This window comes from Achromobacter sp. CSND-B12 (assembly GCF_052906545.1).
Genome location: NZ_JBREGJ010000001.1, coordinates 339,299 through 451,263 on the forward strand (window position 1 = coordinate 339,299; position 111,965 = coordinate 451,263).

Sequence of the window (111,965 nt, forward strand, 5' to 3'; positions counted from 1 at the left end):
AGCTGCGGTCGCACAGGTCGGCGCCCACCCATTCCTCCAGCGCGCGGATGTGGCGGCTGAACGCCGGCTGCGCGATGGCGCGCGCTTCCGCCGCGCGCGAGAAACTTCCGGTGTCGGCCAGCGCGAGGAAATCCTCCAGCCAATTCATGTCCAGAGGTCGGTTTCCAGGTCCCATGATTGTTTGCAGCGCAGCATAGATAATTCTATGCAATTCGAGTATTGGACGGCCCAAAGGGGATGCCGCAATCATAGCGGCCATTCCCCCACCCACAGGACCTGGAAAACACCCATGCCTTCCATCCCGAATTACCGTGGCATCATCCCCGCGATCGCCTGCCCGTTCACCGCCGACCGCCGCATCGACGAGCCCGCGCTGCGCCGCCTGGCCGGCTGGCTGGCGGGCCACGATGGCGTGGTCGCCATCATGACCAACGGCCACACCGGCGAGGTGTTTTCGCTGACGCCCGCTGAACGCACGCAGGTCACCCGCATCGTGGCCGACGAGCTGCGCGGCAGGCTGCCCGTGATTTCCTCGATCGTGTGCGAAGGCATCGCCGAGGCTGCCGAACACGCCCGCGCCGCGCGCGCCGCCGGCGCCGCCGCGCTGGATGTGATGCCGCCCCACCACTGGTTGCGTTTCGGCTTCACGCCCGGCCACGCGCTGGAGTACTTCCAGGCCATCCACGAGGCCGCGCCCGATCTCGACCTGGTCTGCCACGTCTATCCGGCGTGGACGCGCGCGTCCTATTCGTCGAGCCTGCTGGCCGACCTGGCGCGGCTGCCCTACGTGCAGGCCTTCAAGGTCGGCCAGCGCGACATGAACAAGTATGCCCGCGACATTCAGGCGCTGCGCGACGCCGATGCCTCCAAGGCCATTCTCACCTGCCACGACGAATACCTGCTGGCCTCGATGGTGCAGGACGTGGACGGCGCGCTGGTCGGCTTCGCCACCTTCATCCCGCAGCTCATCATCGACCTGTGGGAGGCGGTGAAGGCCGGCGATCTGAAGCGCGCCCAGGCGGTGCAGGCGCTGATCACCCCGCTCAAGGACGCGGTGTACGGCGCCGGCGAACCCACTGGCGAAGCGCATGCCCGCATGAAGGCCGGCATGTACCTGGCCGGCGTGCTGGAGAGCGCCGCGGTGCGTCCGCCCACCGAAGCCCCCGGCGCGGCCGAGATGGACGCGCTGCGCGCCGCGCTGGCCAAGGCGGAACTGCTGGCGCGCTGACGCCGCATCGCGCGGCGGCCCAGGGGCGGGACAGCCCGGGCCACGCCGCGACGACACCAAAACCAGAGGAGACACATCATGCGAAAAACCATTCTGTTGCGCGCCGCGCTGGCCCTGTGCACGGCGCTTGGCGCCGCCGCGGCGCACGCCGAGGCCGCCTACCCCGCGCGCCAGGTGCGGTTCGTGATCCCCTTCCCGCCGGGCGGCACGCTCGACATGCTGGGCCGCGACGTGGCGCAGAAACTAAGCGAGCAGACCGGCCAGAGCTTCGTGGTGGAAAACCGTTCGGGCGGCAACGGCATCATCGGCGCCGACGTCGTGGCCCGGTCGCCGGCCGACGGCTACACCCTGCTCTTTAACGCCTCGACCTTCACCACGGCGCCGATGACGATGAAGTCCGTGCCCTTCGACGTCGACAAGAATTTCGTGCCCGTCGCCATGGCCGGCAAGGCGCCACTGTCGGTCTCGGTCAAGAAGGACCTGCCGGTGTCCGACCTGGCCGGCCTGCTGGCCTATGCCAAGCAGAATCCGGGCAAACTGACCTTCGCCGTCGGCTCGATCGGATCGGCCGGTCACCTGGCCACCGAACTGCTCAAGCGCCAGGGCGGCCTGGACTACATGGTCATCCCGTACCGCGGCACCTCGCCCGCGCTGCAGGATCTGGTGGGCGGGCGCATCGACGGATTCATCGACCCGGTGCTGGGCGCCCTGTCGTACTACAAGGGCGGCATGCTGAAGATCCTCGCCGTCACCTCGGAAACGCGCCTGCCCAACCTGCCCGACGTGCCCACGGTGGGCGAAGTGCTGCCCGGCTACCAGTACTACAGCTGGTACGGCCTGTGGGCGCCGGCCGGCACCCCCGCGCCGATCGTCGAGAAGCTCAACGCCGAGGTCAACAAGGCCCTGTCCTCGGGCATGGAGGCCAAGTACGAACAGCTGGGCGTGACGATCACGCCTATCACCACGGCCGGGTTCACGCGTTTCCAGAAGGACGATATGGCGCGCTCGCGCAAAATCATCGAAGAAGGCCACATCCATGTCGACTGATCCCACCCCAGGCCACGCGGTCGTCACTGGCGCCACCGGCGGCATCGGCCAGGCGATCGTGCAGCGGCTGCTGGATGGCCGCTGGCGCGTGACCGGACTGGACCTCGGGCCGGCCGTGACGCGGCATCCCGCCTACCGGCATGTCACGGTCGACCTGTGTGACGACGCCGCCACCCATCGGGCCTTGCAGGGTCTGGACAATGCCACGGCCCTGGTGCATGCGGCCGGGCTGTTGCGGGTGGCGCCGCTGGCGCAATCGGAATCCGCCGATGGCGAACTGATGTGGAAACTGCACGTCGATGCCGCGGTCCGGTTGACCCGCGATCTGGCGCCGGCGATGGTCGCGCAAGGCGGCGGCCGCGTGGTGCTGGTCGGCAGCCGCGTGGCCCAGGGCATGCCCGGCCGCGGCCAATATGCCGCGTCCAAGGCGGCGCTGGTGGCGCTGGCGCGCAGTTGGGGCGCGGAACTGGCCGGCCAGGGCGTCACGGTGAACGTGGTGTCCCCGGCCGCCACGCAGACGGGCATGCTGGAAGACCCCGCCCGGGCCGTCAGTCCGGCCCGCATGCCCCCGATCGGCAGGCTGATACAGCCCGGCGAGATCGCGGCCCTGGTGGCGTTCCTGCTGTCCGCCGAGGCGGCCGCCATCACCGGTCAGGACATCGCCATCTGCGGCGGGGCTTCGTTGCCCCGCTGAACCCAGGTTCGCACGGCCGACCGTGCCCCGCGCGGTCGCGCCCTTGTGCGGCGGCGTCCCGACAGATGCGACAACCGCGCCGACGGCCTTCGCCGCCGGCCGCGCCCGGCTTCAGGCGGGCTTGCTCATCAACCGCTTCCAGCCTTCCAGGCCAAGCCGCTGCATTGTGTCGATGTTCTTCTCGTAGATCTCGGCGGCATCCGGGAAGGACTCGACCGCGCGGTCGATGCTGTCCTCGCGCAGCAGGTGCAGGATGGGATACGGCGACCGGTTGGTGTAGTTCTCGATATCGTCCGGCTGGGTGTCGGCGAACTGGAACTGCGGGTGGAACGTGGCCACCTGCAACTCCCCCACCAGGCGCATGCGCTTGAGCAGGCGGTCCGACAGGTCTTCGAAGTCGTTGAACTCCAGGAAATCGTCGAGCGCGTCGGGAATGATCAGCAGCGTGGTGTCGATCTTCTCCGGATCGGCCTCGGCCAGCAGGGCCAGTTCGTCCTGCAGGTCGGTCAGGACGCCTTCGGCGTCGGTGGCATCGCTGACGGCAAAGCGGATCTGGTCCTTGACCTGGACCGCTTTGGCGAACGGACAGAGATTCAGGCCGATCACGGCCTGGGTGAGCCAATGGCGGGTTTCGGCAACCACGTTGGCGTAGGCGTCGGAAGTGGAAATCATGGCGGGCAGTCCTGGCAAAACGCGAGTATAGGCGACCAGGTGGAAGGCGCCGCGACCGGGTTCACCGTGGGCCAACGCCCTGCCGCCACGCCTGGGATACAATCGATCGCAATGGGAATGGAGCTTCCCAAAACCGCCGATCCCTCGGCTGATGGCTCCTGCTGACCGGGCAACATGCCCGCAGCGGGTGCCGTCCAGACAAAACCCGCCGCGGCGGGTTTCTTGTTTTTCGGGCCGCGACCTCGTCGCCGGCCGCCCGCGCCTTCAACCGGCGCGGCCCGTGGACAAGCCCCAGGCTGTTGCTCTCCATCGTTTCACCTGGAGAGAAATCTTGAATCTATTGCTGGTTTTCATCGGTGGCGGCCTCGGCTCGGCCGCCCGCTACGGCATGAGCCTGGCCGCGTTGCGCCTGGGCTGGATCGCCTTCCCCTACGCCACCCTGGCCACCAACGTCATCGGCTGCTTCGTCATGGGGCTGATCACCGAACTGCTGGCGCTGAAGTTCTCGGTGTCGCAACCGACCCGGCTGTTCCTGACCACCGGCATCGTCGGCGGCTTCACCACCTTCTCGACCTTCGCGCTGGAAACGGCGCTGCATGTGGAACAGGGCCGCACCGGCCTGGCGCTGCTGTACGCCGGCCTGTCGCTCGGGCTGGGGCTGGCGGCGCTGTTCGGGGCGATGGCGCTGGTGCGGACGCTGTGATAGCGGTGGCCGGGGCGCCCTTGATGGTCGCGCTCGCCATCCACCCTCCGTCCGACATCGCCGGCGCCTGTGGCGCTGCACGCCGGGGCCGCGCTAAAGTGGCGCCACGACTACCACGAGAGCAACGGATGACCATCGCGCTCACCTATTTCGCCGACCACCTGTCCGACGAAGCGCTGGCGGCGCTGTTACGGCGACGCGAAGACTTCTACATCGAGAACATCGATGCCATGAATAGCCTGACGGCGCGCATGCAGGCGTTGCTGGCCGAACACGGCTTGCACAGCGTCGTGCGGCTCGCCCCCCTCAATGAATCTCCCGGCAGGCTGATCACCCACGTGTTTGTGGAAGCCGCTTTCCTGCTTGTCTGGCTGTGGCTGCTGCTGCAGTCGCTTGCCCGCTGCCTTTCACGCCGCCCCCGCGCGGACGTGATCCTGCGCGTGACCTCCAACGCTTCGCTCCACGTGGTCTTCCGCCCCTCGGCGCGCCCCACCGCCGCGACGCCATGAAAAAAGCCCGGCCAGGCCGGGCTCTCTTTCCTCCGCCAACGCCGATCAGGCCGCCGGCATCGCCGCCATGGTCTGCGCGACCGCGGCGGTCAGCTTCTTGCCGTAGGGCACGTGCAGGAATTCATTCGGGCCGTGGGCGTTGGACTTGGGGCCCAACACACCGCAGACCATGAACTGCGCCTTGGGGAAGCCCTTCTGCAGCATGCTCATCAGCGGAATGGTGCCGCCCTGGCCGATATAGCCGCAGGGCGCGCCATAGTATTGCTGCGAGGCGGCGTCCAGGGCCTGGGTCAGCCACGGCACGGAGGCCGGCGCGTTCCAGCCGGTGGCCGCGCCTTCGTTGGCCTTGAAGATGACCTTGGCGTTGTAGGGCGCGTCGGCTTCAAGCAGGGCCTTGATCTCTTCGGACGCGGCAACGGCGTCGACCAGCGGCGGCAGGCGCAGCGACAGCTTGAAGGCGGTGCGCGGACGCAGCACGTTGCCGGCGCTGGACAGCGGCGGCAGGCCTTCGGCGCCGGTCACCGACAGGGTCGGACGCCAGGTGCGGTTCAACAGCGCCTGTTCCGGCTCGGTGGTCATGGGCAGCACGAAGCCGCCGTCGGCGCCGCAGCTCCAGGGGAAACGGCGCCAGACTTCGTCGCCCAGGATGCGGGCGGTGGCGTGCACCTGTTCGATGCGGTCGGCGGGAATCTCGCAATGCAGGCTTTGCGGCAGCAGGCGGCCGGTGGCGCTGTCTTCCAGGCGGTCCAGCAGGTGGCGCAGGATGCGGAACGACGACGGCACCACGCCGCTGGAATCGCCCGAGTGCACGCCTTCGTCCAGCACCTGCACTTCCAGCGTGCCCGAGACCATGCCGCGCAGCGACGTGGTCATCCACAGCTGGTCGTAGTTGCCGGCGCCCGAATCCAGGCACACCACCAGCGCCACGTTGCCCAGGCGGTCGCGCAGCGCGTCGACGTAGGGCAGCAGGTCGTAGCTGCCGGATTCCTCACAGGTCTCGACGATGCCGACGCAGCGCGGGCGCGGGATGCCCTGCTTGTCCAGCGCCATGATGGCGGTGAGCGAGGCGTACACGGCGTAGCCGTCGTCGGCGCCGCCGCGGCCGTAGAGCTTGCCGTCTTCGTACTTGGGGGTCCAGGGGCCCAGGCCGGCGCGCCAGCCGGAGAATTCCGGCTGCTTGTCCAGGTGGCCGTACAGCAGCACGGTGTCGCCGTTATCGCTGCGGGTGGCGGGCGCGTCGAAGAAGATCACCGGCGTGCGGCCCGGCAGGCGCACCACTTCCAGTTTCAGGCCCGAGACCTTCTGGGCTTCGACCCACTGCGCCGCGTCGCGCACCACGCGCTCGATGAACGCGTTCTTTTCCCAGTCGGCGTCGAACGCCGGGCTCTTGGCCGGAATGGCGATGTAGTCGGTCAGCGCGGGGATGATCTCGTTGTCCCACTTGTCGTCCACAAAAGCCTGCAGAGCCTTCGGATCGAGGGTAGGAGGTAGTGCGTCGTCGGGGATGCGTGCGTTCATGGCGCGGGATCCTGTGGTCGGGAAGCGGAATAATCCGCCATTTTATGCCTGCCGGGCGCCGCCGGCATCTTTTGTCCCTGTTTGTCGCGCGGCGCCGGAAAAACGGTGCCGGCTGGCGCCGCCCTCCACCCTAGCGCGCCGCGTACGCCTCGATCCGGCTCCACACCTGCCGCGCCAGCGACTTGGCGTTGGCCACCGACTGGTACAGCCGGATCTCCATGTGGATGTCGTTGCGCGCGCTGTCGGCCCGCGCCAAGACGCCGGCGCGCAGGTCGGACTCGACCAGCGTGTGGGGCAGCCACGCCAGTCCGAAGCCCTGCCGCGCCATGGCATGCAGCGCGTCCGCCAGGTCCGACTCGTACATGGTCTGCAACCGCGCCGGCACGCACAGGCCGCGCAGGCGGTCGCGCAGGATGCGGCCCAGCGACATGCTGTCGGCGTACGCCAGGAACGGCACCGCCGGATCCGAGGCCAGCTTGGGCACGGCGTGGCGCGGATGGCGGCTGCCCGGCGCCAGCGGCGCGCTGACGGCCACCAGCTTGTCGGCGCCAACCCGGCGGCAGCGGTAGTCGGGATTGTCGATCTGCGCGTACAGCGGCTCGTGCGCGTGGCACAGCAGGAAGTCGACCTCGCCGTCGGCCAGCATGTCGATGCCGTAGTTGAGCGTGGTGGTCACCACCTTCAACTGGAACGGCTGCATGCCCTGCTGCACCTTGGCCATCAGCCCCGGCAGCACCGAATGCGCCAGCGTCTTGCCCGAGGCGATGGCGATGCGGCGGCTGCGTTCCAGCTCGGGCTTCTGCAGGCCCTGGCGCGTCTCGCGCAGGATGTCCAGCACGTCGATGGCAGCGGCCAGCATGCTGCGCCCGGCCGCGTTCAGCGTCGACACCTGGTGGCCGCGCTCGACCAGCGGCACGCCGGCCCAGTCCTCCAGCGCCTTGATGCGGCGCCCGAAGGCCGGATGCGTGACGTTGCGCGCCTCGGCCGCCTGGAACAGGTTGCGCGACTTCGACAACGCCACGAAGTCCTCCAGCCACTTGATGTCCATTTCGTCTCCGTTGTCCTTTCGTGGGGTTGTGCCGTATCGGCACAAGCGCTGCACATTCTGCACAAACCCAGCGTTTGTTACAACTAGTATTACGGCGTCCCCTGGAGATGCCGATGCCCGACGCCCCCGTTTTGCTGAAATCCCTGCGCAGCCACTTCCTGGGCGGCCGCGAGGCCGTGGCCAGCGGGCTGCCGGTGCTGCGCAGGCAGGTGGTGGGCAACGGCGCCGCGCGCGCCATCGACATGAACGGCAGCTACTGCGCCGGCCAGCTCTACGTGCAGGAATACCGCCTGGCCGAGCCGCGCCATCCGCATCCGGTGCTGCTGTGGCACGGCGGCGGCATGAGCGGCGCGCAATGGGAAAGCACTCCCGACGGCCGCCAGGGCTGGCTCTGGCGGCTGCTGCAATCCGGCTATGACGTATTCGTAGCCGACGCGCCCGAGCGCGGCCGCGCTTCCTGGGCGATGTACCCGCAGATCTACGACGCGGCGCCGATCTTCCGTTCCAAGGAAGAAGCCTGGCACCTGTTCCGCATCGGCCCGGCCAACGGCTACGCGCCCCGCGGCCAGCCGCGTCGCGCCCATCCGGGGCAGCAGTTCCCGGCCGACGCCTTCGACACCTTCGCCAAGCAGTTCGTGCCGCGCTGGCTGGCGCACGATGCCATGGCGCTGGACGCCTATCGCGAACTGCTCGACCTGGCCGGCCCCTGCATCGTCATCGGCCACAGCCAGGGCGGCGGCTACGCCACGCAACTGGCGCGCGAATGCCCCGGCCTGATCCGCGCGGTAGTGGCGGTGGAACCGACGGGCACGCCCGAACGCGTCGACGGCCCCCTGCCCCCCCAATTACTGGTGTGGGGCGACCACTTCGCCCAGCACGACACCTGGCAACGCTACCGCGCCCAGACCGACGCTTACTGGAACGCCCTGCGGCGGGCCGGCAGGCGCGCCGACGTGCTCGACCTGCCCGCCGCCGGCATCGCCGGCAATTCCCATTTCTGCATGCTGGACCGCAACAGCGACCGCATCGCCGAACTCATCGTCGACTGGCTCAACGGCCTCGACTAACCTTCGCCTGGAGACACCATGAAACTGACCAAAACCGCAATCGCCGTGGCGTTGCTGAGCGGCGCCTCGCTGATCGCCGGCCCGGCCTCGGCGCAGCAGGCCGACTACCCCAACAAGCCCGTGCGCCTGATCGTGCCGTTCGCCCCCGGCGGCACCGCCGACATCATCGGCCGCGTATTTGCGGCGCAGCTGGGCACCGAACTGGGCGCCACCGTGGTGGTCGAGAACAAGGCCGGCGCGGGCGGCTCGATCGGCACGCGCTTCGTGGCCGACGCCGCGCCCGACGGCTACGTACTGCTGCTGGCCTCGTCCAGCACCCACGGCACCAATCCGGCGGTCTACAAGAACCTGACCTACGACGCGGCGCAGGACTTCACCGCCATCACCCAGCTGGTGACCGTGCCGGGCGTGCTGAGCGTGACCAAGGACTTTCCCGCCGCCGACCTGAACGGCCTGATCGCCGCCGCCAAGGCCAACCCGGACAAGTACACCTACGCCTCGTCGGGCGCGGGCGGCCTGGGCAACCTGGCGATGGAACTGATGAAGTCGATGACGGGCGCCAAGCTCATGCACATCGCCTACCGTGGCGCCGGCCCGGCCTTCACCGACGTCATCAGCGGCCAGGTGTCGATGATCTGGGAGCCGGTGCCGGCCTCGCTGCCGTACATCAAGGGCGGCCAGATCCGTCCCATCGCCATTGCCGCCGACACCCGTTCGCCGGAACTGCCCGACACGCCGACCTTCAAGGAAGCCGGCCTGCCGCGCTACGAGGCCAACGCCTGGAACGGCCTGCTGGCGCCCAAGGGCCTGCCGGCCGACGTGACGCAGAAGCTGCACGACGCCTCGGTCAAGGCGCTGAACAATCCCGAGGTCAAGGCCAAGCTGGCCAGCCTGGGCGGCACGGTGGTGGCCGGCCCGTCCGAAGCGTTCAAGAACGTGATCGCCAGCGACGTGAAGAAGTGGAAGAACGTGGCGGCCGACGCCAGGATCCAGCTGGATCAGTAAACCACGCGCGCCACGGCGCCCGGTTCGCGGGCCGGCCATTCAGGCCGGCATTTTTTCATGCCGCCGCGGTGGCGGGAAAAGTGACCATCAGGCCCACGCCCCGGCCATTCAGGCCCGGCACGAAGGCCACCACGGCGCCGTGCCGCGCCGCGATCTGCGCCACCAGCGACAGGCCGATGCCGCTGCCGCCGCTGTTGGCGCCCGGAGCGCGATAAAAGCGGTCGAACACCCGCGCGCGTTCGGCCGGCGCGATGCCGGGACCATCGTCGGCCACCCGCAGCCAGGCCCCGCCCCGCTCGTGCGGCCCGCAGGCCACGGCGATCTGGCCGCCCTCGGGGGTGTAGCGCAACGCGTTGTCGAGCAGGTTGCGCACCAGCACGCCCAGCGTATCCATGCCGCCGCGCACCTCGCAGGCCTGGACGTCCAGCTGGATGCGTTGGCGCTTGCGCGCCGCGGCCGCCTCCCCGTCGCGCACCAGCAGGACCACCAGGGCGTCCAGCGACACGGTGTCGAGATCGGCGCCGGTTTCACTGACCGCGTCCATGCGCGCCTGGTCCAGCAATTGTTCGGCCAGGCGCGCCGTGCGCTGCGCCACCGCGCGCAACTGGGCGGCGGCGTCGGCGGCGGGCGTGTCGGCGATGCGCTGCGACAGCAGTTCGGTCTGCGCGCTGAGCGCGGCAAGCGGCGTGCGCAGTTCATGCGCGGCATCGGCCAGAAAGCGGCGCTCGTGGTCCATGGCGGCCTGAAGCCGGACCAGCAGGGCATTGATGGAGCGCACGAAGGGATGCAATTCCCCGGGCAGGCGGTCCAGCGGCAACGGCGCGAGGTCGAATGGCGTGCGCCGCTGGATCGCGTCACCGGCGCGATCGACCGGACGGAACGCCAGCCGCACCACGATCCAGGTTGATGCCGCCAGCAGCAGGAACAACGCCGACACGATGACCAGGCCGCGCTTGAAGGCGGCCACGGCTTCGGCGCGCCGGTCGCTGTCGGCGCGCGCCAGCTGCACCTGTACCTGGCCGGAAGCGTCGCTAAGCGAGTACACGCGCCAGGTGTCGTCGCCGATCACGCTGTCGCGAAAGCCGTCTTCGAAGTCCGGATTCAGCGGCTGGTCCGGCGCTTCGGGCGAACGCAGGGCCAGGCGCCGGTCGCCCTTGGACCAGATCTGCACCGTGGTCCGCTCGCCGCGGAAATGGCTGGACGGCGGCAGCTTGAAACGTTCGTCGGGCCGCTCCTCCAGCAGACTGCGGCGCAGCGACAGGATGGTCTGGTTGGCCGAGTCGACCAGGGACTGGTCGCGGATGCCGGTGCGCGCCTCGTTCATGGCGTGCTGCTGGCACATGAACACCGCGGCCCAGGTCAACAGCAGGGTCAGCAGCAGGGTGACGGTCAGGCGTTTGCGCAGCGTCTTCATGCCGCGTCCGCCGCCGCGATGCGATAACCCAGGCCGTGCACGGTGGCGACCAGATCGTCGCCGAGCTTGCGCCGGAGCTGGTGGACGTACACCGCCACGGTATTGCTTTCGATGGTGCCGCTGCCGCCGTAGACGGCCGCCTCCAGCTGTTCGCGGCTGACGGTCTGGCCGGCGCGTTCCATCAGCGCCAGCAGGGTGCGGTACTCGCTGGCGCTGAGCACCACTTCGGCGCCGGCCCGCGTCACCACGCGCCGCGCCGGATCCAGCTGCACGTCGCGGCAGCGCAGGACCGACACCACCGAATTGCTGCTGCGGCGCACCACGGCGCGCAGCCGCGCCAGCAGTTCGTCCAGCTGGAACGGCTTGACGATGTAGTCGTCGGCGCCGGCATCCAGGCCCTGCACCCGCTCGCTGAGGCGGTCGCGGGCAGTGATGATGAGCACCGGCGTGGCGTCGTAGCGCGCCCGCAGGTGTTTCAACACCGCCAGCCCGCTGCCGCCCGGCAGGCCCAGATCCAGCAGCACCGCGCCGTAGCCATGCTCGACCAGCGCCAGCCGGGCGGCGGGCACGTCGCGCACCCAATCGACGCGCAGGCCCGCGCCCACCATGCTGGATCGCAAGGCGTCTCCGAGCATGGCGTCATCTTCGACCAGCAGAACTTGCAAGAACGCTCCCAGACTGTCCATGGCGCGCCATTGTGGCGCCCTGGATTTAAAGAATTTTTAAAAGCCGGCTCCGACAATGGCGGCTCGTCGTGCCCCTGGCTCGCGCCAGGGCACCGGTTCACGAAAGAAAGGAAATTCCCCACAAATGAAGCTGGCTATGTTAGCAACTGGCGCCGCCCTGGCCTGCGCCGCAGGCACGGCGCAGGCCGAGCAATCTGGCACCAATTTCATCGGCCTGGGCGTCGGCTACGTGCCGGTGTACCAGGGCTCCAGCGAATACCGCGCCCTGCCGGTGCCGCTGATCAACTACCATTCCGGCAATTTCTTCATCTCGCCGCGCGCCGGCCTGCCGGCGATGGGCCTGCAGACCACGCTGGCGCCCGACTGGAAGGCCGGCGTGTTCGTCGGCATGGCGCTGGGCCGCGATTCCAGCGACGCCGACCGCACCAAGGGCCTGGACGACATCGATTTCCACGGCACCTATGGCGCCTTCGTCGAATGGGCGCCGGGTCCGTTTTCATTGGGCGCGGCATACCGCCAGGCGGCGCGCAGCGGCTACGGCGGCACGCTCGAACTGCGCGCCACCTATGCCGCCTGGCAGGACGGCGCCAACCGCGTCAACCTCGGCGCCAGCACGCAGTGGGCCAGCCACGACGACATGCAGACCTGGTATGGCGTCACGTCCTCGCAGGCCGCGCGCAGCCGCGAAGGGCTGTCGACCTACTCGCCGTCGTCCGGCTTCAAATCCGCCGCCCTGTTCGCCACCTGGTCGCATCGCATCGACGCCAGCTGGAGCACCGTCACCACCGTGGGCGTGAACACACTGCTGGGCGACGCCCGCGACAGCCCGCTGACCGAGCGCCGCGCCAACGTGTTCGGCAGCGTCGGGGTGGTCTACGCGTTCTGAACGAACGCGGTGGCGCCGGGAGCGGGATCGATGAAATTCACGCAAGACAGGGCGCAGGGCAGACACGGCCGCCTCGACCTGGAACAGCGCCGCATTCCGGCCGACGCGGGCCCGGCCCGCGCATGCTGGCGCGGGTCCCCGCGCGACGGGCCGGCGGGCCAGGCCGCCCCGCTGCGCGTGCGCTTGCCGGACGCCAGCGTGCGGCATGCGCTGGCCCCCGCGCTGGAGGCCTTCGCCGAACGCCATCCGGACCTGGCCATGCAACTGGACCCGCCCGGCGGCGCGGACGCGGCGCCGCAGCCCTGCGATATCTCGATCGGTCTGGAACCGCCGGCGGACCCGGCATGGATGGCGCACCGGCTGGGCGCCTTGCGCGCCAGCCTGTACGCGGCGCCCGGTTATCTGGCGCGACGGCCCGCGCCCGAGCATCCCGCCGACCTGGCGATGCACGACTGCATCGGCCTGCACGTCGGCGCGCATCGCGCCCATGACACACGACCCGCCCGCTGGCGCCTGTGGTGCGGCCCCGAGCGCGTCGTGGTCCTGGCGCGCGAGCGCTATGGCGTCGACACGCCCGCCATGGCGCTGCAACTGGCCGCCCGCGGCGTCGGCATCGCCGCGCTGCACGCGCTGGGCGCGGCCGTCTGGCGGGGCGCGGGGCTGGTGCCGGTGCTGCCGCGATGGGAACTGGAGCCGGTCACCCTATACGCCTTGACGGGTTCCCGGCGCCTGCCGGCGCGAGCCCATGCCCTGATCGACTGGCTGGCGCGGACGCTGGCCTGAAGGCGCCCGCGCCGGCGCCTCGAAGATGCCGCGTCAGGCGCCCAGCAATGCCGGTTCGCCCGCGCGGCCCAGGGCAGCGGCCTCGGCGTCGATCACGCGGCCGGTCTGCAGCTTGAACACCGCCACCGCGTCACGCAGGCGTTGCGCCTGGGTCTCCAGCGACGCCGCCGACGCGGCCGCCTGCTCGACCAGCGCGGCGTTCTGCTGCGTCACGCTGTCCATCTGCGAGACCGCCTGGTTGACCTGCTGGATACCCTGCGACTGCTCTTCCGAGGCGCTGGAGATCTCGTTGATGATGTCGGTCACGCGGCGCACCGACACCACGATCTCCTGCATCGTCGCCCCGGCCGCTTCGACCTGGTCGGAACCAATGGACACCTTCTGCACCGAATCGTCGATCAGGCCCTTGATCTCCTTGGCGGCCTGGCCGCTGCGCTGCGCCAGCGCGCGCACTTCGCTGGCCACCACCGCGAAACCCTTGCCCTGCTCGCCGGCGCGGGCCGCCTCGACCGCGGCGTTGAGCGCCAGGATGTTGGTCTGGAAGGCGATGCCGTCAATCACGCCGACGATGTCGGCGATGCGGTTGGAGCTGTCGGCGATGGCGCGCATGGTGCCCACCACGTCACCCACCGCCTGGCCGCCGCGGGTGGCCACGTCGGAAGCCGCGCTGGCCAGTTGCGAGGCGCTGCGCGAGCTGTCGGCGTTGTTCTTCACGGTGGATGACAGTTCATCCATGCTAGCGGCGGTTTCCTCCAGCGAGGCGGCCTGCTGTTCGGTGCGCGAGGACAGGTCGATGTTGCCGGCCGCGATCTCGCGCGAGCCGGTGTGGATCTCTTCCACGCCCTGGCGCACGGCGGCCACGGTGCGCGCCAGGCTGTCCTGCATGCGCTTGACGGCGGCGTAGAGCACGCCGATTTCATTGTTGCCGCGCTGCTCGATGCGGTTGGTCAGGTCGCCGCCGGCGATGCGGTCGAACAGGCGGCCGGCGTCATGCAACGGGCGGAACACCGAGCGGGCAAAGACCGCGTACAGCCCCACCACCAGCACGGCCACCACCACCAGCAGGCCGATCAGGAAGGCGATGGCGCCATTGATGCGGGTGTTGGCCTCGCGCGCCACGCGTTGGCCGACTTCGTCGGCGTAGTCCACGTACTTCTGGATCGCCTGGGTGAAGGTGATGCCCAGCGGCGTCACCTTCTCCAGGTTCAGGCGGCTGGCATCCTGGGCCTTGCCGGCGCGGATGGCGGCGATCATCGGCACGATGGCGTCGCGCTGGTAGACGTCATAGGCGGCCAGCGCATCATCGAACAGGGGTTTGCCCACGGGCGAGGTCTCGGGATTCTGGCGCGCGCTCTGGATCAGGTCGGCGGCCTTCTTGGTGTAGCCGTCCAGGCGCTGCATGCTGGCCAGGTTGTCGATGCTCTTGCCTTCCAGCAAGGTGGTCTGGGCAGCCAGCAGCACCAGGCGGGCGCGCAGCAGCTCGGAACCGGCGTCGTCCACGGCGTTGGCGCGCACCAGGTTGGTATCCAGCATCACCTCGATCGAGGTGCGGTTGGAGGTCAGTTGCTGGTAGACGGCGATGCCGGTGACCAGGAAAAGGGCGAAAAAAACACAGAGCGCGGTCGTCAGGACGGCGCGGATACTCAGATTCTTGAACATGGGGAGGGCCACTCGGGGGTTGCGGAGGGCAGCCTTGGGCGGCTGTCGAAGTGTTTACGGCTTATTGCAATGAAAAGTTAAATATCTCATTGGGTTACATCGACAACGCGCAATTTCCGACTTGTCCAACAGAATTAACAACGATTATCATTTCCAGTCTTTGAACCCCGCGAGAGAAGGACTTCCATCGTGACGGCGGCCAACCAGCCCACGGCGCACCCCTCCCTGAGCGCGCTTTACCGCGACCACCACGGCTGGCTGGCCGGCTGGTTGCGGCGACGGCTGGGCAGCGCGCACGACGCCGCCGACCTGTCGCACGACACCTACGAACGCCTGATGGTGTCCGGCCGCCTGCCCGAGGCCGGCCAGGCGCGCGCCTTCCTGACCCAGATCGCCAAGGGCCTGGTGATCGACCTGTTCCGCCGCCGCACCCTCGAAACCGCCTATCTCGAAGCGCTGGCGCAACTGCCCGAACCGCACATGCCGTCTGCCGAGGCCCGCGCGCTGGCGCTGGAAACGTTGATGGCGGTGGACGCCGCGCTCGACGCCCTGCCCGCCCGCGCGCGCCAGGTCTTCATCCTGTCCCGCTTCGAGGGCCTGACCTATTCCGAGATCGCCGCGCAGCTGGGCGTCTCTGTGGCGCTGGTGCGCAAGCACATGCTGCGCGCCGCCCAGGCCTGCCTGGCGGCGCTATGAGCGCCGGCGCAGCGGGCATCCCCGAACCGATCCTGGCCCAGGGCCTGGAGTGGCTGGTGGTCATGTGGTCGGGCGAAGCCACCGCCGACGAGCGCGCCGCCTGGCAGCGCTGGCGCAACGCCCATCCCGATCACGAACGCGCCTGGCAGCAGGTGCAGCGGCTGGACGCGCGCCTGCTGGGCGTGTCGCCCGAAGCCTCGGCCCGGGCGCTGGCGTCGTCCGGGCGCCAGGCCGGCCGCCGCAAGGCGCTGCGCCTGATGGGCTTTGGCCTGTTGGGCGCCGGCGCCGCCGGCCTCGCGGCCGGCCGCCTGCCTTGGGCCGCCTATGCCGCCGATTACCGCACCGCCGTCGGCGAACGGCGCGAGGTGCTGCTGGAAGACGGCACCCGCTTCACCCTGAACAGCGACAGCGCCGTCGACGTGCAATACAGCGCCGGCGCGCGCCGCCTGGTGCTGCGCCGTGGCGAACTGTACGTGGCCACCGGCCACGGCGCGCTGGCCGCCGGCCGCCCCTTCTCGGTCGCCACGGAATACGGCAGCGTGCTGGCGCTGGGCACGCGCTACAGCGTCGAGATCCAGCGCGACCGCATGCGGGTCGGCGTGTACGAAGGCGCGGTCGAGATCCAGCCGCGACAAGGCGCCGCGCTGCGATTGCAGGCCGGCCAGGCCGCCGGCTTCACCGCGGATACGGCCGCGCTGCTGCCGGCCGCCTCCGCCGCCGCGCCCGCCTGGCTGCGGGGCCAACTGGTGGCCGACCGCCTGCGGCTAGCCGACTTCCTCGACCAGGTGGAGCGCTACCGCCACGGCGTGATCCGCTGCGACCCGCGCGTGGCCGACCTGATCGTCTCGGGGGTCTATCCGCTGGCCGACACCGACCGCATCCTGGCATCGCTGGCGGCCGCGCTGCCGTTGCGGGTGTCGCGCTACACCGGCTACTGGGTGGTGGTGGAACCTAAAAATCCGGGCCAACCGTAGCACTTTTTCGTTCTCGTTCGGGAACCCTGCATAACCGCAGTATTCACGCCCGCAACGAGGATCCTTTTTCATGTCTGTCCGCACTCCCCTGAACGCCGCCCGCGGCACCCTGGCGCTGGCCTTGGCAGCCCTGGCGCTGGCCGCGCCGCCCGCCGCCCTTGCCGCCGACGCGCCGGCCCGCCCGGGCCCGGCCGCCGTCCGCTACGACATTCCGGCCGGTTCGCTCGACCAAGTGCTCAACGCCTACGCCCAGCAGGCCGGCGTGATGATCGCCATCGACGGCGCCCTGACCGCAGGCCGGCGCAGTGCCGGCCTGCGCGGCGCCTATGGGCTGCGCGACGGTTTCGCCGCCATCCTGGCCGGCAGCGGCCTGGCGGCCCAAGCGCAAGGTGGCGGCTACGTGCTGCGCCGGCTGCCGGCCGGCGCCGGCGGCGTCGCCACGCTGGAACCGGTGACGGTCAGCGCCGGCGGCGTGGCGCCCGACAGCTACGTGGCCGAGGCCAGCCGCGCCGGCACCAAGACCGACACGCCGATCCTGGAGGTGCCGCAGTCGATCTCGGTGGTGACGCGCGCGCAGATGGAGGCGCAGAACGCGCAGAGCGTGACCGAGGTGCTGCGCTACGTGCCCGGCGTGGCGGTGGAAACCTACGGCGTCGATCCCAAGGGCTTTGACTGGGTCATGCTGCGCGGCTTCAATGCCCAGGCCACCAGCGACTACAAGGACGGCCTGCGCCAGATCACGTCGGGCTACACGCTGTTCCGCAGCGAGCCCTACGCACTGGAACGCATCGAGGTGCTGCGCGGCCCGTCGTCGGTGCTGTACGGCCAGGGCGATGCCGGCGGCGTCATCAACCGCGTCAGCAAGCTGCCGTCCGCCACGCCGCAATACGAGGCCGAACTGGAGTACGGCAGCTTCCAGCGCAAGCAGGCCGCGGTCGACCTGACCGGCCCGGCCACCGAAGACGGCACGCTGCTGTACCGCGTGATCGGAGTGGCGCGCGACGCCAACACCCAGTTCACCTACCCCAACGGCGACCGCATCGCCGACGACCGCCTGTTCCTGGCGCCGTCGCTGACCTGGGCGCCGTCTGCCGCCACCCGCTTCACGCTGCAGACCGAGTACCTGCACGACCGCTCCGGCGGCACCATCGGCACCGTCACCATCAACGGCAAGCCGACCGACCTGCGCAACGGCGATCCGGACTTCAACCGCTACACGCAGAAACAGAAGAGCATCGGCTACCTGTTCGAGCACCGCTTCAACGACACCTTGCAGGTTCGCCAGAACCTGCGCTACGGCCAGGTCGACGCGCTGCTGGACAACATCCTGCTGTCGGGCATCGGTCCGGCGGGCCTGACCCGCACCGCGCGCCGCTACGACGAAAGCATGACCGCGCTGGCGCTGGACAACCAGGCGCAGCTGGATTTCAACACCGGCCCGCTGGCCCACACGCTGCTGCTGGGACTGGACTTCAACCGCAGCAGCGCCGACGTCTCGCGCACCTACGGCCCCGCCCCCAGCCTGAATCCCTACGACCCGGTGTATGGCGTGCCCGTGCCCACGCCCACCACGCCGATGGCCAACTATCTGGAAACCACCCACCAGACCGGCTTGTACGTTCAGGACCAGGTGCGCTTGGCCGAACGCTGGGTGCTGACGCTGGGCGGCCGCTACGACTGGTACCGCCAGAAGAACGAGAACCGCCTGCTGGGCAACACCGCCGACCAGGACGGCTCGCGCTTCAGCGGCCGCGCCGGCCTGAACTACGTCATGCCCAATGGTCTCGCGCCCTACGTCAGCTACGCGCAGTCGTTCCTGCCCAACACCGGCGTGACCGCGCCGGCCAACGGCAGCGCCGCCTTCGCGCCGTCGCGCGGCCGCCAGTGGGAAGGCGGCATCAAGTTCCAGCCACCAGGCTCGAACGCGCTGTACACGCTGGCCGTGTTCGACATCAAGAAGAGCAACGTGCTGACCAATGACCTGCAGAACCCGGGCTTCCAGGTGGCCTCGGGCGAGGTGCAGTCGCGCGGCGTGGAACTGGAAGGCAAGTTCAGCCTGGGCGACGGCTGGGACTTCACCGGCTCGTACACCTACGTGCGCGCCCGCATCAGCCGCGCCAACGACGCCACCCAGGGCAAGCGCCCGGCGGTGGTGCCCGAGCACAGCGCCTCGGGCTGGCTCAACTACACCGTGCGCAACGCCGCGCTGGCCGGCCTGAGCCTGGGCGTGGGCGCGCGCTACGTCGGCTCGACCTATGGCGACAACGCCAACACGCTGAAGATCGACAGCCACACCCTGATCGACGCCGGCGTGTCGTACGCGGTGGACAAGCACCTGACGCTGTCGGTCAACGCCACCAACCTGTTCGACAAGGAGTACCTGGCGACGTGCTCGGACCTGACCGACTGCTACCCGGGCAGCCGGCGCAGCGTGATCGGGCGGGTGAAGTACCGCTTCTGAAAACGGCGCGCATGAAAAAAGCCCCACCGGTTTTCCGGTGGGGCTTTTTGCGTCAGGCCGCCCCCTCGGGGGCAGCTAGCGCGAAGCGCGCGGCGCGGAGGCCCCTTCTATTTCAGCCAGGCGCGCGCATTGCGGAAGATGCGCATCCACGGGCTGAACTGGCCGCCGCTGTCGGCGTTGCCCCACTTCTCGGGCGCCCACGACATCATGACGTTGCGGGTCACGCGTTCCGGGTGCGGCATCATCACGGTGAAGCGGCCGTCGGCGGTGGTGACGGAGGTCAGGCCGCCCGGGCTGCCGTTCGGGTTGAACGGATAGGCCTCGGTGGCGTTGCCGCGGTTGTCGATGTAGCGCGCCGCCGCCAGCACGCGGCCGGCGTCGCCCTGCTGCGAGAAGTCGGCGTAGCCTTCGCCGTGCGCCACCGCGACCGGGATGCGCGCGCCTTCCATGCCGGCAAAGAAGATCGACGGCGACTTGGCCAGCTCGACCATCGACAGGCGCGCCTCGTATTTTTCGGACAGGTTGCGGGTGAAGCGCGGCCAGTGCTCGGCGCCCGGGATCATCGGCGCCAGCGCGGCCATCATCTGGCAGCCGTTGCACACGCCCAGCGCGAAGGTGTCGGAGCGAGCGAAGTACGCCGCGAACTGATCCGACAGCTTGCCGTTGAAGCGGATGGTGCGGGCCCAGCCCTCGCCGGCGCCCAGCACGTCGCCGTAGCTGAAGCCGCCCACGGCCACCAGGCCCTGCACCTGCGCCAGGTCGACGCGGCCCGCCAGCAGGTCGGTCATGTGCACGTCGACCGCGTCAAAGCCCGCGGTGTCGAAGGCCCAGCCCATTTCCACCTGGCTGTTGCAGCCCTGCTCGCGCAGGATCGCCACGCGCGGGCGCTTGCCGCTGTTGATGAACGGCGCGGCCACGTCTTCCTGCGGGTCGAAGGCCACGTTGGGGCTCATGCCCGGGTCCTGCGTGTCGTTCCAGACGTCCAGCTCGGCCTGGGCGCAGGCCGGGTTGTCGCGGCGCGCCATGATGCGGTAGGAGACTTCGCTCCAGGCGCGGCCGAGGTCGGCGCGCGGCTGGCCCCAGACCTTCTTGCCGTCGCGGTAGAACTCGACCTCGTCGCCGCCGTTCAGGCCGCCGATGACGTGCGAGTGGGCCGACAGGCCGGCGCCGCGCAGCACCTGCATGACGGCGTCGCGCTGGGCGGCCGGCACCTGGATGACGGCGCCGGCTTCTTCCGCGAACAGCGCCTTGAGCGTCAGTTCGTCGCGCTGCACCGCCACCTGTTCCGGACGGATCTTGTAGTCGCCCCAATCGGCCGATTGCGGGTCGAAGGTCAGCATGTCCAGGTTGACCGAGATGCCGGTGCGGCCGGCGAAGGCCATTTCCACCAGCGTGGCGAACAGGCCGCCGTCGGAGCGGTCGTGGTAGGCCAGGATGGTGCCGGCTTCGGCCAGCGTGCGGATGGTGACGAAGAAGGCGCGCAGGGCTTCGGGCGAGTCGATGTCCGGCACGGTCTCGCCGACCTGGTTGTAGGTCTGCGCCAGGATCGAGCCGCCCATGCGGTGCAGGCCGCGGCCCAGGTCGATCAGGATCAGCACGCTGTCGCCGGCGTCGGTGCGCAGCTGCGGCGTGAGGCTGGCGCGCACGTCGCCGACCGGCGCGAAGGCCGTGACGATCAGCGACACCGGCGCCACCACCTGACGCTGCTCGCCGTCCTGTTCCCAGGAGGTCTTCATGGACAGCGAATCCTTGCCCACCGGGATCGACAGGCCGGCGGCCTGGCACAGCTCGCTGACGGCCGACACGGTGTCGTACAGCGCGGCGTCCTGGCCGTCGACGCCGCAGGCGGCCATCCAGTTGGCGGACAGCTTGATGTCTTCCAGGCGCGCCACGTCGGCGGCGGCCAGGTTGGTCAGGGCCTCGGCCACGGCCATGCGGCCGGAGGCCGGCGCGTTCAGCATGGCGATGGGCGTGCGTTCGCCCATGGCCATGGCTTCGCCGCGGAAACCCTGGTAGTCGGCCAGGGTGACGGCGCAGTCGGCCACCGGCACCTGCCACGGGCCGACCATCTGGTCGCGGCTGGAGAGGCCGCCGACGGTGCGGTCGCCGATGGTGATGAGGAACGACTTGTTGGCCACCGTGGGGTGGCGCAGCACGCGGTAGGCGGCTTCGGTCAGGTCGATGCCGGCCAGGTCCAGCGGCTCGGACACGCCCGGCAGGCGGCGCACGTCGCGCGTCATGCGCGGCGGCTTGCCCAGGATGACGTCGATCGGCACGTCGACCGGACGCACCTCGGCCTCGCCCTGCGGACGGATCGTGTCCAGGCCGGGCAGGCCTTCGCCGTCAACCACGCGCAGCTGGCGCTCCTCGGTGGCCACGCCCACCACCGCGTAGGGGCAGCGTTCGCGGCGGGCGATGGCGTCAAAGCGCTCCAGGTCCTTGGGCAGGATCGACAGGACGTAGCGTTCCTGCGATTCATTGCTCCAGATCTCGGCGGGCGACAGGCCGGATTCTTCCAGCGGCACGCGCTTCAGATCGAAGATGGCGCCGCGGCCGGCGTCGTTGACCAGTTCCGGGAAAGCGTTGGACAGGCCGCCCGCGCCGACGTCGTGGATGGCGATGATGGGGTTGTTCTCGGCCTGCTGCCAGCAGCGGTCGATCACTTCCTGGGCGCGGCGCTCCAGTTCGGGGTTGCCGCGCTGGACCGAATCGAAATCCAGTTCGGCCGAGTTGCTGCCCATGCTGATGCTGGAGGCGGCGCCGCCGCCCATGCCGATGCGGAAACCCGGGCCGCCCAGCTGGATCAGCAGCGCGCCGGGAGGGATCTCGTTCTTGTGGGTCAGGCCGGCGTCGATGCTGCCCAGGCCGCCCGCGATCATGATGGGCTTGTGGTAGCCCCAGCGGGTGCCGCCGGCGGTCTGCTCGAACGAACGGAAATAGCCCAGCAGGTTGGGACGGCCGAATTCGTTGTTGAAGGCGGCGCCGCCGATAGGGCCGTCGATCATGATGGACAGCGGCGAGGCGATGCGGTCCGGCAGGCCGTGGTGGTCGGCTTCCCAGGGCTGCGTGGCGTCGTCGAAGCGCAGGTGCGAGACGGTGAAGCCGGTCAGGCCGGCCTTGGGCTTGGAGCCGCGGCCGGTGGCGCCTTCGTCGCGGATTTCGCCGCCGGCGCCGGTCGAGGCGCCGGGGAACGGCGCGATCGCGGTCGGGTGGTTGTGCGTCTCGACCTTCATCAGGGTATGCACGGTGGTGTCGCGGCGGATGTACCTGGCGCCGTCGACGCCCTCACCGGTCACGCCCGGCACGCCGGCCTGGAAGCGCTGCGCCGGGCCGCCGGCCATGATGGCGGCGTTGTCCGAGTAGGCGACCACGGTGCCTTCCGGCTGCGCCTTGTGGGTGGCGCGGATCATGCCGAACAGCGTGTTGGGCTGCTCCTGGCCGTCGATCACCCACTGGGCGTTGAAGATCTTGTGGCGGCAGTGTTCGCTGTTGGCCTGCGCGAACATCATCAGTTCGACGTCGGTGGGATCGCGGCCCAGGTCGCTGAACGACTGGGCCAGGTATTCGATCTCGTCATCGGACAGGGCCAGGCCCAGGGTGCTGTTGGCCTCGACCAGGGCGGCGGCGCCGCGCGCCTGCACGTCGACCGTGCGCATCGGCTTGCCGGCCAGCGGCTGGAACAGCGCCTGGCCGTCGAAGCTGGCGTCGACCACGGTTTCGGTCATGCGGTCGTGCAGGCAGTCGGCCGCGCGCGCCAGCATGTCGGCGTCGAACGTCTTGCTGCCCAGCAGGCCGCGTTCGGGCGTGATGACATAGCGCACGCCGCGTTCGATGCGGTGCACGGCCGACAGGCCACAGTTGTGGGCGATGTCGGTGGCCTTGCTGGCCCACGGCGAGATCGTGCCCAGGCGCGGGATCACCAGCAGCGCCAGGCTCTTGGCCGGCGCTTCGCCGGTGGCGGGCGTGCCGTAATCCAGCAGTTGGGTCAGTTGCTGCTGCTGTTCGGCCGTCAGGGCGGCGTCGGTGCTGACGAAGTGCTCGTAGCGGGCGGAAATGTCGGCCACGGGCAGGCCGGCTTCCTTCAATTGCGCCAGCAGGCGGTCACGACGAAAGGAGGACAGGACGGAGGAACCAGGCAGATGCTGAACAAGGGACACGATGCGGGCGCCGTATAAGGAAGGGAGCAAAACAAGGATTTTACCCCGCTTGGCGGGTTTTCCCGGACGGAAGGACAGCCATGTCCCGATCCGGCCCGAATTCGTCCGGCTTTGGCCATTGTTACAAAAGAATTCCGCGACGCAACGGCCGGCCTGCTGCACAGCAATATCCCCACCAAATCCCTGTCCGCATCGCGGGTTATGGCGTGTGCCCGCCCCGCGCCGGCGGCCGCGGTATTGCGACGCACCATGTTGCGGCCATACCGCAGCGCGGGAAAACACGAACACCCCTGCCCTTGCCCCGACGGTAGGATGCAGCGACCCCATACCAAGAAAGCGCCCGCCGCGCTGGCCGTTGCCTCACATGTCACGCCCCGAAGCCCCCGCCGAGCCTGTCGAACCGATCATCCCCGCCGAAGCAGACCCCGCCGTGAAAGTGCCGCTGGCCATCGAGGACTGGCTGGCCGTGATCCTGCTGGCGGCGCTGGCCATCATCACCTTCCTGAACGTGCTGGTGCGCTACTTCACCGACCAGTCGTTCGCCTGGACCGAGGAAATCTCGGTGTTCCTGCTGATCGTGCTGACCATGGCCGGCGGCAGCGTGGCCTTCGTGCGCAACCACCACATCCGCATCGAGATCCTGGCCGACAACGGCTCGCCGCGGCGCCAGCGCATCATGGCGCTGATCGCCAACTTCTGCGTGCTGGCGTTCTTCGTGCTGCTGACGGTGCTGTCGATCAAGCTGGTGTCCGACGAATTCGTCTATGAGGAAACCTCGCCCGCCATCGGCGTGCCGACCTGGTGGTATTCGATCTGGCTGCCGGTGATGGCCGCCGCCATCTCGCTGCGCACGCTGGGCACGCTGCGGCGGCTGTGGCGGGCGCCGCTGCCCAAGGCCGACGGGGGCCAGGCATGATCGCCGGCATCCTGTTCGCCGTCTTCATCGCGCTGATGCTGATCGGCGTGCCGGTCGGCGTGGCGCTGGGCATCGGCGGCACCGTGGCCATCGTGCTGTCCAACCTGGACACGCCCTGGTATGGCCTGCTGACCGTGCCGCAGAATTTCTACGCCGGGCTGGCCAAGTACCCGCTGCTGGCGATTCCCATGTTCGTGCTGGTCGGCTCCATCTTCGACCGCTCCGGCGTGGCCAAGCGGCTGGTGGATTTCGCCATCGCCATCGTCGGCCGCGGCCCCGGCATGCTGCCGCTGGTGTCGATCGCCGTGGCCATGTTCCTGGGCGGCATCTCGGGCTCCGGCCCGGCCTGCGCCGCCGCGGTGGGCGCGGTGATGATCGCGGCCATGTCGCGCGCCGGCTATCCGGGCGCGTTTTCGGCCTCGGTGGTGGCGGCGGGCGCAGCCACCGACATCCTCATCCCGCCCTCGGTGGCCTTCATCATCTATTCGGTGCTGGTGCCCGAGGCCTCGGTGCCGGCGCTGTTCGCCGCCGGCATGGTGCCCGGCATCCTGGCCGGCCTGGCGCTGATCGTGCCGGCCGTGTGGCTGTCGCGCAAGCACAAGATGGGCATGCTGGAAGCGCACCTGCCGCGTCCGCCGTTCTGGCGCAGCCTGCGCGAGGCCTCGTGGGGCCTGGCCGCGCCGGTGCTGATCCTGGGCGGCATGCGCATGGGCTGGTTCACGCCCACCGAGGCGGCCGTGGTGGCGGTGTTCTACGGCCTGTTCGTGGGCATGTGCATCCACCGCACGATCAAGCTGCGCGACCTGTACGTGATCCTGCGCGAGGCGGCCGAGCTGTCGGCCGTGATCATGCTGGTGGTGACGCTGGCCGGCATCTTCGCCTGGGCCCTGTCCACGCTCAGCGTGATCGACCCGATCACCCACGCCATCGTCAATTCCGGGCTGGGCGAATGGGGCGTGCTGGCGCTGCTGATCCTGCTGCTGATGACGGTCGGCATGTTCCTGGACGGCATCTCCATCTTCCTGATCTTCGTGCCGCTGCTGATGCCGATCGCCAAGGCCTACAACTGGGATCCGGTGTGGTTCGGCGTGATCCTGACGCTGAAGGTGGCGCTGGGCCAGTTCACCCCGCCGCTGGCGGTCAACCTGATGGTGTCGTGCCGCATCGCGCGCGTGCCGATGGAATCGACCGTGCGCTGGGTGGTGTGGCTGCTGGGCGCGATGTTCCTGGTGCTGGTGGCGGTGCTGGTGTTCCCGCAGCTGGCGCTGTGGCTGCCGCACAAGCTGGGCTATTGAGGGAACCGGACGGGGGATCTGGACGCCACCGCCCGGCATGCATTCATGACAACAACAGACAGACCCGCAAAGAGAGGAGACGCAACATGAATTTCCGCAAGCTGATCGGCGCCACGCTGTGCGCCGCCGCAGTCGCCGCCATTCCCGCGGCCGCGCAGGCGCAGAACTACAAGCCCGAGTACAAGCTCTCCATCGTCGTCGGCACCACCTTCCCGTGGGGCCAGGGCGCCGAGATCTGGTCGAACCTGGTGCGCGAGCGCACCCAGGGCCGCATCAACATCAAGGTCTACCCCGGAACCTCGCTGGTGCAGGGCGACCAGACCCGCGAATTCACCGCCATCCGCCAGGGCGTGATCGACATGGCCGTCGGCTCGACCATCAACTGGTCGCCGCAGGTCAAGCAGCTCAACCTGTTCTCGCTGCCCTTCCTGATGCCCGACTACGCCGCCATCGATGCGCTGGTGCAGGGCGACGTGGGCAAGGAGATGTTCAAGCTGATCGAGAAGGCCGGCGTGGTGCCGCTGGCCTGGGGCGAAAACGGCTACCGCCAGCTCAGCAACTCCAAGCGCGAGATCAAGCGGCCCGAGGACATGAAGGGCATGAAGCTGCGCGTGGTCGGCTCGCCGCTGTACATCGACACGTTCACCGCGCTGGGCGCCAACCCGACCCAGATGAGCTGGGCCGACGCCCAGCCGGCGCTGGCCAGCGGCGCGGTCGACGGCCAGGAGAACCCGCTGTCGATCTACACCGGCTCCAAGCTCTACACCGTCGGCCAGAAGTACCTGACGCTGTGGAACTACGTGGCCGATCCGCTGATCTTCGTGGTCAACCGCGAGGTGTGGAATTCGTGGTCGGAAAAGGACCGCGACATCGTGCGCCAGGCCGCGCTGGACGCCGGCAAGCAGCAGATCGTGATCGCGCGCAAGGGCGTCACGCCGGAAGATCCGTCCTTGCTCAAGGAGATCGAGGGCCATGGCGTCACCGTGACCTCGCTCAGCCAGGCCGAGCACGACGCCTTCGCCAAGGTCACCCAGCCCGTCTACGACAAGTGGAAGAAGCAGATTGGCGAGGACCTGGTCAATCTGGCCGAGAAGTCGGTCGCCGCGCGCAAGAAATAATCCGGCCAGGACACGACACCGAACAAGCAGCAAGCCCCAGGGGAACGGCGGCGCGAGCCGCCAACCGAGGCAGGGACGTCAGATCCCGCCCACCAAAAGACGGGCGCCGGCCACAAGCCGGCGCCCGTCACCTTTTGGAGGGTCCGTTTCGGCGGCGGCGCCGCAACGCCCCGTGGCGCCGTCCTACTCCGGGTAGCGCACTTCCAGAATGTCCAGCTCCTCGATCCCGCCCGGCGTGCGCAGCACCACCGTGTCGCCCTCCCGCGCCTTGATCAGCGCCCGCGCCACCGGCGAGATCCAGCTGATCTTGCCGGCCAGCGGCTCGGCCTCGTCCACGCCGACGATGGTGACGGTGTGCTCCTCGCCGGCCTTGTCGGAATACAGCACCGTGGCGCCGAAGAAGACCTGGTCGCGGTTCGGCTGGGCGGCCGGGTCGACCACCTCGGCGATGTCCAGGCGCTTGGTCAGGAAACGCATGCGGCGATCGATCTCGCGCAGGCGCTTCTTGCCGTAGAGATAGTCGCCGTTCTCGGAACGGTCGCCGTTGGACGCCGCCCACGACACCACCTGCACCACCGCCGGGCGCTCCACGTTCATCAGGTGTGTCAGCTCGCCGCGCAGGCGCTCGTAGCCTTCGGGCGTCATGTAGTTCTTGGTGCCGGCCGGCAAGGCCTGGGCCTGCGGCAGGTCATCGTCGTCCTCGTTGTCGGATTCTTTGACAAATGCTTTGTTCATGGCGGGCAGCGCGCTCGGCGCGCGATCAAATCAGTTCAAAGGCGGCATGGACGCGCCATGCCAGGAGCCGGGCGGCGGCGCGCCGCCCGCGCTAGAACCAGTCGTGCCAGACCGGCTTCAGGTCGGAGGGCAGCGGCGGCAGCCGGCCCAGGTCCATGCGGCTTTCCTTGGCGCTGTGGAAATCGGAACCGCGCGAGGCCAGGAAACCATAGCGGCGCGCCACCTCGGCATACTGGCGCGCCTCTTCCACGGTGTGGCTGCCGGTGGTGACTTCGATGCCCACGCCGCCCAACTGCAGGAATTCGTCGAACAGCGCGGCGAACTGCAGCGGCGTGTACTTGTAGCGCCCCGGATGCGCGATGACGGCGATGCCGCCGGCGCCACGGATCCAGCCCACCGCCTCGGCCAGGGTGGCCCATTGCATCGGCACGTGGCCCGGGCGGTCATCGCCCAGGTGCTTGGTGAAGACGGTCTGCACGTCGGGACAGTAGCCGGCTTCGACCAGGTAGCGCGCGAAGTGCGTGCGGCTGATCAGTTCGGGATTGCCGGCGAACGGCAGCGCGCCTTCGTAGGCGCCGGGCATGCCCATTTCGGCCAGGCGCTCGCCGATGCGGCGGGCGCGCTCGGCGCGGCCCGAGCGCGTCTTGCGCAGGCCTTCGATCAGCGCGGCATTGGAGGGATCGAAACGCAGGCCGACGATGTGCACGGTCAGGCCGGCCCAGGTCACCGAAATCTCGACGCCGGTGGCAAAGCGCATGCCCAGCTCGCCGGCCATGGCCGCGGCCTCGGCCAGGCCGCCGACCTCGTCGTGGTCGGTCAGGGCCCAGACATCGACGCCGTTGGCGTGCGCGCGCTGCGCCACGTCGCGCGGCGCCAGGGCGCCATCGGACACGGTGGAATGGCAATGCAGATCGATGTTGAGCACGGGCGTATTCATGGAACCTATTGTAGAGAAGCCCCGCCCCCCTGGGTAGCGGCGCGGGCGGCGGCGTCCCCAATATGAACGGATGGATCAACGGATGCCGACCACAAGGCGGCTGGCGGACCATCCCGGGGCGGCCCGCGTTGCGCTCGGCCCGCGGCGCGCAGGCGCCGCTTGCGGTGGTCAGGTGAGCAGGAAGTCCGCCACCGCCGTCACCTGGTCGTCGGCCATCAGCGTCGGCGCGTGGCCGACGCCGCGCACCTCGTAGACCCGCGCGCGCGGATTGCGCTGGCGCATTTCGTCGACGGTGGCGCGGGTCAGCAGGTCGGAATGCTCGCCGCGCACGATCAGGATCGGGCAGTCGACCGCATCGTAAGAGCGCCACAGAATCTGCTCGCCGGCGGCCAGCTCGTCGCCGGTCTGCAGCGCCATCGGCTGCGCCAGCGCCAGGTCGTAGTGCTTGACCCATTGTCCGCCCTGCTCGGGGTAGACGAAACGCGCCAGGTGATCCCACTGCGCATCCGTGTGCGGGCCGAAGGTCTCGGAATTGGCGCGCATGGCCGCCACCGCCTCGGGGAACGACGCGAACGCGCCGGGTTCGCCCACGTACTGTCCGATACGCGCCAGGGCGCTGGTTTCCAGCCGCGGGCCGACATCGTTGAGCACCAGCCGCGACAGGCGGATGCCGTCCTGCGGCGGCAACATGCCTGCGTGCGGGCGCAGCGGCAGCATCGCCCGCGCAAAAGCGGCGGCGCCGGCCAGCCCCAGGCCGATCAGCCCGCCCATCGAGGTGCCGACCCAGGCCAGCGTGGCCGGCCGCAGCCGCGCCACCAGCGTCACCATGTCGGACACGTATTGCGGCACGGTGTAGAAAGCCGGATTGGCCAGCCAGTCGGATCGGCCGCGGCCGACCACGTCCGGGCACACCACGCGGTACTGGCCGGCCAGGCGTCGCGCCAGCGTGTCGAAGTCGCGGCCGCTGCGCGTCAGGCCGTGGACGCAGACCAGTACCTGGTCGTTGGCCGGATCGCCCCATTCCCAGTACGCCATGCGGTGCAGGCCCGCCGGGCTGGCGCAGGTGACGAATTCCAATCGGGGTTCCAGGCTCGCATCCAGCATCGTTGTGCTCCAAAAGACCAACGCGCGCCGCGACGGCGGCGCCGCGCATGGCCGGTATCTTATCGGAAGCGCAGCGCGGCCATCACCTGGTCGGCCAGGTCGTCGACGCTGGCGCGCGTGTCCAGCGTCAATACCGGACAGTGCAGCTGGCGGATCCATTCGCGGTGCCGCTCGGGGGTGCGGGTGCCCTCGGCGCCGGTGTCGTAGCCGGCCGCCCATTCCAGGAAACGCCGGCTCTTGTCGCCGATCGCGGGGTCGGTTGCCAGCGCCGCGCCGTAGCGCTCGGCCTCGCGCCGTTGCAGCCGCGCCATGCGCTCGGCCGCCGGCAGGCGCAGGAACACCGCCAACGTGAACTCGGGAATCAGGCCCTCGCCCCAGTTGTAGACCGAACCGCCGCTGAGCACCCAATCGTCGTGCCCTTGCAGCCGTTCGCGGATGCGGCGCCAACGTTCCTCCTTGGGATACTTGTCCGTGAAGGGCGGATCGGTCGGCAGCCAATAATAGTCATCGGCTTCGAGATGGGGCACGCCCAGGCGCTGGCCGAGCGCGGCGCCCAGCGTGGTGGCGCCACAGCCGGAGGCGCCGAACAGATGTATGCGCGCAGCCATGGGACTCTCCTTGAAACGGACGCGACACGGCGGATCACGATCCGCCGACGACAGGCACGAATGCAGCCATTGCGGATGCCGCCGCCACGCAGGCGGGCAACGCCACCGTGGCGAACACCGGTGCAGGCGACCAGTGTAGCGGCGTTCGCCCGGCGCCCACGCCTGCATTGCATGGCGCGGGCCAACGACACCATTGCCTCCATGGTCTTGTCATTGGGCCGCCCCTGTTGGTGGCAGGATGCGCCTGGGCCTTGCGCAGCAGCATACGTTGGTTAAGATTGGCGGGTCCCGGTTCGGCGACCGCGGTGTCACGGCGCTGACATCCCGCTGAAATTACGATTGCCTATCGAGCCGATTCAATCATTAAATTGGATTCCATCCGCCGGTCCGGGCGAGAGTTATGCGCTTCGAGCATTGCCAGATCAGTCAGTCCAGAATTGATATGGAGCCACTATGCACCAAAGCAGTCCGACTACTCAGCTAACCCCCTCCCGCCCGGAAGCCGCACCGCCGCCCGAACCGCCCAAGGTCCTGCAGGACCTGCTGGGCCGGGCCGACGTGCAGATCAACGGTTCGCGCCCCTGGGACATCCAGGTTCATGACAAACACATGTACGAGCGCGTCTTCGCCAGCTGGTCGCTGGGGCTGGGCGAATCCTACATGGACGGCGAATGGGACTGCGAGCAGCTCGACGAACTGTTCACCCGCCTGCTGCGCGCCGACATGGGCTCGGCCGCGCTGGGCCTGGCGCGCGTCAAGCTGATCGCCGAACACCTGCGGCACAAGCTGTTCAACCTGCAATCCAAGAGCCGCGCCTTCGAGGTCGGCGAACAGCACTACGACGCCGGCAACGACGTGTTCGAAGCCATGCTCGACAGCCGCATGATCTATTCCTGCGCCTTCTGGGAACAGGCCGACACACTGGAAGCCGCGCAGGAAGCCAAGCTCGACATGATCTGCCGCAAGCTGCAGCTCAAGCCCGGCGAGACGCTGCTGGACATCGGCTGCGGCTGGGGCGGGCTGGCCAAGTTCGCGGCCGAGCGCTATGGCGTCAAGGTCACCGGCATCACCGTCTCCAAGGAACAGCTGGCGCTGGCGCAGGAGCGCGTGCGCGGCCTGCCGGTGGAACTGCTGCTGCAGGACTACCGCGACCTGCAGGGCAGCTTCGACAAGGTGGTGTCGGTCGGCATGTTCGAGCACGTCGGCCCCAAGAACTACGACACCTACTTCACCAATGTGCAACGGCTGATGGCGCCAAACGGCATCTTCCTGCTGCACACCATCGGCATCGCCTCGACCAGCCAGAGCACCGATCCCTGGATCGACCGCTACGTCTTCCCCAACGGCAAGCTGCCGTCGGCGCGCGAGATCAGCACCGCGGTCGAAGGCCGCTTCATCATCGAGGACTGGCACAACTTCGGCGCCGACTACGACCGCACGCTGATGGCCTGGTGGGACAACTTCCAGCGCGCCTGGCCGCAGCTGCAGGAGCGCTACGGCACGCGTTTCTACCGCATGTGGCAGTACTACCTGATGTGTTGCGCGGGCTTCTTCCGCTCGCGCGAAGGGCAGCTGTGGCAGGTGATCCTGACGCATCCGCAGCGCCAGGAAATGTACCGTTCTCTGCGCTGAAGCGGACTCGGAGAGCGCCTTCCCGGGGGGCTGCCCCTCTGGAAGGCGCCGCCCGGATCGCCACGGACGCGTCCCGCTCCGCGTCACTCGACCAGCTCGGCCGCCCGCGCCTCGGCGCCGACGCGCACCGCATCCTCCAGGATCATCTGCGCCGCCCGCTCCGCGATCATGATGGTGGGCGAATTGGTGTTGCCCGAGGTGATCGTCGGCATGATCGACGCATCCGCCACGCGCAGGCCTTGCAGACCATGCACGCGCAGGCGCGCATCCACCACCGCGCCGTCGTCGGCGCGGCGGCCCATGGCGCAGGTGCCGACCGGATGGAAGATGGTGGTGCCGATCTTGCCCGCCGCCTCGCGCAGCTCGGCCTCGCTCTGGTAGGCCGGGCCCGGCAGCCATTCCTCGGGCTGGTAACGCTGCAAGGCCGGCGCCGCGCTGATGCGCCGCACCAGGCGGATGGCGTCGGCCGCCACCTTCAGGTCCTGTTCTTCCTTAAGGTAGTTCGGCGTGATCACCGGCGGCAGCGAACCGTCCGCGCCCTGCGCGTGCACGCTGCCGCGCGACACCGGCCGCAGGTTGCAGACGCTGGCCGTGAACGCATCGAAACCATGCAGCGGTTCGCCGAACGCGCCCAACGACAGGGGCTGCACATGGAATTCCAGGTTGGCGCGCGCCTGGCCCGGATCGGACTTGGCGAACGCCCCCAGTTGCGACGGCGCCATGCTCATCGGCCCGCTGCGGTTCAGCAGGTATTCCAGCCCGATGCCGGCCTTGCCCCACCAGGTCGAGGCGATGCGGTTCAGCGTCTTGACGCCGCGCACTTTCAGGATGACGCGCAGCTGCAAATGGTCCTGCAGGTTCTCGCCCACGCCGGGCAAGGCGTGGCGCAGCGCAATGCCGCTTTCGCGCAGGCGCGCCGGCTCGCCGATCCCCGACAGTTCCAGCAGTTGCGGCGTATTGACGGCGCCCGCCGCCAGCACCACCTCGCGCGCCGCGCGGACGCTGGCGGACTGGCCGTCGCGGCGCACCTGCACGCCGACGCAGCGCGTGCCCTCGAACAGCAGGCGCTCGGCATGCGCGCCCGTCATCACCTGCAGATTGGCCCGTTCGCGCACCGGCCGCAGGAACGCCTTGGCGGTGTTCCAACGCCAGCCGCGGCGCTGGTTCACGTCGAAATAGCCGACGCCGAAGTTGTCGCCCCGGTTGAAGTCCGCCACGCGCGGAATGCCTTCCTGTTCCGCCGCGCTGGCGAAGGCGTCGAGGATGTCCCAGCGCAGCCGCTGCGCCTCCACCCGCCATTCGCCGCCGGCGCCGTGGAATTCATCGGCCCCGCGATGGTGGTCTTCGCTGCGCTTGAACACCGGCAGCACCTGGTCCCAGCGCCAGGACGGATCGCCGGCGATCTCGGCCCATTGGTCGTAGTCCTGGCGCTGCCCGCGCATGTAGATCATGCCGTTGATCGACGAGCAGCCGCCCAGCACCCGGCCGCGCGGATAGATCAGCGACCGCCCGCCCAGCCCCGGCTCGGCGCCGGTGCGGTACATCCAGTCGGTGCGGGGATTGCCGATGCAATACAGGTAGCCGACCGGAATGTGGATCCAGTGGTAGTTGTCGCGTCCGCCCGCCTCCAGCAGCAGCACGCGCACCGCCGGGTCGCGGCTCAGGCGGTTGGCCAGCACGCAGCCGGCCGACCCCGCGCCCACGATGATGTAGTCGTATGTCTCCATTGCGCTTCTTCTTTTGAGTCTCAAGGGGCTGTGCCACTGTCGCGCAGCCGGCCGCCCCTGTCCAATGAATTGTTGAAAAGCGCTTTATAAGGCTCTTTAATAATGGGTATCGCCCTGCCCGGACCGGAGCCATGGACCTCAAGCACATCCGCACCTTCGCCGCCGTGGCGCGCGTCGGCAACCTGACGCGCGCGGCCGAACACCTGCACCTGACGCAGCCCGCGCTCAGCCTGCAGCTCAAGAGCTTCCAGGAAGCCCTGGACCTGCCGCTGTTCACCCGCACCGCCCAGGGCCTGGCGCCCAATGCCGATGGACGCGCCCTGCTGCCCTCGGCCCAGCGCGTGCTGGACGCGCTCGAGGACTTCGAGCGCGCCATCGGCGCGCTGCGCACCACGGTGCAGGGCGAACTGCGCCTGGGCACCATCCTGGATCCGGAATTCCTGCGGCTGGGCGCCACGCTGCAATACCTGGTGCAGCACTATCCCAAGATCCGCCCCACCCTGCGCCACGGCATGTCCGGCTCGGTCGGCCGCCAGGTGCGCGCGGGCGAACTGGACGTCGGCTTCTTCCTCGGCCCGCGCGACGCGGCCCGTGGCCAGCCGGCGCTGCACGCCCTGCCGCTGGCAGGCTTTTCCTACTACGTGGTGGCGCCCAAGGGCTGGGGGCCGCAACTGGCCGGGCGCGACTGGCGCGACATCGCCGCGCTGCCCTGGATATGGACGCCGCCCGACTCCGTCCACCATCGCCTGCTCGCCGCGAAATTCGCCGAACTGGGCGTCACGCCCAACACCGTTGCCGAGGTCGACCAGGAGGCCTCGATGCTGGACCTGGTGCGTTCCGGCGTCGGGCTGACCCTGGCGCGCGACTCGATCGCGCTGCGCGAATCGCAGGCCCACGGCCTGGCGCTGGCGCCGGACCTGTCGATCCAGGCCGAACTGGCCTTCATCACGCTCGCGGCGCGGCGCGAGGAGCCGCTGGTGATGGCCGCGTTCGATGCGGTGCGGGCCGCGTTTGCGTAGGCCAGGCGGATGCGCGCCAGCCCGGCCCACGCCACGCGCGCCACTCGGGTATGCTCGCTTTCACATTTCTGCCGGCCACGCCGGCGCCGCCCCCTGACCGGAGACCTGCGTATGCGTTGGCGCGTGCTTGCCTGTAGCCTGGCCCTCACCCTGGCCTGCGCCGCGCCGCCGGTGTTCGCGGCCGCCCCCGCCAATCAGGCCGAGTGGACTCAGGCCGTGCAGCGGCGCATGATCAGCAGCTTCAAGTTTCCGCCGGAAGCCCGGCGCCTGAGCGGCCCGATCAGCCTGTCGCTGAAGATCATCGTGCGGCGCGACGGCAGCATCGCCGATGTCAGCGTCGACCGCTCCTCCGGCGACGCGACGGTCGACCGCGCCGCCACCCGGATGGTGCAGCGCGCCGGGCCGCTGCCCGCCTTTTCCGCCGACATGACGGGCGAAAAGACCGCGCTGAGCCTGCCGCTGCGGTTCCAGCAAGAGGAAGACGAGCCGGCGGGCGATCGCGCGGACGACCGCGGGCCGCCCGCCGACATTGCGCCGCGCCGCTACGCCGACGCCGCCAGCGGACTGACCGTCACCGTGCCGTCGCCCTTGCGGGTCGGCCCGGCGCCGGCGCGCGGCCGCTTCGACGCCCTGATCGAGATCTCCAGCCCCGACGGCTTTCCGCCCCGGGCGCAGGATGCCAAATACCTGTGCCGCGTCGGCCTCGTGGCCGCCCCACCCTTGGCCCGGGGCGCCAAGGCGCCCGCCGCGCCGACCTGGCAGGCCCAGGTCAAGGCCGCCGAACGCCGCCAGCGCCAGCGACGCGCGAGCATCGAGCTATACGACCACTACACGCTGGCCGGCAGCGCCGGCATTGACTACGTGGTGGCGCCCGGCGCCGGTCCCGGCCACGCCGACACGCTGGAGTACTACGCAGAGCTGCCGCTGCCGCAGGGCCGCGTCCGCATGGCCTGCGCCACGCAGCGCGACGCGATGCCGGCCGCCATGACGATGTTCAGGCAGGTGCGCGACGGCATCCGGATCGCGCCGCGCTGATACCCCCAGCCGGCCGCACGCGTCAAAGCGGCGGCAGGTTGTCGGACGCCAGCCGCTCGGCCATGGTGAACCCATCGATATAGTCGCGAAAGTGCGTCAGGAAGGCTTTTTCGGCGGGGCTGCGCGGCGCATCGCGATGCCACAGCAGATGCAGGTCGACCGAACACACCCCTTCGCCGGGCGGCAGGCGCCACAGCCGGCCCTCGGCCAGGTCGCGCCGCACGCTGTGCTCGGGCAGGCAACCGATGCCGAAACCCGCGATGAGCAGGCGCTTGACCTCGTCATGCTGCGTCGACGTCGCCACCACCCGCCCTGAAAAACCGCGCTGGTCGCGAAAGATCGTCAGCGGCGACAGGCTGTCGCCCAGCGCATCGCTGGCGAAAGACACGAAGTTCTCGCCCATCAGGTCCTCGATGCGCAGGTCCTGCCGGCCGAACAGCGCGTGATTGCGGCCGCAGAACAAGGCATAGCGCTGGTGCAGGAACACCTTGTTCTCCAGGCGCTTGGGCATCTGCCGGCACAGCGCGATGCCCGCCGTGCCCACGCGCTGCTGCATCAGCGTGACGATCTCGCTGCTGGGCAGCACGTCCAACTGCACCTCGATGCGCGGATAGGCGGCGTGGAACGCGGCCCAGAAATTGTCATAGACCTGGGAATGGATGCGGCTGGCCACCAGCAGGTGGATGCGGCCGCTCGCCTCCACCTCGGTCTGCGACACGTCGGTCAGCAACTGCGCCACGTTGCCGTAGATGGCCTCGGCCGCGCGGCGCACCTCCTCGCCGGCGTTGGTGACCGTGAACGCCTGGTTGTGCCGCTCGACCAGGCGCCGGTCCAGCTGCTCCTCGAGCCGCTTGAGCGCCTGGCTGACGGCCGATTGCGTCAGGTGCAGCTTGGCGGCCGCGCCGCTGATGCTGCGCTCCTGCACGATGACCAGGAAGGTGCGCAGCAGGTTCCAGTCCAGGCGGTCGCCGCTGCGGGGATCGGGGTGGGTCTGCTTCATCGATGGCGGGCGCGCGAAATCAAAACATCAATTTTACTTAAGTGAAAAATTAAAAATCATAAATTGACGTTATATCGAGGCGGGAGCGATAAACACGCCTTCGAACAACGACAACACCCCAAGAGGAAACCCATGACCGCTCCCGTCCATGCTCCGGCGGCGCGCCAGCCCGTGCGCGCCGCGACCGCCGCCTTCGTCGGCACCACCATCGAGTGGTATGACTTCTACATCTACGCCACCGCCGCCGCCCTGGTGTTCGGCAAGGTCTTCTTCCCCACGGCCGACCCGTTCATCAGCACCATGGCCTCGTTCGGCACCTTTGCGGCCGGCTTCCTGGCGCGCCCGCTGGGCGGCGTCATCTTCGGCCACCTGGGCGACCGCGTCGGCCGCAAGAAGGCGCTGATGGCCACCCTGGTCATCATGGGCCTGGCCACGGTCGGCATCGGCCTGCTGCCCAGCTACGCCAGCGCCGGCTTGTGGGCCCCCGCCCTGTTGCTGCTGCTGCGCCTGGCGCAAGGCCTGGCGGTCGGCGGCGAATGGGGCGGCGCGGTGCTGATGGCGGGCGAACACGCCTCGCAGCGGCGCCGCACCTTCGCCGCCTCGTTCGCGCAGTTGGGCAGCCCGGCCGGCCTGATCCTGTCGCTGCTCGCGTTCCGCCTGCTGACCGCGCTGGACGAAGCCGATTTCGTCAGCTGGGGCTGGCGCGTGCCGTTCCTGATCAGCGCGGTATTGCTGCTGGTCGGCTACTTCATCCGCGTCGGCGTCAATGAATCGCCCGACTTCGCCCAGGTGCTCGAACGCCAGGAACGCGCCGAGGTCCCGGCCAAGGAAGTGCTGCGCACCGCCTGGCGCACCGTGCTGTTGTGCATGGGCGTGTGCACCGTGGCCATCGGCGGCATCTATTTCACCAACACCTTCATGCTGTCCTACACCACGCAGACGATGGGCCTGGACCGCAAGCTGATCCTGGACTGCCTGTTCGCGGTCGCCATCATCCAGTTCTTCGTGCAGCCGCTGGCGGCGTGGCTGGCCGACATCCTCGGTCCGACCCGCGTGCTCATCACGGCCGCGGTCTGTTCGGTGCTGGCGCCCTACCCGATGTTCATGCTCGTCACGCAGGGCACGTCCTACAGCATCGTCGGCGGCATCGCCATCGTGCTGGTCTTCATGGCCGCGATCTACTCGGCGATGGCCGGCTACATCAGCGCGGCGTTTCCGGCGCACGTGCGCTATTCCGGCATCTCTCTTTCGTACCAGCTCTGCGGCGCGGTCGCCGGCGGCATGACGCCGCTGATCGGCACCTGGCTGACCTACCACTATCCCGGCCAATGGCTGCCGCTGGCGATCTTCTACTCGACCCTGTCGGCGATCACGCTGGTGTCGATCTGGGCCCTGGCCGGCCACAAGCGCCGGCTGGCGCTGGACACGCCCCGCGCCGCGCACGCGCCGGCCGCCTGAACCTGAATCCGCCTCCCCAAGGAAACACGATGACGCAACAAACCTCCACCCCGCCGGCGCTTTCCGAAGAACAGACCCGCCGCATCCTGCAGGCCGTCGATGCCCGGTTCGACGCCCAGCTCGCCTTCACCCAGGATCTGGTGCGCTTTCCGTCGCTGCGCGAACAGGAACACACGGCGCAGGACTTCCTGTTCGAAGCGATGCGCGCGCGCGGCTTCGCCATGGACCGCTGGAAGATCGACGTGCGCGACATCGAGTCGCATCCCGGCTTCGGCCCGGTGACCGTGTCGTACGAAAACGCCTTCAACGTGGTGGGCACCTATCGTCCCGAACAGCAGACCGGCCGCTCGCTCATCCTGAACGGACACATCGACGTGGTGCCGACCGGACCGGTCGACATGTGGAGCCGCTCGCCCTGGGACCCGGCCATCATCGACGGCTGGATGTACGGTCGCGGCGCGGCCGACATGAAGGCCGGGCTGGTTGCCAACCTGTACGCCTACGATGCCGTGCGCGCGGCGGGCTATGCCCCCGGGGCCCCCATCTATTTCCAGTCGGTGGTCGAAGAGGAATGCACCGGCAACGGCGCCCTGGCGGCGCTGCTGCGCGGCTACCGCGCCGATGCCGTGATCATCCCGGAACCCGAGGAGAACATGCTGGTGCGCGCCAACGTGGGCGTGCTGTGGTTCAAGGTCCGGGTGCAGGGCCATCCCACCCACACCCGCGAAATGGCCAACGGCTTCAACGCCATCGATGCCGCCTACGCCGCCATCGAAGCCCTGCGCGGCATCGAGGCCAAGTGGAACGCCGAACATCACTGCCACCGCCATTTCGAGCACCTGGATCATCCGATCAACTTCAACATCGGCAAGATCGAAGGCGGCGACTGGCCATCGACCGTGCCGCCCTGGTGTGAATTCGACGTGCGCGCCGCGATCTATCCCGGCACCACCGCCGACGAGGCCCGCGCCCAGATCGACGCCTGCCTGCGCGATGCCGTCGCCGATCCGCGCCTGGGCGGCACGCCGCCTCAGGTCACCTACACCGGCTTCTACGCCGAAGGCTATGTGCTGGAGGAAGGCAGCGCCGCCGAGAACACCCTGCGCGCGTGCCACCAGCAGGCCTTCAACAGCGAGCTGCAGAGCTTCACCACGCCCGGCTATCTCGACGCCCGGGTGTTCGTGATCTATGGCGACATGCCCACGCTGGTCTACGGCCCGAAATCGCTCGACATCCATGGCTTCGACGAACGCGTGCACCTGGAGTCGCTGCGGCTGATCACCAAGACCATCGCGCTGTTCATCGCGCAGTGGTGCGGCGTCAGCGAGACGGGCGCCTGAGCGCCAGGGCGCCCCGCGCGCCGGCGCGCCCGAGGCGGACGGCGCCGGCTCAGCGCCCGTGCCAATAGCGCCGGTGGCGCGCCCGCTGGGCCCATACGTCGAGGCCGGCGGCGCGCGACTCGGCCATCACCGCGCCGTCGCGATCGCTGCGCCAGAACGCCGCGCCGGCGCGGAGCCAGCGCCGCTCCACCGTCGGCGCCGGATGCCCGAAGCGATTCAGGTAGCCGTTCTGCGCAATCGCATGGCCGGCCCGCGCCGCCGCCACCAGCTCGCGCCCGGACGACCACGCCGAGCCATGGTGCGGCGCCAGCACGATATCGGTGGGCGGCAGCCCAAGGGCGGCCAGCTCCCGCTCCTGGGCGACGCCGATATCGCCCGTCAACAGCAGGGAATGATGGGCGCCTTCCACTCGCAGCACGCAGCTGTTGGCGTTACGGTCGCCGCCGGAAGCCGGCGCACCCGCCGCGGGATGTAGAAACGTGAAGGTCACGCCATCGGCCTGCCAACTGTCGCCGCGCTCGCAACGCAGCATCCGCGCCGGCGTCCTGCCGTCCGCCCCGGCGCCGTCCTGCCCGGGCCACAGGCGCGCGTCGCGGCGCAGCCATGCCGCCACATCGAACGACGCATAGCTGCGCGCCACCGGCACCGCCGCCAGCACCGAACGCGTCCCGCCCACGTGGTCCAGGTCGGCGTGCGACAGCACCAGCACGTCCAGCCGGCCGATGCCGCGCGCCTGCAATTGCGGCGCGATCACCCGCTCGCCGGCGTCGCCTCCGCCGAAATGGCGCGGGCCGGCATCGAACAGCAGGGCCTGCGTCGCGGTCTCGACCAGGATCGCGCTGCCCTGCCCGACGTCCAATGCGCTCATGCGCCACTCGCCTGGCGCGGGCCGCTCCGGCCGCCAGCACAACAGCGGCAGCATGCACAGCCATCCCAGGCGCCGGGCGGGCCAGCCCGGCGCCTGCAACGCCCACGCCATGCCCGCCAGCGCCCACGCCAGCCATGGCCAGGGCGCCGCCGCCACCGTGAAGCTGGCCCACTCGGCGTTGCCCACCCACGCCACCACCGTCATTGCCAGCTCGAATACCCGCGCCCCCGCCTGCCCGGCGACGGCGGCGGCCCCCGCCATCGCCGGGGTCACCGACAGCAGCGCGCACAACAGGGCCAATGGCGTCACCAGGAAAGTCACCGCCGGAATCGCCACCGCATTGGCCAGCGGCGATCCCAGCGATACCTGGTGTACCAGGAAGGCGAGCAGCGGCGTCAATCCCAGCGTCACGGTCAGTTGCAGCCGCGTGGCCTGCGCCAGGGCCGCGCCGCAGCGTTGCCGCCAGCCGGCGTCGGCGTCGCGCGGCGCCTGCGCAACGCGCAACAGAATCGCCACCGCGCCGAACGACAGCCAGAATCCCGCCGCCATCGGCGCCCAGGGATCCAGCAGCGTCACCGCCGCGGCGGCGAACGCCAGCACCCGCCCCGCCGATACCCGCAAGCGCGACCACGCGGCCGCCAGCACCACCGACAGCATGAAGAAGGTGCGGCGCGACGGCACGCCCCACCCCGCCAACAGGCAATACAGCAGGCCCACCACCGCCGCCGCGACGCCGCCGGCGATGCGCGCCGGAACCCGTTCGGCCAGGCCGCAGCCGCGCCACCGCGCGCGCCGCCAGGCCGCCGCCACCAGCCACGCCGCCAGCCCGGCGATCGATGTCACATGCATGCCGCTGATCGACACCAGGTGAGTGATGCCGCTGCGATTGAAAATGCGCCAGTCCTCGCGCGACACCCCCGCCTGGTCGCCGATTGCCAGCGCGATCAGCACCGGCGCGTAGCGGTGCCCGCCCAACGCGCGCCGCATGCCTTCGCGAACCTGATGACGGGCCCGTTCGATGGCGACGCCGGCCGAGGCCCAGGGCTGGTCATCGAGCAGGCGCGGCTGGCCGCGCACCGTGCCGGTGGCCCGCAAGCCGCGCGCGAAGAGCCGCGCCTCGCCATCGGCCGCTTCAGGATTGAGCGGCGCATGCGGCCGGCGCAGCACCAGCGCCATGCGCCACACCTGTCCCGGCACCACCTGCGGCAGCGCCGGCGGCGCGGTCCGCGCCCCTTCCTGCCGGCCCGCCTGCGGCGCCAGCCACGAGACCAGGATGCGCCGGGGAACGCCGGGCAGGCCCGGCCCCGCCTGCTCGGCCGTGAAGCGCACCCCGCGCGCGTCGGCGTCGGGCAGTTCGGCCACGCGCAGCACCAGTCGCGCCACCGCGTCCTGGTGTTCGTCGGCAAGCGCGTCATCCAGGCGCCATTGCGCCCGCACCGTGGCATTGAGCGCCCCGGCCAGCAGCCCCGCCACCAAAACCGCCAGCACGCCCGCGGCGCCCGTGCGCCAACGGCGGGCCGCCCACGCCAACAGCAGGCAGGCCGCGCCCGCAACCAGGCGCAACGCCGCGCCCGGCAACACCGCCAGGCTTTGCACCGCCCCGGCGCCCGCCACCATGGCCAGGCAGAATATGCGCCCTTTGATATCCGTCTCCCAAGAAACGGATCAGCGTAGGACGCGCCGCCCCGCCGGGGATGGGCCAGTGAACGGATTTGCCCACCTCGGCGGACCGCGAGGCGCGGCGCTCGCATTGAGGAACGTCTGAACGTCGCGCGCAGGCCAGGCGCGGATCGCCGCGGTTTAGCGCCCCGCCCTGGCGGCGGCGGCCAGCGACCGGACCTCGGCCAGCGCCGCGGGCACGCCGGATGATGCCAGCACTTCGACGAGCCGCGTGCCGACGGCGACGAGATCGGCATGGCGCCCCACCGCCCGCACCTGGTCGGCCGTCCGCACGCCGAAGCCGGCGGCGATGGGCAGCCGCGTTCGCGCCCGGAGCCGCGCCAGGGAAGCGGCGATGACTTCGTCGGCGGGCAGCGCGGCTCCCGTGGTTCCCGCCAGCATGACGTGGTACACGAAGCCGCTGGCGCCGGCCAGCACCTGCTCCAGGCGTTCGTCCGGCGTGGTCGGCGCGGTCATCCTGATGATGGCGATGCCGTGCCGCCGCGCCAGCCGTTCGATGCCGGCGGCATGCTCGGGCGACAAATCCACCACGATCAGGCCATCGATGCCGGCCCAGGCCGCGTCGGCCATGAAGCTGGCCGCTTCATAGCGCATCAATGGGTTCAGGTAGCCCATCAGCACGACTGGCGTGTGGGCATCTTCCTCGCGGAAGGCGGCAACCAAGTCGAGGGTGCGCCGCAGCGTCTGCCCCGCCTTCAGCGCGCGCGCGTTGGCCCGTTGCAGCACCGGGCCGTCGGCGATCGGATCGCTGAACGGCATGCCCAGCTCGATCACGTCCGCGCCCGCCGCGGGCAGCGCTCGCAGCAAGGCCAGGCAGTCGTCGTAGCAGGGATCGCCGGCCGTGAAGTAGGCCGCCAGGCCCGGCCGGCCGGAGCCGCGCAGGTCCGCCAAGGTTCGTTCAAGCCGGTTCATCGCGCTTCCCCCGTGAATTGCAGCACCGAATCCATATCCTTGTCGCCGCGCCCGCTCAGGCACACCACCAGCGTCTGGTCGCGCGCCATGCGCGGCGCGAGCTTGCGGGCGTAGGCCAGGGCGTGCGCGCTTTCCAGCGCGGGGATGATGCCCTGCCGCCGCGTCAGCCAAACGAATGCGTCGACCGCCTCGGCATCGGTGATCGACTCGTAGATGACTCGCCCTGTGTCGTGCAGCAACGCGTGTTCGGGGCCAACGCCCGGATAATCCAGGCCCGCCGAAATCGAGTGGGCATTCCGGATCTGGCCATCCGCATCCTGCAGGAAATAGCTGCGGCAGCCATGCAGGACGCCGGGCGCCCCCTCGCCGATGCTGGCCGCGTGCTCGGCGGTCTCGGTGCCGCGTCCGCCCGCCTCGACCCCGAACAGCCGCACGCCGGCATCGTTCAGGAACGGATGGAAAAAGCCGATGGCGTTGGAGCCTCCGCCGACGCAGGCCACCATCGCGTCCGGCAGCCGCCCCGTCTTCTCGATGATCTGCGCCCGCGTTTCCTCGCCGATCACCTTCTGCAATTCGCGCACAAGCCAGGGATAGGGATGGGGGCCGGCGCCGGTCCCCAGCAGGTAGTAGGTGTCGTCCGGATGGGCGATCCAGTCGCGGATGGCGGCATTCATCGCATCCTTCAAGGTGGCGCTGCCGTCCCGCACCGGACGCACCTGGGCGCCCAGCATCTTCATGCGCGCCACGTTGGAGGATTGGCGCGCCACGTCGACGGCGCCCATGTAGACCACGCATTCCAGGCCGTACAACGCGCACACCGTGGCCGTGGCGACCCCGTGCTGCCCCGCGCCGGTCTCGGCGATGATGCGGCGCTTGCCCATGCGCCGGGCCAGCAGCGCCTGACCCAGGCAATTGTTGATCTTGTGGGCGCCCGTGTGGTTCAGGTCTTCGCGTTTGAGGAACAGGCGGGCGCCGCCCAGCTCGTCGCTGATCGCCGCGGCATACAGCAGCGGGCTCGGGCGGCCCACGTAGTCCGCCAGCATGGCGCGGTACTCGGCCCAGAACCCGGGTTCCGCCCGGACGGCGCGATAGGTGCGTTCAAGCGCGTCCAGCGCCGGCGCCAGCGTCTCGGGCATGTAGCGGCCGCCGTAGCCGCCAAACTGCCCCGACGCGTCGGGAAATTCTGGATGTAAGGTAAAAGACATGGCTTCAGCCCTTCGGGAACATGGGCACCATGGTATCCAGGGAAATTCGCGGAATAAATCATAGATTTCTTGCGCGAGGCTGTCAGATTTTCTAATATCGACAGTATGCGTAACCTGCCCCCGATGAACTCGCTGCGCTTTTTCGACAGCGCCGCCCGGCACCTGAACCTGTCGCTGGCGGCGCAGGAATTGGGCGTGTCGCACAGCGCGGTCAGCCAGCAGATCCGGCAGCTCGAAACCTGGCTGGGCCGCAAGCTGTTCGACCGCCACTCGGAGGGCGTGCGGCTTACCGCGGCGGGCCAGGACCTGCACCGCGCCAGCTTGCCGGCCTTCGACATGCTGGAACAACGCCTGGCCGAACTGCTAGGCCGATCGGCCTCGCCAGAGGTGGTGATCGGCGCGCCGGCGAGCCTGTTGTCGAACTGGATCATCCCCAGGCTGGAGCATTTCGAGTGCGACCATCCCGACGTCCAGGTCCGGCTGCAAACCGCCACGGACATTGGCCTGCTGGAGCGGCGCGTGGTCGACGTGCTGATCGTGGCCGACGCGCACCAGTCGCCGGCCATCCAGGCGCTGCCCTTGTTCCGGGAGGCCATCGGCCCGGTCTGCACGCCCGATCTTGCCCGCCGCATCCGCCAGCCCGCCGACGTGGCGGGCGCGCCCCTGCTGCACACCGCCTCGCGCCCCGCCATCTGGGAACACTGGGCGCAGGCCCGCGGCCTGACGCTCGACACGCGCCAACCCAGACGCCAGTTCGACCAGCTCGGCCACATGCTCGAAGCCGCGGCGGCCGGCCTGGGCATCGGCATGGCGCCCAGGGAACTGGCGCAGGCCGACATCCGCGCGGGCCGGCTGGCCGCGCCCCTTGGGTTCCACGAAACCGGTGGTCGGTTCAGCCTGTATGCCCGCACCGATGCCGGACAGATCGTGGACGCGCTCAAGCGTTGGCTGACGACGGAAGCGCAGTCCGACGCGTCCTGACCGCCGGCGCGGGCGCCGCGTCGGATCGATCCGGGATTTGTCTTTGCCGCGAGACGTCCGGCGGATGATCGGCTTAGCATTTTTAAAATGATCTATCCCAGATTGGATAAGCCAACCCGCGTCCTGGCGGCCCGTGGCGGGTCACCGCAAGCTGGCCGCGTGCCATCATCAACCCCATCCCGGTCATCGCGTTGATCCGTCGCGCGTGGCGCCGTCCACGGGCGACACGACGACGGCGCGAATCGACCCACGCCATCCCGTTCGCAACAACATGCGCACCGTGCCCGCTGCTGCCGCGGCATGGCCCTGTCGCAACCTTGCATTGGAGAACCTCATGCCCTCGATCCGAAACCAGGCCCCGTCGCTACGGGCGCGTACCAACCTGGGCAAATCGGAATCCGCGCAGGCGGTGGCCACGGAACGCCTGTCGTCCGGCCTGCGCATCAACCACGCGGCGGACGACGCCGCCGGCGAAGCCATCGCCCACCACTTCACCGCCCAGATCCGCGGCCAGCACCAGGCCGCGCGCAACGCCAGCGACGGCATCTCGCTGACGCAGACCATCGAAGGCGCGCTCGGTCAGATGGACCAGAGCCTGCAACGCATCCGCGAACTGGCGGTGCAATCGCAGAACGGCAGCAACTCGCTCGAAGACCTGCGCGCCATCCAGGCCGAGATCGACCAGCAGCTGGGCGAGATCGAACGCATTTCCCACCAGACGCGATTCAACAATCTCAGCGTGCTGGCCGAGGACGCCAGCATTCCCTTGCAGATCGGCGCGCATGATGGCGACACCCTCGACATCAACACCCGGCTCGTCAATACCAAGACCCTGAACCTGGACCGGATCGACGTGGTGCATGATCCGCGGCTGGGTGGCGCGGTGGACAAGACGGTGATCGACACTGAACCCGCGCCCGCGCCAGCCGCCCCGCCGCCGGCCGTCGCGCCACCACCCGCGATAGCGCCACCGACCACCACCACCGCCACCGTGAACATCCGGTCGGGCTCCACGACACTCACGATGTTCCAGGCCTTCCTGGTCCGGTACGACTTCAATGGGGCAACCTACTACAACGCGCAGACGCACGATTTCCCCACCACCGGCGTCACCGTCAATTACCGGCTCACGCCCGTGCCCGCCCCCACTGGAGGCGTTTTCGATATCGACGTCACGACCTTGCCCGTTCTGGACCTGACGACAGTCAGCGCGGCGGAACGCGCGGCGATAGCCGCTGGCACGGCCTACCTGCCAGGCGGCACGATCAGCCTTCCCGTCACGCCGCCGGCCACGCCACCCGTGGCCCCCACGCCGCCCGCCGTGGCCCCCGTCGCCCCGCCCACCGCCGATGGCGTCAAGAAAGACACACCCATCAGATTGTTCGATTTCCTGCAGAGCCTGGCGCCGGTGCCGCTCACGGACGACGGCCGTCCCCTGTTCGACCAGGACAGCAAGGTGCATTACCTGACCGACGCCAGCGGCAACGCCAACGGCGACTACGTCATCAGCGGCAGCGACGGCAATTTCTACGACATCAGCATCTCGTCCACCGGCGTCGTGGAATTCAAGCCGAAGGACGCGCCGCCCACCGTCAACCTGAAGGTCGTGCCCATGAAGCGGGTGAGCAACGCGCTGGGCCAGGTGGACAGCCTGCGCGGCGAACTGGGCGCGATGCAGAACCGCCTGGGTTCGGTCATCACCAACCTCAACCACACCGCCGGCATCCTCAGCCAGGCCCGCAGCCGCATCGAGGACGCGGACTACGCGGTGGAGACCTCCAACCTGACGCGACAGCAGATCCTGCAGCAGGCCAGCAAGGTGGCGCTGACCCAGGCCAACCAGCTGGCGCAGAACGTGTTGGCGTTGTTGAAGGAAGATTGACGCGTCATTGGCAACGACCGGCGCGCATGCAGCACTACGATGAGGGACTTCGGCGCCTCACAACCAGTTCTTGCGCTTTGAAAGCTGTCCGACCCCCGGGTTGAATTGATTGCACGGATCCAGGGCCCGATAGAAATGTCGCAGCTCCGGGCCGGCGCGATACAGATGTCCAACGTTGTGTTCGGCCGGATATTGCGCGCCACGGGCGTCCAGCAGCTTCCACATGCGGTGTTCCAGTTCCAGGCAGTCCACGCCCTTTCTCACGATGTAGTCCTGGTGGAAGACATGGCAGAGAAAGTGCCCGTAATAGAGCTTGGCCACCATGGCGCTCTCCATTTCCGCGGGCAGCACTTCCAGCCAGTCCCGGTCATTGCGCTTCAAGGCAATATCGAGCGCGACGATGTCCTGCACCGCGTCCGGATGCATGGCGCGGTAGCGGACGGCGGCCCCCGCCGCCGCGAATCGCAGCAGGAAAGCCGACGCGCCCTCTTGCGGGGTACACAGGAAGTACGCGCCGCTGGCCTTCTTGAAATAGGAATCCAGGAAAAGCTGAAGCGGCTCCTTCAGCTTTCCCGACACCTTGATCATCAGATAGTGCTCATACCGGGCGCGAAAGTCGCGCAGGCGGGCGGGCAGGTGATCGCCACAGCGCCCGCTGAAGAACTGCAATAGCCGGTCGCTCATGTTCCTGGGAAGGAACGAGAATCTCGCGCAGAAATTGTCCACGCGTGCCTTCAATGCGAAAAAGGTCGGAAGCCTTGCGGTGCCCAGCCTGCGGATGGCCAGGAAGGTGTCCTTGCCGTAGACGTCGGCGATATCGAACGCGTCCCTGTGCATGTATTCCCCTGCAATGGGCAATGCCGGCAGGGCCGTCAAAAGGTATCGTCGAATATCCGTCAGTTCCGAGGGATCGTTCGTCCCGATATAGAAAACGTCGGTCTGTGTCTCCGCCGGAAACGTGTCCAGGCGCACGGCAAAGAGAATCAGTTTTCCGGCGCTCCCTGAAGCCTCGTACAACCGTTTCGGGTCCGCGTTGAATCGTGCCGGTGAGTCCGCGTCGACGTCGCGCACGTGCCGTGCATAATCCTGGTCGGACCCTCGCCCACCGTCGAGGATGTCAGCGGGACGATAGGTCCCGTCATCCAGACGCTGCAGGATCTCCTCCGGGGTTTCTCCCAACGAGATGCCCAAGTGGTTGACCAGGGATAGCTTGCCGTCCTGCCCCAATCGCGCGAACACGGCCATTTCGGTAAAGGCGGGACCTCGCTGAACCAACGATCCACCGGAATTATTGCAAATCCCGCCGAACACCGAAGCGCCAATGCATGAGGACCCGATGACCGAGTGTGGTTCGCGTCCCAGCGGCTTGAGCGCCTTCTCCAGCTGATCCAAGGTTGCGCCGGGAAAGCAGATCACCTGGCGCCCATCGCGGATCAGCTGTATTTTCTTCATGCGCAACGTGCTGATGATCACGATCTCCCGATCGTAGTCATTGCCGTCCGGGGTGGACCCCCCGGTCAACCCGGTATTGGCCGCCTGCATGATCACGATCTTGTCATGCGCCACGCAAGCCTGGACCAGGCGCCATTGCTCCAGCAGGCTGCCCGGCCGCGCAACCGCGATCGCCGATCCGAAGCCGAAGCGGAACCCTGTCCGAAACCGTTGCGTATGCTGCGGGTCGGTCAAGACATGGGCGGTGCCTACAATGCCACGCAATTCGTCAAGCAGGCGCTGGTTATCGGGATTCATTCAGGTCCTTGGTAAGAAACTGTGGGAACGGGAAATCATGGCCATCGCGCCATCGGTGACGACGCAAGGGGCACGCGCGGTCATTCACTGATCATCCCGGCCTTGTCGCGCACCGTTTGGTAGCGAGAGCGCTCTTGCGCCAGGAACTGAACAAATGCGTCCTGCTCCAGCACGACGGCACGCCAGCCGGCTTCCTGCAATCGTTGACGGACCGCTTCGTCCTGGACCGCGCTTTCGAATGCGGCGCTCATTTTTCTTCCGATCCCGGGAGGCAATTGAGCGGGGCCGAAGAGCCCGAGCCAGTTGGTGAATTGGTAGCCAGCCATCGACGGCAGCTCCGAGATGGCGGGCACGTCAGCGAACAGTGGCGAACGATTCGCGGATGTAACCGCCAGCAGGGTCAGTTTGCCGGTCTTGATGTGCGCTACCAGCGGGGGCAAGCCCGTGATGACGAAGTCGATCTGGCCTCCGAGAACGTCGTTGACCGCTGGCGCGGCGCCCTTGTACGGCACGTGTTGCCAATTCACGCCGGCAATCGATTGCATCGCGGCGCCAGCGAAATGCATCGTACTGCCACTGCCCGGCGTGCCATAGTTGAATTTGACACCTTGCTTTTGTGAACTGGCAACCAATTCACCTAGCGACTTCGGACCGCGCTCGGGATGCGCCACGATTCCCAAAGGCGTGTCGCCCACGAACGCGATTGGCGTCAAGTCCTTTTCCGGATCATAGGGCAAGGGCTTTCCGGCGATCGGGGTAACCAGGACTTCCGCCGGCGACGACAGCAGAAACGTGTAGCCGTCTGGCTCGGCACGCACAACGGCCTGGGCGCCGATCGCGCCCGAAGCGCCCGCGCGGTTTTCCACGACGACCTGCCGTCCCAGGGTCCTGGAAATGGCGGCACCGTAGATGCGGGCGGCGGTATCGACCCCTCCGCCGGCGGGATACGGCACGATCAAAGTGACGGGACGTTGCGGCCAGGAATTGGCCTGGGCGCCCGCGCCGAAGAGCGCGAAACAGGAAACGAGAATGGCAGTTCGAAGCATGATGTCTCCAAGTCAGGCCGTCACCGGCCTGCGTCACAGGAAGGCGCGGGCTGACGAGACCAGCAAGGCCGCGCCGGATAACGTCAACAACATCAGGACGACGCGGCGGAACGTTTCGTCGCACAGGCGGGCGTACAGGCGCGCGCCCAGCCAGGTCGACACCATGACGACGGGCAGCAACGCCCCGAACCAGGGCAGCATGGCCGCCGACACGGTCGACGACACGACATAGCACGTCATCGTGAACGACAGGATCAGCAGGTTGAATCCCTGGATCAGGTTGCGCTGCACGTCGCGGGGATAGTGGCGCAGGGTGCACCACAAAGCGGGCGCGAGTCCCGTGAGGCCCGCCAGGCTGCCCAGTATCCCGCCGCACAGGCCGGCGATGCCCTCTCCCAGGCGACCACGGCTGTCCAGTTCGATCTTGCGGCGCGACAGCAGCATGAACGAACACCAGGCGACCAGCACGATTCCCAGCAGCAGCTTGAAAACGGCGGGATCCAGCAGGGGCAGCAAGGCAAGGCCGATCGGCACGCCCAGCGCCCCGCCCGCCAGGAAGGGCAACAATAGTTTCCAAGGGAACGCCTCGCGCACCGATAAGGCGCCGGTCACCTGGCCGACCAGCGCGCCGAACACCGTCAACACCGCGGCCAAGCTGGGCTCCAGCACCCAGGCCCAGATCGCCATCGACACCATGCTGAAAGCGAAACCCGACAAGCCCTGTACGAAGCCCGCGACGGCCGCGCCGCCCAGGGTGAACCACAACATCGGCCCGAAGAGCATATGCTGTCCCAAATGGAATCGAAGGAAGATAAGGCCAGGACCTGTTCAGGCTGAAAGAAGCCTCGCACAGGCCCTGATGCCCGCCGTGGTGTCCGCGCGAGGCGCGGCCGCCGTGCCGCCTCAGTCGAACGCCAAGGCCGAACCGGGCACCGGCGTGAAGCCGAGATCGCCACGGGCGATCACCGCTTCGCGGCCGCCGTTCTCGCGCAGCAGCGCCTGCTGGCGCGCCTTGGCCTGACGGTCGACGGCCTGCGGATCGCAGATCAGGTACAGCTGCTGGCGGCAGGCTTGCAGGGCATCGGCGTGGCGCGGGTCGGCGGCCAGGTCCTGGAGCTCTTCGGGGTCGGCTTCCAGGTCGAACAACTGCGCGGGATAGCCGGCGTATTCGATGTACTTGTACTTGCCGTGGCGGATCATGAAGGCGCCGGTGGTCGAGCCCATGCCGTGGTATTCCACCAGCACGTTGCGCTGCGGCGTCTCGCCACGGGCGATGTCGAACAGCGAATGGCCGGGATAGCCTTCGCGCAAGGCCGGTTCGGTGTTGCCGACGGCGTCCAGCACCGTGGGATAGGCGTCGATATGCGTGACGGGCACGTCGACCACCCGCCCGCGCGGAATGTCGTCGCCGGCCATGATCAGCGGCACGCCCGCGGTTTCCTCGAACATGGTCGACTTGCCCCACAGGCCGCGCGCGCCCAGGTTGTCGCCATGGTCGGAGGTGTACATCACGCGGGTGTCATCGGCCAGGCCGGCGTCTTCCAGCGCGTTGAGGATCTTGCCGATGTTCTCGTCCAGGAACGAGCACAGGCCGTAGTAGCCGGCGACGGCGCGCTTGACCGCGTCGCCCTCGAAATAGTCGTCGTAGTTGAAGCTGTTGCGGTAGTCCACCAGATAGGGGTGGTCCGGCCGCTCGCGCCTGTCGTACAGCTTGGGCAGCGGCAGGTTCTGGTTGAAGTAGCGGTAGTAGTGTTCCGGCGGCGCGGTCAGGGGGAAATGCGGCGCCACCAGCGAGACGAACAGCACCCAGGGCTTGTCCGATTCGCGCCGGGCCGCCTCGCGCAGCCAGACCTGGGCGCGGGCCGTGATCTCACGGTCGTAGAAGGTGTACGAGCTTTCGCCGGGCCCCGCGAAATGGGCCATCTTGTAGGCGCCCTTGCGCACCGGCAGTTCGCTGCGGACCAGCCCCATCAGGTCGCCCTTGCCCTCGATGATGTGCATGGGAATGATCTCTTCCGAGAACCCGTGGTCCTCGCCGGGCTGGCGGAAATGGAGCTTGCCAATGGAAACCACGTCGTGATCGCGTTCGCGCAAGCGATGATGCCAGCTGGGCACCGCGCCATCGTAGGCGTCGGCGTTGTCCCAGTAGCCGATCTGATGAATGTACTTGCCCACCGCGAACGAGGCCCGGGCGGGAATGCACACCGGGCTGGCGCAATAGGCCGAGCGGAACAGCGTGCCGCGCGCGGCCAGGGCATCGAGGTTCGGGGTCTGGACGATCTCGCTGCCATAGCAGCCCAGGGCCTTGGGCGAGTGTTCGTCGGACATGATGATCAACAGGTTCTTCGGTTTCACGGTCATGGCTCTACTAGGTTGAATGGCTGATGTCAGCCGCTTGATAAATTCGAATGCGGGAACGCCAGATCCCGCGTGGTCGGGCCCAGGAAGAATTCCTGGTAGTACACGCATTGCCCGCGCCCGGAACGCGCCACGGCCTGCATGTAGATGCCGCGGTAGGGATGCGTCACGCCGATGCGCTCGCACGATTCGGCATCGAAATCGGCCAGCCTCGTCAGATGGGTGATGTTGGTGATCGGCAGCTTGAATTGCTGCATGATCACCTTCTTGAAGTTGGCGCCGTTGAGCTTGTCCATGGGCATGTCCCACAGGCGCTTGAGCAATTGCCGGTCGGCATAGAACCGGCTGGAGACGCGGAACTCGTCGTTGATGATGATGATGCGGTCCAGCCGCATGACATTGGCGTCGGCTCCCAGATACTGGTTCCAGGGGCCCGCGCCGGTCACGGGGGTGCGCAGGATGGCCTGCGAGAAGATCGGCAGCACCGATCCGTCGTCGTCCAGGAAGCGGCAATGCCAGGGATCTTCGAGCCGGCGCGGCGCCTCGGCGATGAAGCTGCCCAGGCCGTGCATGCGCACCACCAGGCCCTGCTCGACCAGGTCGCGCAGCGCGCGTTGCACCGTGCCCAGGCTGAACGGCGTGAGCTGCGCCAGTTCCTCCTCGGCCGGCAACTGGTCGCCCGGCTGCCAGATGCCGCGCCGGATCGCGTCGATCAGCACCTCGACCAGCCGCTGGTACTTGGGCCGGCGGGTCGGATCGGGTGCGTGCAACGTCTCGAAAACTTCCAGACGACGTTCCAAGGTACTCATGAGATTTTCTCCCTGTCTTCCATAATCATGTCGGCGCCTTTCTCGCCGATCACGATGCTACCAGCGTTGGTATTGCCGGAAAGCAGCAGGGGCATGATCGAGGCATCGACCACGCGCAGGCGGTCGACGCCGCGGACCCGCAGCCGGTTGTCGACCACCGAAGCGGTGTCGGGGCCCATGCGGCAGGTGCCCACCGGGTGGAAGATGGTGGTGGCGTAGCCTCGGATGAAACGCAGCACTTCATCGTCGGACTCGACGTTGAACCCCGGCCGGTATTCATCGGCGACGTACGGCGCCAGCGACCGGGTGCGAACCAGCTGGCGCGCCATTCTCACTCCCGCGATCATGGTGCGGCGGTCGAACTCGGTGTCCAGGTAGTTGAACCGCGCGCGTGGCGCGGCCAGCGGGTCCGGCGAGGCCAGGTCGAGCCGGCCCCGGCTGGTCGGACGCAACTGGCATACCGACAAGGTGAAACCGGGGAAATCATGCGGCTTGCCTGCAGTCATGTCGGCGCTGATGGTGCCGAAATGAAATTGCACGTTGGGCGTCTGCTCGCTGTCGTTGGTGCGCGCGAACATGCCGCCCAACTGGATGCCGGCCGCCACCGGCCCGGCGCGGCGCAGGATCCACTGCAGGCCGATGCGGGCCGTCCCCCACCAGGTGCGCAGGGCGTCGTTGGTGGTGATCGGCCGGGTGCAGCGGTACATGAGCCGCGATTGCAGGTGATCCTGCAGGTTGTGGCCAACCTCGGGCAGATGGTGCGCCGGCGCGATGCCCAGCGCCCGCAGCGCATCGGCATCGCCGATGCCCGACAGCATCAGCAGCTGCGGTGACTGGATCGCGCCGGCGCTCAGCACCACCTCGCAACGCGCCCGGGCCTGGCAGGCGCGGCCGCCGCGCAGGTAGGACACGCCCACGGCGCGGCGCCCCTCCAGGATCACGCCGGTGGCGTGCGCGTCGGACTCGACGCACAGGTTGGCGCCGGCGATGCCCGACCTCAGGTAGGCCTTGGCGGCCGAACAGCGCAGGCCATTGCGCGTCGTCAGCTGGAAGTAGCCGGCGCCCTCCTGGCGCACACCGTTGAAATCATCGGTGCGCGGCACGCCCAGCTCGTTGGCGCCACCGATAATGGCCTCTATCAGCGGATGACGGCCACGGATATCCGAGACCGCCAGCGGGCCGTCGCCGCCGTGGCATGCGTCCGCGCCGCGTTCGTTGGCCTCGGAGCGCTTGAAATAGGGCAGGACATCGTCCCAGCCCCAGCCGACATTGCCAGCCGCCCGCCAGCGCTCGAAGTCCTCCTTCTGGCCTCGGATATAGACCAGGCCATTGATCGAGCTGGAGCCGCCCAGGGTACGGCCTCGCGGAATATAGATCTTGCGATTGTCCAGATTGGGCTCGGGCTCGGATTCGAACTGCCAGTTCAGCTGCGGGTTGAACATCGTCTTGCCATAACCGATGGGGATGTGGATCCACATGTTCCGGTCCCGCGGGCCGGCCTCCAGCAGCAGCACGGTCGTCCTGCGATCCTGCGCCAGCCTGGCGGCCACGGCGCATCCGGCCGATCCGGCGCCCACGACGATGTAGTCAAACTCCCTGGTCTCCACGTTCCCTTCCCCTCAGATGTCCAGCACCACGGCGCCCCCGCGGACGCGCGCGCAACAGATCAGTACGCTGTCGGCGCGTTCTTCGTCGCTCAACAGGTAGTCGTTGTGTTCGATCAGGCCCGACAGGTAGTTCAGCCGGCATTCGCCGCACAGCCCCGCCTCGCAGGATGAATTGCAGGCCACGCCGGCGCCGCGCAGGGCCTGCAGGATGGTCTGCCCCGGCGCCACCGGCACCGACCGGTCGCTGCGGCGCAGCGTCAGGCTGGCCGGCAGGCCGTCCGCTGGCGGCGTTGGCGGCGGCGCCAGGTCGGCGCCGAAATGCTCCGAATGCACCGCCTCGGCCGGCCAATGGGCGCAGGCGGCCTGCACCGCCCGCATGAAGCCGGGCGGGCCGCAGAAATACAGTTGGCCATCTTCTGGCCGCTGCGCCAGCAACTGGCCGAGATCCAGCCCGTTGGCGGGGTTGCCGCCATCGTGGTGCAGGAAGACGCGGCCGCGCCACTTGTCACCGGCCAGATAGCGGGCGAAGGCGGTGCGCTCGGGCGACTGCGTGCAGTAGTGCAGCGTGTACGGCCGGCCCAGCGCGTGCAGCCGTTCGGCCATCGCCAGCAGCGGCGTGATGCCGATGCCGCCGGCCAGCAGCAGGCAATGGCCGGCGTCCTCCCGCAGCGGGAAGTAGTTGTGCACGCCCGCCACCTCCAGCAGGTCGCCGGGCCGCACCTGTTCGTGCATGGCGCGCGAACCGCCGCGGCTGTCCGGCACGCGCAGCACGGCGATGCAATAGCGATCAGTGCTGCCCGGCACATTGCACAGGGAATAGCGGCGGCTGGCGCCGCCTGGAGTACGGATATCCAGGTGCGCGCCGGCCTCGAAGGCGGGCAGCGGCGCGCCGTCCGGATCGACCAGGTCGAAGGCGTAGATGCCTTGCGCCTCGTACCGGATCGCACTGACTCGCAACTTCAGCATGGCTCTCTCCGCATCCCTCAGCCGGCGGTGGCCGCCTGGTTCGCGCGGTCGAGGCCGTCGAGCCGGGCGCGCACGTGCGCATCGCGCTGGTCCGCCGGCAGCGCGTCGGCCGACCGCATGATCTCCAGCACCTGCTTGCCGGCGGCGGCCAGCTGCTTGCGATCGGCCTGCTTGTCGGCCAGTTCGGGAATGTCCAGCACCGAATCCTGGGCATAGATCGGCAGCGTCCGGCCCTGCTCCTGCAATTGCTGGTAGAGCGCGTAGGGCGCGGTCTTGTCCTGCACGGCATTGCGCAGCAGCTTGCGGCACATGTACACGCCCACGTCGGAGACGCCGGGATGCTCGGCGCCATGCGCGGCGATGCGGCCCTGGCTGACAATGGCCTCCCAGTCGCCCGGCGCGCGCTGCCCCTCGTCGTAGCTGCGGTTGCCGGTCTGCCCTTCCAGGAAGTCGATCTTGTCGACGCCGCAGTCGGCTTCGTTGCCCAGGCCGTCCGGGTCGACGGTGCTGTTGAAGTGGCGGTAGCCGAAGATGATCATGTTCTCGTCGTCGACGGGCACGCTCCAGCGGGTGCAGCCGGCGGTGCCATGGCGTTCGCGCGCGGCGGTCGGCAGCAACGAGCCGATCTGCAGGTAGTTGGGGAACACCATTTCCGTGATCCGCACCCAGATCTTGTCGCCAGGCAGGCGGCGCGAGGCGATGAACACGCAGCCATTGCCGTCGCGCGTCGCTTCCCACTGCATGACCGGCATGTCGCCGAAGCCTTCAAGCGAAACCCCCGCCGAGGTCGCGGCGTCCACGCCCTCGACCACCATGTGGTTGTGCAGCACGGCGGTATGCATGTGGTCCATGATGTTCTCGTAGACCTGCAGCCAGTTGCACGGGTAGATGTTCGAAAACGGCACCAGCCGGGTGTCGGCGGGCAGGCTGTAGGTATCGAACTCCGGGAACGGCGGCGCCTGGCCCGGGCCCATGTAGGCAAAGACCAGTCCATCGCGCTCGAACGCGGGATAGGCGCCCTGGCACACCGTTTCCTTCAGGCGCGTGGCGTCGGGTTCGCAGGGCGCGTCCAGCAAGGTGCCATCCACGCCGTAATGCCAGCCGTGATAACAGCAACGGATGCCGTGTTCGGCGATGATGCCGAACTCCAGCGACGCGCCGCGGTGCGCGCACTGGCGATGCATGACGCCGACGTCGCCGCTCTTGTCGCGAAACGCCACCAGGTCCTCGCCCATGATGCGGATGGCCTTGGGCACGTCCGTCAGTTCCTGCGACAGGCACACCGGCTGCCAGTAACGGCGCATGTATTCACCCATCGGCGTGCCGGGGTTGCTGCTGGTCAGTTCCAGGTCGGGGCCGGGCCGATTGCGTTGCTGGTAGCCGGAGAACCGCAACGGATGCTCGTTGCAGGTCGAGGGCACGGAACTCGTGGCTTGTGTCATGTCTTGTCTCCTGATGATTGGAATGGATCAAACACGCAGATTCGATTGGCTGACGAAGCGGATCTGCTGGTATGCGTCCAGGCCTTCCGGCCCGCCTTCGTAGCCCAGTCCGCTGTCCTTGACGCCGCCGACCGGCGCGTCCGCCAGCGAGGGCGTGAAGTTGTTGATGCCGATCCAGGCGGCATCGATGCCCTCGGCAAAGGTGGCGGCGCGCTGCAGGTCGTTGGTGAACGCATAGGCCGCCAGGCCATACTCGACGGCATTGGCCCGGGCGATGGCGTCGTCGAGGGTGCCGAACGGCAGGATCGGCGCCACCGGGCAGAACGGTTCGTCGTGCAGGATGCGGGCCGTGGCCGGTACGTCGGTCAACACGGTCGGCGGGAAGAAGTAGCCCTCGCCCGCCAGGCGGGTCCCGCCCAGCCTGACGTTGGCGCCACGCCGCTGCGCGTCCTCGACCAGGCCGGCCGCGGCGGCCAGGCGCCGCTCGTTGTTCAGCGGCCCCATCCGCACGCCGGCGGCCAATCCGTCGCCCACTTCGAGCTGGCCGGCGTATTCCACGAAGTGCGCGACGAAAGCCTCGTAGAGACTGTCCTGCACGAAGAAGCGGCTGGGCGACAGGCACACCTGGCCGCTGTTGCGGAACTTGAATGCGACGCATGCCTGCGCGACGCGCGCTACGTCGACGTCGTCACAGACGATCACCGGCGCATGGCCGCCCAGTTCCATCGTGCACGGCTTGAGATGGCGCGCGGCCAGCATGGCCAGCAGCCGCCCCACCGGCACCGAGCCCGTGAACGAGACCTTGCGGATGATCGGCGAGGCGATCAGGCGCTCGGAAATCTGCGCCGGCTTGCCATACAGCAGGCTGATCGCGCCGGACGGTACGCCCGCATCCAGGAACGCCCGCAGCAGCAGCATGCCGATGGCGGGGGTTTCCTCGGGCGCCTTGAGCACCACCGTGCAACCGGCCGCCAGCGCCGCCGCCACCTTGCGGGCGGCCAGGAACGCCGGGAAATTCCACGGCACGAAAGCCGCTACCGGCCCGATCGGACGCTTGACCGTGGTCTGCGTCAACAGCGGCGAGCGCGGCGGCAATTGCCGGCCGTAGGCGCGCTTGCATTCCTCCGCGCAGTAGACGATGCCCTCGATCACCCGGCTCAGCTCGCCGTCCGAATCGGCCAGCGGCTTGCCGTTCTCCAGCGTCAGAACGACAGCCATCTCGCCGCGCCGCTGATCGATAAGCTGCGCGGCGCGCATCAGGATCGCCGCCCGCTCCCAGGCGCTGGTGCGCGACCAGGTGGCGAACGCGCTGTCGGCGTGGCGCAGCGCGTCGTCGATGTCCTCGTCCGTGGCCACCGGCAGCCTGCCCAGCTCGGCGCCGTTGGCGGGATTGCGCACCGCCAGCGTGTCGCGCCCCCGCGCGCCGCGCCACTGTCCGCCCACGTACAGGGCGAGCGCCTGGGGATAGGCCGCCGCATCCAGGCTCGCGGCCGCCGCGGCCCGCTCTTGTTTCGTTTCCTTCATGGCTTATGACTCATCGTGGTTCTGGAAAAGGGAAGAAGATCCGTCATGACAGCCGCTGCGCGCCGCCAGGCATGGTTCCTGCGACCGCGCCCGACGCGGCGATCATGCGGGCCTGCATGCGCCGGCGGCTGGCCTGCGGATTGATGAACAGCACGCCGACGAGGCTCACGCCGATCGCCAGCACCGCGGACACCAGGAAGCCCTGTTCATAGCCGGCCGCGATGGTGTTGCCGCTGCCGATGAAACGGCCCATCAAGGCCGGCGCCACCAGGCCGCCCGTGGTCGCCAGCGCGCTGCTGATCGACATCGCGGCCGAGCGCTGCGAATCGAAGGAGATCTCGGCGACGATTGCCGAGCTCAGCACGAATGTCAGTTGCGGCAGATTGCAGCCCAGCGCCAGCAACAGCACGCGCAGCGTGGGGTGTTCGGCCACATACAGGGACAGCAGGATGCAGGCCCCGCCCAGCAACACGAATGCACAGCTGAGCCAGCCGCGGGCGTAGATCGAAGCGACGCCGCGCTTGAGCATGCGCTGCGACAGCCACGACCCGACCAGCACCAGCGGAATGTTGATGCCGGTGAAAATCATGAACATCCAGCCGGTTTCCTGCGTGGAGTAACCCAGCGCCTTGCTCATGTAGGCCGGGATCCAGGTGAACATCACCGAGAAGATCCAATACGTGGTCCAGTACAACAGCATGTTGGCCAGGAAGGTGCGATCCGTCAGCAGCACCCAGTAAGGCACGCGCGCCTGCGATGCGTCGGCGCTGGCGCCGGCGTTGCGGACCTGCCCGTCGCCGCCGAACAGCAGCCACAGCACCATCCAGACAATGCTCAGGACGCCCAGCAGCAGGAACGCCGCGTGCCAGCTGTGGTTGAGCATGATGTAGGTGAGCACCGGCCCGGAGATCAGCAGGCCGACCGTCACGCCCTGGAAAATCACCGACGACGGCACGTTGCGCTGGTCGTCCGTGAACCAGGTGTAACAGGAGTGCAGCGCCAGCGGATACGCCGGCCCCTCGCCGATGCCCAGCAGAATCCGCGAGAAATACAGCAGCGGCACCGAGGCGAAGAAGGCCAGCGGCATTTGCGACACGCCCCAGATGCCGGCCAGCACCACCAGCACGACCTTGGACGACACCCGGTTGGCGAGGAAACCGAAGCCGATCGCCGAGACCGAGAAGAACAGGAAGAAGCTGCTGGCGATCATGCCGAACTGCGCCGGCTCGATGCTCAGTTCCTGCATCAGCGGCACGGCCACGATGCCAAGAATCGCCTTGTCCATGAAATTGATGACCATGAACAAGGCCAGAAGCACTGTCACGACCCACCCTCGTACATTCACCTTCCCTGGTGCTGCAGTTGCCATGTCTCGCCCCTTGTTTTGCGTTTCGGCGCGTTGACTCCGTGCCGTGTCAAAACTATAGTCCTATATAGTTCTTAAGTTCAATGCCCGGACGTGTCGGGACTTACCCTAAGACCCTTGCGCTTCACCTGAAAAAATGAAATCCCCTCTGTGGCGTCACCGCGGCAGCGAACCCGACTACCGCTATTCCCTGGCCAACGAACGCACTTTCCTGGCGTGGATCCGCTCGGCGCTGGCCTTGCTGGCGGCCGGCCTGCTGCTCGACCAACCCGGCATGGCCGGCAGCCCGGCCGTGCGCACCGGACTCGCGCTCGGTCTGTGCGTGCTGGCGGTGCTGGCCAGCGCCAGCGCCTACCGGCGCTGGCGCGGCAACGAAATCGCCATGCGCCATGCGGCGGCGCTGCCGCACAGCCCGGCCCTGGCGCTGCTGTGCCTGGCCATGCTTGCCATCGGCGCGGGCGTGTGCTGGCTGCTGCTCAGCCACGCTTGATCCCACCCTGTGAACCCGGCCGGCTGTGCGCCAACCATGACCTATCCCCGCGATCCGGGCCTGCAACCCGAGCGAACCCTGCTGGCCTGGCGGCGCACCTGCCTGGGCCTGCTGCTGAACAGTTTCCTGCTGATGCGCGGCGGAGCCTTGCACGGGGAACCCGCCGCGATCGGCGTCGGGCTGCTCGTCATGGCGCTGGCCGGCTGGCTGTATGCCCGCGTTCGCGCGCGCCTGTCCACCTCGCTTGGCGCGCGCGCCAGCGCGCCGGACCCGCGCGTCCTCATGGCGGCCACCTGCGCGGCCCTGTTGCTGTGCCTGGCGGGCGCCTGGCACGGCGTGCGCCTTTTCCACGCGGCGATGTCCTGAACCCTCGTGGCGACGCTGCCCCCCCTCTCCTCCCGCGCTACACCTTTGGGGCGCTTTTCATTCGGGGCGGTCACACGCCGGTGACGCAAGCGGGCCTAATGCGCATCCGCCACGGAAGCCAGGGGCCTGACTGGCGGTTGCTCGTGCTGCAATGCCTGCCACAGATCGTAGTTCGCCTGCATCGCGACCCACGCCTGCGCGGTGCCCGCTCCCGCCTGCTCCAATCGGACGGCGAGGTCCGGACTGATACCCGCCTTGCCGTTGAGTACCCGCGACAGCGCCACCCGCGACATCGCCAGGCGATCAGCAGCGTCTGTCACCGACAGGCCCAAGGGGGCAATAACGTCTTCCCGCAACACTTCGCCCGGATGCGGAGGGTTATGCATCATGATGATTCCTAATGGTAGTCGCGATAATCGACCAGCTCACCCCGCAGCATCCCAATCGGCATCGCGTCTGCAAGGACTCATCCTGTGCGCCGAACACTGGACCGTCAACAATGACACGTCGTTTATCAGTTTGAGTCCAAGTCAGTCACCAGATACGCCTGCCCGCCCGGCTTCAGGTAGGGTTGCAGTGCCTTGAACGGCACGCTGCCGTGCGTGCCCAGGCAGGCGCCCGAGGCGTGTCCCACGCCGGACACCGACAGGCTCAATGCCCCCGGCGAAGTGGCGCCCAGGGCCAGGTATTGCGGCCAGAGGTCGGCGCAATCTTCCAGGTTGGGATGCTGCTCGGCGCGGTCTTCGGGCGGGCCGGCCTTGACCACCTGTTCCACCAGCCCCAGCAGTGCCGCGCTGGGCTCGCGGCCGAAGCTGCGCTTGCCCGGCGCGTAGGCGTCGAAGACGCGGTTCCAATCGAGGTATTCGCCGCGCAGCAAGTCGAAGGTGTATGGCTCGAAATGGTTGGCGGGATGCGCCCCGCCGCAATCCAGGCTGCCCGCTTCGGTCACGGTCAGCAGCGCGCGCGACAGCCAGGTGACGTTGATGTTTTCTTCGTCGAACCCGCCCAGCGTGCCCGCGCCGGGATTCGTGCTGGTGTAGGCAGAGGCCATGCATTCCAGCGCGCCCAAGCTCTTGCGCCAGTGGCGTTGTTCCAGCAGGTCATTGACGCGCCGCATGACCTGCGGATCGGGATGACGGCTGAGCCGTGGATAGGCAAACCCGGTGCGCGGATCTTGCCACATGCGGTATGCCACCGCGTCCGCGCCGACGTCCTTGCCCACCGGCTTGGCGTGGCCGGCCAGCTTCAGTGTTTCATAGGGCGCGCGGGCAGCGTCGATGCCCGCCTTGAGGTCGATGTCGCCCACGTCGGCCTGCGTAGCGCGCGCCTTGGCGCGGTCGCGTTCGAGTTGCGCGGTGTCGTAGCCGGCCACGCGCTGCAGGTCGAAGCGGCGTTGCTTGCCGGTGCGGGTGTCGGTCCACTGCCCGCGATAGCCCTTCTCGTCACGCGTGCCTTGCCAGCTGGCGGCGCGGTCGGGCGCGTCGATCGCGGCCGTGTCCGAAGCCGGAGGCCGCGCCGGGTGCGGCTTGGGCTCGTACAGGACGTCGCCCGTGCCGCGCAGGGGAATATCGACGCCGCTCTTCGGGTAGAAATAGCGCCCGCTCACGACCCCGTTGGCGCCGGCCGCGTCATCCAGTTCCAGCACCACCTCGCCGGCCCCTTGCAGCGTGCCCTTGTAGACGGTGCGCTGGGCGGCGTCGGCCTGCGCCCCCGGCAGCGCCAGGAGGGCCAGCGCCAGGGCGCCAAGGGAAGGGAGACGAGGACGGAAGAGGGACGATGGCATGGGGCGGACACGGCCGGAAATTGAGGTGGGCCCACTATACCCGAGCCATCTCTGTGCCTTCCCGCTGTGTCCGACGGACAACACGCGACCGCGCGCCGCCGCGCCAGCAATCGGACCGAGGCGGCCGGCCGGCGCTTACGCGCGCTTGAGCGCCGCCAGCACCCCGGTCAGATCCAGCGCGCCGGCGCTGGCGGAGCGTTTCATGGATTCGAGCCCGCGAACCACCCAACTGGCCACCGCCGCATTCGCCTCCGCGTCGGCCACTGCCATCGCGTCGTGGCGCGGGACCTGGATGGCAACCGCAAGGGCCGCTTTCTTGCCCGAGTACTTCGCCACGGCGCTGAACCCCGACTCGGCGTAGTCGCTGATGCTGCCGCCCACGAATAGCTCGATATCCAGCGTGGCGGCGCCAGGCACCACGACCGGCGCCAATGCGGCTTTCAGCCTGGGCCGGTACGCGACGACGGCGGGCAGGAACCGCGAGCCGGCCTCCGGCCCTCCCATTCTTGCGCCGAGTGCGACGTCCATGAAAACTCCTTTTTCGGGCAGGCCGGTATTGTACTGACGGGCCTCATTGGCGCGGCGCTGGCCGCGCCGCGCGTCACTTGTTTCGCTTGACCATATCCAGGATGGTCTTGCGGAGTTCGTCGCACGCCTGCGCCTCGGAAATTTCACCGGCGACGGCCGCGGTCGACAGCGCGTCGGCCGCGCCCAGCATGGCCCACAGGCTGGCCGTGGGAATGCCTTGCGGCCCGGCGAAGGGCGCAAACAGCCGCCGGCATTTTTCGATGAAGGCATACTGGTACTGCCGTTTCACGGCCGCCAGTTCCGGCGAGCCGTCCAGCGCCGCCAGCACTCCGGGAATCTCGCGCCCCTGCGTCGACACGCATGCGACGTACCGCTCGGCGATGACGCCGGCCTTGTCCTTCAGGCTCGGCTTGCTGGCCGCAATGGCGTCATCGATGATCGCCGTCTGGCGCGCGTCGAAGTCCTGGTACAAGGCGGCCAGCAGGCCATTGCGCGTGCCGAAGTGGTCATAGACCACCGGCTTGGAGACGCCGGCCGCTTCGGCCAGGCGTCCCAGGGTCAAGGCGTCGGTGCCTTCCTCGCTGACCAGTTTCCAGGAAACCTCCATCAGCTGGCGCGAGCGCTCGTCTTTCGACAGGCGGCGGCGTGGCGGAGAAGCGGGAGCGGGAACGGCGGACATCTGTATTCTCGGGTATCGATCAGGATTGCACGGCAAAAATCCGCTGACCGATGGCGTGCGCCGCGTCGAGATGGGAAGCCGGAAAGCCGGCATCCGAAGGCAGCAGCAGTTCCGATGTCGCGACGCGCGCGCCGCAGTAGCCGAAGATGCCGTGGTCGATCTGCGTTTTCATGGCGCCGAAGTAGCCATGCCTGCCGTAGGTTCGCATATCGGCGCCGCCACTGGCAACCAGATGCACGGGCAGGCGCTGCAGTTTCTTGACCAGCTTGCCGTCCGCGCCGGCGTCATAGGCCCAGCCGTTGGTGAACACGCGGTCGATCCAGCCTTTCAACAGGCCGGGGAACGACCACCAGTAAACCGGATAGACCAACACCAATGCATCCGCGCGGTCGATCCGCGCCTGCTCGGCGACGACGTCCGGCGACGGCGCGGCCTGCTTCAGATGCAGGGCCGCATCGGCCTGGGTGAACCTCGGATCGAACCCTTCCGCGGCCAGATCCGCGATCTCGAAGGAATGTTCCGGGCCGCGGGCGACAACGCCCTGCGCGAGCTGGGCGGCGATGGCGTGGGTCAGGGATGCGGGGTCGGGATGTGCGACAACGATAAGCGCGTGCATGCGGATCTTCCGTACAGAGTTTCTATATACGAATAGTAGCCTACTTTTAGTAGGTAATGGAAGGTCAACCACCCGCGCGCTTCCGGCATGTTCGTCCGGCGGTGTCCGCCGCGATCTTGAGCATCCCTGCCCGAAGCGATAAATTTGCTCCAGCGAAATCGTTGCCATGGCCTGCCACGCAGGCCCGTCGTTGGAGTCGCACGCATGGATATCATCGAGACGATCGCTTCGCACACCGCGGCCCTGCGCATGCCGCTGTATGCCGTGACGGCCAGCGCCATCCGCAAGGCCGACACGCCGCTCATTCTCACGCTGCACTGGCATGGCTTTCACCGTGATGGCACGGCGGACGGCGGACTGCGCTCAGTCGCCGGGTCGGCGGTCCAACTCAATCTGCGCTGGCACGATTTTGGCGTGCTGGACCGCGCGATCATCGACGCCGGATGGGCGCTCGGCGCCTGGGATGTCGAGCGCGTGGCGCGCCCGCCCTGGTGGCGCCTGAACGCGCCAGCCTCGGAAGCCGTGGCCGGCCACCGCGCCTTCGCCGATTATTCCGACCTGCCGCCATCGGACGACACCGTCGTGGTGGAAGCGCCGGATCAGCAAGACCTGCTTGAACTGGCGGCGCGCAAGGGCTACGTGCGCTGGCTGTTCAGGCCACGCAAGGGCGGCCTGTGGCGCCAGCTGGACGGCGACGACGATACGTTGGACGCCGACGGCGGACGCACCCTGCCCTGCCCGGTGCCGCTGCAACCGGACGGCCGCGAACTGCGCCGCAAGGTGCTTTACCGGCTGGGACGAGGCAAGGATTTTCTGATTCTTTAAGTTTCATTTTGATGCATTTTTGACTCTTGAAGCGTCTTTGGCCCGCCCATAGATTTTTTGCGCATCCCGATCGTGGATGCCCGATGCGTGGCGCCGCCGTACGGCGCGCAACGCGCCGGTATTCACTTTTTGATGATCAAGACTTCAGGAGATAGAGTCATGAAGATCCGTCCCCTCTATGACCGGATTATCGTCAAGCGAATCGAACAACAGCGCAAGACCGCATCCGGCATCGTCATCCCGGACTCCGCCGCCGAAAAGCCCGAGCAAGGCGAAGTACTCGCCGTCGGCCAGGGCAAGCGCAATGCCGATGGCTCGCTGCGCGAGCCGGAACTCAAGGTGGGCGACCACGTCCTTTTCGGCAAGTATGCCGGCCAGACCGTGAAGGTCGACGGCGAGGAGCTGCTGGTCATGCGCGAAGACGACATCTTCGCCGTGCTCACGCCGCAGGACAAGCAATTGAAGAAGGCCGCCTGAGGCCCGGCCATCGCGAATCGAGGAGCAAGAAATGAGTGCCAAAGACGTCAAATTCCACGATAACGCCCGCGCCCGCGTGGTCAAGGGCGTCAACATCCTGGCCGATGCCGTCAAGGTGACGCTCGGCCCCAAGGGCCGCAACGTGCTGCTGGAACGCAGCTTCGGCGCGCCCACCATCACCAAGGACGGGGTCTCGGTCGCCAAGGAGATCGAACTGAAGGACAAGTTCGAGAACATGGGCGCGCAGATCGTCAAGCAGGTCGCCTCCAAGACCGCCGATGTGGCCGGCGACGGCACCACCACCGCCACCGTGCTGGCGCAGGCCATCGTGCAGGAAGGCATGAAGTACGTGGCCTCCGGCATGAATCCGATGGACCTGAAGCGCGGCATCGACCAGGCCGTGTCGGCCGTGGTGGAGGCCTTGCGCAAGCTTTCCAAGCCAATTTCCACCAGCAAGGAAACGGCGCAGGTGGCGGCGCTGTCGGCCAACGCGGATGAAGCCATCGGCAAGATCATCGCCGACGCGATGGACAAGGTCGGGCGCGAAGGCGTGATCACCGTCGAGGACGGCAAGTCGCTGGACAACGAGCTCGATATCGTCGAAGGCATGCAGTTCGATCGCGGCTACCTGAGCCCCTACTTCATCACCGATCCCGAGAAGCAGGTGGCCCAGCTCGACGACCCGCTGGTGCTGCTGTACGACAAGAAGATCTCCAACGTGCGTGAACTGCTGCCGGTGCTGGAAGGCGCCGCCAAGGCGGGCAAACCGCTGCTGATCGTGGCCGAGGATGTCGAAGGCGAGGCGCTCGCCACCCTGGTGGTCAACGCCATGCGCGGCGTGCTCAAGGTCACCGCGGTCAAGGCGCCGGGCTTCGGCGACCGCCGCAAGGCCATGCTGGAGGACATCGCCATCCTCACGGGCGCCACGGTCATTTCGGAAGAGACCGGCAAGCAGCTGGAGAAGGCCACGCTGCAGGACCTGGGCAGCGCCAAGCGCATCGAGGTGCGCAAGGAAGACACCATCATCATCGACGGCGCCGGCAAGCAGGAAGCCATCGACGCCCGCGTCAAGACGCTGCGCAAGCAGATCGAGGACGCCAGCAGCGACTACGACCGCGAGAAGCTGCAGGAACGCGTGGCCAAGCTGGCTGGCGGCGTGGCCGTCATCAAGGTCGGCGCCGCCACGGAAGTCGAGATGAAGGAGAAGAAGGACCGCGTCGACGATGCCCTGCATGCGACCCGCGCGGCCGTCGAGGAAGGGATCGTGCCCGGCGGCGGCGTGGCATTGCTGCGCGCGCGCGCGGCCATCCAGGACCTCAAGGGCGCCAATGCCGATCAGGACGCCGGCATCCGCATCGTGCGCCGCGCCCTGGAGGCGCCGCTGCGCGCGATCGTGGCCAACGCCGGCGAGGAGCCGTCGGTGGTGGTGGCCAAGGTGGCGGACGCCAAGGGCAATCATGGCTACAACGCGGCCACCGGCGAGTACGGCGATCTGGTGGAAATCGGCGTAGTCGACCCGACCAAGGTCACGCGCACCGCGCTGCAGAACGCCGCGTCGATCGCCGGCCTGATCCTGACGACCGACGCGACCGTCGCGCAGGCCGCCGAAGAGACCAAGCCGCAGGCGGCGCCGGCCGAAGCCATGGACTTCTGACCCCTCTCGGACCGGAGCAGCGTGAAGGCATCGCGCCACTGGCGCGATGCCTTTTTTTTGCGTGTGCGGCCCGAAAAATCCGTCGTCCCCGCGTCCTCGCGAGCCGCCGTTCGATGCTGTCTATGCGCTTGCGCCACACGATTTCACGAATCAAAAATGGCGGGTCTTGAATCCGCGCCGGCCGCACTCATATCTCTGTTGAAGCGGTCGAGCGGCTGGCGATTGCGACGCATGAAGCGGCCCCGATCCTGTCCAAACCATCTTGGGAGGTAATCATGGCGAACTACCCATTCACCGACACCGGTGTCGAGTCCTTCTTCGACGCGGTCCAGGAACAGATGGACCGCATCCTGCGCGGCGCGGGCCTGCCCGCGACCCTGCGCGCCCTGCCGCGCGGGCATTTTCCGCCGGTCAATATCGGCGTGTCGGATGAGGCCGCGGTCGTGGTGGCATTCATCCCCGGCATCGATCCGGACACCCTGAAAGTGTCCATCGAGAAAGGCCTGCTGACGATCAGCGGCACGCGCGAAGCGCAGGCGCTGCCCGAGAACGCGCGCTACTACGCGCGTGAACGCGCCGACGGTTCATTCACCCGCGCCATCGAACTGCCGGCCGACGTCGACGCGGACAACGTGCAGGCGCGCTATGTCGACGGCTGCCTGTTGGTCTCCATCAAGAAGAAGGAGTCGTCCAAGCCGCGCCTCATCCCGGTGCAGTAACGCCCGCCAATCGCACTATTCAGGAGATAGCATCATGAATACGCGTAACGAACTCGTTGTCGAACAAGAAAGCCGCGCCGCGCAGCGGCGCCCCGCCACCCTGCCCGCCGTGGACATTTTCGAGGACACCGCCGGCGTCACGGTGCTGGCCGACCTGCCCGGCGTCACCAAGGAACGCCTGAACATCAAGGTCGAATCCGACGTGCTCGTCATCGAAGGCGAAGCTGCCGTGCCGGTGCCGCAGGAACTGCGCCTGATCCACAGCGAGCTGCGCGAGCCGCTGTTTCGCCGCTCGTTCCGGCTGGGACCGGAATTCGACAAGGACGCGATCAGCGCCAACCTCAAGCAAGGGGTCCTGACGCTGCGCGTGCCGCGTGTGCGCGAAGCGCAGCCGCGCCAGATTCCGGTGACGGTGGCGTAAACGATGCGCCGCGCCGCAACCAACGGCCTGCTGGCCGTCAGAAGCTGACGGCCAGCCCCACCGAAAAGCCCCGCACATTCGTGCCGAACACATAACGGCCCACCAGCCGGGTGCGGGTGATGAACACGTCGTAGGCGCTGGAATCCAGTTCCAGGCCAGCGCCCAGCGAGGTCAGCCGGTCGAACCCCAGAATGCCGCGCTGGTCCCCCAGGAATTCCGAATGGGTCAGTTCCAGCACATAGCGCACCGGCCGCTGCAGCGCGATGAGGCCGGTGGGCGCACGGTAACGGGCCCACAGGTTGGCCGACTGCGCGGTGGCGCGGCCCTTGACGGCGGCCGAGCTGTCGAAGCTTTGCAGGCGGATATCGGAATAGCGCAATTCCACGTCGACTTCATAATCCGGGCGATAGTGCTCGTAGTCGAGCATCAGGGATCCGCCCAGGCCATAGGCGTTGAGCGATCCCTTGTCCAGGAAATCGATATCGCGACCGGTCTGGCGGCCCACGTACCAGCTGGCCGCGCGCAGGTCGCTCGATACATTGCCCAGCGCGAAGTTGAAGATGGGGCGCAGCTTGAGTTCGTCGGCGAGCTTGAAATCCCAGCCGATCCCGCCGGTTGCCGAAATGCTGTTCCAGCGCGTCGGGATCCGGCGGGTTTCGGCGCCCTGCGTGGCGACGAAGGTCGGATCGTAGCGGCTCGCGGCCAGCACGCCTTCCAGATAGATCGGCACCGATTGGGAAATCGTGTCGCCCCCGCCCAGCTGGGTCATGAAGAAGTCGTTGGAACCCGCGGTCGAACCGCCGCCGCTGCCGATTTTCAGCGAACTGGTGGTGATGTCGGGCACGATCGAAAACGACATCAGCGCCAGCACGCCGTTGGCGCGCTTTTGCAGATCATCGTGCGTCAGCCGCAGGCCCTGCGCCCCGGCCGACGGCGGCGCGGCACAGGCCAGCAGCCCCGCCAGCCACCATTGCGACCGCCACCACCGCAACCTCGATGCCGCCATGATCCGGATCCTCGCCATGAGAAGGAAAATGCGTGGGAGACAGCGCGCGTCGGCGCGCGCTATGGGTCCACCATGGCCTGCCGCTGCGACAGCAGCAGCGCGTCGCTCTGGTCGATGCGGATGGTGCCTATCCGCGGGAATTCGAAATCGATGATGATGTAGAGGGCGGCGGTCATGACCAGCGCATAGACCACCTGGTGCATCCAGCCCGAGCGGTTGGCGACGGCCAGGTTCATGCCGACGAGTGCGGCGCTGACCAGCGCCAGCAGCCCCAGGAACAGGTAGGCCATGATGGGCGGATGCACCTTCTGCGCGACCGATTGCGTGGTGGCGACGTCGAACATCTCGTTGACCGCGTTGATGTACGACGCGGCAAACGGCGGCACGCTGTCGTTGGCGGCCTGGATCGAGCCCTGCCAGATCTGCTTCTGCAAGCCCGCCACCTTGGCGGCGATCGCCTCGCGCGCCTCGAGGTCGGCCACATGTCGGTAGTAGTTGATGCGCTCGTCGACATAGCGGCGGAACGCGTCGCGCAGCGCGGGTTGCGCGGGCGCGGCAAGCAGGTCGATCCGCAGCCAGGCCGTGCCGATGGCGTTGACCTCCAGCACCAGGAGGTTGCGGCGCTCCGCCATGCGCTGCGCCGCCCCCGAGAAGGTGAAGGCGATCAACAGCCCGAGCAGCGCGAACACCGAGGCCTCGACGGCCGCCGATCCCGCGCGGCTCTTCTCGTCGCCGCCCCGGCCGAGTCGCCTGCCGATGTTCATGGCCAGCAACAGCAGCAGGAAGAACGCCAGCGCCAGGAAAAACAGAATCAGGGAATAATCCATGCCGTCACCTGTGCGTAGTCATGCGCCTTGAATCCAACCGGATGTGTTTCGTGCCTGCCGCGGCCGGCGGATGACGCGGTCCCGGAGCGTGGCCGCACTGCTCGTCGATGCGGCGGCGGGCCGATGCGCGCGCCTTGGCGCGCTATGAATGACACGTCACTTCGGGAAGGCGGTGCAGCGTGTTTCATCGATCACCCTGGAAAGCGGCCAATGACAACCTGCAAACTGCGGCCAGGGCGAACGCGCACGGAGAATAATCCGCATTATTTCCGCGCCGCGCCCTGGTTTCTCGTGGCGAGGTTTTCAGTTATTAACCGATCCGCCCGGCGATATCAACATTTTTGCGAATATCCCGGGCATGCGACAGTGCCAGATGTTTTCGCCTTGCGGACCGCCGCGGTTTACCGTTGGCGATATTCCGCGCCGCAACAGCTGCCCTGATTACATGTTGTTTCGATAATGCGCTATGCCGGCGCTGATCAGTCGTATTAGCTTTGTATCCTCATTTATGTAATATTCGCATTAATTCGATAATCGGTTCAGTCAGTACGATCAGGCAGGTTTGTGGTGTCCCGCCAGGCTGCAAGGGCTTGGCAGTCCGTCTTGGCAGCAATTCGGAGAGGTCACGTGAAACAGCAATTGAAGATCGGTTTGACGGTCGCGTCCATCATCGCCGCGGCTACCGCGCTGGGCGGCTACGTCGCCAGCACGTCCACCACCGCCCCGTCACAGCAGGGTGTCGCCAGAATGGGCGACGGCAAGAACGGCCCGCAAGGCATGGCCTGGATTCCCGCCGGGGAATTCCTGATGGGCAACGACCACCGCATGTCGCAACCGAACGAGCGGCCGGCGCACCGGGTGCGCCTGACGGGTTTCTGGATGGACGCCCACGACGTCACCAACGCCGAATTCCGCCGCTTCGTCGACGCCACCGGCTATCTCACCACCGCCGAACGCAAACCCCGCTGGGAAGACCTGGCGGTGCAATTGCCGCCCGGCACGCCCCGCCCCATCGATGCCGCCCTGGTGCCCGGCGCCATGGTCTTCACCGGCACCGAACAGGAAGTCTCGCTGCGCGACTACAGCCGCTGGTGGCGCTTCGTGGCGGGCGCGAATTGGCGGCACCCGCAGGGGCCCGCCAGCAGCATCGAAGGCAAGGACGACCATCCGGTCGTGCAGGTCTCCTACGAAGACGCCCAGGCCTACGCCGCCTGGGCGGGCAAACGGCTCCCCACCGAAGCCGAATGGGAATTCGCGGCGCGCGGCGGACTGGAGCAGGCCACCTATATCTGGGGCGACGAACTCGCCCCACGCGGCCAGGCCATGGCCAACATCTGGGATACCCAGCAACGCCAGCCCTTCCCGGTGGTGACCGATGAAAAGGTGCAGGTTGGCACCACGCCGGTGGCGAGCTTTCCGCCCAATGGCTACGGCCTCTACGACATGGCGGGCAACGTCTGGCAGTGGACCGCGGACTGGTATCGCGCGGATGCCTTCCTGACCCAATCGCAATACCGCCGGCCGCCGCTGGACCCTGCCGGGCCGAAAGACAGCTTCGATCCGGACGACGGCAACGTGCCGCGCAATGCGCCCAAACGGGTGGTGCGCGGCGGATCGTTCCTGTGCAGCGACACCTATTGCATCAGCTATCGCGCCAGCGCCAGGCGCGGCAACGATCCCATGAACGGCATGTCGCACCTGGGCTTTCGCACGGTGATGACGCCGGAACAATGGAAGGTCGCGCGCGCCCGCCAGGACGCCCTGGCGCAACGTTGAAATAACACGCAGTCGAACTGCCGCGCCGCCGCGCCGTCCGCGGCGTGCGCCCGCATGAATGAAGCCACCACTTGGGGAGGGGCTTGTCTTCATGAGTCAACGCGATGCCATTCTCGCGCTCGAAAGCGCCATCAACCAACAGGTGCTGGGCCAGGACGCGGTCGTCCGGATGATCGTGGTCGGCCTGCTGGCCGACGGCCATATCCTGCTGGAAAGCCTGCCGGGCCTGGCCAAGACCCGCACGGTGCGGGCACTGGCCTCCAACCTGGACGCGCGCATGAGCCGCATCCAGTTCACGCCGGACCTGCTGCCTTCGGACATCACCGGCGCCGACGTGCTGCAGGCCGATGGCGCGGGCGGCCATCGCATCCAGTTCCAGCAGGGACCGCTGTTCGGCAACATCATCCTGGCCGACGAAATCAACCGCGCCCCGGCCAAGGTGCAGTCGGCGCTGCTGGAGGCCATGGAGGAAAGGCAGGTCACGGTGGGCGGCACCACGCGCCCGATGCCGGCGCTGTTCATGGTGGTGGCCACCCAGAACCCGATCGAGCAGGAAGGCACCTATCCCTTGCCGGAAGCGCAGATGGACCGCTTCCTGATGAAGATCCGGCTGGACTACCCGGCCGCCGCCGACGAGGCCGCCATGCTGGCGCTGTTGCGCCATCCGGCCGCGGCCGGCGGCACGCGCGCGGCGGCGCCCTTGTCTCAGGAAGCCCTGTTCTCCTGTCGCGATGAGGTGGCGGCGGTGCAGGTCGCGCCCGCGGTCGACGAATACATCGTGGACCTCGTCAATGCCACCCGCCGGCCGGCCGACCACGACGCGGACCTGGGGCGCTGGCTCCAGATCGGCGCCAGTCCGCGCGGCGCCATCGCCCTGGATCGCGCCGCGCGCGCGCATGCCTGGCTGAGCGGCGCCGCCTTCAGCACGCCCGACGATGTGCGCGCCGTGGCCTTGCCGGTGCTGCGCCACCGCCTGCACCTTTCGTATGACGCCGTGGCGGATGGGCTGACGTCCGAGGCCGTGATCGGTCGCCTGCTCGATACCGTCGCCGTGCCGGCCTAGATCCATGAGCGCGCCCCCGCATCCCGTGCATCCGCCCCTGTCCGAACTCGTCGGGCTGGAGGCGGCCGTCCAGGGGCTTTCGCTGGGCGCGCGCCAGAAGCCGCACAGTGTGCTGGCCGGCCTGCACGCCTCCCGCCTGCGCGGGCGCGGCCTGGATTTCTCCGAACTGCGCCGCTATGTCGCGGGCGACGACCTGCGGCAGCTGGACGCGCGCGCCTCGCTACGCTACGGCAAGCCCTACGTGCGCACCTACACCGAGGAACGGGACCGGCCCGCGCTGATCGTGGTGGACCAGCGCATGAGCATGTATTTCGGCTCCGTGCGCGCCTTCAAGTGCGCCGTCGCCGCGCGGCTGGCCGCCCTGGCGGCCTGGACCGTCTACCGCGCTGGCGACCGCGTCGGCGGCATTGTCTTCGGCGATGACGGCAGCCACGCCATCGCTCCGCTGCGCAGCCGCGACCGGGTGCGTGAGATGCTCGCCGCGGTGGCGCGCGCCAACGGCGCACTCTCGGCCGACAGCGCCGCGCGGGACGCGCACGGCGCGCTCAACCAGGCGCTGCGGGCCGCCCAGGCCCTGATGCCGCACGATGGGCTGGTCTGCGTCATCAGCGACTTCGTCGGCGCCGATGCGCAGACGCTGCGCCTGCTGCGGCTGCTGGCCGCGCACAACGACGTGCTGGCGATGCTGGTGTACGACCCCATGGCGCAGGACCTGCCGCGGCGCGGCCGGCTGGTGGTCTCGCAGGGCGAATTGCAGATCGAAGTGGCCATCGGCCGCGAGCGCGAGCGCCGGCCGCTGGCCGACTTCTTCAGCGGCCGCCTGCGCGAGGTGGCGGACCTGTTGCGCCGCAGCCAGGTGCCGCTGCTCTCGATCGACACGGCCGACGATGCGCTGATGCAACTGCGCCGCGAACTCGGGCGCATGCCGGCGCCGGGAGGCCGCGCATGAGCGCCGAACCGCCCGGACTCGATCAACTGCGCGAGCTGCCGCTGCCGGCGGCGGTGCCCTATTGGCCGCAGACCTGGGGCTGGCTGGTATTGGGCGTGATTCTGCTGGCGCTGCTGGGCGGCGGCTTGTTTGCCGCGCTGCGCCACCGCCGCCGCAACCGCTACCGGCGCGAGGCGCTGGCCGAACTCGGCCGGCTCGATCGGGCCGTGCAGGCCGATCCGCTCGCCCTGCGCGCCCTGCCCGGCCTGATCAAGCGCACCGCCCTGGCGGCGCAACGGGGAGGCGGGAAGACCGGCGGCGTCGGCGCGCTCAGCGGCGACGCCTGGGTGCGCGCGCTGGCGGCCGGCAGCGTCGCGCTGGCGCCGGACAGCGCGCGGCTGCTGGCGGTCATCGCCTATGCGCCCGACGATCGCCTGCGCGGCCTCGCGCCGGCGCAGACGCGGCAGTTGCTGCGCGAAACGCGCGTCTGGATGGAGCGGCACCATGTGGCGGCTTGAATATCCGTGGCTGCTGGCGCTGGCGCCCCTGGCCTGGGTCGCCTGGCGCCTGCTGCCGCCCTATCGACCCGCCCGCTCGGCGCTGCGCATGCCGTTCTTCGAGCAGATCGCCACGCTCACCGGCCGCTCGCCACACCGGCCCGAAGCGTCGCGCGGCGGCGCCCAGGCGTGGCTCGGGGTGGCGGTCTGGCTGCTGCTGGTGCTGGCGCTGGCACGGCCTCAATGGGTGGAGCCGCCGCTCACGCACAGCCGGCCGGTGCGCGACGTGCTGCTGGCGCTCGATATTTCGCAGTCCATGGACAGCACGGATTTCCGCGACGCGCAGGGGCGCCCGGTCAGCCGCTGGAGCGCGGTGCAGGCCGTGGTGGCGGACTTCATCACCCGGCGCGGCGACGACCGGCTGGGGCTGATCGTATTCGGCACGGCCGCCTATCCGCAGGCGCCGCTGACGCTGGACCACGCGGCGCTGCAACTGCTGCTGCGGCACACGGCGGTCGGCATGGCCGGGCCCAATACCGCCATCGGTGACGCCATCGGCCTGGCCATCCGCATGCTGGATGCCGTGGACGAACCCGACAAGGTGCTGATCCTGCTGACCGACGGCAACGACACCGGCAGCGCGGTGCCGCCGCAACGCGCCGCCGCCCTGGCCGCGCAGCATCACATCCGCATCCACACCATCGGCATGGGCGACCCGCAAGCGCGCGGCGACGACAAGGTCGATTTCAGCCTGCTCGAACACATTGCGCAGGCCACCGGCGGGCGCTTCTTCCAGGCCAGCGACCGCGAGAGCCTGCAACAGGTGTATGCGACCCTGGACCAGATCACGCCGCGCCGGGTCGACACGCTGAGCCACCAGCCCAAGCGCGATTTCTTCTGGGTGCCGGTGGGTCTGGCGGTACTGCTGCTGGCGCTGTGGCATGCGATCGCGGCGCTGCTGGCATGGCGGCGGGATGGGCAGCCGGTGGCGCGGGAAAAAGAGGACGGCGCATGGACCTCGACCTGAGCGCCTTCCATTTCCTGCGGCCCCTGTGGCTGCTGGGCCTGGTGCCCGCCGTGCTGCTGTGGGCCGGGTGGCGCGCCCTGCGCGCGCGGCCGCAGCACAGCGGCATCGCGCCGCAGCTGTTGCCCTATCTGCTGCTGCAATCGGCGGGCAGCCGTGGGCCGCGCCCCATCGACGTGCTGGCGGCGCTGCTGGCCCTGGGCGCGGTCGCCGCGGCCGGGCCCACCTGGCAGCGCGACGAGCCCGGCTATCTGGACAATGTGGCGCCGCTGGTGCTGGCGGTGGACCTGTCCGCCTCGATGGACACGGCGGACGTGCCGCCCAGCCGGCTCGAAGCCGTCAAGCGCAGCGTGCGCGACATCGCCGCCCAGCGCAAGGGGGCCAAGACCGGCCTGGTGGTGTATGCCGGCACCAGCCATCTGGTGCTGCCGCCGACCGACGATGCCGCCCTGCTCGACCTGTTCGCGCAGGCGCTGGCCACCGATCTGCTGCCGGCGCGCGGCCGCGATGTCGCGGGCGCGATCGCCTTGTCCAATCAGGTGCTGCGCGCCGAGCGCGCCGGCGGTTCGGTATTGCTGCTGACCGATGGCGCCGATCCCGCCACCCTGGACGCGGTGGGCAAGGCCGCCCGCGCCGCGCCCGACCTGCAGGTACTGGTCATGGCCGTGGGTATCAACGGCCTGGACACCGGCGCGCTGCGCGACCTGGCGCAGGCCGCGCACGCCCCCCTGGGCAGCCTGACGCGCAGCGCCGACGATCTGGACTGGGTCCGGCTGCATGCGCAACAGCATTTCCGCGCGGTCCAGGACGCCGCCACGGCGCAACCGCACTGGCGCGACGCCGGCTACTGGCTGTGCTGGCCGCTGGCCTTGCTGGCGCTGATGGCGCTGCGGCGGGGCTGGCGCGTGTCGTGGTCGGCCTGCCTGCTGGTGGCCGGCATCTGGACCGCGCCGCAGCCGGTCCAGGCGGGAGCCTGGGCGGACGCCTTCCTCACGCCGGACCAGCAAGGCCGGTGGGCATTCGACCACGGCGACTATGCGGCTGCCGCGGCCCATTTCGCCGATCCGTACTGGAAGGGCCGCGCCGCCTATGAGGCTGGCGACTATGCCGCGGCACTGACGGCGTTCTCCGCCTTGGACACACCGCAGGCCCACTTCTACGTGGGCAACTGCCAGACTCGCCTGCGCCAATACGACGCCGCGCTGGCGGCCTACGACAAGGCGCTGGCCCTGCGCCCGGAGTGGCCCGACGCCGTCTTCAATCGCGACATCCTGCGCCGGCTGCTGGCCGCCATGACGCAGGAAGACCAGGGCGACCAGGCCGAACCACCCGACCAGAGCCGCCAGGACCGCGCCGCCAAGGACGCCAGGATGAAGACGGCCGCGGCGCCCAAGGCCGTCTCCGAAGACGTATGGCTGCGCAACCTGACGCTGTCGCCGGCCCAGTTCCTGCGCGGCAAGTTCGCGGTGGAAGACAGCATGCGCGAGGCCACGCCATGAAAACCGCCATGCTCGCCGGCCTGCTGTGGGCGCTGGCCCTGGCGTGCGTCCCCGCCCGGGCGCAAGACGCCGCGCCGGCGTTGCGCGTGCGCGCCGCCATCCAGGACGCGGCGCGGATCGCGCCGGGCGCCACCGTGCCGCTGCAACTGGACGTGCTTACATCGACCTGGTTCACCCAGCCGCCGCAACTGCCCGCGCTGAGCCTGCCGGGCGTCATGGTGACGCCCGCCACCGGTGAAGGCGCGATCCTGCATGAAACCATCGACGGCGTGGCCTACAGCGGCTTGCGCTACACCTACCTGCTCAGCCCCGCCGCGGCCGGCACGGTGACGGTGCCGCCGTTGCGGGTCAGCGCCAAGGTCGGTCCGGGCCAGCGTGACGCCGCGGGCGCCAGCCAGCCGCTCACGTTCGAGGTGACGGCCACGCCGGCCACGGCGGGCGGCGCAGCCGCACCGGCGCCCACGCCGGAAGTATCCCAGGCATTCAGCCTGGCGCCCGATCCGGCCGTCGTGGGCGGGCGCATCACGCGGTCGGTCACGCAGCGCGCCATGGGGGTGCAGCCGATGATGCTGCCCCCGGCCCCGCTGCGCGACGTGCCCGGCTTCAAGCGCTATCCGCATGAGCCGGAAGTGACGACGCTGACCGACGGCCGCGGCGGCTTCCTGGGCGGGCAGCGCGTCGACCGCAGCGACTACGAGCCGCTGGCGGCCGGCGAAGCCGCCCTGCCCGCCCTGTCCTGGAACTCGCCGGACGCGAGCGGCGCCGGCGGCGCGCAGGCCCGCCTGCCGGGACGCAGCTTCCAGGTCGGCGCCACGCCCGCCGCCGCGCCGCCGTTCTCGCTGGCCGATGACCTGGCGCATCTGCGCCAGGGCCTGCGCTGGGTGATTCCGGCCGCCTGGCTGCATGCCGCGGCCGCCGTGATCGCACTGGCGCTGCTTGCCTGGTCGGCCCGCTATCCGCTGCGGCGGCTGGCGACGGCGGCGCGCGCCCGGTTGCGCGCGGCGCGGGCGCGCTACCGCGCGAGCGAGCGCTATGCCTGGCGGCAGTGGCGGCGCGCGCCCGGCGACGCGTCCGCCGGCCTGACCGCGTTCTACCGCTGGCTCGGCCTTGCCGCCCACAGCCCGGACCTGCGCGGCGCGCTGCGCGCCGCGCAGGCATCGCAGCGAGACGCCGGCAACGCGCTGCTCGAAGCCACCTATGGCCCGCAGCGCCAGGGCGCGGCGCCGCGCGCGCAGTGGCTGGCGCTGTCGCGCGGCTGGCGTCGGGCGTGGCGCGCCGCGGCGGCGCACCCGGCGCCGCATGCCTTGCCGCGCCACCTGAATCCGCGCCAGGACGGCGCATCGGCAACGGGCCGCGGGCCCGCAAGGAGCAACCCATGAGCGACTGGGGAATGCAGGTGTGGCGCCGCTGGCGCCTGCTGTGTGGCGTGATGGCGATCGGGCTGTTGTCGGCTTGCGCGGGCCACCGCGCCGACCCGGCAGCCACCTTGCCTTCATGGAACGACGGGCCGTCGCGCCGCGCCATCGTGGACTTCGTGCGGACCGTGACCACGCCGGGCGGCGCGGGCTACGTGCCCGAGGCGGACCGCATCGCGGTGTTCGACAATGACGGCACGCTGTGGAGCGAGCAACCGGCATATTTCGAACTGCTGTTCTCGCTCGACCGGGTCAAGGAAATGGCGCCCAGCCACCCGCAGTGGCGGCGCGAGCAACCCTATCAGGCGGCGCTGGCGGGCGACCATGCGGCGCTCGCGGCCAGCGGCACGGAGGGCCTGATCAAGATTGTCGGCGTCACGCATGCCGACATGACGACCGAGGCCTTCACCGACAGTGTCAGGCATTGGGTCGGCACGGCGCGCCATCCGCGCTTCCAGCAGCCCTACACCGCCATGACCTACAAGCCGATGCGCGAACTGCTCGATTACCTGAGGGCGAACGGCTTCAAGACCTACATCGTGTCGGGCGGCGAGGTCGAATTCATGCGCGCCTGGGCGCAGCAGGCCTATGGCATTCCGCCCGAACAGGTCATCGGCACGACCTTCGTGACAACCTTCGACATGCGTGACGGCAAGCCCACCCTGTGGCGCACGGCCAAGCTGGAATTCAACGATGACGGCCCGGGCAAGCCCGTGTCGATCCAGCGCCAGATCGGCAAGCGGCCGATCCTGGCTTTCGGCAATTCGGACGGCGACCTGCAGATGCTGCAGTGGACCGCCGCCGGCCCCGGACCGCGGCTGGCGGCGCTGGTGCATCACACGGATGCCCGGCGCGAATGGGCCTACGACCGGGATTCCAAGATCGGCCGCCTGGACAAGGCGCTGGACGAGGCTCGCCGCCAGGGGTGGACCGTGGTGGACATGCAGCAGGAGTGGAAGCAGGTGTATTCGTTCGACCAGTAGTGATTGTGGTGAATCAACGCGCCCCGAGCGGGCAAGGAGAACAGTCATGAAGGCAAGACGATGGTGGGGCGCCGCGCTGTTGGCCGCCAGCAGCCTGGTGGCCATGGGCGGCGCGCAGGCGCAGGCGACAACGGGGCAGGCCAAGCCCCAGGGCGATGCCTCCGGGAAGAAACCAAACATCCTGGTGATCTTCGGCGATGACATCGGACAGGCGAACATCAGCGCCTACACGCGCGGCGTGGTCGGCTACACGACGCCGAACATCGACCGCATCGCCAAGGAAGGCGCGATATTCACGGACTACTACGCGGAGAACAGCTGCACGGCCGGGCGGTCGAGCTTCATCACGGGCCAGTCGCCTCGGCGCACCGGCCTGTCCAAGGTCGGCGTGCCGGGCGCCACGGTGGGCCTGCAGGATCGCGACATCACCCTGGCGCAGGCGCTCAAGTCGCATGGCTACAACACCGCGCAATTCGGCAAGAACCACCTTGGCGACCGCGACGAGTACCTGCCGACCAAGCACGGCTTCGATTTGTTCTTCGGCAACCTCTATCACCTGAACGCCGAAGAGGAACCGGAACGCCCCTACTGGCCGCAGAATCCCAAGGATCCCATCATCGCGGCCTACAAGCCGCGCGGCGTGATCAAGGCCTCGGCCGACGGCAAGATCGAAGACACCGGCGCCCTCACGACCAAGCGCATGGAAACGATCGACGACGAGACCGTGGGCGCGGCGCTGGACTACATCGACAAGCACGCCAAGGACGACAAGCCGTTCTTCGTGTGGATGAACACCACGCGCATGCACATCTACACCCACATCCGGCCCGAGTACAAGGGCAAGAGCGGCATGCCGGGCAACGACTACGCCGACGGCATGTGGGAGCATGACCAGGACGTGGGCAAGCTGCTCAAAAAGCTCGACGACCTGGGCATCGCCGACAACACCATCGTGGTCTACACCACCGACAACGGGCCGAATCAGTTCAGCTGGCCCGATGCCGCCACCACGCCGTTCCGCAACGAGAAAGACTCGAACTGGGAAGGCGCGTTCCGGGTGCCAGCCATGGTGCGATGGCCGGGCAAGATCGAGCCGGGCACCGTCAAGAACGGCATCGTGTCGGGCATGGACTGGTTCCCGACCCTGCTTGCCGCGGTGGGCGACACCGACGTGAAGGACCGTCTGCTCAAGGGCTGGACGCCCAGCGGCGGGCAGAAGAACTACAAGGTTCATCTGGACGGCTACAACCAGCTCGACTACCTGACCGGCAAGTCGGACAAGAGCGCGCGCGACGATTTCTACTACTTCAACGACGATGGCCTGCTGGTGGGCATGCGGTTCGAGAACTGGAAGGTCGTGTTCTGCGAACAGCGCGCGCCAGGCGGCTTCGCGGTCTGGAGCGACCCGTTCGTGTGCCTGCGCGTGCCGAAGGTGTTCAACCTGCGCATGGATCCGTACGAACGCGCCGACATCGTCTCCAACCAGTACAACGACTGGCTGTCCAAGAACGCCTATCTGGCGTTCATCGGCTCGGCCAAGGCGTCGGAGTTCCTGCAGACGTTCGTCGAGTACCCGCCCAGCCAGCGGCCGGCGAGCTTCAGCGTCGACCAGGTGCAGGAAGCGGTGGACAAGGCCATTGAGAAGCACTTCGAGGAACAGGCCAGGAAGCAAGGCAAGTCCGGCTCGTAGCGCGCCAGGCGGCGCCCGCCGCGGCGGGCGCCGCCTGCGCGTGATGGCAGTCCCTCAATCCATGGAGCGTCCCGTATGGCACAAGCAGGCGTGGCAAGCGCGTCACCGAACGAAGCCGGAACCTTGACGGGCGCGGGCGCGAGCCTGGCGCCCGCCTGCGCGCTGCTGGGACTGTCGGGCGCGGCCTCATTGATATTCCAGATCCTGTGGATCAAGCAGCTTTCCCTGATCGTCGGGGTCGAAGTCCACGCCATCGCCACGGCCGTCAGCGCCTTTTTCCTGGGGCTGGCGGCGGGCAGCTGGTGGCTGGGCAGGCTGGCGGAACGGCACGCCAACCCCTGGCGCCTGTATGCCGCCGTCGAACTGGCGATCGGGCTGGCCGCGCTGGCGGTCACCTTCCTGCTGGCGCACGGCGCCGGCCTGTTCGCCCGCTGGCAGCCGCAGCAGCCGCTGCTGGCCTGGGCCATCCTGTTCGCGGTGGTCGCGCTGGCGCCTTTTTTCATGGGCGGCACCTTGCCCATCCTGATGCGCGTGGTCAGCGCCGGCCGCAGCGGCCATGATGGCGGCGCCTTGTACGCCGCCAACACCACCGGCGCCATCGCCGGCGCGTTGCTGCCCGCCTTCCTCCTGATTCCCGCCCTCGGCGTGCAGGGCAGCGCCCTGGCCGCCGCCGCGCTGAACCTGGCGGCCGCCTGCGGCGCGTGGTCTCTGCGCGGCCGCCCGCCGGCCCCGGCGGTCGACGGCCCCGCCGCCCGCGAGGCGTCGCGCCTGCCGCCGCAGGCCCGGCTGGCCGTGGCGCTGTATGCGGTGGCTGGCGCCGTGGCGCTGGGTTATGAGGTGCTGTGGTCGCAGATGATCATCCCCTTCATGAGCACGCGGGCTTTCGCCTTTTCGGTGGTGCTGGCGGTCTACCTGGCCGGGCTGGCGCTGGGCGCGGCATGCTATGCCCGCTGGGGCCACCGGTTCGGCGATCCGTGGCGCGTGTTCGCGACATTGATCGCGGGCGCGGGCCTGATCGCCCTGGCCGAGGCCGCGCTGCTGGGCCTCTGGCTGGTGCCGGCCCAGGATCTGGCCGAAGCCGGCATGCGCAGGATTTTCGACAATGGCCTGGCCGGAATGAGCGCGCGCTTCGCCGTCGCCGCCGGCGCGGTGGTGCTGCTGCCCACGCTGCTGCTGGGAGCGGCCTTCCCGGCAGTGCTGCAGATCGTCGCCCCAGGCGAGCGCCGCAGCCGTGGCGCGGGCCTGGCCCTGGCGGCCAACACCCTGGGCGGCATCGCCGGCACCGCGCTGGTCGCCTTCGTGCTGCTGCCCTGGCTGGGCACGATCCGCAGTCTGACGCTGCTTGCCGCGACCGCGTGCGCCGTGGGCGTGGCGGCCGCCTGGCGCGGCCGCGCGGTCGCCCCCATGGCCCCGGCGCTGGCCGGCGCGCTCGGCGTCGCCGCGCTCATCGTCGGCTGGGCCCTGCCGCAGGATCATCTGGCGCGGCTCATGCCGGGCGCGCGCGGCAAGCCCCTGGTGTTCCACCACGAGAGCCATGGAGGCACCGTCGCCGTGGTCGAGAACGGCCGCGGCGGGCAGCGCTTCAACCGCCTCTACATCCAGGGCGTGTCGAACTCGGGCGATGCCATGCCATCGCTGCGCTACATGCGGCTGCAAGCCCTGCTGCCGCTGATCGTGCATGCCGGCGAACCGGAATCCGCCCTCGTCATCGGCTATGGCACCGGCATCACGGCGGGCGCGCTATCGCGCTATCCCGGCCTGAAGCGCCGGGTGGTGGCCGAACTGCTGCCCGGCGTGCTGCAGGCCGCGCCGTTTTTCCAGGGCACCTACGACGCCTATCGCGACAGCGGCTTGCAAGTGCGGCTGCGCGACGGCCGGCGCGAGCTGCTGGCCAGCGCCGACACGTACGACCTGATCACGCTGGAGCCGCCGCCGCCGTCGGCCGCGGGCGTGGTCAACCTGTATTCCCGCGACTTCTACGAGCTGGCGGCGCGCCGGCTCAATCCGCAAGGCATCGTGGCCCAGTGGCTGCCCCTGCCGACGCAGAACCTGGACGACACCCGCGCCCTGGTGGCCAGCTTCATCGCGGTATTCCCGCACGCCTCGCTGTGGACCACCGAGCTGCATGAAATGTTGCTGGTCGGGTCGCCGGATCCGCTGCCGTTGGTGCCCGAACGCATGGCGCGGCGCTTTGCCGCGCCGGCCCTGCATGCCGCCCTGGCGCAAGTCGGCGTGTCCTCGGTGGCGGCGTTGATGGCGACCTGGGTGACCGACCGCGAGGGACTGGCGCGCTTTGCGGCGGGCGCCGCGCCGGTGACGGACGACAGGCCCTCGATCGAATACGCCCCCTGGGTCCGCCCGCGCGAGATCGTCCGCACGCTGCCTGCGCTGATGGCATTGCGCGGCGCGCCGCCCCTGCAAGGCCCGCCAGCCGATTGGGCCGCCGACATCGACGGCGAACGCGCCGTGCTGGACCTGTTCTATCGCAGCGCGCTGGCGGCGTATCGCGGCGACCGCGAAAGCTGGTCGCGCGACGCCCCCGTGCTGGCCCGCGCCAGCCGCGAGAACGCCTACCTGCGATGGTTCATGAGCGGCACGGAGACGGCGGACTGACGCCGGCCCCCGGCCATCGCCACCGCCCGGTCATTTCCTGTTGTTGCCGGCGAATGCCGCCGTGATTCCCAGGCCGATCAACATGGCGCCCCCCACATAGCGCTCGAAGTGCAGGTAGCCGCGGCTGCGCCGCAGCCATTGGCCGGCGGCGCTCGCGGCAAAGGCGTAGCACGCGTCGCTGGCCAGGCCCAGCAAGGTGAAGACCAGCCCCAGGAATACCACCTGCGCGGCCACATGGCCGCGGCTGACGTCCACGAACTGCGGCAGGAACGCCATGAAGAACAGGGCCGTCTTGGGATTGAGCAGATTGACGATGAAGCCGTCGCGGAACATCCTGCCGTAACCACGCGTCTTGGACGGCGCGTCGACGGAGGCGGCGGCCGGGCGCGTACAGATTTTCTTGAGGCCCAGCCAGATCAGGTAGGCGGCGCCAGCATACTTGACGATGCTGAAAGCCAGCGCCGAGGAAGCCAACAAGGCCGACAATCCGAGCGCGGCCGCCAGCACGTGCACCAGCGTGGCCGCGTGGATGCCCAGGTCCGACACCAGCCCCGCCTTGCGGCCCTGTTCGACCGACTGGGCAATGATATAGAGCACGGCCGGTCCGGGAATCGCCAACAGGATCAGCGCGGCACTGACGAACAGCGCCAGGTTTGCGGTACTGGGAATCACGAATTCCATGGTTCAGGCTCCAGCGGTGGGCAGGTGGAATGGGAATCCCACTGTACCGCAGCGCGCCCCGTTCCGGCGCAATCGCCCGCCCGGCATGCGCGCCGCCATGCCAGCGCGAGGGACTCGCCTTCCCGCAACTTGACCATAATATTGAACGACGTCTAATATTTAACGACGTTGAATAATTGGATCGATCATCATGTTCAGACCGCTGTTGCAGATGCTGAGGAACAAACAGCTCTTGCCGGCTTTGGCCGCCAATGCGCTGTACCGGCCGTTCTACCAGCTCAGTTTCCTGGCGGCATTGAGCGCGTCCGGACTGATGGCGCGCCTGGCCGACGGGCCGATCCCGTTGGCGCAACTGGCGGCCGGCAACCCCGCGGGCGACGCGGCCGGCGCGCGCGAAGCCCTGCGCGCCTGGCTACAGATGGGCTGCCGGCTCGGCCTGCTGCAACTGGGGCCCGAGGGATATGCATTGCGCGGCCTGGCCAGAAAACTGGCGCGGCCCGAAAACGACGCCACGCTGGCGCTGGTCCAGGAAGCGGCCAGCATGCATCACCGCCTGATCCTGCAGACGCCGGCCAAGCTGCGCCAGGGGGAACTCTGGGACCTGGAAAACCAGGACGGCGAACTGACCGCGCGCTCATCGCGCGCGCTCGAGCCTTTCCTGGTCGAGGCCATCCGGCGTTTCGTGCCGCGCACCGGGCCCTGCCGGCTGCTTGAAGTGGGCTGCGGCTCGGCGATCTACATCCGCCACGCCGCCCTGCACAATCCCAACCTGACCGCGACCGGGCTGGAACTGCAACCCCGGGTCGCGCGCGTCGCCCAAGAGAACATCCAGGCCTGGGGGCTGCGGGACCGCGTCACCATCGAAACCGGCGACATACGACACGGGGAGCTGAGTCCGACCTACGACCTGGTCACGCTGTACAACAATATCTACTATTTCCCGGTCCACGAGCGGGTCGCGTTGCTGGCCCGGGTAAGACAACTGCTCAAGCCTGCGGGGCAGCTCCTGCTGGCCACCTGCTGCCAGGGCGGCAACGCCGGCATGGAAGCCCTCAATCTATGGGGCGCGTCGAACCGGCACGGCGGCCGCTTGCCCGACAGCGACGAAATGCGGCAGCAGTTGCGCGACGCCGGTTATGCAAACGTGGAGGTATCGCGGCTGATCCCCGGCGACAGCTTTTTTGCCTTCCGCGCCAGCGCCGCCGGCGCTCGATAAGCTGGGCAAGACGAAACTCGACGGCGTTCCGGCCCATACACCGAGCAGCCCCGGGGCACGGCAATGCCGCGGCCCAGGGTATCGGTCCCCGGGACACGCTTGACCTTGCCAAGGTGGCCACCTTTACGCTGGTCGCACGGTGAAACGCCGCCCCTTTCAGCGTGCGCGGGCGTTTCACTGCCGTCCCGACGAACAAAGGTACCCCGACATGCCGAAAATCACGGTTCTCCCCCACCCCGACCTCGCGCCCGAGGGCGCCGTTGTGGACGCCAGGCAAGGCGCGTCCATCTGCGACGCCCTGCTCGACCATGGCATCCACATCGAACACGCATGCGAGCAAAGCCGGGCATGCACGACCTGCCACTGCATCGTCCGCAAAGGCTTTCACGCGCTCAACAAAATGGACGAAACCGAGGAAGACCTGCTGGACCGCGCATGGGGCCTGGAAGCGCAGTCACGCCTGAGTTGCCAGGCCATCGTCGGCGAGCAGGACCTGACCATCGATATTCCCAGATACACGCTCAATCATGCCAAGGAGAACCACTGAGGCGGTCACGCCAGGTCGATCCCCGTGGCCCCGGAAAGCGCGTCGAGCAGGCGCGCCTGGAAGGCCTCGTCATGCACGGCCGGATGCGGCTCGCGCCGCTCCTGGTGGTGCCAATAGCCGCCGCTCGCGCGGGCCGCGGCATCGTCGGTCGTGGCCAGCCACGCCTGCGTCACGTGGCCCAGCCGGAGGTCTCCCGGCGCGTCCGGGCCTCCCATCTTGGTGGGCACCCAACCGGGATCGACGGCCTGGCTGATCACGTCCGGCCAGCGCCGCGCCACCGCGGCGGCCAGGGCCGTCACGAATAGTTTGCTGTCGGAATACGAAGCGGTTTCGCGCGCCCCGTCCCAGGCCAGGCCGCCCAGCTCGGGCCGCCCGTCGTAGTGCATTTCGCTGCTCAGGTAGATCAGGCGCCGCGGCCGCGTGATGAGCGCGGTCAGCGCATAGGGCGCCGCCACATTGACCGGCAGGATGGCGGCGCCGGTGAACACGCCGGCATTGTGGATGACCGCGTCCATTTGGCCCAGGGCGTTGAGCTGTTCGGCCAGCTCCCGCGTCTGCGTCAGGTCGGCCAGGTCGCCCACGACCGCCCGCGCCCCGCGCGCCAGCAGGTCGCGCGCGGCCTCCAGGCGCTCGCGGCTGCGGCCGTGCACGACCAGTTGGTGTCCGTCCGCCTGCAGTGCGCGCGCGGCCGCCAGGCCCAGGCCGTCGACCGAACCGGTGATGAAGATGCGTGCCATGGAAAACTCCTCGGAAAACAGGGCCGGCGCCCGTCCATTGCGGGGACGCCGGCAATGGATGCTGCGGTTCCCGGGGAAGTATAGTCATCGACGCGGCGCCCGCGCGCCGGTTGCCACGACCTTGCCCCAAACACGGAGATTTCCCATGACGAACGACGCTCAAGCCCCCGTTATCCTCATCACCGGCGGCAGTCGCGGTGTCGGGGCCGCGACCGCGCGGCTGGCCGCGGCGCAGGGCTATGACGTGGCGATCAGCTATGTCGCCAACGAGGCGGCCGCGCAGGCGGTGGTGACGGACGTGCGGGCGCTGGGCCGCCGCGCCCTGGCCGTGCGCGCCGACAGCGCCGACCCGGACCAGATCGCCGGCCTGTTCAACGCGATCGACCGCGAATTCGGCCGTCTCGACGTGCTGGTCAACAATGCCGCGATCATCGCGCGCCAGTCGCGCCTGGAAGACCTGGCCTTCGAGCGCATGCAGCGGATCTTCGCGGTCAATTCCCTCGGCCCGATGCTGTGCGCGCAGCAGGCAGCCCGACGCATGTCGCAGCGCCACAATGGCCGCGGCGGCGCCATCATCAACATATCCTCGGCCGCGGCGCGCCTGGGCAGCCCCAATGAATACGTGGACTACGCCGCCTCGAAAGGCGCGCTGGAGAGCTTCACGATCGGCTTTTCCAAGGAAGTGGCGCGCGAGGGCATCCGCGTGAATTGCGTGCGCCCCGGCCACATCTACACCGAAATGCACGCCAGCGGCGGCGAGCCGGGACGGGTGGACCGCATCAAGGACACCGTGCCCATGGGCCGTGGCGGCCAGCCCGAAGAGGTGGCGCGGGCCATCCTGTGGCTGGCCGGCGCCGAGGCCTCGTACGTCACCGGCACCTTCGTCGACGTCACGGGCGGCAAGTAAGCCCGGAACCGCCCGCTAGCGCAGCGCGGCAACGTCCATGACGGTTGCCCCGCAGGCCTGCACCAGCTCGGGATCATGGCTGGCGAACAGCACCAGCCGGTCCCTGCCCCAGGTCTTGAACAACTCGGCCAGCGCGCGCCGCGCCGGCGTGTCCAGCCCGTTGCTGGGGCCGTCCGCGATGACGACGGCCGGGTCGCCCAGGGCGGCCGCGGTCAGGTAGACCTTGCGGCGCGTGCCCGTGGACATCTGCTCGAAGCGCTTGTCCAGGTGCGGCTCCAGTCCCAGCCGGGCGGCCAGGTCGAGCACCGCGTCGTCCACCGCCACGCCCTTTTCCGCCGCCGCCTGTTCGAGCAGCCCGCGCCCGGTCTGCTGCGGCAGCGCCAGGCAGTTGTCGGGCACGTAGGCCAGGCGCGCCCTGGCCTGCCGCGGCGCTTGCGCCAGCGGCTGGCCATCTATCCAGACCTCGCCCTCATCCGGCGCGATCGCGCCCGCGATGATGCCGAGCAGACTGGACTTGCCGGTGCTTTCCTCTTCGCACAGCGCCACGCAGCCCGGCCCGAAGGCGTGCGTCAGCCCCTGGAAGACGAGATGGTCGCCGTAGCGTTTGGTGAGATTGTCGATGCGTAGCATGGCGCCAGTTTACGCAGGAACCGGCGATTCCTCCAGGTACTGCTGCGCCACGCCGTCCTGCTGCATCTGGCGCCACTGCGCCACCGACGGCGTCGCCATCTGGAAGGCGCGCGTCACTTCGCAATACCAGCCCGGATTGTGCAGCCGGCCGATCAGCTGCATTGGCAAGGGATCGATGAACATGCGATCGGGATCGGTCACGGCCGCGTCGATCAGGTGCATGCCCACGATGTCGCCGATGACCAGCGTGCGGCGCGCATCGATATCGACCAGCTGGCGCACGCGACACTCCATCGACGCGGGACTGTCCTGGATCCGGGGCACATCCACATTGCGGCCCGGCGCCAGCAGCAGCCCCGCCTCCATCGACTCATCGATACTGGCATCGAAGTCGATGGCGGTCACGTTCATGCGGCGCGCCTGCGTCGCCGACACCAGGTTGACGACGAACTCGCCGCGCGCGGCGATGTTGCGCGCGGTGTCCTTCAGCCGCCCATCGCGCGAACCGACACAGAAACACAGGATCGGCGGATCGCCGGACATCACGTTGAAAAAGGAAAACGGCGCGACGTTCAACGCGCCCCGCGCATCGCGCGACCCGACCCAGGCGATGGGCCGGGGCAGGACGGTGGAATGCATGAGTTTGCTGCGCTGCTCACCGCTGAGCGCTTGCATGTCGAAGTACATGGGCTGGCAGATCCTGGTCGTTTATTCGTTGCCCGCGCGCGCCGGATCCTGCTCCGGCTTTTCGACGCCGGCCCGGCGGGCGCTGGACTGGTGCAGTTCCACCAGGTTGCCGGCGGGGTCGCGCAGGAACAGCTGCTTGAGGCTGGGCGAGGCCACGTTGTCGAGCGTGAAGTACTCGATGCCGCGGGCGATCAGTTCCTGCTCGGCGGCCAGCACGTCCTCGACCGCCAGCGCGATGTGGTTGGACACCGGATCCTTGCCCGGTCCCTTGGCGTAGCGCGACGGGCCCTCGCTGCCCAGGATGTGCAGCTGGGTGCCATTGGGCAGGTTGATCCACGAACCATAGATGCCCGGAATCTTCCAGCGCGCGGGATCCTGCGGCAGGTTCAGGACATCGCGGTAGAAATCGAGCATGGCGTCGGCCTGGGCGTGGTTCACACCGAATCCGACGTGGTGAAGTTCAAGCACTTTGACGGGCATGGGGAGTCTCCTCGTTAGGGGCAGCGCAGTGCGCCGGGCGACGGCGCCGGGGCTGCGGACACGGCATGAACGCCGCAGCGGCGAATATAGTACGTTAAACGTACTATATGCAAATCGTATTATTTGATCGACGTATAATCCGAATTTGCCGCCCCGGCTTCCCTCATTCCCCGCGACAACCCTGCCCCATGCCCGTCCGCAAGTCCCCCGCTCCCGCCGCCCCGGCTGCCAAGGCCGGGCGCGCCGCCAAGGCCCCCCCTCCGGCAGACGCCCGTGTCGCGCCGGAATTGCCCGGGATCCCCGCCACCCGCCAGGCCCGCGCCGAGCGCGACGGCGCCGCCGCCGCCGCCCGGCCACACCTGGCGCTGATGGCGCAAACCGCCGCGCGCGGCACCGACGCGGGCGCGGCAGGACTGGGACTGCTGCTGCTATGGCTGGCCGACGACGTCGAACAGCGCGCCAACGCCGCGCTGGCGCCATTCGGCATATCGGAAAGCAAGCTCGACGTGTTGATGATCTTCGGCCTGGCCGAACGCGGACTGATCGACAGCCGCGCGGTGACGCCGTCGTACATCGCCGACTATTTCGGCGTCACGCGCTCGACGGTCACGGGCCTGCTGGACTGGCTGGAAAAGCGCGAACTACTCACGCGCGCGCTCAACCACGAAGACCGGCGCAGCATCTCGCTGGCGTTGACCGACGCCGGACGCGAACTGCTCACGCAGGCGCTGCCGGCGTTCTGGACCATGTGCGCGTCGCTGGTGGATTGCCTGGACGAGAACGACCGCAAGGCCTTGCAGGGCATCCTGGCGAAAGTCTGGCGGCAGTTGAAGGGCCCGGCCGCCTGACGGGGTTGCGTCACTTGCGCGGGTACGACTTCCTGCCGGAACACGGATAGTTCGCCGCGTGCGCCGTCATCGTACAGAGCAGCGCCAGCAGCAGGAGCACGGCGCGCGGCTTCATCTTGCCGCCGGCCGCTCGCCGATCCTGGCCGAGAATCGCAGCAGATACCCGTCCGGATCCTGCACCAGGAATTGGCGCACCCCCACTTCGACGGCGTCGCTGCGGTACCAGCGCTCTTCCGGTTCCCGGTACAACGGCCAGCGTGCCCGCGCCAAGCGTTCCAGCAAAGGCTCGATGGCGGACACCTTGATCTCGAAATTGACGCCGCGGCCACGCGGCGCCTCGAGCGCAGCGGTAATCCAGTTGTCGTCGCCGCGCACTTCTTCCAGCATGAACTGCGCGCCATCCAGGTCCAGGTACACGAACCCCTCGGCCTCGCGGCGATAGGCGATCTGGAATCCACAATGGTCCATCCAGAAAGCCAGGCTGCGCGGCAGGTCGGCCACCAGCAGTTCCGGCACCATCCGGGCGCGAAGAAATCCGGTCATTCGTGTCTCCCCTCTTTTGCGTGTCCGGCATGATGACAGAACCGCGGACGCTGCAGCACGCCATGCCCGGCAATCAAGGCCCGGCGCGGTCGTTGGCGACCATGTGGGCCGCGGCCTGCGGCGCGCCGCCCTCGCGGCGGAAGAACAACGGCCGCAACCCCTTCCTGCCCCGGTCCAGGTATTCGAACGTCACCCTTTCGCCGGGCTGGGCCGGCCCGCCGCCGTGGCTGACGCTATACAGCTCACCGCCCAGGCGATAGGCATGCACGGCGGTCCACGACGTCGACTCCGGCGTCCGCACCTTGTAGGTCAGGACCTCGTCGACCCGTCCGCGCACGCCATACTTGACCGTGGCGCGCCGCAGCGCCCGGCTCGACCACCCGACCCACAGGCCGGCCAGCAGACACAAGGCGGCAACGCCATACAGCGGCCACAGGAACCAGCCTCCTCCCAGCAGGATCAGCGCCGCGCCCAGGAACGTGTTGCGCAACAGGGTGTCGCCGTTGCGCACCTGCGCGCGATCGGCATCGCTGAGGGCCTCGAAGGCCTTCTGCACATCGCCAGGACCGTCGTAGTCCGCGCGCAGCAGCACCGGCGCCTCGCCCGGCCACAGCGCCAGCAGGTGCAGCCGCAGCGGCGCGCCGAGCCGGGCGGCGCAGCGTTCGGGGCTCCTGCCCCCGTCCCCCGGCATCGTGAAGCCGTTCATGAATGGCAGCGCCACCTCCAGCTTGCGGCCATCGATGCCGTATCGCACGCCGCCGCCGGGGGCCGGCGCGAAATCGGTGACCGCGCCGGTGACGACCTGCTTGGGCACGGCGCCGCGCAGCACCTGCCGCAGGCGCTGGCGGGCCGCCGGGCCGCGCAGCAAACGGCGGCCGAGATAGAGCGTGAATCCAGCCAGCACCAGAATCATCGCGGACAGCACCGGATCGCGCGCGATGCTCGTGGCATTCGATAGCCACAGCCAGGCCAGGAATGCCGTCATGGCGAAGAACAACGTGAAGAACACCCCGCCCAGCACCGTGTCCGCCACGTGATGGCGCGCATGTCGGCGCAACCATGACAGGTCCTGCGCGCTCAACGCCTCATCGTGGGTCTGCATTCCCCATTCCTCCCCGTGTCGAACCGCCATGATGACAGAAGCGCCGTCCGCCGCGCCCGGCTGGCTTGACAAGCCCCCCTACCTCCTTCGAACATAGCCCCATCCACCCGGGGAGCTTCGGCAAGAAGCTGAGATTCCGATGGCGGCCGCGCCCCGCGCGCGGCGCGCGGCGCGAGAGACCCGTCGAACCTGATCCAGACAATGCTGGCGTAGGGAAGGTGCGCAACCCGCCGGCCCGCAATGCCGCGCCATGACGCCCCGCCCCGCCCGTTGTCCCCTTGCAAGGACCTGCGGCATGGCCTCCAACGCCCCCACCCTGTCCCAGCTGGCGCTCGCCTCGCGCGACCTGTACGCGGCCGTGCGCCGCGACGCGCCGCTGGTGCAATGCCTGACCAACTTCGTGTCGATGAATACCGCGGCCAATACGCTGCTGGCGATCGGCGCGTCGCCGGCCATGGTGCACGCGGCCGAGGAAGCGCCCGAATTTGCCGCCATCAGCGGCGCGGTGGTGATCAACATCGGCACGCTCTCATCCCCCTGGCTGGACAGCATGCTACTGACGGCCGCCGCGGCGGCCAAGGCCGGCACGCCCTGGGTGCTGGATCCGGTGGCGCATCACGCCACCGGCTTCCGGCGCGACGCGGTGCGGCGCCTGCTGGACCTGCGGCCCACGGTGATCCGTGGCAACGCATCGGAGATCATCGCCCTGGCCGGCGGCCAGAGCGCCAGCAAGGGCGTGGACGCGCGCGATCCGGTGCAACTGGCCGAAGCGGCCGCGCGCGAACTGGCGCGGGCGCGCGGCACGGTGGTGGCGGCGACGGGCGAAGTCGATTTCGTCACGGACGGCCGGCGCGAGGTGCGCGTGACCGGAGGTTCGCCATTGATGCCGCGGGTCACCGCCACGGGGTGCGCACTGACGGCGGTGGTCGGCGCCTTCGCGGCGGTGGCGCGCGATGACGCCTACACGGCGGCGGTGGCGGCGCTGTCCTGCTTCGGCATCGCCGGCCGCCGCGCCGGCGCGCTGGCCGAAGGCCCGGGTTCGTTCGCGTGGCGCTTCCTGGACGCGCTGGCGGCGCTGGAAACGGACAGCCTGACGGCGGAATCGCCGCTGCGCTGATCCGCCCTGCGCGCGCCGGACCGGCGCGCGGACGCTTGCCCCTACTACATGCGGTACTGCAGGCTCAGCATGGCGTTGCGCGGCGCGCCGGGCATGTTCAGGTTGGGGCTGCTGCCGTGCGCCGACACGATGTAGCCGGCGTCGAACAGGTTGTAGACGTTCAACTGCACCGAATACGGCCCCTGGCGCCACCACGCGGCGGCATCCGCCGTGACGTAACCGGGCAACTTGACGGTGTTGCCCGGATTGGCGAAGCGCGCGCCCACCAGGTTCAAGCCGGCGCCGACGCCGAAGCCCTCGCCCAGGTCCTTGGTGATCCAGACGTTGCCGGCATGGCGCGGCGTCAGCGTGGCGCGCTTGCCTTGCACGTCCTTGCCGGCGTCGCGCGCCACCGACTGCGTCACGCGCGCATCCAGGTAGGCATAGCCCAGCATCGCGCGCCAGCCGTGGGACAGGTCGCCCGACAGGGTCCATTCGGCGCCGTCGGTGCGCTGCGTGCCCACCGGCACCAGCGTGTTGGTCACCGGATTGGTGACCTTGATGTCGGTGCGCTCCAGGCGGAACACCGACACCGTGGTCGAGAGCTTGCCATCCAGGAAATCGTACTTGGCGCCGACTTCGTAGTTGGTGGTCTTCTCCGGCGCCAGGTCGACGTTGTTGGCCGCCAGCGCGAAGGTCTCGCCCGAGGGCTGGTAGGAACGGCTCCACGACACGTAATACGACTGCACGCTGTCGGGCTGGAACACCAGCCCCAGGCGCGGGCTGAAGTTGGAGTCGGTGCGCGACAGGTTGCGGCCGCTGCGGCGGTCCTCGGTTTCCTGCTCGAAGCGGTCGTGGCGCACCCCAGCCAGCACCTTCCAGTGCTCGCCCAGCGACATCATGTCCTGCACGTACAGGCCCAGGGTGTTGAAGCGGCCCAGGCTGTCGGAACCCGGCGCGCCGCTCACCTGGCGCTGCAAGGTCGGCAGGCGCGGGTCGAACAGGTCGACCACCGCGACGTTGGCGGCCGACCAGTTCAGCAGGTCCTTGTTCTGCTGGCCCACCTCGATGCCGTACAGCATGTCGTGGCGCACCGAGCCCCACTGGACGCGCTGCATCAGTTCGGTCTGGTTGGTCCAGCCGTGCTCGTCGCGCAGCACGTTGCCGTGGGTCAGCGACACGGTTCGCGCGGCTTCGTTGACCGAACCCGGCAGCGTGTTGTTGCGGTTGAGCGTGTAGTGGTAGTAGCGCGTGGCGTTGCGCAGCGACCAGTTGTCGTTGAAGCGGTGCGTCAGCGTGGCGGCGTAGGACTGCACCCGGGTCTGGGTGTAGTCGGTATCGCGCGCGTTCTCGGCGCCGTAGTAGGTCGACGGGTCCACGTCGACCGGACGGCCATGGTAGGCCGGGATGCCGAAGTCGGTCAGGCGGCGGTCTTCCAGGAACTCGGTCTGCAGCAGGAAGGTAGTGTTCTCGCCCAGCTTGAACTGGGCCGACGGCGCGATCGCCTTGCGGTCGATGAATTGCTTGTCGCGATAGCTGTCGCCCTTCTCCACCGCGCCGGTCAGGCGCCAGGCCATGCTGCCGCTTTCGTTGGCCCGGCCCAGGTCCAGGTCGAGCCGGCGGTCGTTCCACGAACCGTAGCTCAGGCCGACCTGCGAAATGTCTTCGCCCGGCTTCTTGGTCACGCGGTTGATCAGGCCGCCGGACGAACCGCGGCCATACAACACCGCCGCCGGGCCCTTGATGACGTCGATGCGCTCGACGTTGGACAGGTCGCGGAAGTACAGCGCGTCGTCGCGGAAGCCGTCGACAAACTGGTCGGCGATGGCGGTGAAGCCGCGGATCGAGACCTGGTCGCGCTGGCCGTCGCCGGTCGAGAAGCTGACCCCGGGCACGTTCTTGAGCGCGTCCTGCACCGACATGGCGTGCTGGTCGCGCAGCACCTGCGCCGGCACCACGTTCACCGTCTGCGGAATGTCGCGCAGCGGCGCGTCGATCTTGGTGGCGCTGGTGGACGCCGGCGGGTTGTAGCTTTGCGCGGTGTCATCGGTGCCGACGACGCTGACGGCGGGCAAGGTGGCGGTGGGCGCAGCCGCCTGGGCCTGGGCGGCCAGGGGGGCCAGCGGGCCCAGGACGAGCAAGGCGGCGGAGAGGGGACGAAGGACGTGCATGGCCAGCGAGTATCGAAGTCGTTTGAAATGGAAGGATTCGCCATTCTCTTGACAACGAGAATCAGTCGCAATGCTTTTATCGTTCCGTTGCCTTGAGACGACGATAAATGAGACGCGCGTCCAATTCAGATGTTTTTAAGCTTGCCCATGCAACGCGTGCGCGGCGTTGCCGGCGGTCCGCATGTCACCAGCGGGTCATAACCCGTCCCCAGAATTTTGCGTTCCCCCGACACGAAAGGAACGACGGTGAAGCAGCCCCTCCGAAAGATCTTTGCACTGTCGGCCAGCGCCCTGCTGCTGGCCAGCCTGTCCGCCTGTGGCGGCAGCGATGACGATGACGACGACGCGCCGCCAGCGTCGGTGCCCCGGGGCGCCACGCTCGACCTGGCCATCCTGGCCACCACGGACCTGCACGCCAACGTGCTGGGTTACGACTATTACAAGCTGGCCGAGGACAAGAGCTACGGCGTCGACCGCACCGCCACCCTGATCCGCAACGCCCGCAAGCAGCACGCCAATACCTTGCTGTTCGACAACGGCGACACCATCCAGGGCACCGCCCTGTCGGACTACCAGGCGCTGGTGGCGCCGGTGCAGTGCTCGGACATGCTGGCGATCTACAAGCAGATGAAGCTGCTGGCCTATGACGCGGCCACCCTCGGCAACCACGAATTCAACTATGGCCTGCCCTATCTGTCGCAGGTCACCAACGTGGACTTCGGCCTGCCGGGCATCGGCAAGGGCACGGCGCAGACCAACCCGACCGGCGCCAAGGACTGCGCCGCGCCGGGCTTTCCGTTCGTGTCGGCCAACGTGGTGGCGGCCGCCACGCAACAACCGATCTTCAAGCCGTGGACGCTGCTGACGCGCACCTTCAAGGCAACCGGCCCGGATGGCAAGGCGCTCGACGTCGCCCTCAAGGTGGGCGTGATCGGTTTCGCGCCGCCGCCCATCATGCAGTGGGACAAGGCCAACCTGGAAGGCCACGTGACCGTCGCCGGCTGGAAGGAAACCGCCGCGCGCTATGTGCCCGAAATGAAGGCGGCGGGCGCCGACCTGGTCGTGGCGCTGGCGCATGGCGGCATCGACCTGGTCACGCCCTACAGTCCGTCCATGGAAAACGGCGCGGGCTACCTGAGCCAGGTGGCGGGCATCGACGCCCTGATCACCGGGCACCAGCACCTGCTGTTTCCCGACACCAATCCCAAGTCGCAATTCGCCGGCCAGCCGGGCATCGACCTCGAAAAGGGCCTGATCAACGGCGTGCCCGCGGTGCAGGCCGGCCAATGGGGCAACAACCTCGGCCAGATCACGCTGAAGCTGGCCTACGACCAGGGCTGGAAGGTGCAGAAGAACGCCACCCAGGTGCAGCGCATCCCGACCCGCCTGACCGCGCAGAACGGCGGCACGCCCGCCACCTACGTCGCGCCCGACAGCGCCGCGCAGCAACTGGTGCAGGCCGAGCACAGCGCCACCATCGCCTACGTCAAGACGCCGATCGGCCAGAGCCAGTTCGACATGGCCACCTACTACGCGCTGGCCGGCGACGTGTCGGCGCTGCAGATCGTCAACATGGCGCAGATCGACTACCTGAAGGACTACATCGCCCGCAACAGCCCCGCCTACGCCGGCCTGCCGATCCTGTCGGCGGCCGCGCCGTTCAAGGGCGGACGCAACGGCCCGGGCGACTTCACCTTCGTGCCGCAAGGCAACATCGCCATCAACAACGCGGCCGACCTGTACCTGTATCCGAACACCCTGCAGGTGGTGCGGGTCAGCGGCGACATCGTGCGCCAGTGGCTGGAGAAGACGGCGGAACAGTTCAAGCGCATCGATCCGGCCCAGGTCGCGCCGCAGGACCTGATCGACACCGGCTTTCCGACCTTCAACTTCGACGTGCTCTACGCCGAAGGCAACGCCCTGCGCTACCAGATCGACGTGACGCAACCCAAGGGCTCGCGCATCACCGCGCTGACCTACCAGGGCGCGCCGCTGGATCCGGCGGCGCAATTCCTGGTGGTCACCAACAACTACCGCGCCAGCGGCGGCGGCGACTTCCCGGGACTGGCCGGCGGCAAGGGCGACATCGTGCTGCAGGCGCCCGACGCCAGCCGCGACGTGCTGATCAGCTACATCAAGAAGCACCCCAACCTGGACCTGGCCACCTACGGCCTGGCGCGCAGCTGGGGCTTCAAGCCCGTGGCGGCATTGGCCGGCCCGGTGGTGTTCGCGTCGGTGCCGAACACGCTGGCGCTGGCCACGGCGCATGGCGTCACCAACGTGTCGGTGTACGACCCGACGCCGGACGCGACGACGCAGCTGTCGCGCTACGCGGTGGACCTGACGCGTTGAGACTCATGCGTTGATGTTGACGCGGTGAAAGTGACGCGTTGAAGGCAACGCATCGCAGTCGACGCGGGCGCGCGAATCGCGCCCGCGTCATGGCGGTTTTCAGCGGTAATACACGCAGATGCGCTTGCCGTCGATCTCGTGCACGTCTATCGGCAGTTCATACAAGGCGCCCAGCACCTCGGGGCGGATCAATTCGGCGGGCGTGCCGCAGTGCGCCACCCTGCCCGCCTTCATCGCCACGATGCGGTCCGCGTAGCTGGAGGCGAAGTTGATGTCGTGCAGCACCAGCACCACCGTCTTGCCCAGCTCGTCGGCGGCGCGGCGCAGCGTGCCCATCATGGCCACGGCGTGCTTCATGTCCAGGCTGTTGAGCGGCTCGTCCAGCAGCACGTAGCGCGTGTCCTGGCACAGCACCATCGCCACGAACGCGCGCTGGCGCTGGCCGCCGGACATCTCGTCCAGGTAGCGGCCGGCCAGCGGTTCCAGGTCCAGATAGGCAATGGCCCGGTCGATATGCGCCTTGTCGTCCAGCGTCAGCCGCCCGCCGGAATGCGGATAGCGGCCGAACGCCACCAGGTCGCGCACCGTAAGGCGCAGCGGCAGGTGGTTGTCCTGCCGCAGGATGGCCAGGCGCCGCGCCAATTCGCGGCTGTCGCTGCGCGTCACGTCCAGGCCGTCCACCTGAATGCGGCCGGCGGACATCGGCAGCAGCCGGCTGATCATCGACAGCAGCGTCGACTTGCCGGCGCCGTTGGGGCCGATGATGGCGGTCACGCCGCCGGCCGGCAAGGCCAGCGACACCTGGTCCACGACCACGCTGTCGCCGTACTGCTTGCTGACTTGTTGGATATCGATCATTGGCGTCCCCTGCGCAAGATCAGGGCCAGGAACATCACTCCGCCCACGAATTCGATGACCACGCTGACCGTGGTGCTCAGTTGCAGCACCCGCTCCAGCAGCGTCTGCCCGCCGACCAGGAAGATCACGCTGAGCAGCACCGCGGCGGGCACGGTGTGGCGATGCCGGTCCGACCCCATCGCCTGGTAGGCCAGGTTGCTCACCAGCAGGCCGAAGAACGTCACCGGCCCCACCAGCGCGGTGGACACCGACACCAGCACGGCGATGGCGGCCAGCGTCAGCAGCAGGGTGCGGCGGTAGTCCACGCCCAGGTTCAGCGCGATCTCGCGGCCCAGCGCCAGTACGTCATAGCGGCGCCGCATGCGCCACACCAGCAGCGTGGCGGCAGCCACCGCCGCCAGCGCGATCGGCAGCAGTTCGGTGCGCACCGAATTGAAGTTGGCGAACAGGCGGTCCTGCAGCACCAGGAATTCGTTCGGATCGATCAGTCGCACCACGAAGCTGGACAGGCTGCGAAACAGCAGCCCGAAGATGATGCCCACCAGCATCATCAAATGCAGGCTGCGCACGGCGTCGGTGAACAGCCAGCGGAACAGCAGGCAGGCGAACGCCGTCATCGCGCACACTTCCAGCACGAAGGCCGCCACCGGATGGTTGACCGCGCCCGCCGCCTGGCCGAAGCCGAACACCACCACCGACTGGATCAGCAGGTAAAGCGCGTCAAAACCCATGATGGCCGGCGTCAGGATGCGGTTGTGCGTGACGGTCTGGAACAGCACCGACGACACCGCCACCGCGTACGCCACCAGCAGCATCGCCACCAGCTTGGCGCCGCGAAACGGCAGCACGAAGGCCCACTGGCCGTTCGCGCCCAACGCCATGAAGCCGACAACGCACGACAGCGCGGCCACGGCCAGCAGCGCCAGGCGCCACGCCTGGGGCGAACGCAGCGGCACGGCGCGCGCGATGAACTCAGCCACGGCGCGCTCCCCGGCTGCGCAGCAGGCACAGGAACAGGATGCTGCCGACCACGCCCACCACCGTGCCCAGCGGCACCTCGTAGGGATGGATCACCAGCCGGCCGATGATGTCGCAGGCCAGCACGAACACGCCGCCCAGCATCGCCACCCAGGGAATCGAGCGGCGCATGTTGTCGCCCAGCACCAGGCTGACGGCGTTCGGCACGATCAACCCCAGAAAGGGAATGCCGCCGGCCGTGACCACCACCACCGCGGAAATCGCCGACACGATGAGCAGGCCCACCAGCGTCAGGCGCGCATGGTTCAGGCCGAGATTGGCGGCGAACTCGCGCCCCATGCCCGCCACGGTGTAGCGATCCGCCGCCAGATAGGCCGCGGCCGCCAGGCCGAAGCCGATCCACAGCAGTTCGTAGCGGCCGCGCAGCACCCCGGAAAAATCGCCGGTGGTCCAGGCGTGCAGCGACTGCAGCAGGTCGTAGCGGTAGGCGACGAAAGTGGTGACGGCGTGGATCACGCCGCCCAGGATCAGGCCGATCAGCGGCACGATGAACGGCGTGCGCAGCGGCACGCGCCGCAACAGCGCCAGGAACAGCAGCGAGCCCGCCAGCGCGAAGCCGGTGGCCGTCAGCATCTTGCCGATCACCGGCGTGTCCGGCGCCAGCAGGGTCACGACCAGGATGCCGAGCGTGGCCGATTCGACGGTGCCGGCCGTGGTCGGCTCGACGTAGCGGTTGCGCACCAGCATCTGCATGATCAGCCCCGCCACCGCCAGCGCCATGCCGGCCAGCAGCAGCGCCAGCGTGCGCGGCACGCGGCTCACCAGCAGCAGGCGCCAGGCGCGTTCGGCGTCAGGCCCGCCGGCCAGCGCGGCGAACGAGAACGACCCCGCGCCCAGGCCGATGCTGGCCGCGCACAACAGCAGCAGCAACAGCAGCAACGCCGCCAGTCCGGTCCAACCGGTGATCGCCCCGCCTGCCCTCACAACCGCCACTTCGACTCCGTCATGCCCGCCTTGCGCTTACTTGACCGCGGGCTTGGCGGCAGACAGCGCGCGGGCGATATCGTCCACGTTCTGCTGCATGGCGCTCAGGCCGGCACTGCCCAGCAGGTACCAGTTGTAGCCGTTCAGGTAGACCACGCGCTGCTGCTGCCAGGCCTTGGTCGGACGGATCAGGTCGTTGTCCAGCATGCGCTGGGCCGAGGTGCCTTCGCGGCCGATGGCGGCGTCGCGATCGATCACGAACAGCCAGTCGGGATCGGTCTGGGCGATGAACTCGAACGAGATCGCCTGGCCGTGGTTCGACACGTTCAGGTCCTTGGCGGCCGGCGCAAAGCCGAAGGCGTCGTGGATCACGCCGAAACGCGAGCCGGGGCCGTAGGCGCTCATCTTGCCGCCGGTGGTCAGCACGATCAGCGCGTTGCCGGCCTTGGCCGCCTGGCCATGCAGCGCCGCGATCGAGGCGCGCAGGGCGTCGAGCTTTTCCTTGGCCACGGCCTGCTTGCCGTAGATGGCGGCCAGCGTTTCCGTGTTGCGCGTGACGCTGCCGACCAGGTCCTTGGCGTTGACCGTCAGGTCGACCGTGGGCGCCAGCTTGGCCAGCTCGTCGTACTTGGGCGCCGAGCGCCCGGCCACGAAGATGACCTGCGGCTGAGCCGCGTGGATCACTTCGTAGTTGGGCTCGAACATGCTGCCGACCTTCAGGTAGCGCTTGTCGGCATACTGCGCCAGCTGCGGCGGCAGCTTGGCGGCGCTGGGCACGCCGGTCACGTCGACACCCAGCGCATGCAGCGTGTCGAGCACCGCCAGGTCCAGCACCACGGTCTTGGCCGGGTTGGACGGCACGGCGGTCTCGCCGCGCGCATGCTTGACCGGCATGGTCTGGGCCACGCTCAAAGCGCTGGCCGCGCCCAGGGCCAGGGCCGCGGTGGCGCGCGCCAGCCAGCGGCCGGCGCGTCCTGCTTGTGCTTGATTCATCGTCATGCTTGCCTCTTCATGTAGCGGGAAGGCCGCCTGTCGGCGGCGGTTCCCTGGTGTTGCCTGCGGGCTCAGAACTTCACGCCCACGCCCAGCCAGTAGCGGCGGCCGTCTTCGACGTAGCCGTAGTCGTCGTAGCCGACCTGCTTGTCGAACAGGTTGTAGATGCCGGCGTAGACCGACACCTTCTTGTTCACGGCATACGAGCCGCCCAGGTCGACGAAGGTGTACGACGGCGCCACCAGCGAGGTCGAGGACGGGCCAGTGATCGGCTGGCTTTCCTTGCCGCGGTAATTCAGGCGCGCCCACGCTTCGAGCGCGTCGGAAGCCTGCCAGTTGACCGTGGTGGTGAACAGGTGCTTGGGCAGCTGGTTCAGCGGCTGGCCCTGGTACTGGCCGGACTTCTGTTCCGACTTGGTGAAGGTGTAGCTGCTGGTCAGCGACCAGTCACGGCCCAGCGGCAGCTTCAGGTTGGCCTCGACGCCGCGCGACACCGCCTTGTCCACGTTCATGTAGGTGGTGGGGTTGGAGCCGAACTGGTTGGGGCCATCGGTGCACTGCGACAGCGGGCACGCGACGCGGGTGATCTTGTCCTTGAAGTTGTTGTTGAACAGGGTCAGGCCGGCATTGAAGCCCTCGCCGTCGTCATACAGCAGGCCGAGTTCCTGGGTCACCGACTTCTCGGGCGTCAGGTCGGGGTTGCCGTACATGTTGCCGCCGCGGCTGACCTGGCCCCAGCCGGCCACGGTCTGGCGCAGGTCGGGCGCGCGGAACCCGGTGGACACGCCGCCCTTCAGGGTCCAGCGTTCGGCCATATGCCACACGCCATACAGGCGCGGGCTGAAATGGCTGCCGAAGTTCTCGTCCTGGTCCATGCGCAGGCCGCCGGTCAGCGCGAAGCTCTCGGCCAGGCGCCATTCGTCCTCGGCGAACAGCGCCCACTGGTAGCGTTCCACCTTGCTGGGGCCGCCGGCCAATTGGTTGCCGGTCTGATCGGTCAGGCGCTGCGTCAGGTAGGTGCCGCCCAGCGTCAGCATGTGCGAACCGAGCGGCAGCGTCCAGCTGGTCTGCAGGTCCAGGTTCTTGATCTTCATCTGGCGCGAGCGGTTGTCGAACTCTTCCTGCTGCACGTAGCTGTCGGACACGGCCCAACCCCAGCGGCCGGTATGCGACAACGCCCATTTGTTGCTGCGGTAATCGGTTTCCGACGAGGCCGGGCAGCCGTTGCGCGGGCACGCCACGCCGGGAGCCAGCGGCGCGACGGTCTTGCCCAGCGTGTTCTCGTACTTCTGGCGGCTGGAAGTGGCTTCCAGCACGATGTCGTGATCGCGGTTGGGCGTGAGCGCCAGCTTGGCCGTGATGTTGGTGGCATTGCGCTTGCGGTAGCCGTCGATGATCCTGTCTTCGTCGCGCTGGGTCGCCTGGCCGTAGATCTGCAGGCCCAGCAGGTCGTTCTTGATCGGGCCCGCCAGGTAGAAATTGCCCTGGTAGATGTCGCCGGACTTGCTGCTTTCCTGGATGGTGGTGTCCATGCGGATTTCACCGCCCCACTCGTTGGGCACCTTGCGGGTGATGATGTTGATCACCCCGCCCATGGCGTCGGAACCATACAGCGACGACATCGGCCCGCGCACCACCTCGATGCGCTCGATGGCCGAGATCGGCGGCGTCCAGCCGCCTTCGACGCCGCCGGAATCGGAGTTGGTGCGGGTTTCGCGCGAATTCTGGCGCTTGCCGTCGATCAGGATCAGCGTGTACTTCGGGCCCATGCCGCGCAGGCTGATGTCCTGGCGGTCGCCGCCGCCCGTGACCACCACGCCCGGCACTTCGACCAGCGCGTCGGTGACGTCGCGGTAGAACTTCTTTTCCAGATCCTGGCGCGTGATCACGCTGATCGAGGCCGGCGCGTCCTGGATCTGCTGCTCGTAGCCGCTGGCCGTGACCACCACGGTATCCAGCGTCTTGGGGTCGGCCGACGCGGCCGATTGCGCCCAGGCCGGATGACCGGTGGCAAGGCCGGTGGCGCACAGGGCGACAGCCAGGCGGGTACGCGGGCCGAATGCGCGGCGCGCGGCCAGATCGTTGCTGCTCATGATTTCAGACTCTCCCGTCCCGGACGGCGCCGCGCCCCACGCGCAGCCCGCTCCGCTTCAATTTTTAATGAAAACTATTCTCATATTAGAATTGAGCCCATCCGTGAGCTGCAACACGCTTTCCGCAACTTTTACTTTCTTCGCACTTCTTGACACTTCGGCCGCCGGCGACCCGCTATGCTGCCGTGGCAACAGAACCCAAGCGCATGTCCATACCCACCCCCATGGCAACGCGCCGCATCCTGTTGATCGACGACGACGTCGACCTGGCATTGATGCTGCGCGAGTACCTAGAGCCCACCCACATCGAACTGACGCTGGCGCACAACAGCGCCCAAGGTCTGCCGCTTGCAATGCAGGAATGCTTCGATCTGGTGCTGCTCGACCTGATGCTTCCCGACGGCAACGGCCTCGATCTGCTGCGCCATCTGCGCCGCCATTCGCGCCGTCCCGTCATCATGTTCACCGCCCACGGCGGCGAAACCGATCGCGTGCTGGGACTCGAACTGGGCGCCGACGACTACCTGACCAAGCCCTTCGGCCCGCGTGAGCTCAAGGCCCGCATCGGCGCGGTGCTGCGCCGCTTCGAGGAAAAGCCCGAACCCGCCCCGCCCGAACTGAGCGTGGGCGCGCTGTCGCTGGATGCCGCCAGCGGCCGCGCCCGCCTGGGCGCCCAGGAAGTCCTGCTGACCGGCGCCGAGCAACGCATCCTCGAAGTCCTGATGCGCACCCCGGGCCAGGTGGTGCCGCGCGAGCAGATCAGCCTGTATGCGCTGGGCCGCGCCGCCGACCGCTACGACCGCAGCATCGACACCCACATCAGCAGCCTGCGCAGGAAGCTGCAGCTGGACCAGGCCGGCGACGCCCCCGCCATCCGCAACCTGCGCGGACTGGGCTACGTGCTGGCCGGCGCGGCCTGATGCGCTGGCTGCCGGTCCGCTCCCTCTTCTGGCGCGCCTTCCTGACCTTCTGGGGCGCGATGGCCGTCATCATGGTCTGCGGCATGATGCTGACCGCGGCGGTCGCCTGGTACCGCGTCGATTCGCTCGACGGCCTGAACCCCGGCAACCTGACGCGCGATGCCGCCCAGATCGCGCGCCGCGAAGGCGCCGAGGGCCTGCGGCGCTGGGTCGGAGCCATGGACGCGCGCTATTCGGCGCTCAAGATCTACATCGTCGACACGCAGGACCGCGACATCCTCGAACGGCGCCTGCCGACCCGCCTGGACGATTGGCTGGCCGCCTTCCGCGCCTCGCCCGATCACGGCCTGATCGCCGCCATCGACGTGCCCGCCGACCCGGACGCGCTGCGCGTATCGTGGTGGGATCCACAGTTGCTGGTGTTGCCGGATCACAGCGAACTGCTGATGCTGTTCCTGCCGTTCGACTCCTCGCACTGGGAGGTGCTGGGCCTGACGCCGGTCACGCTGGGGCTGCTGCTGTTCGCACTGGCGGTCACGGCGCCCTTCTGCTGGGCCCTGACCCGCCACGTGGCCGCGCCGCTGGAGCAACTGCGAGGCGCGGCCCGCTCGCTGGCCGCCGGCCGGCTCGATACCCGCACGCCGGCGGCGCTGCCGCTGCGCAAGGACGAACTGGGCCTGCTGGCGCGCGACTTCGACGCCATGGCGGGCCGCCTGCAGGCGCTGGTCGATACGCGCGAGCAGCTGCTGCGCAACATCGCCCATGAATTGCGCTCGCCGCTGGCGCGGATGCGCCTGGGCGTCGAACTGGCGCGCCGCAAGGACGAACGCCAGGACCTGCAGCTGGACCGCATCGAGCGGGAATGCGAACGGCTGGATACGCTGGTGGGCAGCACCTTGCGGCTGGCGCGCATCGGCGCCCTGCCCCAGCCTACCGCGACCTTGGACCTGGCCGAGGTGGTCGACGAGGTGGTGCAGGACGCGCGCTTCGAGGCCGGCGAACGCCGCATTGCCATCGCCTGGCACCGCCCGGCGCCGCTGCGCATCGCGGCCGACCGCGACAGCCTGGCCAGCGCCATCGAAAACGTGCTGCGCAACGCCCTGCGCTTCGCCCCGGCGGGCGGCGCGATCCAGGCGCGCCTGCTGGTAGACGCCGGCGAGGCCTGCCTGGAAATCGAGGACAACGGCCCCGGCGTTCCGGAAAAGGAACTGGCGTATCTGTTCGAACCGTTCTACCAGGGCGCCCCGGCCGCCGGCGCGCCTGCCGGCGGCGCCGGCCTGGGCCTGAGCATTGCGCGCGCCGCCGTCGCGGCGCACAAGGGTCGGATCTCGGCGCGCAACGTCGCGCCGCATGGCCTGAGCGTACGCATCGAACTGCCGCGCGTGGCGGCCTGAGCTGTGTCCCGATGGCGGCGCCGCGCCGTCATCGGGCATCGGGCGCCCGGTCTCAGTCGTCCGCCAGGATCGCCGCCGACAGCCGCGGCAATACCCGCAAGGCATTGGCCGTGGTCGCCTGCGCCACCTGCGCCGGCGTGATCCCGCGCAGTTCGGCCAGCACCTGGGCAATGCGCGCCAGCTCGCCCGGCCGGTTGCGCCGCCGCGGCGGGTGCAGCCAGGCCGGCGGGATGTCCGGCGCGTCGGTCTCCAGCACCAGGTGGCGCAGGTCGACGTCGGTGGCGTGGCGGCGGATCTGCAGCGCCCGCTCGTAGGTCATGGCGCCGCCCAGCCCCAGCGCGAAGCCCTGTTCGACAAAGGCCTGGGCCTGCTGCGCGCTGCCGTTGAAGGCGTGCGCGATGCCGCCGATACGGTCGTGGCGCCGCAGGTACTTGAGCAGGATGTCCTGCGACTTGCGCACGTGCAGCAGCACCGGCAGCTTGAATTCCGCCGCCATGGCCAACTGGGCGGCGTAGAAACGCTCCTGGCGCGCGCGCGGCTCGCCCGAAGCGATTTCAGGCACGAAGAAATCCAGCCCGATCTCGCCGATGGCCACGAAGCGCGGATCGCCCAGCGCTTGCCGGATGGCCTCGCGCAAGGCGTCCAGGTCGGCGTCATCGGCGCGCTGCACGTAAAGGGGATGGATGCCCAGCGCATAGGCGCCGCCCGCGACCTGCGCGGCAAGGTCCCGCACGACGGCAAAATTGGCGCGTTCGATGGCGGGAATGACAATGGCCTGCACGCCGGAGTCGAGCGCGTGCGCGGCCACCTCGGGGCGGTCGGCATCGAACTCGGCGGCATCCAGGTGGCAATGGGTGTCGATCAGCATGGGCGCGGCCTCCTTGCCCCGGTTTCCTGCTCAATCATCGCGCCGCCCGGCCCGCGGGCAGGCCTCAGCCCGAGACCAGCCGGCCGTTTTCCATCAGCAGCTGGCGATCGGCGCGCGCCGCCAGCTCGGGATCGTGGGTGACGATCGCAAACGCCGTGCCCGACTCGCGGTTGACGCGGGTCAGCAGCTCGAACATGTTGTGGGCGGTGTGGCGGTCGAGGTTGCCGGTGGGCTCATCGGCCAGCACGCAGACCGGTCGCGTCACCAGCGCGCGCGCCAGCGCCACGCGCTGGCGCTCGCCGCCCGACAGCTGGCCGGGGAAGTGGCCTTCGCGCGCCGCCAGGCCTACCAGGCCCAGCACCTCGCGCGCCGCCGCGCGGGCCTTGTCGCGATTCTCGCGCCGCACGATCAGCGGCATGGCCACGTTGTCCAGCGCCGAGAATTCCGGCAACAGATGGTGGAACTGGTAGACGAAGCCCAGGCTGCGGTTGCGCACCTGGCTCTTCTTCGCTTCGGAAAGGCCGACGGCCAGTTGTCCATCGACCGCGACCGAGCCGCTGGTGGGCACGTCCAGCAGGCCCAGGATGTGCAGCAGGGTGCTCTTGCCGGAGCCGGACGCGCCGACAATGGCGACCATCTCGCCGCGCGCCACGCTCAGGCTGACGTTGCTCAGCACCTCGATGCGGGCCGGACCCTCGTCGTAGATCTTGACGAGATCGTCGGCCTGCAGTGCCGGGGACAGGGAATCAATCATGGCGCAGCACCTGTGCGGGTTGCAGGCGCGAGGCGCGCCAGCTGGGATACAAGGTCGCCAGCAGCGACAGCACCAGGGAGGTCACGCCGATGGTCACGATGTCGCCCACCTGCGGGTCGGACGGCAAGGCGCTGATGAAATAGATTTCGCGCGGCAGGAAGTGCACGCCCAGCAGGCGCTCGATGAACGGCACGATCACGTCGACGTTGTAGGCGATGAGGATGCCGCCGGCCACGCCCAGCAGCGTGCCGATGACACCGATCAGCGCGCCCTGCACCAGGAAGATGCGGGCCACTTCGCCCGGTCCGGCGCCCAACGTGCGCAGGATGGCGATGTCCGACTGCTTGTCCTTGACCGCCATCACCAGCGACGACAGCAGGTTGAACGCGGCCACCGCGACGATCAGCGCCAGGATCAGGAACATCATGCGCTTTTCGGTCTGCACGGCGGCGAACCAGGTGCGGTTGTTGCGCGACCAGTCGCTGGCCATGACGTACGGCGGCAGCACGTTGCGCAGCTCGGCCGCGACTTCGGGGGCCTTCTGCATGTCGGCGATGCGCAGGCGCACGCCGGCGGTGCCGCTGTCGCGGAACACCTTGGCGGCGTCTTCGTTGTCGACGAAGGCCAGCGAGGAATCATATTCGTAGTGGCCCGAAGAGAACACGCCCACCACGGTGAACTGGCGCATGCGCGGCGCGAAGCCCGCCGGGCTGATCGAGCCCTGCGGCGCCAGCATCAGCAGCGTATCGCCCACCTTCACACCCATGCCGTCGGCCAGCTCGTTGCCCAGCACCACGCCGAAGCCGCCCGGTTTCAGGTCGGCCAGCTTGCCCGCCACCATCTGCCGCGGCAGGTCGGAAACGTTGCCTTCGGTGGCCGGGTCGATGCCGCGCACCTGCACCCCGCGCAGCGCCTGGCCGCGCACCAGCATGCCTTGCGCGGCCACGAACGGCGCGCCGGCCTTGACCTCGGGATTGCGTTTGGCGGCATCGGCGAACTGCTGCCATTGTTCCAGCACGCGCTCGGGCGCGGCGCCGGGAATGTAGAGTTCGATGTGCGGCAGCACCGACAGCATGCGGTCACGGACCTCTTTCTGGAAGCCGTTCATGACCGACAGCACCACGATCAGGGCGGCGACGCCCAGCGCGATGCCGGCCATGGAACTGGCCGCGATGAAAGAGATGAAGCGATCGCGGCGGCCGCGTCGCTGGCGGATCCGGGCCAACCCGGCATAGCGGGCGCCGATCCAGAGTTCGTAGGGTATTTTCAGCACGAGCGCATTATGGCATTAACCGGCCGCAAAACCGTCCCCGGAATGCGGGAAGGCAAGACAAGCCGTGACAAGCTATGGCAGTCGGGGCCGGGCTTAGTTCCCATGCCGGCCTGCGTCTACAATCCTGCCCATGCTGATCGTCATCCCGGGCGCCTTGCCCGCCCTTCCCGTCGCCGCGGAACTGGCCAAACTGCTGCCCCAGCGCGCGCCCACCCTGCACCGCTGGCTGCAGGCCGGCAGCGCCCGGGTCCAGGCCCACGATATCCGCACCCAGGGCTGCACCGCGTTCGAAGCCTGGCAACTGCGCCGGGCGGGCTACACGCCCGAGGCCGGCCTGCTGCCGGGCGCCGGACTGGGTCCGCTGCTGGCCGCCGGACAGCCCGCAGACGGCCCTGTCTGGCTGGCCGAACTGGTCCACCTGGCCCTGGGCACCGACCAGGCCACCCTGCTCGATCCCGCCCTGATGGAACTGCGCGACGACGAAACCGCCGCGCTGCTGGACACCGCCCGCCCCCTGTTCGAAGACACCGGCTTCGCGGTCCAGGCGCTGTCGGCCTCCCGCTGGCGCCTGCGCCTGCCGGACGGCCTGCGGCCGCAGACCGCCAGCCCCCTGGCGGTGGCCGGCCAGCGCCTGAACGACTGGTGGCGCCAGGATGCCGAAACCCGGCCATGGCGCCGCCTGCTCAATGAGATCCAGATGTCGTGGCACGAGCACCCGGCCAACGAAGCCCGCGCCGGGCGCGGCCTGCCGCCGGTCAACGCCCTCTGGCTGTATGGCGGCGGCACGCCCTGGACCATGCGCCCGGCCGGCCCGGAACAGGTCATGACCGAGCTGGACGCTGCTCAGCGCGCCGGCGACTGGGCCGCCTGGCTCGACGCCCTGGCCGCGCTCGACCGGCGCCTGCAAGCGCTGGCCGGTCCCAAGGGCCTGCCGGACGCGCCCGCCGAACTGCTGCTGCTGGGCGACGATCGCAGCGCCACCCTCACCCTGAAACCGCGCGGGGGCCTGCTCGGCTTGCTGCCCGCGCCCAAGAAAAACTGGAGCGCCTGGTGGTCTCACCCCGCTTAACCGTCCGCCGCGCCGACCTCGCCGCCTGCCATGTCCTGGAAGCCTCGGGCATCCATCCCCTGCTGGCGCGCCTGTGGGCCGCGCGCGGCGTCGTCCATCCCGACCAGACCAGGCTGGCCTGGCCCTCGTTGCTGCCGCCGGCCGGCCTGACCCATTCGACCCACGCCGCCGGCGTGCTGGCCGACGCCATCCAGGCCGGCAAGAAGCTGCTGATCGTGGCCGACTATGACTGCGACGGCGCCACCGCCTGCGCGGTCGGCCTGCGCGCGCTGTCGGCCATGGGCGCCGACGTCGACTTCCTGGTGCCCAACCGCTTCGAGACCGGCTACGGCCTGTCGCCCGCCGTGGTCGAGCTGGCCTGCCGCCATCGCGCCGGCAAGCCCGACATCATCATCACCGTGGACAACGGCATCGCCAGCGTCGACGGCGTGGCCGCGGCCAACGCCGCCGGCATCGGCGTGGTCATCACCGACCACCACCTGCCCGGCGACACGCTGCCGGACGCCCTGGCCATCGTCAATCCGAACCAGCCGGGCTGCGGCTTCCCGTCCAAGAACCTGGCGGGCGTCGGCGTCATCTTCTACATGATGCTGGCGCTGCGCGCCGAGCTGCGCCGCCGCGGCGTCTACGCCCCCGATGGCGGGCCGCGCCTGGACGCGCTGTCCGACCTGGTGGCGCTGGGCACGGTGGCCGACGTGGTCAAGCTGGACGCCAACAACCGCCTGCTGGTGACCCAGGGGCTGCAACGCATGCGCAGCGGCCGCCTGCAACCCGGGCTGCGCGCCCTGTTCGCCGTGGCCGGGCGCGAGCCGCGCAGCGCCAACGGCTTCGACCTGGGCTTCGCGCTGGGCCCGCGCATCAACGCCGCCGGCCGGCTGGCCGACATGAGCCTGGGCATCGCCTGCCTGACCACCGACGACGAGGCCCAGGCGCTGGAAATGGCGCGAGAACTGGACAACATCAACCGCGAACGCCGCAGCATCGAGGCCGAGATGCGCGAACAGGCGCTGGCCGCCATGGAAGCGCCCGATGCCGCGCCCGGCGCCACGGTCTGCGTGTTCGACCCGGGCTGGCACCAGGGCGTGGTGGGCCTGGTGGCCTCGCGCCTGAAAGAGAAATTCTGGCGCCCCACCCTGGCCTTCGCCCCGGCCGGCGACGACGAAATCCGCGGCTCGGGCCGTTCGATTCCCGACGTGCACCTGCGCGACGTGCTCGACCTGGTGTCCAAGCGCCACCCCAACCTGATCCGCAAGTTCGGCGGCCACGCCATGGCGGCCGGCCTGACGCTGGGCCGCAATGACTTCCCGGCCTTCGCCCCCGCCTTCGACGCGGCCGTGCGCGAACTGACCGGTCGCGACAGCTTCGAGCCGGTCATCGAGACCGATGGCTCGCTGGAATCCGGCTACGCCAATGCCGAGGTTGCCGGCCTGTTGCAGCAACAGGTCTGGGGCGCGGGTTTCGCCGCGCCGCTGTTCCTGGACGAGTTCGTGGTGCGCAACCAGCGCCTGGTCGGCGAGAAGCACCTGAAACTGTCGCTCGAACGCGGCCAGCAGCGCTTCGACGCCATCTGGTTCGGCCACGACCAGTCGCTGCCCGAACGCATCCAGGCGGCCTACCGGCTGGAGCAGAATGTGTGGAACGGGATGGTGTCGGTGCAGCTGGTAATCGAACACGCCGCATGATGTTGCCCCCACGCCGCGCCCGCTGCGCGGGCTAGCTGCCCCCCGAGGGGGCGCTTTTGCCTTGGGGCGGCCCGGCGGCTAAAGGTTGCCCCCACGCCGCGCCCGCTGCGCGGGCTAGCTGCCCCCCGAGGGGGCGCTTTTGCCTTGGGGCGGCCCGGCGGCAAAAGGTTGCCCCCACGCCGCGCCCGCTGCGCGGGCTAGCTGCCCCCCGAGGGGGCGCTTTTGCCTTGGGGCGGCCCGGCGGCAAAAGGTTGCCCCCACGCCGCGCCCGCTGCGCGGGCTAGCTGCCCCCCGAGGGGGCGCTTTTGCCTTGGGGCGGCCCGGCGGCAAAAGGCCTTCTCGCCGATACCGAATAAAAACGGGCGCATCCGCGAGGATGCGCCCGTGTCGCTTGCCGGCCCCGGGCGCGCGCGGCTACTTGTTGACCAGCCTGGCCGGTTGCGCCAACGCCACCAGCGCGCCAATCACCAGGCACGCCGACAGCATGTACAGGCCGGTATTGGTGGTGCCGGTCATGTCCTTGAGCCAGCCCACCAGGTAGGGACTGACGAAGCCCGCCAGGTTGCCCACGGAGTTGATCAGCGCGATCCCGGCAGCCGCCGCCGTGCCGCCCAGCAGCGCGGTCGGCAGGCTCCAGAACAGCGGCAGCACCGTGCAGATGCCGATGTTGGCCACCGTCAGCGCCAGGATGGCCAGC

At 68.7% G+C, this 111,965-nt stretch carries 100 protein-coding genes and 2 riboswitches (2 of these 102 running past the window's edge); of the genes, 49 read left to right on the plus strand and 51 right to left on the minus strand.

Annotation, left to right across the window (positions count from 1 at the left end):
* On the minus strand, positions 1-148 hold the 5' end (the start) of the coding sequence (locus tag ACUTAG_RS01500) for a LysR family transcriptional regulator (RefSeq protein ID WP_232066902.1). It extends 776 nt beyond the left edge of the window; the window shows 148 of its 924 coding nt (coding positions 1-148); its start codon is at positions 146-148; its stop codon lies beyond the left edge, outside the window.
* 141 nt (positions 149-289) lie between these two features.
* On the opposite strand from ACUTAG_RS01500, the gene ACUTAG_RS01505 reads away from it, so the two are divergent.
* The 3 genes from ACUTAG_RS01505 (at position 290) to ACUTAG_RS01515 (ending at position 2,969) form a co-directional block, all read left to right on the plus strand.
* The gene (locus tag ACUTAG_RS01505; RefSeq protein WP_148317978.1) at positions 290-1,228 is read left to right on the plus strand and encodes a dihydrodipicolinate synthase family protein; all 939 of its coding nucleotides are present in this window, start codon (positions 290-292) and stop codon (positions 1,226-1,228) included.
* Between the two features lie 78 nt (positions 1,229-1,306).
* Positions 1,307-2,275 (plus strand): Bug family tripartite tricarboxylate transporter substrate binding protein, encoded by a 969-nt coding sequence (locus ACUTAG_RS01510; RefSeq protein WP_446649953.1) that lies wholly within the window; start codon positions 1,307-1,309, stop codon positions 2,273-2,275.
* Entirely contained in the window at positions 2,265-2,969 is a 705-nt protein-coding gene (locus tag ACUTAG_RS01515; RefSeq protein WP_006386313.1) for an SDR family NAD(P)-dependent oxidoreductase, read from the plus strand. Before ACUTAG_RS01510 ends, ACUTAG_RS01515 begins: the two co-directional genes overlap by 11 nt.
* Before the next feature lie 111 nt (positions 2,970-3,080).
* Here ACUTAG_RS01515 and ACUTAG_RS01520 read toward each other — a convergent pair whose 3' ends face one another.
* On the minus strand, positions 3,081-3,641 hold the full coding sequence (locus ACUTAG_RS01520) for a DUF1415 domain-containing protein (protein WP_024069356.1): 561 nt from the start codon (positions 3,639-3,641) through the stop codon (positions 3,081-3,083).
* A gap of 104 nt (positions 3,642-3,745) precedes the next feature.
* A riboswitch (Fluoride riboswitch) is annotated at positions 3,746-3,809 on the plus strand.
* A 163-nt stretch (positions 3,810-3,972) separates the two neighbouring features.
* Here ACUTAG_RS01520 and crcB point away from each other — a divergent pair.
* On the plus strand, positions 3,973-4,344 hold the full coding sequence (crcB, locus tag ACUTAG_RS01525; RefSeq protein ID WP_053499411.1) for a fluoride efflux transporter CrcB: 372 nt from the start codon (positions 3,973-3,975) through the stop codon (positions 4,342-4,344).
* A 128-nt stretch (positions 4,345-4,472) separates the two neighbouring features.
* A complete protein-coding gene (locus ACUTAG_RS01530; RefSeq protein WP_446649954.1) occupies positions 4,473-4,853 on the plus strand; it encodes a hypothetical protein in 381 nt (126 codons plus the stop codon).
* 45 nt (positions 4,854-4,898) lie between these two features.
* On the opposite strand, the gene ACUTAG_RS01535 is transcribed toward ACUTAG_RS01530, so the two are convergent.
* Together ACUTAG_RS01535 and ACUTAG_RS01540 are read right to left on the minus strand one after the other, a co-directional pair.
* The gene (locus ACUTAG_RS01535; RefSeq protein WP_054516924.1) at positions 4,899-6,371 is read right to left on the minus strand and encodes a M20 family metallopeptidase; all 1,473 of its coding nucleotides are present in this window, start codon (positions 6,369-6,371) and stop codon (positions 4,899-4,901) included.
* Between the two features lie 130 nt (positions 6,372-6,501).
* Positions 6,502-7,419 (minus strand): LysR family transcriptional regulator, encoded by a 918-nt coding sequence (locus tag ACUTAG_RS01540; RefSeq protein ID WP_148317982.1) that lies wholly within the window; start codon positions 7,417-7,419, stop codon positions 6,502-6,504.
* Positions 7,420-7,532: 113 nt separating this feature from the next.
* Between ACUTAG_RS01540 and ACUTAG_RS01545 the strand changes: the two genes are divergently transcribed.
* Together ACUTAG_RS01545 and ACUTAG_RS01550 are read left to right on the plus strand one after the other, a co-directional pair.
* The gene (locus ACUTAG_RS01545) at positions 7,533-8,486 is read left to right on the plus strand and encodes an alpha/beta fold hydrolase (protein WP_148317984.1); all 954 of its coding nucleotides are present in this window, start codon (positions 7,533-7,535) and stop codon (positions 8,484-8,486) included.
* Positions 8,487-8,504: 18 nt separating this feature from the next.
* Positions 8,505-9,491, plus strand: a complete 987-nt coding sequence (locus ACUTAG_RS01550; protein ID WP_148317986.1) for a Bug family tripartite tricarboxylate transporter substrate binding protein — start codon at positions 8,505-8,507, stop codon at positions 9,489-9,491.
* A gap of 55 nt (positions 9,492-9,546) precedes the next feature.
* On the opposite strand, the gene ACUTAG_RS01555 is transcribed toward ACUTAG_RS01550, so the two are convergent.
* Together ACUTAG_RS01555 and ACUTAG_RS01560 are read right to left on the minus strand one after the other, a co-directional pair.
* Positions 9,547-10,905 (minus strand): ATP-binding protein, encoded by a 1,359-nt coding sequence (locus ACUTAG_RS01555; protein WP_148317988.1) that lies wholly within the window; start codon positions 10,903-10,905, stop codon positions 9,547-9,549.
* Entirely contained in the window at positions 10,902-11,570 is a 669-nt protein-coding gene (locus tag ACUTAG_RS01560) for a response regulator transcription factor (RefSeq protein ID WP_006385125.1), read from the minus strand. Before ACUTAG_RS01560 ends, ACUTAG_RS01555 begins: the two co-directional genes overlap by 4 nt.
* 145 nt (positions 11,571-11,715) lie before the next feature.
* Here ACUTAG_RS01560 and ACUTAG_RS01565 point away from each other — a divergent pair, with 145 nt between their 5' ends.
* A complete protein-coding gene (locus ACUTAG_RS01565; protein WP_020928248.1) occupies positions 11,716-12,477 on the plus strand; it encodes a MipA/OmpV family protein in 762 nt (253 codons plus the stop codon).
* A 30-nt stretch (positions 12,478-12,507) separates the two neighbouring features.
* On the plus strand, positions 12,508-13,260 hold the full coding sequence (locus ACUTAG_RS01570) for a substrate binding domain-containing protein (RefSeq protein ID WP_148317990.1): 753 nt from the start codon (positions 12,508-12,510) through the stop codon (positions 13,258-13,260).
* A gap of 33 nt (positions 13,261-13,293) precedes the next feature.
* Here ACUTAG_RS01570 and ACUTAG_RS01575 read toward each other — a convergent pair whose 3' ends face one another.
* Positions 13,294-14,919 carry a methyl-accepting chemotaxis protein gene (locus tag ACUTAG_RS01575; RefSeq protein WP_047991126.1) on the minus strand — a complete coding sequence of 542 codons (1,626 nt, stop codon included), beginning with the start codon at positions 14,917-14,919 and terminating at the stop codon, positions 13,294-13,296.
* Positions 14,920-15,108: 189 nt separating this feature from the next.
* Between ACUTAG_RS01575 and ACUTAG_RS01580 the strand changes: the two genes are divergently transcribed.
* From ACUTAG_RS01580 to ACUTAG_RS01590, 3 genes are all read left to right on the plus strand, one after another.
* Positions 15,109-15,615, plus strand: a complete 507-nt coding sequence (locus ACUTAG_RS01580) for a sigma-70 family RNA polymerase sigma factor (RefSeq protein ID WP_020928251.1) — start codon at positions 15,109-15,111, stop codon at positions 15,613-15,615.
* Positions 15,612-16,589, plus strand: a complete 978-nt coding sequence (locus ACUTAG_RS01585; protein WP_020928252.1) for a FecR domain-containing protein — start codon at positions 15,612-15,614, stop codon at positions 16,587-16,589. Before ACUTAG_RS01580 ends, ACUTAG_RS01585 begins: the two co-directional genes overlap by 4 nt.
* A 70-nt stretch (positions 16,590-16,659) precedes the next feature.
* Positions 16,660-19,050 (plus strand): TonB-dependent siderophore receptor, encoded by a 2,391-nt coding sequence (locus ACUTAG_RS01590; RefSeq protein WP_148317992.1) that lies wholly within the window; start codon positions 16,660-16,662, stop codon positions 19,048-19,050.
* A 107-nt stretch (positions 19,051-19,157) separates the two neighbouring features.
* Here ACUTAG_RS01590 and purL read toward each other — a convergent pair whose 3' ends face one another.
* Entirely contained in the window at positions 19,158-23,207 is a 4,050-nt protein-coding gene (gene purL, locus ACUTAG_RS01595) for a phosphoribosylformylglycinamidine synthase (RefSeq protein ID WP_148317994.1), read from the minus strand.
* 364 nt (positions 23,208-23,571) lie between these two features.
* Between purL and ACUTAG_RS01600 the strand changes: the two genes are divergently transcribed.
* The 3 genes from ACUTAG_RS01600 (at position 23,572) to ACUTAG_RS01610 (ending at position 26,536) form a co-directional block, all read left to right on the plus strand.
* A complete protein-coding gene (locus tag ACUTAG_RS01600; RefSeq protein ID WP_006385116.1) occupies positions 23,572-24,123 on the plus strand; it encodes a TRAP transporter small permease in 552 nt (183 codons plus the stop codon).
* Entirely contained in the window at positions 24,120-25,418 is a 1,299-nt protein-coding gene (locus ACUTAG_RS01605) for a TRAP transporter large permease (RefSeq protein WP_006385115.1), read from the plus strand. Before ACUTAG_RS01600 ends, ACUTAG_RS01605 begins: the two co-directional genes overlap by 4 nt.
* An 86-nt stretch (positions 25,419-25,504) precedes the next feature.
* Positions 25,505-26,536: a DctP family TRAP transporter solute-binding subunit gene (locus ACUTAG_RS01610; protein WP_024069366.1), complete on the plus strand. Its 1,032-nt coding sequence runs from the start codon at positions 25,505-25,507 to the stop codon at positions 26,534-26,536.
* Between the two features lie 183 nt (positions 26,537-26,719).
* Here the strand turns inward: ACUTAG_RS01610 and greB are convergent, their stop codons facing one another.
* From greB to ACUTAG_RS01630, 4 genes are all read right to left on the minus strand, one after another.
* Positions 26,720-27,271, minus strand: coding sequence for a transcription elongation factor GreB (greB, locus tag ACUTAG_RS01615; RefSeq protein ID WP_024069367.1), 552 nt, complete (start codon positions 27,269-27,271; stop codon positions 26,720-26,722).
* Between the two features lie 91 nt (positions 27,272-27,362).
* Positions 27,363-28,208, minus strand: a complete 846-nt coding sequence (locus ACUTAG_RS01620; RefSeq protein ID WP_035181723.1) for a 3',5'-nucleoside bisphosphate phosphatase — start codon at positions 28,206-28,208, stop codon at positions 27,363-27,365.
* A gap of 168 nt (positions 28,209-28,376) precedes the next feature.
* Positions 28,377-29,312, minus strand: coding sequence for an alpha/beta fold hydrolase (locus ACUTAG_RS01625; protein WP_020928257.1), 936 nt, complete (start codon positions 29,310-29,312; stop codon positions 28,377-28,379).
* Between the two features lie 59 nt (positions 29,313-29,371).
* Positions 29,372-29,920: an AAA family ATPase gene (locus ACUTAG_RS01630; RefSeq protein WP_020928258.1), complete on the minus strand. Its 549-nt coding sequence runs from the start codon at positions 29,918-29,920 to the stop codon at positions 29,372-29,374.
* A gap of 453 nt (positions 29,921-30,373) precedes the next feature.
* Here ACUTAG_RS01630 and cfa point away from each other — a divergent pair, with 453 nt between their 5' ends.
* Positions 30,374-31,552, plus strand: a complete 1,179-nt coding sequence (gene cfa / locus ACUTAG_RS01635; protein WP_058664737.1) for a cyclopropane fatty acyl phospholipid synthase — start codon at positions 30,374-30,376, stop codon at positions 31,550-31,552.
* Positions 31,553-31,635: 83 nt separating this feature from the next.
* Here cfa and ACUTAG_RS01640 read toward each other — a convergent pair whose 3' ends face one another.
* On the minus strand, positions 31,636-33,279 hold the full coding sequence (locus ACUTAG_RS01640) for a GMC family oxidoreductase (RefSeq protein ID WP_058664738.1): 1,644 nt from the start codon (positions 33,277-33,279) through the stop codon (positions 31,636-31,638).
* Between the two features lie 131 nt (positions 33,280-33,410).
* Between ACUTAG_RS01640 and ACUTAG_RS01645 the strand changes: the two genes are divergently transcribed.
* Complete coding sequence (locus tag ACUTAG_RS01645; protein WP_020928260.1) at positions 33,411-34,298, plus strand: LysR family transcriptional regulator; 888 nt, start codon at positions 33,411-33,413, stop codon at positions 34,296-34,298.
* A 111-nt stretch (positions 34,299-34,409) separates the two neighbouring features.
* Positions 34,410-35,333, plus strand: a complete 924-nt coding sequence (locus tag ACUTAG_RS01650; protein ID WP_058664739.1) for a TonB family protein — start codon at positions 34,410-34,412, stop codon at positions 35,331-35,333.
* A 22-nt stretch (positions 35,334-35,355) separates the two neighbouring features.
* Here the strand turns inward: ACUTAG_RS01650 and ACUTAG_RS01655 are convergent, their stop codons facing one another.
* A complete protein-coding gene (locus ACUTAG_RS01655; protein ID WP_024069372.1) occupies positions 35,356-36,333 on the minus strand; it encodes a LysR family transcriptional regulator in 978 nt (325 codons plus the stop codon).
* A 132-nt stretch (positions 36,334-36,465) separates the two neighbouring features.
* On the opposite strand from ACUTAG_RS01655, the gene ACUTAG_RS01660 reads away from it, so the two are divergent.
* Positions 36,466-37,791 carry an MFS transporter gene (locus ACUTAG_RS01660; RefSeq protein WP_054445121.1) on the plus strand — a complete coding sequence of 442 codons (1,326 nt, stop codon included), beginning with the start codon at positions 36,466-36,468 and terminating at the stop codon, positions 37,789-37,791.
* Between the two features lie 29 nt (positions 37,792-37,820).
* Positions 37,821-39,131, plus strand: a complete 1,311-nt coding sequence (locus ACUTAG_RS01665; RefSeq protein WP_024069374.1) for an ArgE/DapE family deacylase — start codon at positions 37,821-37,823, stop codon at positions 39,129-39,131.
* A 49-nt stretch (positions 39,132-39,180) separates the two neighbouring features.
* Here ACUTAG_RS01665 and ACUTAG_RS01670 read toward each other — a convergent pair whose 3' ends face one another.
* The 3 genes from ACUTAG_RS01670 to trpB all read right to left on the minus strand — a co-directional run bounded on the left by ACUTAG_RS01670 (position 39,181) and on the right by trpB (position 43,796).
* Complete coding sequence (locus tag ACUTAG_RS01670) at positions 39,181-41,616, minus strand: DNA internalization-related competence protein ComEC/Rec2 (protein ID WP_058664740.1); 2,436 nt, start codon at positions 41,614-41,616, stop codon at positions 39,181-39,183.
* A 183-nt stretch (positions 41,617-41,799) separates the two neighbouring features.
* Positions 41,800-42,570: a tryptophan synthase subunit alpha gene (gene trpA, locus ACUTAG_RS01675; RefSeq protein ID WP_227739951.1), complete on the minus strand. Its 771-nt coding sequence runs from the start codon at positions 42,568-42,570 to the stop codon at positions 41,800-41,802.
* 17 nt (positions 42,571-42,587) lie between these two features.
* The gene (gene trpB, locus ACUTAG_RS01680) at positions 42,588-43,796 is read right to left on the minus strand and encodes a tryptophan synthase subunit beta (RefSeq protein WP_024069377.1); all 1,209 of its coding nucleotides are present in this window, start codon (positions 43,794-43,796) and stop codon (positions 42,588-42,590) included.
* A gap of 105 nt (positions 43,797-43,901) precedes the next feature.
* Here trpB and ACUTAG_RS01685 point away from each other — a divergent pair, with 105 nt between their 5' ends.
* Together ACUTAG_RS01685 and ACUTAG_RS01690 are read left to right on the plus strand one after the other, a co-directional pair.
* On the plus strand, positions 43,902-44,777 hold the full coding sequence (locus ACUTAG_RS01685; protein ID WP_058664742.1) for a LysR substrate-binding domain-containing protein: 876 nt from the start codon (positions 43,902-43,904) through the stop codon (positions 44,775-44,777).
* Between the two features lie 334 nt (positions 44,778-45,111).
* Complete coding sequence (locus tag ACUTAG_RS01690; RefSeq protein WP_054516937.1) at positions 45,112-46,659, plus strand: flagellin N-terminal helical domain-containing protein; 1,548 nt, start codon at positions 45,112-45,114, stop codon at positions 46,657-46,659.
* A 57-nt stretch (positions 46,660-46,716) separates the two neighbouring features.
* On the opposite strand, the gene dld is transcribed toward ACUTAG_RS01690, so the two are convergent.
* The 10 genes from dld to ACUTAG_RS01740 form a co-directional block, all read right to left on the minus strand.
* Positions 46,717-48,408: a D-lactate dehydrogenase gene (gene dld / locus ACUTAG_RS01695; RefSeq protein ID WP_058664743.1), complete on the minus strand. Its 1,692-nt coding sequence runs from the start codon at positions 48,406-48,408 to the stop codon at positions 46,717-46,719.
* Positions 48,409-48,488: 80 nt separating this feature from the next.
* Positions 48,489-49,454 (minus strand): Bug family tripartite tricarboxylate transporter substrate binding protein, encoded by a 966-nt coding sequence (locus ACUTAG_RS01700; RefSeq protein ID WP_054507276.1) that lies wholly within the window; start codon positions 49,452-49,454, stop codon positions 48,489-48,491.
* A 33-nt stretch (positions 49,455-49,487) separates the two neighbouring features.
* Complete coding sequence (locus tag ACUTAG_RS01705; RefSeq protein WP_006386566.1) at positions 49,488-50,237, minus strand: sulfite exporter TauE/SafE family protein; 750 nt, start codon at positions 50,235-50,237, stop codon at positions 49,488-49,490.
* A 120-nt stretch (positions 50,238-50,357) separates the two neighbouring features.
* Positions 50,358-51,815, minus strand: a complete 1,458-nt coding sequence (locus ACUTAG_RS01710; RefSeq protein ID WP_058664744.1) for a sulfatase-like hydrolase/transferase — start codon at positions 51,813-51,815, stop codon at positions 50,358-50,360.
* A 26-nt stretch (positions 51,816-51,841) separates the two neighbouring features.
* Positions 51,842-52,621 carry a GntR family transcriptional regulator gene (locus ACUTAG_RS01715; RefSeq protein WP_054471809.1) on the minus strand — a complete coding sequence of 260 codons (780 nt, stop codon included), beginning with the start codon at positions 52,619-52,621 and terminating at the stop codon, positions 51,842-51,844.
* A complete protein-coding gene (locus ACUTAG_RS01720) occupies positions 52,618-54,228 on the minus strand; it encodes a GMC family oxidoreductase (protein WP_446649955.1) in 1,611 nt (536 codons plus the stop codon). Before ACUTAG_RS01720 ends, ACUTAG_RS01715 begins: the two co-directional genes overlap by 4 nt.
* Before the next feature lie 12 nt (positions 54,229-54,240).
* On the minus strand, positions 54,241-55,194 hold the full coding sequence (locus ACUTAG_RS01725; protein ID WP_446649956.1) for a PDR/VanB family oxidoreductase: 954 nt from the start codon (positions 55,192-55,194) through the stop codon (positions 54,241-54,243).
* Between the two features lie 17 nt (positions 55,195-55,211).
* Positions 55,212-56,636, minus strand: coding sequence for a Rieske 2Fe-2S domain-containing protein (locus ACUTAG_RS01730; protein ID WP_446649957.1), 1,425 nt, complete (start codon positions 56,634-56,636; stop codon positions 55,212-55,214).
* Between the two features lie 27 nt (positions 56,637-56,663).
* Entirely contained in the window at positions 56,664-58,160 is a 1,497-nt protein-coding gene (locus ACUTAG_RS01735; RefSeq protein ID WP_446649958.1) for an NAD-dependent succinate-semialdehyde dehydrogenase, read from the minus strand.
* 43 nt (positions 58,161-58,203) lie between these two features.
* The gene (locus ACUTAG_RS01740; RefSeq protein ID WP_223821435.1) at positions 58,204-59,484 is read right to left on the minus strand and encodes an MFS transporter; all 1,281 of its coding nucleotides are present in this window, start codon (positions 59,482-59,484) and stop codon (positions 58,204-58,206) included.
* 178 nt (positions 59,485-59,662) lie between these two features.
* Here ACUTAG_RS01740 and ACUTAG_RS01745 point away from each other — a divergent pair, with 178 nt between their 5' ends.
* Positions 59,663-60,016: a YidH family protein gene (locus ACUTAG_RS01745; protein ID WP_006386575.1), complete on the plus strand. Its 354-nt coding sequence runs from the start codon at positions 59,663-59,665 to the stop codon at positions 60,014-60,016.
* A gap of 36 nt (positions 60,017-60,052) precedes the next feature.
* Positions 60,053-60,382 (plus strand): DUF202 domain-containing protein, encoded by a 330-nt coding sequence (locus tag ACUTAG_RS01750; RefSeq protein WP_148318008.1) that lies wholly within the window; start codon positions 60,053-60,055, stop codon positions 60,380-60,382.
* Between the two features lie 95 nt (positions 60,383-60,477).
* On the opposite strand, the gene ACUTAG_RS01755 is transcribed toward ACUTAG_RS01750, so the two are convergent.
* The 5 genes from ACUTAG_RS01755 to ACUTAG_RS01775 form a co-directional block, all read right to left on the minus strand.
* Positions 60,478-60,768, minus strand: a complete 291-nt coding sequence (locus ACUTAG_RS01755) for a HigA family addiction module antitoxin (RefSeq protein WP_197487178.1) — start codon at positions 60,766-60,768, stop codon at positions 60,478-60,480.
* Between the two features lie 128 nt (positions 60,769-60,896).
* Positions 60,897-62,165, minus strand: a complete 1,269-nt coding sequence (locus tag ACUTAG_RS01760; RefSeq protein ID WP_148318010.1) for a hypothetical protein — start codon at positions 62,163-62,165, stop codon at positions 60,897-60,899.
* A 135-nt stretch (positions 62,166-62,300) separates the two neighbouring features.
* A complete protein-coding gene (locus ACUTAG_RS01765; RefSeq protein ID WP_131728232.1) occupies positions 62,301-62,693 on the minus strand; it encodes a hypothetical protein in 393 nt (130 codons plus the stop codon).
* A gap of 73 nt (positions 62,694-62,766) precedes the next feature.
* Positions 62,767-63,372 carry a TetR/AcrR family transcriptional regulator gene (locus ACUTAG_RS01770; protein ID WP_148318012.1) on the minus strand — a complete coding sequence of 202 codons (606 nt, stop codon included), beginning with the start codon at positions 63,370-63,372 and terminating at the stop codon, positions 62,767-62,769.
* 19 nt (positions 63,373-63,391) lie between these two features.
* Positions 63,392-63,988 carry an NAD(P)H-dependent oxidoreductase gene (locus ACUTAG_RS01775; protein WP_026384381.1) on the minus strand — a complete coding sequence of 199 codons (597 nt, stop codon included), beginning with the start codon at positions 63,986-63,988 and terminating at the stop codon, positions 63,392-63,394.
* A 204-nt stretch (positions 63,989-64,192) separates the two neighbouring features.
* Here ACUTAG_RS01775 and ACUTAG_RS01780 point away from each other — a divergent pair, with 204 nt between their 5' ends.
* The 5 genes from ACUTAG_RS01780 (at position 64,193) to ACUTAG_RS01800 (ending at position 68,084) form a co-directional block, all read left to right on the plus strand.
* On the plus strand, positions 64,193-64,813 hold the full coding sequence (locus tag ACUTAG_RS01780; RefSeq protein ID WP_070781363.1) for a hypothetical protein: 621 nt from the start codon (positions 64,193-64,195) through the stop codon (positions 64,811-64,813).
* Between the two features lie 159 nt (positions 64,814-64,972).
* Positions 64,973-65,290, plus strand: a complete 318-nt coding sequence (locus ACUTAG_RS01785; protein ID WP_006386586.1) for a co-chaperone GroES — start codon at positions 64,973-64,975, stop codon at positions 65,288-65,290.
* Between the two features lie 31 nt (positions 65,291-65,321).
* Complete coding sequence (gene groL, locus ACUTAG_RS01790; RefSeq protein WP_446649959.1) at positions 65,322-66,944, plus strand: chaperonin GroEL; 1,623 nt, start codon at positions 65,322-65,324, stop codon at positions 66,942-66,944.
* Positions 66,945-67,219: 275 nt separating this feature from the next.
* A complete protein-coding gene (locus tag ACUTAG_RS01795) occupies positions 67,220-67,663 on the plus strand; it encodes an Hsp20/alpha crystallin family protein (RefSeq protein ID WP_020928274.1) in 444 nt (147 codons plus the stop codon).
* A 34-nt stretch (positions 67,664-67,697) separates the two neighbouring features.
* Complete coding sequence (locus ACUTAG_RS01800; protein WP_020928275.1) at positions 67,698-68,084, plus strand: Hsp20/alpha crystallin family protein; 387 nt, start codon at positions 67,698-67,700, stop codon at positions 68,082-68,084.
* A 37-nt stretch (positions 68,085-68,121) separates the two neighbouring features.
* On the opposite strand, the gene ACUTAG_RS01805 is transcribed toward ACUTAG_RS01800, so the two are convergent.
* A complete protein-coding gene (locus ACUTAG_RS01805) occupies positions 68,122-69,090 on the minus strand; it encodes a hypothetical protein (RefSeq protein ID WP_148318014.1) in 969 nt (322 codons plus the stop codon).
* Between the two features lie 59 nt (positions 69,091-69,149).
* A complete protein-coding gene (locus tag ACUTAG_RS01810; protein ID WP_006386593.1) occupies positions 69,150-69,917 on the minus strand; it encodes a bestrophin-like domain in 768 nt (255 codons plus the stop codon).
* 627 nt (positions 69,918-70,544) lie between these two features.
* On the opposite strand from ACUTAG_RS01810, the gene ACUTAG_RS01815 reads away from it, so the two are divergent.
* The 10 genes from ACUTAG_RS01815 (at position 70,545) to ACUTAG_RS01860 (ending at position 83,405) form a co-directional block, all read left to right on the plus strand.
* Positions 70,545-71,693: a formylglycine-generating enzyme family protein gene (locus ACUTAG_RS01815; RefSeq protein WP_148318016.1), complete on the plus strand. Its 1,149-nt coding sequence runs from the start codon at positions 70,545-70,547 to the stop codon at positions 71,691-71,693.
* A gap of 91 nt (positions 71,694-71,784) precedes the next feature.
* Positions 71,785-72,756, plus strand: coding sequence for an AAA family ATPase (locus ACUTAG_RS01820; RefSeq protein WP_054443655.1), 972 nt, complete (start codon positions 71,785-71,787; stop codon positions 72,754-72,756).
* A gap of 4 nt (positions 72,757-72,760) precedes the next feature.
* Positions 72,761-73,705, plus strand: coding sequence for a DUF58 domain-containing protein (locus tag ACUTAG_RS01825; RefSeq protein ID WP_070781360.1), 945 nt, complete (start codon positions 72,761-72,763; stop codon positions 73,703-73,705).
* A complete protein-coding gene (locus ACUTAG_RS01830) occupies positions 73,702-74,202 on the plus strand; it encodes a DUF4381 domain-containing protein (protein WP_038503876.1) in 501 nt (166 codons plus the stop codon). The genes ACUTAG_RS01825 and ACUTAG_RS01830 overlap by 4 nt, the downstream gene beginning before the upstream one ends.
* On the plus strand, positions 74,189-75,208 hold the full coding sequence (locus tag ACUTAG_RS01835; protein WP_026384373.1) for a vWA domain-containing protein: 1,020 nt from the start codon (positions 74,189-74,191) through the stop codon (positions 75,206-75,208). Before ACUTAG_RS01830 ends, ACUTAG_RS01835 begins: the two co-directional genes overlap by 14 nt.
* A complete protein-coding gene (locus ACUTAG_RS01840; RefSeq protein WP_148318018.1) occupies positions 75,193-76,704 on the plus strand; it encodes a VWA domain-containing protein in 1,512 nt (503 codons plus the stop codon). The genes ACUTAG_RS01835 and ACUTAG_RS01840 overlap by 16 nt, the downstream gene beginning before the upstream one ends.
* Positions 76,701-78,083 carry a BatD family protein gene (locus ACUTAG_RS01845; protein ID WP_148318020.1) on the plus strand — a complete coding sequence of 461 codons (1,383 nt, stop codon included), beginning with the start codon at positions 76,701-76,703 and terminating at the stop codon, positions 78,081-78,083. The genes ACUTAG_RS01840 and ACUTAG_RS01845 overlap by 4 nt, the downstream gene beginning before the upstream one ends.
* On the plus strand, positions 78,080-79,102 hold the full coding sequence (locus ACUTAG_RS01850) for an HAD family hydrolase (RefSeq protein WP_148318022.1): 1,023 nt from the start codon (positions 78,080-78,082) through the stop codon (positions 79,100-79,102). The genes ACUTAG_RS01845 and ACUTAG_RS01850 overlap by 4 nt, the downstream gene beginning before the upstream one ends.
* Positions 79,103-79,148: 46 nt before the next feature.
* Complete coding sequence (locus ACUTAG_RS01855) at positions 79,149-80,792, plus strand: arylsulfatase (RefSeq protein ID WP_026381991.1); 1,644 nt, start codon at positions 79,149-79,151, stop codon at positions 80,790-80,792.
* Positions 80,793-80,867: 75 nt separating this feature from the next.
* A complete protein-coding gene (locus ACUTAG_RS01860; protein WP_020928285.1) occupies positions 80,868-83,405 on the plus strand; it encodes a fused MFS/spermidine synthase in 2,538 nt (845 codons plus the stop codon).
* A gap of 30 nt (positions 83,406-83,435) precedes the next feature.
* On the opposite strand, the gene ACUTAG_RS01865 is transcribed toward ACUTAG_RS01860, so the two are convergent.
* Positions 83,436-84,086: a LysE family translocator gene (locus ACUTAG_RS01865; RefSeq protein WP_026384282.1), complete on the minus strand. Its 651-nt coding sequence runs from the start codon at positions 84,084-84,086 to the stop codon at positions 83,436-83,438.
* 190 nt (positions 84,087-84,276) lie between these two features.
* Here ACUTAG_RS01865 and ACUTAG_RS01870 point away from each other — a divergent pair, with 190 nt between their 5' ends.
* The gene (locus tag ACUTAG_RS01870) at positions 84,277-85,302 is read left to right on the plus strand and encodes an SAM-dependent methyltransferase (protein ID WP_148318024.1); all 1,026 of its coding nucleotides are present in this window, start codon (positions 84,277-84,279) and stop codon (positions 85,300-85,302) included.
* A gap of 208 nt (positions 85,303-85,510) precedes the next feature.
* Positions 85,511-85,849, plus strand: a complete 339-nt coding sequence (fdx, locus tag ACUTAG_RS01875) for an ISC system 2Fe-2S type ferredoxin (protein ID WP_054516945.1) — start codon at positions 85,511-85,513, stop codon at positions 85,847-85,849.
* 5 nt (positions 85,850-85,854) lie between these two features.
* Here the strand turns inward: fdx and ACUTAG_RS01880 are convergent, their stop codons facing one another.
* Complete coding sequence (locus ACUTAG_RS01880; protein WP_024069411.1) at positions 85,855-86,586, minus strand: SDR family NAD(P)-dependent oxidoreductase; 732 nt, start codon at positions 86,584-86,586, stop codon at positions 85,855-85,857.
* A 145-nt stretch (positions 86,587-86,731) separates the two neighbouring features.
* On the opposite strand from ACUTAG_RS01880, the gene ACUTAG_RS01885 reads away from it, so the two are divergent.
* Positions 86,732-87,493: an SDR family oxidoreductase gene (locus tag ACUTAG_RS01885; RefSeq protein ID WP_024069412.1), complete on the plus strand. Its 762-nt coding sequence runs from the start codon at positions 86,732-86,734 to the stop codon at positions 87,491-87,493.
* Between the two features lie 15 nt (positions 87,494-87,508).
* On the opposite strand, the gene ACUTAG_RS01890 is transcribed toward ACUTAG_RS01885, so the two are convergent.
* From ACUTAG_RS01890 to ACUTAG_RS01900, 3 genes are read right to left on the minus strand one after another with little or no spacing between them, the layout of a single operon-like run.
* Positions 87,509-88,123 (minus strand): ABC transporter ATP-binding protein, encoded by a 615-nt coding sequence (locus ACUTAG_RS01890; RefSeq protein ID WP_054514920.1) that lies wholly within the window; start codon positions 88,121-88,123, stop codon positions 87,509-87,511.
* 9 nt (positions 88,124-88,132) lie between these two features.
* Complete coding sequence (locus ACUTAG_RS01895; protein ID WP_053500703.1) at positions 88,133-88,810, minus strand: flavin reductase family protein; 678 nt, start codon at positions 88,808-88,810, stop codon at positions 88,133-88,135.
* 21 nt (positions 88,811-88,831) lie between these two features.
* A complete protein-coding gene (locus ACUTAG_RS01900) occupies positions 88,832-89,290 on the minus strand; it encodes a VOC family protein (protein ID WP_020928292.1) in 459 nt (152 codons plus the stop codon).
* Positions 89,291-89,478: 188 nt separating this feature from the next.
* Here ACUTAG_RS01900 and ACUTAG_RS01905 point away from each other — a divergent pair, with 188 nt between their 5' ends.
* Complete coding sequence (locus tag ACUTAG_RS01905; protein ID WP_148318026.1) at positions 89,479-90,138, plus strand: MarR family winged helix-turn-helix transcriptional regulator; 660 nt, start codon at positions 89,479-89,481, stop codon at positions 90,136-90,138.
* Between the two features lie 111 nt (positions 90,139-90,249).
* Here the strand turns inward: ACUTAG_RS01905 and ACUTAG_RS01910 are convergent, their stop codons facing one another.
* On the minus strand, positions 90,250-90,681 hold the full coding sequence (locus tag ACUTAG_RS01910; protein ID WP_026384284.1) for a bleomycin resistance protein: 432 nt from the start codon (positions 90,679-90,681) through the stop codon (positions 90,250-90,252).
* Positions 90,682-90,754: 73 nt separating this feature from the next.
* Positions 90,755-91,783 carry a hypothetical protein gene (locus tag ACUTAG_RS01915; protein WP_148318029.1) on the minus strand — a complete coding sequence of 343 codons (1,029 nt, stop codon included), beginning with the start codon at positions 91,781-91,783 and terminating at the stop codon, positions 90,755-90,757.
* A 98-nt stretch (positions 91,784-91,881) separates the two neighbouring features.
* A riboswitch (TPP riboswitch) is annotated at positions 91,882-92,017 on the plus strand.
* 61 nt (positions 92,018-92,078) lie between these two features.
* On the opposite strand from ACUTAG_RS01915, the gene thiM reads away from it, so the two are divergent.
* Positions 92,079-92,900 carry a hydroxyethylthiazole kinase gene (gene thiM, locus ACUTAG_RS01920; protein ID WP_148318031.1) on the plus strand — a complete coding sequence of 274 codons (822 nt, stop codon included), beginning with the start codon at positions 92,079-92,081 and terminating at the stop codon, positions 92,898-92,900.
* Between the two features lie 44 nt (positions 92,901-92,944).
* Here thiM and ACUTAG_RS01925 read toward each other — a convergent pair whose 3' ends face one another.
* Entirely contained in the window at positions 92,945-95,050 is a 2,106-nt protein-coding gene (locus ACUTAG_RS01925) for a TonB-dependent receptor (protein ID WP_148318033.1), read from the minus strand.
* Positions 95,051-95,296: 246 nt separating this feature from the next.
* Between ACUTAG_RS01925 and ACUTAG_RS01930 the strand changes: the two genes are divergently transcribed.
* Positions 95,297-97,402, plus strand: a complete 2,106-nt coding sequence (locus ACUTAG_RS01930; RefSeq protein WP_148318035.1) for a 5'-nucleotidase C-terminal domain-containing protein — start codon at positions 95,297-95,299, stop codon at positions 97,400-97,402.
* Between the two features lie 99 nt (positions 97,403-97,501).
* Here ACUTAG_RS01930 and ACUTAG_RS01935 read toward each other — a convergent pair whose 3' ends face one another.
* The 5 genes from ACUTAG_RS01935 to ACUTAG_RS01955 all read right to left on the minus strand — a co-directional run bounded on the left by ACUTAG_RS01935 (position 97,502) and on the right by ACUTAG_RS01955 (position 103,308).
* Entirely contained in the window at positions 97,502-98,260 is a 759-nt protein-coding gene (locus ACUTAG_RS01935) for an iron ABC transporter ATP-binding protein (RefSeq protein ID WP_006384963.1), read from the minus strand.
* A complete protein-coding gene (locus ACUTAG_RS01940; protein ID WP_172999565.1) occupies positions 98,257-99,240 on the minus strand; it encodes an iron chelate uptake ABC transporter family permease subunit in 984 nt (327 codons plus the stop codon). Before ACUTAG_RS01940 ends, ACUTAG_RS01935 begins: the two co-directional genes overlap by 4 nt.
* Positions 99,233-100,222, minus strand: coding sequence for an ABC transporter permease (locus tag ACUTAG_RS01945; protein ID WP_054445143.1), 990 nt, complete (start codon positions 100,220-100,222; stop codon positions 99,233-99,235). Before ACUTAG_RS01945 ends, ACUTAG_RS01940 begins: the two co-directional genes overlap by 8 nt.
* 36 nt (positions 100,223-100,258) lie before the next feature.
* The gene (locus ACUTAG_RS01950; RefSeq protein WP_054514916.1) at positions 100,259-101,221 is read right to left on the minus strand and encodes a siderophore ABC transporter substrate-binding protein; all 963 of its coding nucleotides are present in this window, start codon (positions 101,219-101,221) and stop codon (positions 100,259-100,261) included.
* A gap of 65 nt (positions 101,222-101,286) precedes the next feature.
* On the minus strand, positions 101,287-103,308 hold the full coding sequence (locus ACUTAG_RS01955) for a ligand-gated channel protein (RefSeq protein WP_054445145.1): 2,022 nt from the start codon (positions 103,306-103,308) through the stop codon (positions 101,287-101,289).
* A 224-nt stretch (positions 103,309-103,532) separates the two neighbouring features.
* Here ACUTAG_RS01955 and ACUTAG_RS01960 point away from each other — a divergent pair, with 224 nt between their 5' ends.
* Together ACUTAG_RS01960 and ACUTAG_RS01965 are read left to right on the plus strand one after the other, a co-directional pair.
* Positions 103,533-104,228, plus strand: a complete 696-nt coding sequence (locus ACUTAG_RS01960; protein WP_020928301.1) for a response regulator transcription factor — start codon at positions 103,533-103,535, stop codon at positions 104,226-104,228.
* A complete protein-coding gene (locus ACUTAG_RS01965; protein WP_148318037.1) occupies positions 104,228-105,622 on the plus strand; it encodes a sensor histidine kinase in 1,395 nt (464 codons plus the stop codon). Before ACUTAG_RS01960 ends, ACUTAG_RS01965 begins: the two co-directional genes overlap by 1 nt.
* A gap of 52 nt (positions 105,623-105,674) precedes the next feature.
* Here the strand turns inward: ACUTAG_RS01965 and ACUTAG_RS01970 are convergent, their stop codons facing one another.
* The 3 genes from ACUTAG_RS01970 to ACUTAG_RS01980 form a co-directional block, all read right to left on the minus strand.
* Entirely contained in the window at positions 105,675-106,490 is an 816-nt protein-coding gene (locus ACUTAG_RS01970; protein ID WP_020928303.1) for a TatD family hydrolase, read from the minus strand.
* 64 nt (positions 106,491-106,554) lie between these two features.
* Positions 106,555-107,244 carry an ABC transporter ATP-binding protein gene (locus ACUTAG_RS01975; RefSeq protein ID WP_006384955.1) on the minus strand — a complete coding sequence of 230 codons (690 nt, stop codon included), beginning with the start codon at positions 107,242-107,244 and terminating at the stop codon, positions 106,555-106,557.
* Positions 107,237-108,469, minus strand: coding sequence for a lipoprotein-releasing ABC transporter permease subunit (locus ACUTAG_RS01980; protein WP_240295075.1), 1,233 nt, complete (start codon positions 108,467-108,469; stop codon positions 107,237-107,239). The genes ACUTAG_RS01975 and ACUTAG_RS01980 overlap by 8 nt, the downstream gene beginning before the upstream one ends.
* Positions 108,470-108,647: 178 nt before the next feature.
* Between ACUTAG_RS01980 and ACUTAG_RS01985 the strand changes: the two genes are divergently transcribed.
* Both ACUTAG_RS01985 and recJ read left to right on the plus strand, forming a co-directional pair.
* Complete coding sequence (locus ACUTAG_RS01985) at positions 108,648-109,586, plus strand: hypothetical protein (RefSeq protein ID WP_054445147.1); 939 nt, start codon at positions 108,648-108,650, stop codon at positions 109,584-109,586.
* On the plus strand, positions 109,568-111,268 hold the full coding sequence (gene recJ / locus ACUTAG_RS01990) for a single-stranded-DNA-specific exonuclease RecJ (RefSeq protein WP_006386141.1): 1,701 nt from the start codon (positions 109,568-109,570) through the stop codon (positions 111,266-111,268). Before ACUTAG_RS01985 ends, recJ begins: the two co-directional genes overlap by 19 nt.
* 414 nt (positions 111,269-111,682) lie before the next feature.
* Here the strand turns inward: recJ and ACUTAG_RS01995 are convergent, their stop codons facing one another.
* Positions 111,683-111,965 carry the end of an MFS transporter gene (locus tag ACUTAG_RS01995; RefSeq protein WP_006386142.1) on the minus strand. Its footprint extends 1,028 nt past the window's final position, so only the last 283 of its 1,311 coding nucleotides appear in the window; its start codon lies beyond the right edge, outside the window; it ends in the stop codon at positions 111,683-111,685.

What these genes read in the sequence shown, in the direction of transcription:
- ACUTAG_RS01505 (WP_148317978.1), top strand. Translation starts at nt 290, where the DNA reads ATGCCTTCCATCCCGAATTACCGTGGCATCATCCCCGCGATCGCCTGC.
- ACUTAG_RS01510 (WP_446649953.1), top strand. Translation starts at nt 1,307, where the DNA reads ATGCGAAAAACCATTCTGTTGCGCGCCGCGCTGGCCCTGTGCACGGCG.
- ACUTAG_RS01515 (WP_006386313.1), top strand. Translation starts at nt 2,265, where the DNA reads ATGTCGACTGATCCCACCCCAGGCCACGCGGTCGTCACTGGCGCCACC.
- ACUTAG_RS01520 (WP_024069356.1), bottom strand. Translation starts at nt 3,641, where the DNA reads ATGATTTCCACTTCCGACGCCTACGCCAACGTGGTTGCCGAAACCCGC.
- ACUTAG_RS01530 (WP_446649954.1), top strand. Translation starts at nt 4,473, where the DNA reads ATGACCATCGCGCTCACCTATTTCGCCGACCACCTGTCCGACGAAGCG.
- ACUTAG_RS01535 (WP_054516924.1), bottom strand. Translation starts at nt 6,371, where the DNA reads ATGAACGCACGCATCCCCGACGACGCACTACCTCCTACCCTCGATCCG.
- ACUTAG_RS01540 (WP_148317982.1), bottom strand. Translation starts at nt 7,419, where the DNA reads ATGGACATCAAGTGGCTGGAGGACTTCGTGGCGTTGTCGAAGTCGCGC.
- ACUTAG_RS01545 (WP_148317984.1), top strand. Translation starts at nt 7,533, where the DNA reads ATGCCCGACGCCCCCGTTTTGCTGAAATCCCTGCGCAGCCACTTCCTG.
- ACUTAG_RS01550 (WP_148317986.1), top strand. Translation starts at nt 8,505, where the DNA reads ATGAAACTGACCAAAACCGCAATCGCCGTGGCGTTGCTGAGCGGCGCC.
- ACUTAG_RS01555 (WP_148317988.1), bottom strand. Translation starts at nt 10,905, where the DNA reads ATGAAGACGCTGCGCAAACGCCTGACCGTCACCCTGCTGCTGACCCTG.
- ACUTAG_RS01565 (WP_020928248.1), top strand. Translation starts at nt 11,716, where the DNA reads ATGAAGCTGGCTATGTTAGCAACTGGCGCCGCCCTGGCCTGCGCCGCA.
- ACUTAG_RS01570 (WP_148317990.1), top strand. Translation starts at nt 12,508, where the DNA reads ATGAAATTCACGCAAGACAGGGCGCAGGGCAGACACGGCCGCCTCGAC.
- ACUTAG_RS01575 (WP_047991126.1), bottom strand. Translation starts at nt 14,919, where the DNA reads ATGTTCAAGAATCTGAGTATCCGCGCCGTCCTGACGACCGCGCTCTGT.
- ACUTAG_RS01585 (WP_020928252.1), top strand. Translation starts at nt 15,612, where the DNA reads ATGAGCGCCGGCGCAGCGGGCATCCCCGAACCGATCCTGGCCCAGGGC.
- ACUTAG_RS01590 (WP_148317992.1), top strand. Translation starts at nt 16,660, where the DNA reads ATGTCTGTCCGCACTCCCCTGAACGCCGCCCGCGGCACCCTGGCGCTG.
- ACUTAG_RS01600 (WP_006385116.1), top strand. Translation starts at nt 23,572, where the DNA reads ATGTCACGCCCCGAAGCCCCCGCCGAGCCTGTCGAACCGATCATCCCC.
- ACUTAG_RS01605 (WP_006385115.1), top strand. Translation starts at nt 24,120, where the DNA reads ATGATCGCCGGCATCCTGTTCGCCGTCTTCATCGCGCTGATGCTGATC.
- ACUTAG_RS01610 (WP_024069366.1), top strand. Translation starts at nt 25,505, where the DNA reads ATGAATTTCCGCAAGCTGATCGGCGCCACGCTGTGCGCCGCCGCAGTC.
- greB (WP_024069367.1), bottom strand. Translation starts at nt 27,271, where the DNA reads ATGAACAAAGCATTTGTCAAAGAATCCGACAACGAGGACGACGATGAC.
- ACUTAG_RS01620 (WP_035181723.1), bottom strand. Translation starts at nt 28,208, where the DNA reads ATGAATACGCCCGTGCTCAACATCGATCTGCATTGCCATTCCACCGTG.
- ACUTAG_RS01625 (WP_020928257.1), bottom strand. Translation starts at nt 29,312, where the DNA reads ATGCTGGATGCGAGCCTGGAACCCCGATTGGAATTCGTCACCTGCGCC.
- ACUTAG_RS01630 (WP_020928258.1), bottom strand. Translation starts at nt 29,920, where the DNA reads ATGGCTGCGCGCATACATCTGTTCGGCGCCTCCGGCTGTGGCGCCACC.
- cfa (WP_058664737.1), top strand. Translation starts at nt 30,374, where the DNA reads ATGCACCAAAGCAGTCCGACTACTCAGCTAACCCCCTCCCGCCCGGAA.
- ACUTAG_RS01640 (WP_058664738.1), bottom strand. Translation starts at nt 33,279, where the DNA reads ATGGAGACATACGACTACATCATCGTGGGCGCGGGGTCGGCCGGCTGC.
- ACUTAG_RS01645 (WP_020928260.1), top strand. Translation starts at nt 33,411, where the DNA reads ATGGACCTCAAGCACATCCGCACCTTCGCCGCCGTGGCGCGCGTCGGC.
- ACUTAG_RS01650 (WP_058664739.1), top strand. Translation starts at nt 34,410, where the DNA reads ATGCGTTGGCGCGTGCTTGCCTGTAGCCTGGCCCTCACCCTGGCCTGC.
- ACUTAG_RS01655 (WP_024069372.1), bottom strand. Translation starts at nt 36,333, where the DNA reads ATGAAGCAGACCCACCCCGATCCCCGCAGCGGCGACCGCCTGGACTGG.
- ACUTAG_RS01660 (WP_054445121.1), top strand. Translation starts at nt 36,466, where the DNA reads ATGACCGCTCCCGTCCATGCTCCGGCGGCGCGCCAGCCCGTGCGCGCC.
- ACUTAG_RS01665 (WP_024069374.1), top strand. Translation starts at nt 37,821, where the DNA reads ATGACGCAACAAACCTCCACCCCGCCGGCGCTTTCCGAAGAACAGACC.
- ACUTAG_RS01670 (WP_058664740.1), bottom strand. Translation starts at nt 41,616, where the DNA reads ATGGTGGCGGGCGCCGGGGCGGTGCAAAGCCTGGCGGTGTTGCCGGGC.
- trpB (WP_024069377.1), bottom strand. Translation starts at nt 43,796, where the DNA reads ATGTCTTTTACCTTACATCCAGAATTTCCCGACGCGTCGGGGCAGTTT.
- ACUTAG_RS01685 (WP_058664742.1), top strand. Translation starts at nt 43,902, where the DNA reads ATGCGTAACCTGCCCCCGATGAACTCGCTGCGCTTTTTCGACAGCGCC.
- ACUTAG_RS01690 (WP_054516937.1), top strand. Translation starts at nt 45,112, where the DNA reads ATGCCCTCGATCCGAAACCAGGCCCCGTCGCTACGGGCGCGTACCAAC.
- dld (WP_058664743.1), bottom strand. Translation starts at nt 48,408, where the DNA reads ATGAATCCCGATAACCAGCGCCTGCTTGACGAATTGCGTGGCATTGTA.
- ACUTAG_RS01700 (WP_054507276.1), bottom strand. Translation starts at nt 49,454, where the DNA reads ATGCTTCGAACTGCCATTCTCGTTTCCTGTTTCGCGCTCTTCGGCGCG.
- ACUTAG_RS01705 (WP_006386566.1), bottom strand. Translation starts at nt 50,237, where the DNA reads ATGCTCTTCGGGCCGATGTTGTGGTTCACCCTGGGCGGCGCGGCCGTC.
- ACUTAG_RS01710 (WP_058664744.1), bottom strand. Translation starts at nt 51,815, where the DNA reads ATGACCGTGAAACCGAAGAACCTGTTGATCATCATGTCCGACGAACAC.
- ACUTAG_RS01715 (WP_054471809.1), bottom strand. Translation starts at nt 52,621, where the DNA reads ATGAGTACCTTGGAACGTCGTCTGGAAGTTTTCGAGACGTTGCACGCA.
- ACUTAG_RS01725 (WP_446649956.1), bottom strand. Translation starts at nt 55,194, where the DNA reads ATGCTGAAGTTGCGAGTCAGTGCGATCCGGTACGAGGCGCAAGGCATC.
- ACUTAG_RS01730 (WP_446649957.1), bottom strand. Translation starts at nt 56,636, where the DNA reads ATGACACAAGCCACGAGTTCCGTGCCCTCGACCTGCAACGAGCATCCG.
- ACUTAG_RS01735 (WP_446649958.1), bottom strand. Translation starts at nt 58,160, where the DNA reads ATGAAGGAAACGAAACAAGAGCGGGCCGCGGCGGCCGCGAGCCTGGAT.
- ACUTAG_RS01745 (WP_006386575.1), top strand. Translation starts at nt 59,663, where the DNA reads ATGAAATCCCCTCTGTGGCGTCACCGCGGCAGCGAACCCGACTACCGC.
- ACUTAG_RS01750 (WP_148318008.1), top strand. Translation starts at nt 60,053, where the DNA reads ATGACCTATCCCCGCGATCCGGGCCTGCAACCCGAGCGAACCCTGCTG.
- ACUTAG_RS01755 (WP_197487178.1), bottom strand. Translation starts at nt 60,768, where the DNA reads ATGCATAACCCTCCGCATCCGGGCGAAGTGTTGCGGGAAGACGTTATT.
- ACUTAG_RS01760 (WP_148318010.1), bottom strand. Translation starts at nt 62,165, where the DNA reads ATGCCATCGTCCCTCTTCCGTCCTCGTCTCCCTTCCCTTGGCGCCCTG.
- ACUTAG_RS01765 (WP_131728232.1), bottom strand. Translation starts at nt 62,693, where the DNA reads ATGGACGTCGCACTCGGCGCAAGAATGGGAGGGCCGGAGGCCGGCTCG.
- ACUTAG_RS01770 (WP_148318012.1), bottom strand. Translation starts at nt 63,372, where the DNA reads ATGTCCGCCGTTCCCGCTCCCGCTTCTCCGCCACGCCGCCGCCTGTCG.
- ACUTAG_RS01775 (WP_026384381.1), bottom strand. Translation starts at nt 63,988, where the DNA reads ATGCACGCGCTTATCGTTGTCGCACATCCCGACCCCGCATCCCTGACC.
- ACUTAG_RS01780 (WP_070781363.1), top strand. Translation starts at nt 64,193, where the DNA reads ATGGATATCATCGAGACGATCGCTTCGCACACCGCGGCCCTGCGCATG.
- ACUTAG_RS01785 (WP_006386586.1), top strand. Translation starts at nt 64,973, where the DNA reads ATGAAGATCCGTCCCCTCTATGACCGGATTATCGTCAAGCGAATCGAA.
- groL (WP_446649959.1), top strand. Translation starts at nt 65,322, where the DNA reads ATGAGTGCCAAAGACGTCAAATTCCACGATAACGCCCGCGCCCGCGTG.
- ACUTAG_RS01795 (WP_020928274.1), top strand. Translation starts at nt 67,220, where the DNA reads ATGGCGAACTACCCATTCACCGACACCGGTGTCGAGTCCTTCTTCGAC.
- ACUTAG_RS01800 (WP_020928275.1), top strand. Translation starts at nt 67,698, where the DNA reads ATGAATACGCGTAACGAACTCGTTGTCGAACAAGAAAGCCGCGCCGCG.
- ACUTAG_RS01805 (WP_148318014.1), bottom strand. Translation starts at nt 69,090, where the DNA reads ATGGCGGCATCGAGGTTGCGGTGGTGGCGGTCGCAATGGTGGCTGGCG.
- ACUTAG_RS01810 (WP_006386593.1), bottom strand. Translation starts at nt 69,917, where the DNA reads ATGGATTATTCCCTGATTCTGTTTTTCCTGGCGCTGGCGTTCTTCCTG.
- ACUTAG_RS01820 (WP_054443655.1), top strand. Translation starts at nt 71,785, where the DNA reads ATGAGTCAACGCGATGCCATTCTCGCGCTCGAAAGCGCCATCAACCAA.
- ACUTAG_RS01825 (WP_070781360.1), top strand. Translation starts at nt 72,761, where the DNA reads ATGAGCGCGCCCCCGCATCCCGTGCATCCGCCCCTGTCCGAACTCGTC.
- ACUTAG_RS01830 (WP_038503876.1), top strand. Translation starts at nt 73,702, where the DNA reads ATGAGCGCCGAACCGCCCGGACTCGATCAACTGCGCGAGCTGCCGCTG.
- ACUTAG_RS01835 (WP_026384373.1), top strand. Translation starts at nt 74,189, where the DNA reads ATGTGGCGGCTTGAATATCCGTGGCTGCTGGCGCTGGCGCCCCTGGCC.
- ACUTAG_RS01840 (WP_148318018.1), top strand. Translation starts at nt 75,193, where the DNA reads ATGGACCTCGACCTGAGCGCCTTCCATTTCCTGCGGCCCCTGTGGCTG.
- ACUTAG_RS01845 (WP_148318020.1), top strand. Translation starts at nt 76,701, where the DNA reads ATGAAAACCGCCATGCTCGCCGGCCTGCTGTGGGCGCTGGCCCTGGCG.
- ACUTAG_RS01850 (WP_148318022.1), top strand. Translation starts at nt 78,080, where the DNA reads ATGAGCGACTGGGGAATGCAGGTGTGGCGCCGCTGGCGCCTGCTGTGT.
- ACUTAG_RS01855 (WP_026381991.1), top strand. Translation starts at nt 79,149, where the DNA reads ATGAAGGCAAGACGATGGTGGGGCGCCGCGCTGTTGGCCGCCAGCAGC.
- ACUTAG_RS01860 (WP_020928285.1), top strand. Translation starts at nt 80,868, where the DNA reads ATGGCACAAGCAGGCGTGGCAAGCGCGTCACCGAACGAAGCCGGAACC.
- ACUTAG_RS01865 (WP_026384282.1), bottom strand. Translation starts at nt 84,086, where the DNA reads ATGGAATTCGTGATTCCCAGTACCGCAAACCTGGCGCTGTTCGTCAGT.
- ACUTAG_RS01870 (WP_148318024.1), top strand. Translation starts at nt 84,277, where the DNA reads ATGTTCAGACCGCTGTTGCAGATGCTGAGGAACAAACAGCTCTTGCCG.
- fdx (WP_054516945.1), top strand. Translation starts at nt 85,511, where the DNA reads ATGCCGAAAATCACGGTTCTCCCCCACCCCGACCTCGCGCCCGAGGGC.
- ACUTAG_RS01880 (WP_024069411.1), bottom strand. Translation starts at nt 86,586, where the DNA reads ATGGCACGCATCTTCATCACCGGTTCGGTCGACGGCCTGGGCCTGGCG.
- ACUTAG_RS01885 (WP_024069412.1), top strand. Translation starts at nt 86,732, where the DNA reads ATGACGAACGACGCTCAAGCCCCCGTTATCCTCATCACCGGCGGCAGT.
- ACUTAG_RS01890 (WP_054514920.1), bottom strand. Translation starts at nt 88,123, where the DNA reads ATGCTACGCATCGACAATCTCACCAAACGCTACGGCGACCATCTCGTC.
- ACUTAG_RS01895 (WP_053500703.1), bottom strand. Translation starts at nt 88,810, where the DNA reads ATGTACTTCGACATGCAAGCGCTCAGCGGTGAGCAGCGCAGCAAACTC.
- ACUTAG_RS01900 (WP_020928292.1), bottom strand. Translation starts at nt 89,290, where the DNA reads ATGCCCGTCAAAGTGCTTGAACTTCACCACGTCGGATTCGGTGTGAAC.
- ACUTAG_RS01905 (WP_148318026.1), top strand. Translation starts at nt 89,479, where the DNA reads ATGCCCGTCCGCAAGTCCCCCGCTCCCGCCGCCCCGGCTGCCAAGGCC.
- ACUTAG_RS01910 (WP_026384284.1), bottom strand. Translation starts at nt 90,681, where the DNA reads ATGACCGGATTTCTTCGCGCCCGGATGGTGCCGGAACTGCTGGTGGCC.
- ACUTAG_RS01915 (WP_148318029.1), bottom strand. Translation starts at nt 91,783, where the DNA reads ATGCAGACCCACGATGAGGCGTTGAGCGCGCAGGACCTGTCATGGTTG.
- thiM (WP_148318031.1), top strand. Translation starts at nt 92,079, where the DNA reads ATGGCCTCCAACGCCCCCACCCTGTCCCAGCTGGCGCTCGCCTCGCGC.
- ACUTAG_RS01925 (WP_148318033.1), bottom strand. Translation starts at nt 95,050, where the DNA reads ATGCACGTCCTTCGTCCCCTCTCCGCCGCCTTGCTCGTCCTGGGCCCG.
- ACUTAG_RS01935 (WP_006384963.1), bottom strand. Translation starts at nt 98,260, where the DNA reads ATGATCGATATCCAACAAGTCAGCAAGCAGTACGGCGACAGCGTGGTC.
- ACUTAG_RS01950 (WP_054514916.1), bottom strand. Translation starts at nt 101,221, where the DNA reads ATGACGATGAATCAAGCACAAGCAGGACGCGCCGGCCGCTGGCTGGCG.
- ACUTAG_RS01955 (WP_054445145.1), bottom strand. Translation starts at nt 103,308, where the DNA reads ATGAGCAGCAACGATCTGGCCGCGCGCCGCGCATTCGGCCCGCGTACC.
- ACUTAG_RS01960 (WP_020928301.1), top strand. Translation starts at nt 103,533, where the DNA reads ATGGCAACGCGCCGCATCCTGTTGATCGACGACGACGTCGACCTGGCA.
- ACUTAG_RS01965 (WP_148318037.1), top strand. Translation starts at nt 104,228, where the DNA reads ATGCGCTGGCTGCCGGTCCGCTCCCTCTTCTGGCGCGCCTTCCTGACC.
- ACUTAG_RS01970 (WP_020928303.1), bottom strand. Translation starts at nt 106,490, where the DNA reads ATGCTGATCGACACCCATTGCCACCTGGATGCCGCCGAGTTCGATGCC.
- ACUTAG_RS01975 (WP_006384955.1), bottom strand. Translation starts at nt 107,244, where the DNA reads ATGATTGATTCCCTGTCCCCGGCACTGCAGGCCGACGATCTCGTCAAG.
- ACUTAG_RS01985 (WP_054445147.1), top strand. Translation starts at nt 108,648, where the DNA reads ATGCTGATCGTCATCCCGGGCGCCTTGCCCGCCCTTCCCGTCGCCGCG.